Here is a 110,652-nt window from a genome sequence, read left to right as displayed (position 1 = left end):
GTGGGCTATTGCCTGGGCGGGACGCTGCTGACGCTGGCGGCAGCGGCCATGGCCCGAGAGGGCGATGACAGTTTTGCCACGATCTCAATGCTTGCCGCGCAGACGGATTTCACCGAGCCGGGTGAACTGGACCTGTTTATTGACGAGTCGCAGGTCTCCTTCCTGGAAGATGTCATGTGGGCGCGGGGCTATCTGGGGCGTGACGAGATGGCCGGCGCGTTCCAGCTCCTGCGCTCTCAGGATCTTGTCTGGTCACGGCTTGTACGCCACTACCTGATGGGCGAGCGCGAGGGCCTGTTCGATTTAATGGCCTGGAACGCGGATGCCACCCGCCTGCCGTACCGCATGCACAGCGAGTACCTGCGTGATCTGTTCCTGCACAACGATCTGGTGGAGGGGCGCTACGTTATCGATGGCCACCCCGTCGCCGTCGGCGACATCAATGCACCGATTTTTTCGGTGGCCACCCAGAAAGACCATATCGCGCCGTGGCGGTCGGTCTACAAAATCGTGCGCCTCGCCCGCACGCCAGTGACCTTCCTGCTGACCCGAGGCGGCCACAACGCCGGCATCGTCAGCGAGCCTGGACACCCACGTCGCCACTACCAGATCGCCGACTTCGAGCCACTGGGCACCGCCTATCCCGCGGAGCGCTTTGAGCAGGAACTGGACACCCACGAAGGTTCCTGGTGGCCAGCCTGGCAACAGTGGCTCGCCGATCGCTCGAGCGAGCCCGTCGCACCGCCAGCGATGGGAGCGCCCGAGGCTGGGTATGTCCCGACCGCCGATGCGCCCGGGGAGTATGTCCTGATGAAGTGAAGCGGTTTTTGGCCGCCAGCCGAGCCTCAGCGCTCTTCGAGGGGAAACCCGGCGAGATGCTCGGCCCAAGGCCAGTTCGGATCACCCAGGGCGAGAAAATCCGGGTTCAGCGTGGAGGCCTTGGTGTTGTAGCGAAGCGGTGAGCCATCGGTGCGGATAACGGCGCCACCCGCCGCTTCGACGATGCACTGCGCCGCGCCACTATCCCATTCCGATGTCGGCCCGAAACGCGGATACGCGTCTGCGCTGCCCTCAGCCACCAGACAGAACTTGAGCGAACTGCCCATGGAGGTCGTTTCGTAGTCGGGGAGGCGCTCGACCAGGGCATCCACGGCGGGGCTGCGATGGGAGCGGCTCACCACCAGCGTCATGGGAGCACCGTCAGGGACCGCCCGCGTCGCCAGCGGCGTGGTTCCGTTGGTATCCCGCCGCTCGGCCCTCGCGCTTTGCAAAGACTGGACACCCACATACGTGCGCGAGAGCACCGGCGCGTGGACAACGCCAATCACGGGGCGGCCATGGTCGATCAGGGCGATGTTGACGGTGAATTCGCCATTGCGTTTGACGAATTCGCGGGTGCCATCGAGGGGATCGACCAACCAGTAGCGCGTCCACTGGCGCCGGATGTCGGCATCGGGGATGCCGCCTTCTTCGGATATAACCGGGATGTCGGGGGTTTTTGATGTCAGCGCGTCGTTGATGCGTGTGTGCGCGGCACGATCTGCTGCGGTCAATGGCGAGTCGTCAGCTTTCGTTTCAACATCAAAATCCGCGGCGTAGATGGAGAGAATCTCGCGACCGGCCGCTTCGGCTATTTTGACGGCTGCTTCAGCGAGTGTGTCCAGCGTTTCGTCCATGATGTGTGCAATCTTCCCGCCAGCGGCCCTTCGGCCTTTTAATGAAAAGCCGTAATATACCGGTCATCGGATTCAGTTGACATGCTCAAAGCCGAGGGCTACTCTCCGCCCATCGTGCCCGAAAGGGCGCATCCCCCAGTTAGCCCCATTTCAAGTTCAGGCTGCGCGGCCGATCAGCGCAACCCATCAATTTCGATTAATCAACATGCACGTTTCCTGGAGGTTTTCTTCGTGAGCGACAATATCGTCCACGTCTCCGACGCCGATTTCGATTCAGAAGTACTCAATGCCGATCAGCCCGTCCTGGTGGACTATTGGGCCGAGTGGTGCGGGCCTTGCAAAATGATTGCGCCGATCCTCGAAGAGGTGGCCGGCAGCTATGAAGGTCAGCTCAAGATCGCCAAGCTGAATATTGACGAGAATCCCGAAACGCCGCCCAAGTTTGGCATTCGTGGAATTCCCACGCTCATGCTGTTCAAGAACGGCAGCGTTGAGGCCACCAAAGTTGGTGCCCTGTCCAAGGCGCAGTTGTCTGCGTTCCTCGACAGTAACCTGTAGAAAAACCATCCCGGGGCATTCCCCTATCCCACCAGAGTCAAGGCCGTCTCGTCGGGCGGCCCAAAAGCGATAATGAACCTCACCGAACTCAAGCAAAAACCCGCCGCCGAGCTTGTCGAGCTCGCGCAGTCCCTCGGTATCGAGAACATGGCCCGCTCGCGCAAGCAGGATGTGATCTTTGCGCTACTCAAGGCCCACGCCAAAAAAGGCGAGGACATCTGGGGCGATGGCGTTCTCGAGATCCTGCAGGATGGCTTTGGCTTTCTGCGCTCAGCGACCAGCTCCTACATGGCCGGGCCCGACGACATCTACGTCTCGCCCAGTCAGATCCGCCGCTTCAGCCTGCGCACGGGTGATACGATCTCTGGCAAGATTCGGCCACCCAAAGAGAGCGAGCGCTACTTCGCCCTGCTCAAGGTGGATGAGATCAACTACGAGGCACCGGAAGCGGCCAAGCACAAGGTCCTTTTCGAGAACCTCACGCCGCTATTCCCGAAAGAGCGGCTGACGCTGGAACGCGGTAACGGCTCCACCGAGGATCTCACCGCCCGGGTGATCGATCTCTCCGCCCCCATCGGCAAAGGCCAGCGCGCGCTGATCGTCTCGCCACCCAAAGCCGGTAAGACGATGCTGCTGCAGAACATTGCCCAGTCCATTACCGCCAATAACCCCGAGACCTACGTCATCGTGCTGCTCATCGACGAGCGCCCGGAGGAGGTCACGGAGATGGAGCGAACGGTGCGCGGCGAGGTGGTTTCATCCACCTTCGATGAGCCGGCCAACCGCCATGTCCAGGTGGCCGAGATGGTGATCGAAAAGGCCAAACGGCTGGTGGAGCACAAGCGCGACGTCGTGATCATGCTCGACTCGATCACCCGGCTCGCGCGGGCCTACAACACCGTTGTGCCGAGCTCCGGCAAGGTGCTCACCGGCGGTGTGGACGCCAATGCCCTGCATCGGCCGAAGCGCTTCTTTGGCGCCGCGCGGAACATCGAGGAAGGCGGCAGCCTCACGATCATTGCGACGTCGCTGGTCGAGACTGGCTCGCGGATGGATGACGTGATCTACGAGGAGTTCAAGGGCACCGGCAACATGGAGGTCCATCTCGATCGCCGGGTGGCGGAGAAGCGGATCTATCCCGCCATGAACATCAATCGCTCGGGCACGCGCCGGGAGGAGCTATTGATGACGCCGGATGAGCTCCAGAAAGTCTGGATCCTGCGCAAGCTGTTGCATCCAATGGACGAACTGGCGGCCATCGAGTTCTTGCTCGACAAGCTCAAGGATACGAAGACGAACAACGAGTTCTTCCAGGCGATGAAGCGCTAGTTAGCGCTTGGCTGGCGCTCCCAGGTCTCAAAATCCATGGCATAGGCATGCTCGGCGTCCGCCGGGTGATGGGTTGTCTGCGTGCAGCGCCACGCGGGTCCCTCGAAAACCGGAAAAAACGTATCGCCGGCGATTTCCGTGCGCACGCGGGTGAGCTCGATGCGATCCGCCATGGGTAAGAACGCCCGGTAGATATCCGCCCCGCCAATAATGGCAATCTCTTCAGCATCGCCGGCCGCCGCCAGCGCGGCCTCCGCGCTGTGCACCACCTCGCAGCCCTCGGCCTGCCAGTTCGGATCCCGCGTCATCACAATGTTGAGCCGCTTCGGCAAGGGCCGGCCGATCGACGCGTAATTCTTGCGACCCATCACAATAGGCTTGCCCCGAGTGAGCGCCACGAAATGGCGCATGTCATCCGGTAGCCGCCACGGCAAATCGTTATCCCGCCCGATCACTCGGTTATCCGCCATCGCCACCACGAAGGTGATGCGGGGTTTGTGGGTGTCCATAACCGCTCCTTTGCCTAGAGTTCAGACCGCCACGGGGGCGGCGATGTGCGGATGGGCCTCATACCCGGTCAGGGTAATGTCCTCAAACCGGAAGGCGAACAGGTCGTCCACCGCTGGATTGAGGGAGAGCTCGGGCAAGGCCAGTGGCTCGCGCGCGAGTTGGGTGTCCGCCTGCTCGAGATGGTTGAGGTACAGATGCGCATCGCCGAGCGTGTGGATGAAGTGCCCGGGTGCAAGGCCAGTGACTTGCGCGACCATATGCGTCAGCAATGCATAGGAGGCGATGTTAAACGGGACACCCAGGAAAATATCGGCGCTACGCTGATAGAGCTGGCAGGAGAGTTTTCCGTCGGCCACGTAGAACTGAAACATCACATGGCAGGGCGGCAAGCCCATGCGGTCGATGTCCGCCGGATTCCAGGCGGTCACGATGTGCCGCCGAGAATCTGGTCGAGTACGGATCTGCTCAAGCACCTGGCTGATCTGATCGATATGACCGCCGTTGGGTGTGGGCCATGAGCGCCATTGCACCCCGTAAATGGGTCCGAGATCGCCGTTCTCATCGGCCCATTCGTCCCAGATGCGCACGCCGTTGTCCTTGAGATAACGGATGTTGCTATCGCCAGCGAGGAACCAAAGCAGCTCGTGAATGATCGAGCGTAGATGCAGCTTCTTGGTGGTTACCACCGGGAAGCCCTCGGCCAGATCAAAACGCATCTGCCAGCCAAAGGTCGAAAGCGTGCCGGTGCCGGTGCGGTCGGATTTCTCTACGCCGTGATGGCGGACATGCTGCAGAAGCTCGAGATACTGGCGCATGGTCGCGTCGGGTTCCTGAAGTCGATGATTGGTCAGTTTTGAAAGAAACATGGATGCCCAATACTGGACACCCACGAATCCTATCCGATCTGTTGGTGGGTGTCCTGTACTGGCGCTGGTCTGGCTCGGTTGTCGCGTTAGGCTGTCGGTCGGCGCAGGGCCCAGGTCATGAGGATGGCGCCCGCGATGATCATCGGGGCGGAGAGCGCCTGACCCATGGTGAGCCAGCCCCCCGCCAAGTAGCCGATGTGGGGGTCTGGGAGACGTACGAACTCCACCAGGAAGCGGGCTACGCCATAGCCTGTGAGGAACAGCCCGGTAACGGCACCCGCCGGCCGGGGCCGACGTGAAAACCACCAGACCACGACAAAAAGGACAACGCCTTCCAGCGCCAGCTGATAGAGCTGTGAGGGATGGCGCGGCTCTGGCCCCAGCGGCGGGAAGACCATGCCCCAGGGCAGTTGTGTGGGCGCACCCCAGAGCTCACCGTTGATGAAGTTGCCCAACCGCCCGGCGGCAAGCCCTGGCGGGATCAGCGGGGCGATGAAGTCGCCGAGCGCTAACGGGCGGATTTGATGGCGTTTGGCGTAGAGCCACATGGCCAGAATGACGCCCAACAAACCCCCATGGAATGCCATGCCCCCTTCCCAGACGCGCAGGATCGACAGCGGATCAGCGAGTAGCTGTCCCTCGCTGTAGAAAAGCGCATAACCCATCCGGCCGCCGACAATGACGCCGATGGCGCCATAGAGCAGAAGGTCGTCCATTTGCACCGCAGCGATGGGCGTATCGGCACGCCGTGCCCGCAACCGGCCGAGCCACCAGGCGAGCCCGAAGCCCACGCCATACATCACCCCGTACCAGTAAATATCCAGTGGACCGAGTGAGAGAGCGATCGGGTCAATGTCCGGATAACGCAACATGGCCGGCATTCTGCAGCAATCCTGAGAGACTGGACACCCACGGTTTGCCTTGGACTGCGGTTTCTTCGAAACGTGGGTGTCCACAATCAGGGGCTTCCGCTAGACTGCCGAAATAGCGCGAAAGTGGTTGTTATTCAGGGAGTTCATTGGTGCAGCGTTTAGCAGGCGCGGTTGGGGCCGTTTTATTGGCCGGGGTGATCGGAAGTGTGGGTGTCCAAAACCTCGCGTCCGCGCAGACCACGGCCTACGTCACGGATGAGCTTGAGATCACGTTGCGCAGTGGCCAGGGGAACGATTATCGGATTGTCCGGTTGCTGCGCTCCGGTTCGGAGCTGGAAGTCCTGGAGCGCAGCGAAACCTGGACGCGGGTGCGTGCTTTCGGCGATGAGGGGTGGGTGCGGAATGTCTACCTGCAATCAGAGCCCGGTGCGGCGGAGCAATTGGCCGCGGCCACTGAAGAAGCTGCGGCGCTCCGCCAGGAGAATCGCGAGCTGAGCGAGGCCCTTGATGACGCCAAGACCCGGCTTGAGGAACTCCGCGCTACGCGCGCTGAGCTCGATGAGGTCAACACGCGCATGCGACAGCGTTTGCAGGAGGCCGGCGAGGGCCTGGAGCTCGCTGATGAGAACCAGGCTCTGCGTAAGGAAGTTGTTGATTTGGAGCGCCAAGTTCAGGACCTCGGCCGAGAAAATGAGCGCATCACCGATCGCGGCCGGCGTGACTGGTTCATTGCCGGTGCAGGCGTGATCGTCGCGGGCATGTTGCTTGGCATCGGGCTCACGCGTATTCGCTGGCGCCGGCGTGGCGGTAGTTGGGGCGACCTGTAGGCTTTCTGATGAGCGACGAACTCACCCGACTCGTGCAATGGTTTCGGCACAGTACCCCCTACATTCACGCGCACCGTGACAAGACCTTTGTGGTCAGTTTCGGAGGCGAGGCGCTCTCTGGTGAGACGCGGGCTGGGCTGATCCACGATCTGGCGCTGTTGAGTGGGCTTGGCGTGCGCCTTGTCCTTGTGCCAGGTGCCCGTCCGCAGATCGAGCAGCGCCTCCATGAGCGTGGCGCAGAGATCCGCTACGTAAACGGCCTGCGAGTGACCGATGGCGAGGCACTGCGCTGCGTCCAGGATGCGGTGGGGTGCGTGCGCCTCGAGCTCGAGGCGCTGTTCTCCATGGGCCTTGCCAACTCCCCGATGGCCGGTTTGCGCCTGCAGCTCGCCTCCGGCAACTTTGTCACCGCCCGACCGTTGGGTGTCCGTGACGGGGTTGACTACCAGCACACCGGAGAGGTTCGGCGGGTAGACGCTGAGGCCATCGTGGCACGATTGGATGAGGGCGCCATTGCTCAGGTGAGTCCGCTCGGCGTCTCTCCTACCGGTGAGCAGTTCAATTTGTACGCTGAAGATGTGGCGGTTGCCGTCGCCCGGGCGCTTCAGGCCGACAAGCTCATTATGCTGCACGAGGGCGAAGGGGTAATGGACACCCACAAAGCCCTTATCGCCGAGCTCACCATTGAGGAGGCCACGGCCTGGCTTGCGGGCGTCGAGACAGAGCGCCCGCCGGTGGCTGATCAGCTTGAGCGGGCAGTGGAGGCGTGCCGCAGTGGTGTGCCGCGGGCGCACCTGCTGCCGCGCGGCGAGGACGAGGCCATCCTGGGTGAGCTCTTCACCCGGGATGGCATCGGCACGCTGGTTGCGCCGCGGGTATTCGAGCAACTGCGTACCGCCCGGGTGGATGACATCGGCGGGATCCTGTCATTGATTGCGCCGCTCGAGCGCGACGGCACGTTGGTCGAGCGCACTCGCGAACGGCTCGAGAATCAGATCGAGGATTTCATGGTGATGGATCGCGAGGGCACGGTCGTTGGTTGCGCGGCTTTGCATTCCATCCCGGACAGCAGCGTCGCGGAATTGGCCTGCCTGGTGGTCCATCCGGATTATCGCGGCGGGCATCGTGGCGCGACGCTGCTGCAGCGCCTCGAGCAGACGGCTCAGGCAGCGGGCCATCAGACCCTCTGCGTCCTCACAACCCGCACGGCACACTGGTTTCAGGAGCAGGGGTTTGAGCCCGGGACGGTGGATGACCTGCCCGTCTCACGCCAGTCCTTCTACAACCTGGCTCGCGGCTCGAAGGTGTTCATCAAGCCGCTTGCCTAAGCATCGTTTGCCGAGCGGCTCAGCGCAGCGCGACCTGCGAGGGATCGAGCGTCAACTCCGCGCCAGCGGCCACCTCGGTAAGCCGTTCGCTCTGGATCATCAAGCGGATGTCCTCGACATAAGCCCAGCCCCGCTCTGAATAGTTCTCGAGCCCGGCGGTCATCAGCTCGGGTGACATCGCTTGTCCGGAATCGCCAGCCTGTGCTCGCAACGTGCGGAACTGGCCATAGGCATCATGACTGTTCAGGTTGTTCAGGTAACTGCGCACGGAATGACGCAGGTTATCGAAGACCCGGACATAATGGCTCGCTCCCTCGGCCCGGTCTTCGGGAACGAGCCCGAGTCGCGCTTTCCACGTCCACTCACCAAAGAGGTTGTTGCCTTCGAGGGCGAACCGGGACGTTCCCCAGCCGCTCTCCTTGGCAGCCTGCGCCAGCGCCAGCGCCACGGGCACGGTGTTCACCCGTTTTTTTAGCGCCTGCCAGGTTGCTGGCTCGAGTGGCTCGCCCTCAACGCCATATTCCTCGGCCAGATCGCTGATGATGTTGATGCGCCGCTGGGCTGGTAGCCCCTCGCCTAAGGCCTGGAAAAGCTGCTGGCGCTGATCACGGATCCGCTCATTTTCAGCGAGCACGATGGGCAATACAGAACGAAAGAACAGCGACTTACGCAAATCCGCATCAACACTCGAGAGATCCGCCGGAAAGGCCTGCAAGGTGAGGGGTGGTACCTGCTGTGTCGGCCAGCCGTAATCGGCACGCTCGAAGGTGCGCTCCAGCTGCGCGGCGCTGCTCGCTGTCACCGGCACAAGGGGTGGGGTCTCGCCGTCGCTATTGGCAATGCCTGGCCAGCCCAGCCACCACAGTGCCAGGATGGCGATTAGCGCTGTTAAAGGAATGGCGTCGATCAGCGCGCTCAGCGGGTGACTGCGGCGCGCCGGTGTGTTGTCTTTATTCGGCATCCCGCTTCTCCATCTCGAGAATATGGGCCCATTGGTCATTGGTGACCGGCATCACGGACAGGCGATTGCCGCGGCGCACAAGGGCCATATCTGAGAGTGCGGGATCGGCTTTGAGTTCCGCGAGCGTGATCACCCGGCGGGTATGGCGCAGGTAGCGGACATCCACCATGAGCCAGCGGGGATTGTCCGGGTCGCTTTTGGGGTCGTAGTACTTGCCGGGTTCGAAGGCGGTGTGATCGGGATAGGCCTCACTGACGACCTCCATGACCCCAACAATGCCCGGCACCTTGGTGTTGGAGTGATAGAAAAACGCCTGGTCGCCGATGCGGAACTGGTCCCGAAACATGTTCCGGACCTGATAGTTACGAATGCCATCCCAGTGCTCAACGCCATCAGGCTCGGCGGCCAGATGATCGATCCCGTAGACATCCGGTTCGGATTTCATCAGCCAGTATGCCATCGCCCCGCCCAACTCCGTGTTTCTACGCTGAATTAGGGAGACAGCCTACCACGTGAGCGTGCGCTGGTCCGTGACACAGGCCTCAAGCGGCTGATCCCAGGGCTCTGAAGGCAGCGCGGACACTTGCTGGCAGGCATGGGCAATGCCCACCAGACGCGGGCGGCGAAACCGGGTCCGCGCCGCCAATGTGCGGTCGTAGAAGCCACCGCCCATGCCCAGGCGATGACCCTGGTCATCGAACCCGACCAGTGGCATCAACAGCAGATCGAGTGTATTGAGTGGAATGACCCGCCGGTGTGTCCGGATGGGTTCGGGAATGCCAAGCCACCCCGGACGGAGGGCATCGCCGGGTTGGTAGTCACGAAACACCAACGCCCCCTGCTGAAGGACGGCCCGCCGTCCACGCTGACCCCGCGGTGGCCGGATAACCGGCAGGGCGACGTGCTTGCCTGCCTGATGGGCGGCGTGAATGAGCGCGGTTGTCTCGATCTCGCCATCGCCGGAGAGGAACAGGCCCACCACGCGCGCGCGTTGCCAGATAGGCAGGTGTTGAACACGCCAGGTGAGAGCGGCGGCGGCCTGCGCTGCCGCACGGCCGCGCACAGCTCGGCGGGCGGCCCGCAGCGACTGACGCAGGGCTTGTTTGTGGGCGGCCGTGGCGGGATCGCGCGGTTCGCGCGTCATGACAGAGCGAATGAATAGCGGTTACCCACAGCGCCGTTCGGACAACGCCCTTGAACCCTCTGGTTCAGGTCGGGGAGGGCGAGTGATGCCTTAGGCTTTCCGCCAGAGGCGGACGTGCACACCAGCACCACTACCAACGTCTCCCCTGAGGCGCATGATTGTAGGGTCAAGAATGCAAAATGCCCGTCATCGAACGCCGCAGGTAACCTTAGAACAGTCTGCATACCGCACCGTGACACGTCCAGCGCTTTCGCAGGCGGGCTGTGATCAGCGCCGCAATTCTGCGGGGATGTCGACACTGTCGAGATAGTCGCTGATGGTCTGATCCAGTTGCTCAAGCCGACCCTGCACCTCACCACTGCCCGCCACGGTTTGCTGCGCCTCGAGGAGTTCGTGGGTCAGGTTGAGCGCGGCCATGATGGCGATGCGATCAATGCCCACGATCTTGCCGGCATCCCGGATTTCCCGCATACGCGCATCGAGCTGCCGGGCCGAGGCGAGCAGGCCATCACGTTCTTCGGGTGGCGCTGCCACCATGAATTCGCGATCGAGGATGTGGACTTTGACAGGCTCACTCATCAGCTCTGCTCCAGGGCTTTCAGACGGCTGATCATTGCCTCTAGCCGCGCCCGCGCGGTCTCGTTCTTATCGAGTAGCGCGGCCCGCTCGGCATTCAGTGATTCCTGGGCGTTAAGCAATACCCGGTTTTCATCGCGCAACTGATCGCACAGCCGCATGAGCCGATCGACCCGCTGCTCGAGCTGAATGACCTGTTCAGTAACCGAATCAACCACTTGAAGCGCCCCCGTCGAATGCTCTGGAGCCTAGCACGAATGCTAGAATATGCCCATGAACGATCCTGAACGCTACACCGAACTCACCGCGGCCCTGGCGGCGGTCGATGCCAATGTTTCAGCGGCCGAAGCCCAGGGCATGCTCTGCGGGCTTTTCTGCAGCCCCAACGAGCCGGAGGCCGCCCGCTGGATCGCCCAGGTCCTGGAGGGGCTCTCGCCCAAGGGTGAGCCCGCCCGCGAGGTGCTCGAGGCCCTGACTCAGCTCTACCACGACACCCGTGATCGACTTGAGAACGACAGTCTCGAGTTTGAACCCCTGCTGCCTGATGACGAGGCCGATCTGCCGGAGCGGGCGACGGCGCTCGGGCGCTGGTGCGAGGGGTTTTTGTTCGGGCTGGGAATGGCGGGCGGTCACGACCCCGCCGAGCTGCCCCGCGAGGCCAACGAAGTGGTGAACGATCTGACCGAGATCGCCCGCATTGATACAGACGCGGAGAGCGACGAGGACAGCGAGATCGCCTACACCGAGCTGGTGGAATACCTGCGGGCCGCGACGCTGCTGGTGCGCGAACACACCGCGCTGCCTTCTTCCAGTCAGCCCGTGGATGGCGGCACCGCGCCCGGGTCGGAGTTTGTGCCGTGATGACGCCGCGTATGGAGCCCGCTGAGCACGCCCGGCGCCGCGACACCCTCATGGCACATGTGGGCGACAATGGCATTGCGGTGATCGCCGCTGCCCCGGAGCGCCCGCGTAATCGGGATGTGCAGCACCCCTATCGCCAGGACAGCGACTTCCTCTACCTCACCGGCTTTAACGAGCCGGATGCCGTCGCCGTGCTGGTGCCGGGTCGGCCGCAGGGCCAGTACCTGTTGTTCTCGCGAGAGCGTGACCCCCAGCGCGAGACCTGGGAGGGCCGCACCATCGGTCAGGCCGCGGCCGTCGAGCACTATGGTGCGGATGATGCCTTCCCCATCGATGATATTGACGACATCCTCCCCGGGCTCATGGAGGGCCGAGAGCAGCTCTACTGCGCCATGGGGGCGGACCCGGATTTTGACCAGCGCCTGATCGGCTGGGTGAATGCCCTGCGTGCCCGGGCGCGGGCGGGCGTGAAGGCCCCGCTGGAATATGTCTCCTTAGAGCATGTCGTCCACGAAATGCGCCTGATTAAATCCCGGGCCGAGATCGCCCGCCTGCGCGAGGCCGCGCGCATCAGCGCCGCTGCCCACCAGCGGCTGCTCGGCGTGCTGCGCCCGGGCCTCAAGGAATACGAAATCGAGGCCGAGCTTCTCTATGACTTCCGCCGCCACAATGGTGAGCCAGCCTATCCGACGATTACCGGCAGCGGGGCGAACGCCTGCGTGCTGCACTACATCGCGAACGACGCCGAGCTGCAGGATGGCGAGATGATTCTGATCGACGCCGGCATGGAGCTCGGCGGTTACGCGGCGGACATCACCCGCACGCTGCCCATTAATGGCCGGTACACGGCGGAACAACGGGCGATCTATGACATCGTGCTGGCGGCCCAGGCCGCCGCCCTCGAACACGTCCGTCCCGGTGCGCACTGGAATGCAGGCCATGAGGCGGCCACGCGCGTCATTGCCGCGGGTCTGCTCGATCTGGGGCTACTCGAGGGCGATCTGGATGACGTGATCGAGCGTGGCGCCTATCGGCCGTTTTTCATGCATCGCACGGGGCACTGGCTTGGCATGGACGTCCATGATGTGGGGGATTACAAGGTGGACGGCCATTGGCGCGAGCTTGAGCCCGGCATGGTGCTCACCGTTGAGCCGGGGCTCTATATCCCGCCAGGCAGCCCGGTGGATGCGCGCTGGCAGGGGATTGGCGTGCGCATCGAGGATAACTGCGTGATTACCCGCACCGGCCACGAAAACCTGACCGAGGCAGTGCCAAAAGACCCCGACGTGATTGAAGCGGCCATGGCGGTACCATGAAGACGATGGATTTTGATGTTCTCATCGCCGGTGGCGGGCTGGTGGGCGCGAGCCTGGCACTGGCCTTGCGGGGCAGCGGGCTGCAGGTCGCCGTGGTCGAGCCCGTACCGGCCGAGGCCACCCAACAGCCGAGTTTTGACGACCGCCAGACCGCCCTTGCGCCAACCTCGCGACGCTTTTTCGAGCGCCTTGGCGTATGGGATGCCATCGAATCAGGCGCGACGCCCATTCGCCAGATCCATGTCTCTGACCGGGGCCATGGCGGCTTCACGCGCCTGCGTGCCGAGGAAGAGGGGCTGCCCGCACTCGGTCACGTGGCACCCAACCGCGTGCTGGGTGACGCGCTGCAGCCCGCGCTGGCCGAGGCCGCCACGCTTTTTTGTCCCGCCGAGATACTGGACACCCACGTTTTAATGGACGGTGCCGAGGCAGATGTCCGGCCGATGGGCCGCAAGGTGCGCGTGGGGACGGAGGCCGGTGAGATCACCTTGAACACCCGCCTGCTGGTGGTGGCCGATGGCATGCATTCAGCGACCCGGGAGGCCCTCGGTGTTGGCACGCATGCCCGGGATTACGGCCAGAGCGCGATCATCGCGAACCTGCGCACGGAACGGCCCCATGGCGGCGTTGCCTACGAGCGCTTTACCCCGGACGGCCCGCTGGCCCTGCTGCCGAGCCGGGATGAGACCGTGTCATTGGTCTGGACGCTGCCCCATGACGAAGCGGAGACGGCGGCACAAACCTGGGATGACGTCACGTTTCTTGCCGAGCTTCAGGCCGCCTTTGGCTGGCGCCTCGGTCGCCTGGAATCGGTTGGTTCGCGCTCGGTCTATCCCTTGGCCGCCGTCACGGCGGAGGCCTTTGCCACCGAGCGCGCCGTGATCCTCGGCAACGCCGCGCACGCGCTACACCCGGTAGCAGGCCAGGGGCTGAACCTGGCCCTGCGGGACGTAGCCGCGCTGGCCGAAGCCCTTGGCGCGGTCTCCGTCGATCCCCGGGTCGACGCCCCAGCGTCGGCGATCGACCCGGGCGATCCCGAGGTCCTCAACCACTACGCGCAGGCGCGGCAGAGCGACTACCGGCGCACCTTCACGTTTACCGATGGACTGGTCCGGCTCTTTTCCAACGAATGCCTGCCGCTGGTGGCCGCCCGTAATCTGGGATTGACGGCGCTGGATCTGTTCCCGCCCGCCCGGCGCTACCTGCTCAAGCAGGCCACCGGCGCCGCGGGCAATGTGCCCACCCTTTGCCAATCCCCCTCACCTTCCATGGAGCGACGAGAGAACCAAAATGAGTGACATTCCCGCGGATCTTAAATACACCGCGACCCACGAGTGGGTGCGCGATGAGGGTGATGGCCACGTCACCGTCGGGATTACCGAGCATGCCCAGGCCTCGCTGGGGGATCTGGTGTTTGTCGAGTTGCCCGAGGGTGAGGGCACGGTCGAGGCGGGCGCGGCCTGTGCGGTGGTCGAATCGGTAAAGGCTGCCTCGGATATTTACGCGCCGGTGGACGGCGAAGTGACGGGCAAGAACGAGCGCCTGAGCGATGAGCCCGAGTTAATCAATTCCGACCCGTACGGCGAGGGCTGGATTTTCACCATGACCCTGGCTGATGCCGGCGCGCTCACCGAGCTGCTGGATGCCGAGGGTTACGCCGACATGGTCGCCGAAGAAGAATAAACCGGCCCGACGGGCCGCTGACTGGAGCGTTTCCTATGATCACCATCACCCGCCGGGGCGAGCCCGTGCACATCAACGGCGATTTGCCGGCCGTGGGCGACAAGGCCCCGGACTTCAAATTGACGCGCCAGGATCTGAGCGACGTCACGCTCGCGGACTACGCCGGGCTGCGCAAGGTGCTCAGCATTGTCCCCAGCCTTGATACGCCCACCTGCGCCATGTCCGCCCGCCAGTTCAACCAGCGCGCCGGGGCCCTTGAGAACACCGTGGTGCTGAATATCTCGGCCGACCTGCCCTTCGCGATGGCCCGATTTTGCGAGGTTGAGGGCATTGATGCGGTCGAGTCCCTGTCGATGATGCGCGACCGCCGCTTCGCGACTGACTATGGCGTCCTGCAACTTGACGGCCCGATGGCGGGTCTCACCGCCCGGGCGGTTCTGGTACTGGACACCCACGATTCGGTGATCTACCGGGAGCTGGTCCCGGAGATCCGCCAGGAGCCGGACTACGAAGCGGCATTGGCCGCGCTCGCGACCGTAGGCAATGAATGAGACAAGCGAAAACCTGACCCGAGCCAAGGCCTGGCGAGACGCGGATCCAGACCCCGAGACCCGCGCGGAGTTGGATGCGCGCATCCAGCGCGTCGAGGGGGCCCAGGCCCGTGGCGAGGCCATCGAGCTCGAGGCGCTGCGCGCCTGCTTTGAGCCTCCGCTCAGCTTCGGCACCGCCGGCCTGCGCGGCCTGAAAGGCCCCGGTCCCGCGCATATGAACCACCGTCTGATACAGCGGGTGACTGCGGTCATCGCCGATGTTCTGCGTGCCGAAGTCCCGGATGCGGCCGAGCGGGGCGTGGTGATCGGTTATGACGCCCGTCATGGCTCGCAGGCCCTGGCCGAGACGGCGGCGCAGACGGTCGCGGGCGCAGAGTTGGGTGTCCATGTCTTCGATGACTATGCGGCGACGCCACTGGTCGCCTTTGCCACCCGGGAATTGGGCGCCGCCGCCGGGATTGTGCTCACGGCCAGCCATAACCCGCCGGAATACTTGGGCTACAAGGTGTACTGGTCTCACGGCGCGCAGATCGTCCCACCGATTGACGAGCGGATCGCTCAGGCCCTGGGGGCGCTGCCCACGGCGGTAGTGATCCCCCAGGCAAGGCCGGATGACGCCTGGCATGTCCATGGCGAGGCCCTGCGACAGCGGTATCTCCAGGCGATTGCCCGCCCGCCGGCCAGCGAAGGCGCCCATCTTCGCGTTGCCTACAGCGCCATGCATGGCGTGGCAGGTGGGCTCGTCAAGGCCGCACTGGCCGCGCAAGACAATGTCGAGCTCCATGAAGTGGGGGCTCAGGCGCGACCGGATGGCGACTTTCCCACCGTCAATTTCCCGAACCCGGAGGAGCCGGGCGCGCTCGATCACCTCACCGCGCTCGCATCGGAGGTCCATGCCGACATTGCGCTCGCGACTGATCCGGATGGCGATCGCCTGGCCGTCGCGGTCCCGGATCAAACCGGAGACTGGCAGGTACTCATGGGGGATCAGACCGGCGTGCTGCTAGCGGATTTCCTGCTGCGGGAGACGTTCAGTGCCGACTCGCCGGCCGGCGCTGCCGCGCCATCGGCTCGCGCCTTTGTGATGAACACGGTCGTGAGCTCGCGCTTGCTGGGCCGCGTGGCTGAGGCCCATGGCGTTGATTGGGAGCAGACACTCACCGGCTTTAAGTGGCTCTGGCACCGGGCGCTCCAGCGCGAAGCCGCGGGCGGCCGGTTCATCTTTGCCTACGAGGACGCCATTGGCTTTTGCCCCACGCCGCGGGTGCGTGACAAGGATGGGGTGGCTGCCGCGGTGGCCGTCACCGAAATGGCCAAGGCGGCCAAGGCCGCGGGCACGGCGCTGCATGAGACGCTGATGGCGCTCTATGCACGCCACGGTTTGTCCATTAATCGCCAGATCAGCGTTCAACTCGAGGGCGAGGGCGCTCATGAGCGGATGAATGCCCGCCTGCAGGCCCTGCGTGATGACCCACCCGTCACCCTTGCCGGGCTGAGCGTGACCCGTATCCATGATTACGCGGCGGCGGAGCGTTCCCGCCCCGATGGCAGCGACGTCGAGCCCATTCCGCTGCCGGCGACCAACCTGATCCAGCTTGATCTCGCCGCATCGGCTGGGACATCCTCGCCGGCTAACGGCACCTATCATGTCAGCATCCGGCCCAGCGGCACGGAGCCGAAGCTAAAGATCTACCTGGAGTATCTGGGTCGGGCAGGGTCAAACGATCTGGATAGCGAGCGTGCCGCCGCGGACCGGGTACTGGAAGCACTCGGCAACGCTTTCATTTAAACCTGATAGTAGTCGCGATACCACGCCACAAAACGCCGGATACCCTCTTCCACGGAGGTAGCGGGTTGATAGCGGACAGCCTGTTCCAGGTCCTTGGCGCTGGCCCAGGTGTCTGGCACATCGCCAGGCTGTAGCGGCAGCATCTCCATGTCGGCCTCGAGGCCGAGTTCGGACTCCAGCACCTTGATGTAGTGGAATAACTGCACCGGCTGGTTATTGCCGATGTTGAAGAGGCGCCATGGCGCCGCGCTGGTGGCTGGGTCCGGGTGGTCGCTATCCCAATCAGGATTGCCGGTGGCGGGGTTGTCACAGGCCCGGATGACGCCCTCCACGATGTCTTCGACAAACGTGAAGTCCCGCTGATGATGGCCGTGGTTAAACACCTGTATCGGCTCGCCAGCCAGGATTTTGCGGGTAAACAGGAAAAGCGCCATATCCGGCCGGCCCCAAGGCCCGTACACCGTAAAGAACCGGAGGCCCGTGCACGGCAAGCCAAAGAGGTGGGCATAGCTGTGCGCCATCAACTCGTTGGCGCGCTTGGTCGCGCCATAAATGGCCAGCGGGTGATCGGCTGGCTCGTGCTCGGTGAACGGCATGTGGGTGTTGGCCCCGTAGACGGAGCTGGTCGAGGCGTAGACGAGGTGCTCGACCGCGTTGTACCGACAGCCCTCCAAGACGTTCAAAAAGCCGGTGACGTTGCTGTCCACATAGCTTTGGGGGTTCTCGAGCGAGTAACGCACACCGGCCTGGGCCGCGAGATGGATGACCCGATCGAACCCTTCGGAAAAGACTTGGCGTATCGCGCCCGCATCGGCCAGGTCGACGCGCCGGAAATCGAACCGGGGCGCATCCTGAAGCTGGGCCAGACGGGCTTCCTTTAGTGTCACGTCGTAATAGGGGCCCAGATTATCCAGCCCGACGACGGTGTCCCCACGGGCCAGGAGCTGCGCGCAGGTGTGGTAACCGATGAATCCGGCCGCGCCGGTAACGAGTAGTTTCATGCGCCGAAAGATACCCGGGGCTCAGGCGGGACGCCAGGATGTCGCGTGGGGGTTGCCAGACCTGCCCGGTGCTGGGCATTCTCCAATCCAACTGGCGAGGGTTCTGATGGGCGATCCAATTGAGCGAGGCGGTGCCCGCGTGGCTGAGCAGCAGCCTTGTCGCGTGCTGGTCACAGGTGCCAGCGGTTTTATTGGGCGCGCTTTGTTGCCGGCTCTGGCGGCTGAAGGTCACGACGTCACCGCCGCAACCTGGCGACTGACCCCGGATAACCCCGGCGGTGAGGCCGCGCAGCGTGAAGCACTTGCCGGGTGTGATCGTGTCATCCATTTGGCGGCTGAAGCCCATCAGCGCGTCGCCGGCCGATCGCTGGAATCGCTGCGTGCGGTGAATGTCGAGGCCACCCTGGCGTTGGCCCACCAGGCGCGCGCAGCCGGTGTCCGGCACTTTATTTTCATGAGCTCAATTGGCGTTCTGGGTCAGTCGAGCCCAGCGCCGCTGGATGAGTCAGCGCCTGTAGCGCCAACCGAGCCGTATGCCCGGAGCAAGGCGGAAGCTGAGGCAGCGCTATGGTCACTCGCTGATGACGACATGGCGGTCAGCGTCGTTCGCCCGCCCCTGGTTCACGGCCCGCATGCACCCGGCAACTTCGGCCGACTACTGGATTGGGCCCACAAAGGCATGCCCCTGCCGTTGGCCGGGATCACAGACAACCGCCGCAGCTTGCTGGGTCTGCACAATCTGGTCGACTTCCTCTGCCATCTCCTCGTGAATCCCCACGCGCGTAACCAGACGTTTCATGTCTGTGATGACGAGACGGTCTCTACCGCTGGGCTTTTGCGCGTTCTGGCCCGGGCCACCGGGCGTGAGCCGCGGCTTTTCTACATCCCGCCGGTCCTGTTGAGGTGGGCAGCGCGAGTCCTGCCGGGAACCGGTGCAGTGCAGCGGCTCCTCGGGTCATTAACCGTGGATAACCAGAAGGCCTACCGCCTTCTGGGTTGGCGTCCGCCCTGGACGCTTGAGCAAGGCCTGAGCTTTGCGGTGTCCTCGCATCAGAGGGCGCCCGAGTGATTCGCGCCCTGGATCTGGTTTTGGCACTGATCGGCCTGCTTGCACTCATGCCCTTATTGTTGCTCATCACCGCGCTGGGTTTGCTGGAGACCGGGTCACCGTTTTACCGGCAGCTGCGCGTCGGCCGTCACCGTGAGCCATTTGTCCTCATCAAATTCCGGACCATGCGGCCAGGCACCCCCTCAGTAGCCACGCACCTGGCCGATCAGACAGCGATCACGCGCGGCGGCCAGATCTTGCGGCGCACAAAACTTGATGAGCTTCCTCAGCTGTGGAACGTCCTCAAAGGCGACATGAGTCTCGTCGGACCGCGTCCGTGTTTGCCGAGTCAGCATGCGCTGATCGCCGAGCGGGTGGCCCGCGGGGTCTTTTCCGAGCGCCCGGGGATCACCGGGTTCGGCCAGATCGCTGGAGTGGATATGTCGGATCCCGTAACGTTGGCTCAAAAGGACGCCGCACTGGTCAGGGATTTACGATTGAAAACCTATGTGCGGTGCCTGGTGATGACGCTATCGGGTCAGGGTCAGGGAGATCGTATTCGTCATGAGTAACCGCCTGAAAGGGGTGTTCGACTGGCAGCGACCGCGCAAGCAGGCGCTCATGATGGCCGGTGATGCGGTCATGATGATGCTGGTGGTCTGGGCGGCGTTCTCGCTGCGCATGGGTGATGTGCTCTCGGACAAGCTCTTTGCCTACTGGTACCTGCCGCTTGTTTTGCCCCTCCTCAGCGTGCCGCTTTTTTATTGGTCTGGCATGTATAGCGCGGTTGTCCGCTACATGGGTCCCTCCGACGTCTGGGCGGTTGTGCGGGGCGTGACCCTCTCAACGCTTGTCTTTGTCGCGATCGTTGCCTTTTTGGGTCTTCAGGGCGTGCCGCGCGCCACGATCACTATCTACTGGTTGATCGCGCTTTTGCTTATTGGCGGTAGCCGATTCCTGATCCGGGCCTGGCATCAGGCGGATCGGCATCGGCGTGCCGCTGAAGAGCCCGTGATCATTTACGGGGCCGGCTCAGCGGGGCTGCAGCTGGTCAGCTCACTGTTGTCGACGGGGGATTACCTGCCTGTGGCCTTCGTGGATGACAACCCACGTTTGCACGGCACGATGATCCGGGGCGTTCCGGTCTACCCGCCGATGCGGCTGGGTCGGCTTATCGCCCAGCTGGGGGTCGGCAATATCCTGCTGGCCCTACCCACGGCCACGCTGGGCCGGCGGCGTGAAATTCTGGCGACGCTGGAGCGGTATCCCGTGCATGTGCGCACGCTCCCCAGCATGACGGACCTCGTTTCGGGCGCGGCGCGCTTGCAGGACATTCGTGAAGTGGATGTCGAGGACCTGTTGGGGCGCGAGGCGGTCCCGCCTGATCCGGATTTGCTCGGCCGATGTGTAACGCGCCAGTCCGTGATGATCACCGGCGCTGGCGGGTCGATCGGTAGCGAACTCTGCCGACAGGTGCTGGCGCAGTCACCCCGTCGCCTTGTTTTGCTGGAGCGCTCCGAGCTGGCGCTCTATCGAATCGAGCAGGAACTCACGGCACTGGCGAGCGTGAATGACCAGACGATCGAAATCATCCCGGTGCTGGGCTCGGTGCTTCATCGCAAGCGCATGCGGCATAGCCTCGAGCGCTATGGTGTGGATACGGTGTATCACGCGGCGGCTTACAAGCACGTGCCACTGGTGGAAGCCAACCCGGTTGAGGGGGTGCGTAACAATGGCTTTGGCACCTGGCATGCGGCGTTGGCCGCTGAAGACGCGGGTGTGAGTCATTTTGTGCTTGTCTCGACGGATAAGGCGGTTCGTCCGACCAGTGTGATGGGCGCCAGTAAGCGGATTGCCGAGTTTGCGGTGCAGGCGATTGCCGCCCGCGGGTCGACGACACGCTTTGGGATTGTGCGGTTCGGCAATGTGCTGGACTCGTCGGGTTCGGTGATTCCGTTGTTTCGGCGTCAGATTCGTGAGGGTGGCCCGGTCACTGTGACCCACCCAGACGCCACGCGCTATTTCATGACGATCCCCGAGGCAGCCAGCCTCGTGATTCAGTCGGGGGCGATGGCAAACGCCGGTGAGGTGTTTGTTCTGGATATGAGTGAGCCGGTTCGCATCAGAGATCTGGCGCGTCGGTTGATTCAACTCAGCGGGTGTTCCGTACGTGATCAGGGCAACGCCAAAGGGGATATCGCGATCGAATTCATTGGGTTGCGTCCCGGAGAAAAGCTCCACGAGGAGCTGGTCCAGGGCGACGATATCATGGGTACATCACATCCCATGATCCTGCAGGCGCGGGAAGCGCATCCCGAGTGGCGAGTCTTCGTGGACTGGATAACCGCACTCGATGAGGCCTTTCACGCCCAGGATTTGGAGCGCGTCATGGCACTGGTTGTTGAGTGCGTGCCGGGGTACCGGCGACAGGCATTGGCAAGCGCTGGTACGCGCGCTGACTCGCAGGGAGCTGATGTCGTGTCGATTCAGCGGCCGTCAGCCGGTTTCAGAAAGATTTGACCCCCTCGTTCACGCGTTCCATGAAAATTCTGGTTACAGGTGCAAGTGGATTTATTGGCTCTCACACCGTTCTGGTGCTCTTGGAAGCCGGCCATGAGGTGGTGGGCGTTGATAACCTAACCAATAGCTCGCGTGAGTCACTACGCCGGGTGGAGAGCCTCACGCATCGCCGGGTGCGTTTCATTGAGGCCGATATTCGGGATCGCGCCGCAATGGCCGACGTGATGAAGGCGTCATCGGATCGCCCCTTTGATGCCGTGATGCACCTCGCTGGGCTGAAGGCAGTGAGCGAGAGTACACAGCAACCGCTGACCTACTATGAAAACAATCTCGACGGCACGCTGGCGCTACTCAACGTCATGCAGTCCGCGGATATTCGGCGCATTATCTTTAGCTCTTCGGCCACCGTTTATGGCGATCCGGTGGCGGTACCGATTCCCGAGACAGCGCCGGTCGGCCAGCCTGCTCACCCCTATGGTTACACCAAGCTGATGATCGAGCGGGTACTGTGTGATCTGGCATCAGCGGATCCGCGCTGGTCAGTCGCGCTACTGCGGTATTTCAATCCGGTCGGGGCGCACCCGAGCGGGCAGATTGGCGAGGACCCGTCGGGCACACCGAACAATCTGGTGCCATTTATCAGCCAGGTGGCTGTAGGGCGTCGCGATGCATTAACCCTTTACGGAGATGATTACCCCACGTCCGACGGCACCGGCGTGCGGGACTACATCCATGTCATGGACCTGGCTCGGGGGCATCTGGCGGCACTGGACTATCTGGCAGGCCATGATGTTACCGGGTCTCGCATCTGGAACCTGGGCACGGGCCGCGGTTATTCCGTGCGGGAGGTGGTGGCCGCGTTTGAAAAGGCGGCTGAGCGAACGATTCCAGTGCGGGTTGCGCCGCGGCGCCCGGGCGATATCGCCGCCTGCTATGCCGATCCGACCCTTGCACAGGCGCAACTTGGCTGGCGGCCGGAATACAAACTCGATGCGATGATGCGCGATGCCTGGAACTGGCAGCGTCAGAATCCTGCGGGGTATTCGGATTAGTCGCCGAGCTGACGCTTCGTTATAACCATATGCCCAATTGATCGATGGCGTGGCAGCCCTTGCGGGTTATGCTACGGGGCTTATCTGCCCGAGGAGATCCCAATATGAAACTCGAAACCCAGGCGATCCACGCCGGCTATTCCCCGGACCCCACCACCAAGGCGGTGGCGGTGCCGATGTATCAGACGACGTCTTACGCGTTTGATGACACGCAGCACGGGGCGGACCTATTCGACCTGAAGGTCGAGGGCAATATCTACACCCGCATCATGAACCCCACCAATGCGGCCCTTGAGCAGCGGGTGGCGGAGATGGAAGGCGGGATTGCCGGGCTGGCGCTGGCGTCGGGCATGGCGGCGATCACCTACTCAATTCAGTGCATCACCACGGTGGGTGACAACATTGTCACCACAAGCCAGCTCTATGGCGGCACATACAACCTGTTTGCCCATGGCATGCCGAACATGGGCATCGAGGTGCGCTTTGCGAGCGGTGATGATCCGGCGGCCATGGAAGCGCTGATTGATGAGAAGACCAAGGCCGTTTTTGCCGAAACTGTCGGTAATCCCAACGGCAATGTCGTCGACATCGAGGCACTGGCGGCGATGGCGCACCGTCACGGTGTGCCGCTGATTGTGGATAACACGGTGCCAACCCCGGTGCTGTGGCGACCGATCGAGCATGGCGCGGACATCGTGGTGCACTCGCTGACCAAGGCCATGGGTGGTCATGGCACGACGGTGGGCGGCGTGATTGTCGACTCGGGTAATTTCCCCTGGGCTGAGCATGCCGACAAGTACCCGATGCTGACTCAGCCGGACCCGTCCTATCACGGGGTGGTGTACACGGAGGCGTTGGGCGCGGCGGCGTATATCGGCCGCTGCCGGGTGGCGCCATTGCGCAACATGGGCGCAGCACTCTCGCCAATGAATGCGTTCATGCTGCTGCAGGGCATTGAGACGGTGCCGCTGCGGATGGCGCGCCATGGCGAAAACGCGATCGCCGTGGCCGAGCACCTGAAGGCCCATCCGGGCGTGACCTGGGTGAAGTACGCCGGCCTGCCGGACAGCCCGTATTACTCGCTGGTGCAGAAGTACATGGGCGGCAATGCCGGAGGGATTCTCAGTTTTGGTATCGATGGCGGTGAAGCCGCCGGGGCTAAGTTCATCGACGCGCTGGGCCTGATCCTGCGGCTGGTGAACATCGGCGATGCGAAGTCACTGGCCTGCCACCCGGCGACGACGACGCACCGTCAGCTCGATGACCGCGAGCTCGCCACGGCGGGCGTGAGCCGCGATATGGTCCGCCTGTCCGTGGGCATCGAGCATATTGACGACATCATTGCGGATATCGATCAGGCGCTGAAGGCCGCGGGCTAACGCATCCGCCAGGCTGCCCAGCGGTTGTAGGCGAAGTCCGCGATGTGAAAGATCCCGGGTAGGCCCAGTATGGCGGTGGTGAGGCGTAAGCCCGCGAGGCGCCAGTACCCGAGCGTGGCGGCAAAGCCAACGCGCATGCGCTCACCGTCATGGAAGTGGATGCGCTCCATCATCGCCTGCAGTGTGTAACCCGGCGGGGGGTCGAAGTCCGGATCGCTGATGTCCACAAGCGTCGCATGGGGCTCGAGCCGCGGCCGGAGATGCGCGATCTCACGCCGACACAATCCGCAGGAATGGTCGTAATAAAGTCTGGCTTTTCGGGTCGGTTGGCTGCTCAAATGAAGCATCCTGTTGTTTGACGATGGACGAGCGCAGATGCCAAGCATACCGCAGCGACAGACTGAGTCGGACACGATCGCACGCCGAGCCATCATCGGGCTGATGACCCTCATCGGAATGGCACTCATGAGTACAACACCCCAACCGGCCAATGCCTACGCGCTACTCGATCATGACATGCGCAAACTGCATTCCAGCGAGACCGTGAACGTGAGATCGCTGGCCGACGATGCACCAGCCGTGTTGCTGGTGAATACGGCCAGCCACTGCGGTTTTACCGGGCAGTTTGAAGGGCTCGAGGCGCTGCACCAGGAGTACAAGGATCAGGGCCTGAAGGTCATCGGGTTCTCGTCGGATTCCTTTAATCAGGAAGCCGATGACGAGGCCGCCGCCGCAGACACGTGTTTCGTTAACTTCGGCGTGACCTTCGACATGATGTCGACCATTCCAGTCAGGGGCGCCGATGCGCATCCCTTGTTTGCTGAGCTGGCCCGCCAGTCCCGCGCACCGCGCTGGAACTTCAACAAGTATCTGGTGAATCCGGCCGGCGAGGTGGTCGAGGTGTTTGGTTCGATGACCAAGCCGAATTCCGCTAAGCTCCGGCGCGCCATCGAGGGTCTCTTGTAACTAGCGAGCGCCTAAGCCGCCGTCACCCGCTCAACCCCATCATCGGTACCGACCAGCAGCTCATCGGCGGGACGCAAGGCGAACAGGCCATTGGTGACGATGCCGGCGATGTTGTTCAACTGCTGCTCGCGGTGCAGGGGCTCGGACAAATCCAGCCGACGGACATCCAGAATGACGTTGCCGTTGTCGGTGGTGAAGCCCTCGCGCAGCTCCGGGTGGCCGCCCAGCTTGAGCATTTGCCGGCCCACGTAGGAGCGGGCCATGGGGATGACCTCCACCGGCAGGGGGAAGTCGCCGAGGGCCGTGACCTGTTTTGAGGCATCAGCGATGCAGATGAACTGGTGGCTGAGTGCGGCGATGATCTTCTCGCGGGTGAGCGCGCCGCCGCCGCCCTTGATCATCTGCAGGTGGCGGTTGATCTCATCGGCGCCGTCGATCATCACGGCCAATTCAGTGACCTGGTTCGCGTCGCGGACCTCAATGCCATGGCCGCGCAGGCGCTCGGCGCTGGCCTCGGAGGCGGCCACGGCGGCCTCGATCTGCGTGTCGGAGGCAGCGAGCGCATCGATGAAGTGATTCACGGTGGAGCCACTGCCCACGCCAATGATGCTGCCCGACTGAATGGTCGCGACCGCGGCCTCGGCGGCGGCTCTTTTCTGCGCTTCTGCGCTCATATTGGCTCCTTTGATTGTCCGTCCTATACACTGAGACCTTTTACGGACAGCGCGCGTTCTGCCATGAAATCCTATCTGCAACGCATTCTGACCGCGAGCGTTTACGACGTTGCGGATCAGACGCCACTCACGCAAGCGGTGAACCTCTCCCGGCGGCTCGAGAATAACGTGCTTTTAAAGCGCGAAGATCTGCAGCCGGTGTTCTCGTTCAAGATCCGCGGTGCGTATAACAAGATTGCCAGTCTCACTGACGCGCAGCGCGAGAAGGGCGTGATCTGTTCATCGGCCGGCAACCACGCACAGGGCGTGGCGCTGTCGGCGCAAAAGCTGGGCATCAAGGCGACGATCGTGATGCCGCGCACCACGCCGGCGATCAAGGTGGATGCGGTCCGGAATTTCGGTGGTCGCGTGGTGCTGCATGGTGATAACTACGATGCCGCCAAGGCGCATGCCGAAAAGCTGGTGGAGGAGCGTGGGCTCACCTATATCCCCCCCTACGATGATCCGGAGGTGATCGCGGGGCAAGGCACGGTCGGCATGGAGATCTTGAGTCAGCATCCTCGGCCGATCGATGCCGTGTTCGTGCCGGTTGGCGGTGGGGGCTTAATCGCGGGCATTGCGGCCTACATCAAGCAATTACGTCCTGATATCAAGATCGTCGCCGTAGAGCCCGAGGACGCGCCAACGCTTGAGCGCGCCATGGCCACCGGCCGTCGGGTGACGCTCGGCGAGGTCGGGATCTTCGCCGATGGCGTCGCCGTGCGGCAGATTGGCAAGGAGACTTTTCGGATCGCTCGGGAGCTCGTCGATGAGTGCCTGTTGGTCTCGACGGATGAAATCTGTGCCGGGATCAAGGATATCTTCGAGGACACCCGGTCGGTGATGGAACCGGCGGGTGCGCTGGCGGTAGCGGGCATCAAGAAGTATGTCCAGCAAAACGGGATCACCGGGCAGACGCTCGTTGGCATCAATTGCGGTGCGAACATGAATTTCTCGCGCCTGGCGCATGTCGCGGAACGCGCGGAGCTCGGTGAGCATCGCGAAGCGGTGTTGGCGGTGACGATTCCGGAGCGCCCCGGCAGTTTTCGTGAGTTTTGCGAGACGATCGGGAACCGGGCGATCACCGAGTTCAATTACCGTTATGCGTACTCGGAAGAGGCGCATGTGTTTGCCGGGATCGGGCTGAACGATGGCTTTGCCGAGCGTGAGGAGGTCGTGGAGGCCCTGCGGGCACGAGACTATCCGGTGCTCGATTTAACAGATGATGAGATGTCGAAGGTTCACGTCCGTCACATGGTGGGTGGGCGTGGGCACAACGTCGACGACGAGATTCTGTACCACGTGCGCTTCCCGGAGCGCCCGGGGGCGCTATTGAATTTCCTGAAGCGCTTGGGCCGGCGCTGGAATATCTCGCTCTTCCATTATCGTAACCATGGCGCGGACTATGGACGCGTACTGGTGGGCATCCAGGTTCCACCCGATCAGCGCGCAAAGTTTGAGGAAAGCCTCGATAAGCTCGGGTATCCGTATCGGAATGAGTCGGATAACCCGGCGTACGCGCTCTTTTTGAGTTAATCGGCGCAGTCGATGCAGAGCGTAGCGGCGGGGTCGATTTCCAGGCGCCGGACGTCGATCGGTTCCTCGCAACGCAGACAATCGCCGTAGGTGCCCTCGTCGCAGCGCCGGAGGGCGGACTCAATGCGCGTGAGCGTGCGCTTCGCGCGCTCGCCGGTGGCCTGGGCCATCGCCTGTTGCTGCATGGCATCCATCCGCGACAGGCGACCCACCCGGGTTTGATCGAGCTCGACGGTTGCTGCGGAATCCGTGCGCGTGTCCTGCAAGTTCTCAAGCTCGGCGCGCTGGGCGAGCAGGCGCGCTCGGAAGTGCGGAATATCGATGTCGTCGGGGTTCATGGGGACAGGGTAACCGGGGAGAGGGTGGCCGGGGAGAGAAATCTCTCAGGAAATTGGCTCAAGCCGGTAGTGAGGGCCTAGCCATCGCTGAGGTCCAGCCTGGAGCTTACAGAGGCCCCGGTGGTTGCTATGCCACACGGCGCGCCGCGCAGAGTTTTGCCTCCTCTTTTCGCCCATGTTGACGCCTTCCGTAAAACGTTTGGATGTGGACCGTAAGGCGTCTGTCCGATTCACCGACCTTCGTCTGCGCAATAGCCAGGTTCGCAGGACGTCTGACGGAGTGCGGATCATGAAAACCCTTTCATGACGCCATTTCGCCGATTCGCCGTTGCCAGTTACGTACGACGTCACTCAATCGGACTGCAGTACGGCTCGCGTAAGGCGTCGTGATGTTTGCCGTCAAACGTCTGCAGGGGTCAAGTTGGGTTAACAACACTCGCTTCGCCGCGACGAATTTGCCGCACTGCCACCCGCCGGTCCCACCCGCTGGTCCGTTTACTGCGCCCGTTTAGCCGACAGCATCCCGCCCGACCACGAGATCGCGATATGTCTGTCGCCATGTTGAAAAGCTGTACAACTCCGGTGCTTCGAGCGATTTGGCGTGGCCGTGAACCACAGAACCTGCATCCCCGGGTTTTATTTGCCGTTCGTCAGCACCTTTCCATCCTGCATGCCGCGGTGGAACTCGAGGATCTCCACCAGGCGCTCGGGCAACAGCTCGAGGGTTGCTACGACCCGTCAGTGCCATTTCCGGAAGATCCGACTGACGCCGTGCCTGCCGCCTCGCCCACATCTCCCGACTGGTGGCGTATTCACGTCGGGTATGGCTGGTATCTGTCGTTTTACTTTGAGGCGGGTGAGGCGCGGCGGGTTGGACTGCACTGTGGTGAGCAGGCGAGGCCTGCGACATGACGGGTTTTGCACCACTGGATGGCGATAAACGCCCAGATGCGGTTGATCAGGCGCTTGCCCCTATCCCGCCGGGTGAGGTCCTGACCGATCAGTTCATGCGCCCACGCAGTATTCGCCCAACGCTTCTAGCGCGGGCGATCCGCGTGCCAGTGAATCGGATCACCGAGATTCAGTGTGGGCGGCGGCGCATTACCGCGCAAACGGCGCTGTTATTTGCCCGGTACTTCAGTACGTCCCCCGAGTTCTGGATGCGCTTGCAGATGGAGTATGACCTGAGGGCCGCGCGCCTTAGCCGTTCAACGCGCGCCCACTTACTCGACATCTCGCGCCACGTCCCGCTACCGCCAGGCCACAAGGCCAAGGGCTGAGCCCCCGTTCCCCTACATCGTCGGCATGACGAACTGGCTGCCGCCGTCGCGAACGCCTTTGGGCCAGCGCGTCGTGATGGTCTTCATCTGCGTGTAAAAGCGCACGGCGTCGGGCCCATGCGCGTGCAGGACACCAAAGCGTGAATGCTTCCAGCCACCGAAGCTGTGGAAGGCCATCGGGACCGGGATCGGTACGTTCACACCGACCATGCCCGCTTCAACGCGCTCGCTGTAGGTCCGGGCGGCGTCGCCGTCGCGCGTGAAGATCGCGGTGCCATTCGCGAACTCGTGGCCGTTCACCACGCTGAGGGCTTCCTCGAAGTCGGCGGCGCGAACCACGCTGAGCACCGGCCCGAAGATCTCTTCGCTGTGCACACGCATGCCGGGGCGGACCCGATCGAACAGGGAGCCACCAATGAAAAACCCGTTGGCGTGTTCGCCACCCGGCACGGCACCCTGCCGGCCGTCAACGACCAGCTCGGCGCCCTCGGCAGCCCCGATGTCCAGATAACTGGCGACCTTGTCGCGGTGCTCGCGGGTGACCAGCGGGCCCATTTCAGGCTCGGGCTCGCTGAGGCCATCGCCGATGGTCAGGGTCTGCAGGCGGTCCTTCAGACCCGCTACCAGGCGGTCCGCGGTCTCCTCGCCCACGGGGACGGCGACGGAGATCGCCATGCAGCGCTCGCCCGCCGAGCCATAGGCCGCGCCCATGAGGGCATCCACGGTCTGGTCCATATCGGCATCGGGCATGACCACGGCGTGGTTCTTGGCGCCGCCCAGGGCTTGGACGCGCTTGCCGTGGGCCGAGCCGGTTGAATAGATGGCCTGCGCGATCGGCGTGGAGCCCACAAAACTGATGGCGCCAACCCGCGGGTCGGTCAGCAGGACGTCGACCGCCTCCTTGTCACCATTGACCACATTGAACACACCATCGGGCAGACCGGCCTCTTTCAGTAATTCCGCCAACAGCATGCCGGCCGACGGGTCCTTCTCCGAGGGCTTGAGGATGAAGCTATTGCCGCAGGCCAGCGCCACGGGCGCCATCCACAACGGCACCATCACCGGGAAGTTGAACGGCGTAATGCCAGCGCACACGCCCACGGGCTGCTGCATGGAGTGGCTGTCCACGCCAGTGCCAACATTGGGTGAGTGCTCGCCTTTAATCAGATGCGGGATGCCACAGGCAAACTCCACCACCTCCAGGCCGCGGATGACTTCGCCCTTAGCATCCGAGAACGTCTTGCCGTGCTCGCGGGTGATGCACTCGGCCAGCCGGTCGTGGTTGCGCTCGATGAGCTCCTTAAAGCGGAACATGACCCGCGCCCGGCGCAGCGGCGGTGTAGCGCCCCAGCCGACCTGAGCCTCAGCCGCATTCGCAATGACGCGATCCACTTCCTCGGCCGACGCCAGCGCGACCGAGTGGGTCTGCGCGCCCGTCGCCGGGTTATAGATCGGTTGACTGCGCCCGCCCGGCGCGCCGGCAATGGCCTCACCGTTGACGTAATGGCCGATTTGGCCGGTGGCAGCGGCGTCCTGGGATGCGGTGGCCATGGTCTCTCCTCCGATGGTCTGACCACGCAGTATAGCCGGTGAAGTCGGGGGACGATAACCTTGGCGGGTGACCTTTACCGTTTGTCCTATTCATTGGGTGTCTGGTACAACGCCTGTACAACATCTTGTGGAGGTTCTGAGTGTCTTCGTCATCCCCTTGCGTGAGTATCTGTGAGGTCGAACAGGGTCGTTGCATTGGTTGCGGGCGCACCGAAACGGAAATCACCGAGTGGCGGGATTACCCTGAGGCCAAGCGCCTGGCCATCATGGACCGGTTGGACGAGGAAGCAGCCGCTGGCGGTTGGTTTGCGAGCGATGCGTTCGCCACCCCGGTCAGCCGATCAGCAGGAAAACCGGATGCCTGATCACGAGCCGAAGGCCTGTCCGCGCTGCGGGGGCGGTTTTGAGTGCCGCCTGGGCAGCATTCACCGTTGCCAGTGCGTGGATATCGCGCTCAGTGATGAAATGCGTGAGTCGATCGCGCAGCGTTATGACGATTGTTTATGCCGGGATTGCCTGATGGCCCTCGGCGAGCTTGAGGGCCGTCCCGCCCGTGCCTCGGAGGCCCCGTCAGCGGCCCCGGTGTCGGCCCGCATTCGGCAGCGCTCCGCCGACGCGGCGCGGGCACGCCAAGTTCGCCCCGAAGACCTGCTGCGCATCATGCAGGGCCCGCGCCGCTAGGCCGGGGGAGCGTGTCACGTGCACCATCTGTTCACCCCCGTTTCTCCGCCTGAGACGGGTCGTTTATCGGATGCGATTGCCGAGCAGATCGAGCGCCAGATTGTGGAAGGCCGGCTGCACGCTGGTGATGCACTGCCTGCGGAGCGTGAGCTGTCCCGTTTGATGGCGGTCTCCCGGGCTTCGTTGCGCGAGGCGCTGCTCAAGCTGGTCTCCCGTGAACTGCTGTTGGTGCGTCGTAACGCTGGCTATACCGTTGCCAAGGTCACCGCGCCCAGTCTCACCGATCCGTTGTTGCGGCTGATGGATAGCCAGCCCAAAGCGGTGTCTGACGTCCTGGAGCTGCGCCAGGGGGTGGAGACGATGAGCGCGGGACTGGCCGCCCGACGGGCCACTGACAAGGACCTGGCCGCAATTACCGAGGCGCTCGAGCGCATGGAGTCGGCGCAGGCCGCGGGTGAGGCGAGTGAGGCCGCGGATTGGGATGCCCGTCTGCACCTGGCGGTAGCCGAAGCCACTCATAACGTCGCGTTGGTCACCATGATGCGGGGTCTGTTCTCGGTGTTGCGTGAGCATGTGCGCCGGGCCCGCGCGGCCATGCTCATCAGCGAACAGGGCGAGGAGCACTTGCGGGTTCAGCACCGCGATCTGGTGGAGTCGATTGTGAACCACGACCCGGAAGGGGCGGTGCAGGCGGCCGAGACCCATTTGCGTTATCTTCGTGAGGGACTGGGTGACGCACGGGAGCATTCGGCGGCGTCATCGGATGATCACGCGCACGAACTCGGGAGACAGGACGGATGAGTGTTGGCATGACGGATCGCGAGGCGGATCTCGCCCAGGTAAAGGGCCTGATTCGGGATATTCCGGACTTCCCCAAGCCCGGGATTCTCTTCAAGGACATCACGCCATTGCTCGGAGACGCGACGGGGTTTCGTACGGCCATCGAGCTGATGGCGAGCGCAGTGGATGGCCCCACGCCGGAGTACATTGTGGGCACGGAGTCGCGGGGATTTATTTTTGGCGCGGCGCTTGCCTATGAGCTTGGCGCCGGTTTTATTCCCGTGCGCAAGCCGGGCAAGCTCCCGGCGGATGTGCACTCCGCGGAGTATGAGCTTGAATACGGCACGGATGCGCTGGAGGTTCACCGCGATGCCCTGCATCAGGGCGCGCGCACGCTGATTGTTGATGACTTGCTGGCAACTGGTGGGACGGCGCGGGCGACCGCTGATTTGCTGCGCCGCCTGGGCGCGGAAATGCTGGGCTATTGTTTTGTCCTGGAGCTTACCTTCCTGAATGCCCGCCAGCAGATGACCGATGCCCCGGTTACCGCGCTGATTCAGTACTAGATCATTTGATGAGCCGCCGGCGGGCGAGGGCGGCACTGATCCAGTAGGTCGCCACGATATAGCCGATCACCACGCCAAGATGCAGGATCGGGGCATCGATGGTGCCCCCGGTCATGAGCGGGCGGACCATCATCACGACATGGGCCAGCGGCAGGAACTGGGCGCCGATTTGCACGGCGTCTGGCAGGCTCGTCAGTGGGAAAAACACCCCGGAGAGCAGCAGCATCGGCGTCATGACCAGCGTGAAGTAGTACAAAAAGAAGTCATAGCTCGGCGAGATCGCGGTGACGATCATGGCGATACCGGCGAAGGCGAGTCCGGCCAGCAGGATCACCGGGAGCACGAGGATCGCCTCTGGCCCGGAGACCAGCCCCAGCAGAGCGGCGACCAGCACAATGGCGCTCGCATTGATGAGCGCCTTGGTGGCGGCCCAGGCAATTTCCCCCAGGACAACGTCATCCACGTTCATGGGCGCGGCGAGCATAGCCGCCCAGGTCTGCTGCATGGTCAGTCGGGTATAGGCGGAGTAGAGCGCCTCGAAGGTGGCGCCGGTCATCGCCGCGGAACAAACGATGCCGCTGGCAAGGAAGACCATGTAGCGCATGTCCTCCACCTCGCCAACGAACTGCCCCAGGCCGTAGCCCAGCGCCAGGAGGTAGAGCAAGGGCTCGCCAAAGTTGCCGAGGATTGAGGGCAGCATGAGTTTGCGCCACACCCGCAGGTTACGCAGCCACACCGCGATAAAACGCAGGCTGAGCTGCGGCGGTTCCCGCAGATGATCGATGAGGCGGGGCTCGCTTCGCATCAGTCTCGCAGCTCCCGGCCGGTCAGGCGCAGGAAGACGTCTTCCAGGCTCGCGGGGCGATACAGATAACCCGGGCCGATCAGGGCCTGGACCTTGTCCAGCAGGGCGTCACGGTCGGTCCCGTAGATCAGGACGGTCTCGCCGACGGGCTCAATGCGCAGACCGGCCTTGGTCAGGGGCTTAAGCCACTCGTCCTCGGCGGCCTGTTGGCTGTCGGTAGGCTCATCGCCTGGGGCGAAGGCGAGACGCCCGAGCCATTGCAGGGCGAGATCGCCCCGTAACTCAACGACATGGGGCTCGATGTGCTCGGCGATCAGGTTGCGGGGGGTATCGCAGGCGACGATGCGGCCATGGTCGATGATGGCCGCCCGGTCACACAGCCGCTCAGCCTCTTCCATGTAGTGGGTGGTTAGCAGCAGGGTCTTGCCCTGGCGGCGCAGGGTATGGAGCCGCTCCCAGATGTGCTGGCGCGCCTGCGGGTCGAGGCCGGTGCTGGGCTCATCCAGGGCGAGCAGTTCCGGGTCGTTAACGAGCGCCCGGGCCAGCGTAAGGCGGCGTTTCATACCGCCGGAGAGCCCCTGTATCGGATCATCCGCGCGTTCGGTGAGCTCGGCGAAGGCGAGGAGCTCGTCCAGCCGGGCCTCGATCCGGCGGCGGCGCGCACCGTAATACGCCCCGTAGGTAATCAGGTTTTCGCGCACGCTGAAATCGGGGTCGAGGTTGTCAAACTGCGGCACGATGCCCGCGCGCTCGCGCATGGCCCGAGCCCGCTCGGGGATGGGTTCGCCCAGGACCGTGATGGTGCCCGCGCTCGGCGGCGTCAGCCCCAGGAGCATCCGCAGCGTGGTGGTTTTGCCCGCGCCATTGGGGCCGAGCAGGGCAAAACACTCCCCCGCGGGGATGTCGAGATCAATGCCATCCACCACGGTCGTGCCGCCATACACCCGGGTGAGGCCCCGGGCGGTGACGGCAGGATCGCGGCTTGTTACCGGCTCAGCGCTTGGCTCAGGCATTGGCCCCCGCCGGTGTGCTCGCGTTGTGATCGCGAGCCAGCAGAAGGTAGAACGCCGGCAGCACGAACAGCGTGAAGATCGTGCCGATGCCAAGCCCCGTGGCGATGGTCAGTCCGATATGGAATCGGCTGACCGCGCCTGGCCCCGTAGCAATGAGCAGCGGCACCATGGCCATGATCAGCGCGAGCGAGGTCATGATGATGGGCCGCAGACGGATGGCCGAGGCCTCCTCCACCGCATCGCGTTTGTTCAGGCCCTGGTTGATTTGCAGGTTGTTGGCGAACTCCACGATCAGGATGCCGTTTTTCGCCACCACACCGATCAGTGTGATCAGCCCCACCTGGGTGTAGATGTTGACCGTGGCAAAGCCGAGCGTAATGAACGCCAGCGCGCCGGCAATGCTAAGCGGCACCGACACTAGGATGATCGCCGGGTCACGCCAGCTCTCGAACTGCGCGGCGAGCACCAGGTAGATCACCAGGATCGACAGGAAGAAGGTGAGCACCAGCGCACTCCCCTGACCGGCGAACTGCCGCGACTGCCCGGTGTAGTCCACGTTATAGGTGGATGGCAGCGTGTCCTCGGCGGTCGTCTCCAGGTACTCGAGCGCATCGCCAAGCGGTGTACCGGGGGTCATCACGCCTTCGAGTGTCAGCGAGTTGAGCTGCTGATGCTGGTTCCGTGAGCCTGGCTCCACCGATTCGGTCATCGTGACCACGCTGGAGATGGGCACCCGCTCGCCCGCCGGCGTCTCGATGTAGTAGTCCTCGAGCATGTCGGCGTCCAGCCGGAAGGGGCGGTCGACCTGGGGGATGACCTTGTAGCTGCGGCCATCCAGGTTGAAGCGGTTCACGTAACCGCCGCCGAGCATGCCGGATAGCGAGCTGCCAAGATCGGCCATGCTGATGCCCAGATCCGCTGCGCGGTCGCGGTCGACGTTGAGGGTGACCATGGGCCGGTCGTATTCCACCGATTTCTGCAAAAAGATGAAATTCCCGCTCTGCATCGCCTGGCCGATCATTTCGTTGGCCATCGCGTCCAGCGACTCGTAGGACTCGGAGGTGGTCATGACGAATTGCACGGGCAGTCCACCGCCGGAGCCTGGCAGACTGGGCCGCGGGAACACCGCGGTATCCAGGCCCGGGTTGGCGCTGAACTTCGCGCTGAGTTCCTCCTGGACCTCATTCTGACTTCGCTCCCGCTCGCTTGGCGGCACCATGTTGAAGCCGCCAAACACGGTATCCGGTGAGAGCCCACCCAGCAGCATGAACGTGCGGTTGTACTCCGGAATGGATTCGGCCTCGTCCTGATACTGCTCGGCAAACGCCGCCAGATAGTCGAACGTGGCGGTGCGCGGCGCCGAGCCCTGGAACAGCAGAATGCTCTGGTCTTCGGTGGGCGCAAGCTCGTTCTCGCTCATGGTGAACATGAAGTAGTTCGAGGCGAGCACGATAATGCCAAAGAAGATCGGCACGCTCTTGGTCTCGAGCAGGCCATGGAGGCTGCGTTTGTAACCCGCCGCCAGGCCGTTGAACAGTCGCTCGACAAACGACTCGAACCGGCCCGCGTTGCCGGCGGGCTTGAGGACCTTGGAGGCGATCATGGGCGAGAATGTGAGTGCTACAATGCCGGAGATCAGCACCGCGCCGGCCAGGGTGAAGGCGAACTCCGTGAACAGCGTGCCGACAAGCCCACCCATAAAGCCGATGGGGGCATAGACCGCGAGCAGGGTCGTGGTCATCGCGATAATGGGCACGGCCAGTTCCCGCGCACCGGTGAGTGCCGCATCCACCCGCGACATCCCGTCTTCGATATGTCGGTGGATGTTCTCCACCACGATGATGGCGTCATCCACCACCAGGCCGATGGCCAGCACCAGCGAGAGCAGCGTGAGCAGGTTCAACGAGTAGCCGAGTGCGAGCATCAGCGTGGCCGCACCCACCAGCGACAGCGGCACGGCGAGCGAGGGGACGATGGCCGCACGCACCGAGCCGATGGTCAGGAAGATGACCACGAGCACGATCAAGACCGCCTCGGCGATGGTCTTGAACACCTCGTTGATCGAATCCTCGATGAACTGACTGGCGTCGTAGGGCAGGGCCAGGCCGATGCCCTCGGGGAGCTGGCTGCGCAGCGCCGGTAGCTCGTTTTTCACCGCGCCGGCCACGTCCAGCGGGTTGGCGCCGGGCGCCTGCTCAACGGCAATGAACACCGATGGATCGCCCTTGTACCAGGCGGCTGAGGCGTAGGTCTCCGATGCAAAATCGGTGACTGCAATGTCATCCAGTCGCACGATGGTGCCGTTTTCCTCGCGCACGACCAGGCGTTTGAAGTCATCGGGGTCGCCAACATCCGTGGTGACAGACAGGTTGATCTGGGTATACGGGCCCTTGGTGCTGCCGATGCCCGCCTGGTAGTTGTTCGCCCGCAGCACGTCCTGGACCTCGGCGGCGGTGACGTTCAGCGAGGCCATCCGCTCGGGATCAAGCCAGATGCGCATGGCAGGCGAGCGGCCGAAGACCCGGGCCTTGGCGACACCGGGCAGGGCCTGGACCTGAGGCTGGACCACGCGGTTGACGAAGTCGGTGATCTCCGGGACGGGCACCTCCTCGCTGTAGATCGCCATGTACATCAGCGCGGTTTGATCCCCGGTGCTTGATTCAATCACCGGGTCCTGCGCGTCTTCGGGCAGGACGTTGCGCTGACTGGCCACCTTCGCCTGAATCTCCGAGACGGCCGCGTTGGCGTCGTAATTGAGCTCCATGTTCACTTCAATGGAGGACTCGCCCTGGCGGCTCTCGGAGGTGATGTAGTCAATGCCTTCGGCCTCAGCAATCGCCTGCTGCAGGGGCTGGGTAATAAAGCCCTGCACCAGCTCGCTGTCCGCGCCGGGGAAGGCGGTGCTAACGGTGACCACGGTGTTCTCGGTGGAGGGGTACTGGCGCACCTCCAGCAGATCCAGCGAGCGCACGCCGGCGAGCAGGATCAGCAGGCTGACGACCGTGGCAAGGACCGGCCGGTTGATGAAGATATCGGTGAATTTCATCGCCCGGAGACCTCATCCGGGTCAAGCGTCATGGTCTCATCGATGGTCACGGGCTGACCCGGGCGCACCTTGACCAGGCCAGCGCCGACCACGCGATCACCGGGCTCAAGCCCCTGGGTCACCTCGACCCGGCCATCGCGTGTCTCGCCGGTCTCGATCTGAACCCGTTCGGTGGTCAGGCCCTCGTCGGTCTCATTAATGCGGATGGCGAAATCGCCGTAGGTGTTAAAGCTCACCGCCGTGCTCGGAATGGTCGCGACCTTCCGGGTCATGGGCTCGAGGATGGTCACGCGGGCGAACATGCCGGGGCGCAGGCGGCCCTCGGGGTTCTCCAGCGTGGCGCGGATGGGCACCGAGCGGGTCTCGGGGCTCACCCCACTTTCGATCGCGGTGATCTCCCCCTCAAACGTCTCGTCGCCGTAAGCACCGGTGCTGATGCGGATGCGCTGGCCTTCTTCCACATCCGACAAAAAGCGCTCCGGCAAGGTGAAATCGGCATAGATCGGGTCGAGCTGGCGCAGCTCGACGATGCTGGAGCCGGGCGAGAGGAACTGGCCAACGCTGACCTCACGCAGACCGAGCAGCCCGTCAAACGGCGCTTCGATGGTTTTCTGGCGAATCCGGGCCTGCTGGGTCTGAACGGCGGCTTCGGCGCTGTCCAGCCGGGCGCGGGCCACATCGAATTCGGACTGGGAGATGGCCCGGCGCGGGAGTAGGTCCTCGGCGCGCTCGAACTCGATGCGTGCGAGCTCGGCCTCGGTCTCCAGACCGGCGAGCTCGGCGTTATCGACCGACTTGTCGAGCTCGATGAGGACATCGCCTTCGCTCACGGCATCGCCGGAGTCGAAGCGGATGACATCAATGGTGCCTGCGGCCTCGGTGCTCACGTTCACCCGGTCAACCGCCGTCAATCCCCCAACGGCGCTGCGCTGGCCGCGCCACTCGAGGGTCTCGACCTCAGCCGCGGTGATGTTGGCCGGGCGAGGTTCGCCCGCGCCTTCCGGTGGCTGGAATTGCACGAGGAACTTGTAACCGAAAATGCCCCCAAAGATCGCGCCCAGCAGCAGTAGCGCGACGAGAAAGCGAACGAAGATTTTCATTGACGCATTCCTGTTTGCGTGGATTCGGGTATGCGTGATCCGACAGCGGAATCGGCAAAGGGTTGCAAGTGTATCAGGCAGTGGCGTAATTCTGAGATCACAGTGGATGAGCCGATGGGGGCCTCATGATTCGCGACATCCTGCTCTACCTCAGTGATGACGGCCACGCGCTCGAGCACGCCAAAGCGAGCGCAGCGCTGGCTGAGGGGCTGTCCGCGCGCTTAACCGGGCTGGCCGTGGCCGAGCCGCTCGCGGCGCATGCCGAGTATCTTCCCCCGGAGGCGCTTGATCGTTATCGGGAGGCCTGGAAAACCCGCAATGCCCGGCTGGCGGCGGCCTTTAAAGAGGGCGTCGACTCGCGGGCGATCAGCACCGAGTGGCGAGCCGTGGAGGATTTGCGCATCGATCGCAACACGCTGGATGTGATCGCGTTGCAGGCACGTTACGCCGATCTGCTGATCGTCGGGCAGATGGACCCCGATCGGCCTGCGGATCTGGTGCCCGGTGATCTGCCTGGTCAGGCCGCCGTCCTGGCGGGCCGGCCCGTGCTCGCATGGCCGTATGCCTGGCAACGTCGGCCTGTCGGCCGTCGGGTCATCATTGGCTGGAATGGCAGCCGCGAGAGTGCGCGGGCGGTGAGCGATGCCCTGCCGTTACTGCGTCAAGCCGAGGCGGTGCAGGTGGTGGTTGGCAGCCAGCAGGGATCGCAAGGACGACATGGGGATGTGCCGGGTGCCGATATTGCCGCGCATCTGGCGCGCCATGCGGTACCGGTCGAGGCCAATGATCAGACGAGGTCCGATATCCCGGTGGCGGACGCGCTGCTCTCGGCGGCCGCGGATTTTGATGCCGATCTTTTGGTGATGGGCGCCTACGGGCGCTCGCGGCTGCGGGAGCTGGTCCTGGGCGGGACCACACGGCGCGTTTTAAGTGAAATGACCCTACCGGTGTTACTGGCCCATTAACCCCCGAGGGCCCGGATCGCCGTGGTCAGGGCCAGGAAGACGAGCACCGCGCCGGTCAGCCGCTCAATCCAGACGCCATAACGGCGCAGCCACGCGCTGAGGCCCTGGCCTGACAGCACAAGGGCCACAGCGGCATACCAGCCTGCATCCACGGCCGTGGCCGTGCCGGCGAGAATGGCCACTTCAAGGATGCCGGCGTCCGGGCGGGTGAACTGGCTGAACAGCGCCAGGAAAAAGACCGCGATTTTTGGATTGAGCAACGCCATTGCCAGCCCATCGCGCACGCTACCCCAGGGCCGCTTGGTGATGACGGGCGCGTCGGTGCTCGCCTCAAATCGGCCGGTACCCCGCAGGGCACGGGCGCCAAGCCAGAGCAGATAGGCCGATCCAGCGAGCGTTAGCCCATTAAACAGGGCCTGCTGGGTGGCCACGAGCGCGGCGAGGCCAAGGGCCGTTGCCAGTGCATAGAGCCCCACGCCCAAACCATGGCTCAGCGCCGTGGCCAGGCCGGCGCCTCGGCCCTGTTGGACGGTATTGCGAACCACCAGGGCCAGACTGGGCCCCGGGGACATGGCCCCGAGCAGACACACCGCCAGGAGTGAGAACCAGGCGGCGATGGGTTAGCGGGGGGCGCGGCTCGCCGACATGGTCAGCGAGACGGAATCGGAGAAGCGCAGCGCATGGGGCTTGTCGACTTCCACCTCGGCCTGCACCGCGGGGCGATGCGCCATGGCGATTTCGACAAGGTCGTTGACGAGCTTCTCCAGGAGCAGGAAGCGGTTGTCCTCGACATGGGCGATCACCTCCTTGGTGATCGTTTTATAGTCGAGCGCTTCGGCGACGGCATCGCCCCGGGCGGCGGGCAACGCGTCGTAGTCGATGCGGATGTTGACCACCACATCCTGGCGCTTGCGCTGCTCTTCATCGTTAAAACCGATAAACGTGCGCAGGCGCAGATCCTTGATGTGGATGCGAGAGAGCGGTCGCTGGAGTCCGTCGTTGGCCATGGGCGTTACCGGCGAATGAGCTGGAGAAATTCATTGCGCGTGGACTGGGAGTCACGGAACGCGCCGAGCATGACCGATGAGCTCATCTCGGAGTTCTGCTTGTTGACCCCACGCATCATCATGCACAGGTGCTTGGCATCCATCTGCACCGCGACGCCCAGGGCCCCGGTGGCCTCCTGGATGGCCTCAGCCACATCGCGTGTGAGTTTTTCCTGGATCTGCAGCCGGCGGGCGTACATATCGATAATCCGCGCGATCTTCGACAGCCCGATGACCTTGCCGTTGGGGATATACCCCACCTGGGCACGGCCGATAAAAGGCAGGACGTGATGCTCGCAAAGCGAGTAGAACTCGATGTCGCGAACAATGACCATCTCATCGCTGTCGGATTCGAACAACGCATCATTGACGAGATCATCAAGCGACTGCTGATAACCCTGGGTCAGGTACTCGATGGCACGGGCGGCGCGATAGGGGGTTTTAGCCAGTCCCTCGCGGGTGACGTCTTCGCCGATGCCACGAATGATTTCCTCAAAATGGTGGTCCAGGTCGGGATTCATCACCGATCTCCGTTATGGATGCAGAACCGTCAGATTCTACATGGGTTGACGGTTAAATCGACAACGAGGAATTGATCAATGCGATTGATGGGTGTAATCCGCTGGCTGCCATGGCGTTGGTTACTTCGGCGGGCGGCGCGCTCCCAGGGCTTTCTCGATCCGCTGGCGCTGATGGCGCGGCTGCGCCGCTTCGGCCAGCCCTCGGAAGTGGCGGAGCCTATTGAGTTATTGCGGGCTGGCATGGTGTTTCATGCCCGCGGCCTGATTAACACCCGGGTCATTCAGCACAATCTGGATTGGGTCTGGCCCTACTGGATCGAGCAGCAGTTCGATCCCTATAGCTCGGCGTTTCTGCCGCGGGCCTTCAGCATCACCCACGTCAACCTGACCCATCGGAACTGGACCGCCGTGGGCCGGCCAGACTGCGCGGCGCTTCCCATTGTGGACCCCCGGGGCCTGGTGACGGCGATGGAGGATGGCTGGTCGCTGGATGGCTGGATCCTGGGCGCTGATGGGACGGCGCTGTATCCATCGCGCGCCAAAACGGCGAAGCAGTCGCTGACCAATGAGCCGGACGATCTTCGGCTGACCACGCAGACCGCCCAATCGGGGATGACGCTGGAGACCCGGGCCCAGGTCTGGCGCGAGTCCGGGCCGATGGCGTCGAGCCATGTCCTGGTGTGTGACTACGAGGCGGAGAGCGCCACGGGCGGGCAGTTGGCCATTGCCTTGCGGCCGTATAACCCCGAGGGGATCAGTTTTATTCAGCGCGTCCAATGCCTGGCCGATGAGACCGGTAGGGCTGGCGGCTGGCGTTGGCAGGTGCAGGATGACGAGCCCGGCAGCGCCGTCACCGACGTGCACTTTGATACCCAACCCGATGCGTTCGCGAGCTCGGATTATGTGGGCGGCGATGCGGCGCTGAAAGCAAACAGTGGCGACGCGCCGGCACCGGTCTCCGGGGCGTCAACCGACTGCGATACCGGGTTGGTGACAGCGGTGGCGTTGTACAACCTGGGGCCCGGTGAGGCGCGCACGATTCGGCTGCGCATTCCGCTGCCAGCGGCGGCAACGCAGCCCGATGCGGTCGGCTGGGCCTCGGCGCTTGCGGGTGCCGCGCAACTGCAGGTCCCCGATGCGCGCTTTCAGCACCTTTATGACACGGCGCTGCGGACCCTGCTGCTCCATTCCGTGGAAGACATCTACCCGGGGCCCTACACCTACCGCCGGTTCTGGTTCCGGGATGCCGCCTTTATCATCCACGCCTTGCTGCATGCGGGCTTTGCCGACCGTGCTGAGCAGGCGCTGGCGCGGTTTCCTGAGCGCCAGACCCGGGCCACCGGGTATTTTCACAGCCAGGAGGGCGAGTGGGATGCCAACGGCCAGGCCCTGTGGATTCTGGCGCGCTTTCATGCATTGACCGGGCGTCTGCCCGCGGGGGTGAGCCAGGCGGAGTGGCTGCGAGTGATTCGTCGCGGTGCGCACTGGATCGAGCGCAAGCGCCTGCCCGCGGATGATGCCGTGCCGGAGGCGGGGCTCCTGCCGGCGGGCTTTAGCGCCGAGCATCTCGGCCCGAACGACTACTACTACTGGGATGACGACTGGGCCGTTGGCGGCCTCAGGGCGGCGGCGGTCACTGTGGACGCCGCCGGTGATCGGCAGCTCGCCGATTGGATGCGAGCGCAGGCGGATGATCTTGCAGCCAGCCTCACGCGGGCCCATGACGCGGATGTCACGCGCCTGGGCCGGGCCGCCATTCCAGCCTCCCCGCGTCGGCGCATGGACGCGGGGGCGATCGGATCCATCGCCATCGGCTACCCGCTCCAGTCGGTTGCAGCGGATGATCCGCGCTTGCTGGGCACGGTGGAGTACCTGCTTGCGGCCCATCGGGTCCATGGTGGCTTTTTCCAGGAGATGATCCACTCCGGCGTGAATGCCTATCTCACCTTGCATCTGGCTCAGGTGCTCTTGCGGGCCGGGGACGCGCGGGGCCTTGAGCTCATGGATGCGGTCGCGGCGCTCGCCAGTCCCACCGGACAGTGGCCTGAGGCCATTCATCCGGGCACCTACGGCGGCTGTATGGGGGATGGCCAGCATGTCTGGGCCGCCGCGGAGTGGGTGGCCATGATGCGTCATGCTTTTGTTCGCGAAGAAAACGGGGGCCTCGTGCTGGGCGCGGGATTACAGACGCGCTGGCTCCAGGCCGGCGAGGTGCTCGGCTTCGGGCCCACGCCAACGCCCCACGGCGCCGTGCGGGTCACCGTGCATCCGGATGCGCGTGGGGCCCATCGCGTAGAATGGGCGATTGACGGCCCTGATCCGGATTGGGTGCGCATCGCGCTGCCCGGCCGGCAGCCTCTTGAGATGACGGGCGCGCTGCGCACGGCCCAACTACCGGAATCAACGCCATGAACATCGTCATGATGACCAACACCTACCTCCCTCATGTGGGGGGTGTCGCCCGCTCCGTCTCGGCGTTTACCGAGGCGTATCGTGACCGCGGACATCGGGTGCTGGTCGTGGCGCCGGTCTTTCCGAATGCCCCGGCGGATGAGCCAGACGTGGTGCGCATCCCGGCCATTCAGAATTTCAACGGCAGCGATTTCTCGGTGGTGCTGCCGGTGCCCGGGCGCCTGGATGAGGCGCTGGATGCCTTCGAGCCCGACATCATTCACGCCCATCACCCGTTTCTGATTGGCTCGACGGCATTGCGGGTCGCCGCTGAGCGCAACTGTCCGCTGGTGTTCACGCATCACACACTCTACGAGAGCTACACCCATTACGTGCCCGGTGACTCGCCCGCCCTCAAGCGCTTTGTCGTCGAGCTCTCGACCAGTTATGCCAATAGTGCCGATCAGGTTATCGCCCCGAGTCAGAGCATTGCGGACCTGCTGGTCGACCGCGGCGTGGAGACGCCGATTGCTGTGGTGCCAACCGGCATTGACCGCGCGGCGTTTGCGAGTGGGGATGGCGCGGCATTTCGCCAAGCCTGGGGGCTCGATCCGGACGCGCCCGTCATGGGGCATGTGGGTCGTCTGGCCGAGGAGAAAAACCTGAGTTATCTCACGGATGCCCTGCTGAAGGCCCTGGCACAGTCCCCGCGTGCGCAGGTCTTGATCGTCGGCGAGGGAGCTGAGCACGAGGCGATTGCCGACCAGGTGGCGCAGGCGGGCGTGGGAGATCGGGTCTGTCTGACCGGCGCGCTGGAATGGCCGGCCCTGGCGGATGCGTATGCTGCCATGGACCTGTTTGCGTTTGCCTCGCACACGGAAACCCAGGGCCTGGTGCTCGCTGAGGCCATGGCCGCTGGTGCACCCGTGGTTGCTTTGGATGCACCCGGTGCGCGCGAGGTGCTTGAGGATGGCGCCAATGGCCGATTGTTGCCTGCTGATGCAGGCACGTCGGACTTTGCCGCCGTCCTGCTGGAATGGCTGGACTGGGCCGAAAGAACACCGCAGGCTGTCCGCGCGTCACTGGCCTCAACCGCCGAGGCCTATTCGCTTGATCACTCGGCAGACGAGGCGCTGGCCGTTGCCCGGCAGTGTCTGCAGGCTGAGGCTACCGCGCCCGCGCGCCGTGACCATGCCCGCGCCGCCTGGCAAAGCAGTCTGCGGCGGGTGCAGGCGGAGTGGTCCGTGATCCGTGGCATGGCGCGAGCCGCCGGCCGAGCACTCAGTTACCCATCACAAGGAGTCAAACGATGAGCAAAATTCTGGTTTTGTATTACAGCACCTGGGGCCACGTAGAGACGATGGCAGGCGCCATTGCCGAGGGGGCCCGCCGCGTGGATGGCACCGAAGTGACCATTAAGCGCGTGCCGGAGCTGATGCCCGACGAGGTCGTTGCCAGCATGGGCGCCAAGGTGGATCAGGCCGCACCCATCGCCACCCCGGATGAGCTGGCCGACTACGATGCCATTATCTTCGGCACCCCCACACGGTTCGGGAACATGGCCGCGCAGATGCGCAATTTTCTTGATCAGACCGGCGGTCTGTGGGCAGCCGGCAAGCTGATCGGCAAGGTGGGCAGTGTCTTTGCGAGCACCGGCAGTCAGCACGGCGGTCAGGAGACGACCCTCACCTCGTTTCACACCACCCTGTTCCATCAGGGCATGGTGGTAGTGGGTGTCCCCTATTCCTGCCCCGAGCTCACCACCATGGAAGAAATCACCGGTGGCACGCCGTATGGCGCCACCACCTTGGCTGATGGCGATGGCAGCCGTCAGCCGAGCGAGAACGAGCTCACGATTGCCCGCTTTCAGGGGCACCATGTGGCCGACATCACCGCAAAACTGGCGGGTTAGGGGTTTAAACGATGGGATTGTTGGTTGATGGCGTTTGGCATGACGACTGGTACGACACCGAGTCGACCGGTGGGCGCTTCGAGCGCCCGGAAACCGTTTTCCGGCGCTGGATCGAGCCCGATGGCGACTTCCCTGCGGTCACGGGCCGCTACCATCTCTACATCTCCCTGGCCTGCCCGTGGGCCCACCGCACCCTCATCGTGCGCAAGCTCAAGGGCCTTGAGCCGCATATTGGCCTGTCGGTTGTGCACCCCACCATGGGCAGTGGCGGCTGGCATTTCGATGGCGGCTATCCCGAGGCGACTGACGAGCCGCTCTATGGGCTGGCGTTTATGCACGAGCTCTACCAGAAGGCGGACCCGCACTACACCGGCCGGGTCACCGTGCCGGTGCTCTGGGATTGCGAACGCGAGACCATCGTGAGTAACGAATCCGCTGATCTGGTGCGCATGCTAAACCGTGCCTTCAACGCGCTGCCGGGCGTGGATGATACGCTCGACCTGTATCCGGGCGCGCTCGCGAGTGAGATCGATGCACTCAACGAGCGGATCTATCACGCCGTGAACAACGGCGTTTATAAATCCGGGTTTGCGACGGCACAGGCCGTCTACGAGCGCGAGGTCACGGCGCTGTTCAACGCACTGGATGAGCTCGAGGCGCGCCTGGGCGAGCACCGGTATCTGACCGGTGAGGCCATCACCGAGGCGGACTGGCGGCTCTTTACCACGCTCGTGCGCTTTGATGCGGTGTATGTCGGGCATTTCAAGTGCAACCTGCGCCGCATTGATGACTACCCGCACTTGCGCGGTTACCTGCGCGATCTCTATCAGCAGCCGGGCATCGCCGAGACGGTGAGCCTGGATCACATCAAGCGCCACTACTACACCAGCCACCCCATGATTAACCCGACAGGCATCATTCCGGCGGGCCCTGTGCTGGACCTCGACGCGCCTCATGGAAGGGGCGCGTGATATTCTTTGAGGATGACGAGTGAGCCTGCCAACCCGCCGGAATTAAAAGCCACCGAGACGGGTGAAGCCCGGCTGCCCACGCAATGGGGCGAGTTCCGGATTCACGGCTTTGAAGACGCCCACGGCAGTGAGCACGTGGCCCTGGTCATGGGCCAGCCCGACGCGGCGCCCGCGCCGCTGGTGCGCGTGCACTCCGAGTGCCTCACCGGTGATGCCCTCTTTAGCCAGCGCTGTGACTGTGGCCCGCAACTCGAGGCGGCCATGAAGCGGATTGGTGAGGCCGGCGAGGGCGTGCTGATTTACCTGCGCCAGGAAGGCCGCGGCATCGGACTTTTAAACAAAATTCGCGCCTATGGTGTGCAGGATCGTGAAGGGGCCGACACGGTCGAGGCCAACGAGGCGCTGGGCTTCGCGCCTGACGCCCGCGACTACGGGGTGGCGGCCGCCATGCTCAGCACCCTGGGCGTTGAGCGGCTCAAGCTGCTCACAAACAACCCGCAAAAGGTGCTTGGCCTTGAAGCCGCGGGTATTCAGGTACTTGAGCGATTGCCCATCCTGGCCGGGCGTAATCCCCATAACCACGCCTATCTTGAAACCAAGGCCGCGAAGTTCGGCCACCGCCTTGATCAGGACTGACAGGCCATGAACCTGAAGTCCTACCTTATTGCTGCGTCGATCGCCCTGGTGCTGGGCTTGTGGATGCTGAGTGGGCTGTTTGATGGCAGCGATGCGCCGGCCCAGGAAGCGGCCGAGTCCGAGCCGGAAGCGCGCATGGATGTGCGGGTAACGACGCTTTCGTCCGAATCGGTGGATCGTTTCCTCGAAAGCCAGGGTGACACGCAGGCCGAGCGCGATGTGCGCGTGCGTGCCGAGACGGAGGGCCGAGTGATCGAGGTGCTCGCCGAGGAGGGCGACACGGTAGACGCCGGGGATTTGATCCTGCGGCTCGACCTGGCCGATCGGGAGGCCCAATTGGCCGAGGCCAAGGCGCGCGTCGCCCAGCGCACCGCCGATTTCCAGGCGGCCCGGCGGCTTCAGGGCGAGGGTTTTCAGTCCGAGATTGCGGTCAATGAAGCGGAGGCCGCGCTGGAGACGGCCCGCGCCCAGCTCTCGAGCATCGAAGAGGACATTGCCAATACCCGGATCACCGCGCCGGTGAGCGGGGTGGTGGAGCGCCGTTCGGTAGACGAGGGCGATTATCTGGCCGTTGGCGATGAGGTGGCCCGATTGCTGGATGCCGATCCCATGATTGCCGTGGCCGACATCGCCCAGCAGGACATCGGCAAGGTTCGGCTGGGTACCGAGGCAGAGATCGAGTTGGCGACGGGCGACACGCTGACCGGTCAGGTCCGCTACATCAGCGGTGCGGCCGAGTCGGGTGCGCGCACCTTTCGGGTGGAAGTGGCCGCGCCAAATCCGGACGGCCTACCCGTGGGGGTGAGTGCCACAGTGCGCATTCCGCAGCCGTCGGTGGAGGCTGTTTTTCTGAGCCCGGCCTGGCTTTCTCTGGAGGAGTCCGGCGAGGTGGGCGTGAAAGTCGTGAACGCGGATGATGCGGTGGTGTTCCATGCCGTGGACATCGTCCGCGCGGATCGCGATGGGGTGTATGTCACCGGCCTGCCGGATGCGCCACGCGTGATCACCGTGGGGCAGGGCTTTGTGCGCAATGGCGAGCGCGTTAATGCCGTTCCGCGGGACGAGGCGACCCCTGAGACCGACGCCGAGGCCGCCCGCCAGGCGCCGATGACCTCCGGCGGGAATTAAGGGCGATGCGGGCCCTGATTGCCGCGGCGTTCAGTCGCAGCCGCTCGGTCACCCTGGTGCTGCTCCTGGTGCTGGCGATGGGCACGATTGCCTACCAGGACATCCCCAAGGAGGCTGAGCCCGACGTTAATATCCCCGTGATTTACGTCTCCATGGCCTACGAGGGCATCTCGCCCGAGGACGCGGAGCGCCTGTTAGTGCGGCCCATGGAGCGCGAACTCTCGAGCATCGAGGGCCTCGACGAGATCAAGGGCACGGCAACCGAGGGGTTTGCCTCGGTCACCCTCGAGTTTGACGCGGGTTTTGACGCCGACCGCGCCCTCGATGATGTCCGCGAGGGCGTGGATATCGCCAAATCCGAGCTCCCCCAGGGCGCTGAAGAACCCCGGGTGAGCGAGGTGAACGTCGCACTTTTCCCGGTACTGACCGTGGGGCTCTCGGGTCCGGTGCCCGAGCGCGCGCTGATCGATGTGGCCGAAGACCTGCAGGATCGGATCGAGGCGCTGCCCGGCGTGCTCGAGGCGGATATCGGCGGCAATCGCGAGGAGCAGCTTGAGGTAGCGGTGGATGACCGGGTCATGCAGACCTACGACGTCTCCTACGCTGATCTGTTCAACCTGGTGGACCGGAATAACCGATTGATTGCGGCAGGGGCGCTCGATACGGGCGCGGGTCGGCTCTCGGTCAAGGTCCCGGGGGTGATCGAGAACATGGACGATGTCCTCGGCCTGCCGGTCAAAGTGGATGGCGACCGGGTTGTGACGTTTTCCGACGTCGCCACGGTCCGGCGCACGTTCAAGGACCCCAACGAATTCGCGCGCATTAATGGCCAGCCGGCGGTGACGCTGGAGGTCTCCAAGCGGCTTGGCGCCAATATCATCGAGGTCAATGACCAGATCCGCAGCATCGTGGCCGAAGTGGGTGCCGAGTGGCCGTCCTCGCTGGAGGTGACCTACCTCCAGGACCGCTCCGAGGACATTCGCACCATGCTGCGCGACCTGCAGAACAACGTGGTGACCGCCGTCGTGCTGGTCATGATCGTGGTGGTGGCGGTGATGGGCTGGCGCCCGGCATTGCTGGTGGGCCTGGCCATTCCCGGGGCTTTTCTGACCGGCATCCTGGCGGTCCACGCCATGGGCTACACGATGAACATCGTCGTGTTGTTCAGCCTAATTCTCGTGGTGGGCATGCTGGTGGACGCGGCCATTGTGGTCGTGGAGCTGGCTGAGCGACGCATGACCGAGGGCTGGTCGCCCACCGAGGCCTACCGCTATGGCGCTCAGCGCATGAGCTGGCCGATTACCGCCGCCACGGTGACAACGCTCGCGGTGTTCGTGCCGCTGCTCTTCTGGAGCGGGCTGGTCGGGCAGTTCATGAAATACCTGCCGATCACTGTGCTGGTCACGCTGGCGGCATCACTGGTGATGGCGCTGATTTTTATTCCGGTACTGGGGGGGTGGTTTGCGCGCCCGGGTGGGCATCAGGGGGCGCATTTCGAGCGAATCCGCATCGCCGAGAGCGGTGATCTGACAACGCTCACGGGCTTTAGTGGTGCGTATGCCCGTTTCCTGGGCGGAGCCTTGCAACGCCCGGGATCTGTGGCCCTTTTTATGTTGGCCGCGGTTATTAGCACCTACATTGCGTATGGCCGCTTCGGCGCGGGTGTGGAGTTCTTCCCGTCCACTGAGCCGGATTACGCCCGGGTTCAGGTCCAGGCCCGGGGGGATTTGTCGATTTATGAAAAAGATGAACTCGTCCGCGCGGTAGAAGAGCGGCTCGCCGATTTTGACGAGGTCGAGTTCGCCTATACGCGCGTCTTTGCCGATCCCACGCGCACCGGGGGGCAGTCACTGGCACGGGATGCCATAGGCATTGTGCAGCTCGATTTTGTGGACTGGACCCGTCGGCGCCCGGCCGAAGCCATTGTGGGTGATATTCGCGGCGCCCTCGGGGACATCCCCGGGATTCGTGTGCAGATTACCCAGCAGCAACAGGGACCGGGCCAGGCCAAGCCCATCGAGCTGCAGCTCTCCGGGTTGTCCGATCAACTGGATGCGGGGGTGGAGCGCGTTCGTGAGCGCATGCGTGAACTCGGCGGTTTTGCTGATGTGCAGGATAACCGGCCGTTGCCGGGCATCGACTGGTCGCTGCAAGTCGATCGCGAGCGCGCAGCCCGCTACAACGCCGATGTCCAACTGGTGGGTAACGCCGTGCAACTAGTCACCAATGGCGTGCTCATTGCTGATTACCGCCCCGACGATGCCGATGACGAGCTCGATATTCGGGTGCGCTTTCCGGTGGAGCAGCGCAGCCTCGATCACCTCGGCCAACTACGAGTGCCCACGCAGTATGGTCAGGTGCCAGTTAGCAACTTCGTGGACTTCGTGCCCACCCCCAAGGTGGGCACGCTTGAGCGCATCGACAGCCAGCGCGTCCTGACCATCAGCGCGGATGTGGAAAGTGGCCGACTGGTGGATGAGCGCGTTCAGGCGCTGCGTGCCTCACTGCAATCCGAGCCGCCGCCGGAGGGCGTGCAGGTGAGCTTCAAGGGCGAGGACGAGGATCAACGCGAGGCGCAGGCCTTTCTCTCGCAAGCCTTTGTTGTGTCCATTGCGCTGATGGGCATCATTCTGGTCACGCAGTTCAACAGTCTCTACCAGACCACGCTGGTGCTCTCGGCCATTGTGCTCTCGAGTGCGGGCGTGTTGCTGGGGCTGATGATCACCCAGCGGCCATTCAGCATCGTGATGGGCGGGGTGGGCATGATCGCGCTGGCCGGCATTGTTGTGAACAACAACATTGTGCTGATTGATACCTACAACGCCCTGCGCGCGGAGGGCATGGCGGTGCGCGAGGCCATTATTCGCACGGCCGCCCAGCGCCTGCGCCCGGTGTTGCTGACCTCGGTGACCACGGTGCTCGGGCTGATGCCGATGGTGCTCAAGCTCAACGTCGACCTCCTCGGCCGCAACCTCGAGTTCAATGCCCCCTCGACGCAGTGGTGGGCGCAGCTGTCCGCGACGATTGCCGGCGGGCTCACGTTCGCTACTGTGCTCACGCTTGTGCTCACGCCCTGCCTGCTCATGCTGGGCCACAACGCCAGTGAGGCGGTCGGCCGCTGGCGGAACCGCTAGATGGGTTGCTCCGGCCGTGCCGGGGGGTATGCTAGGCGCCGATCATTCGGGGGAGTGCTTTGATGCAGCTATACACATCACCCACCTCACCCTACGCGCGCCTGGTGCGTGTGGTGTTGCTGGAAAAACAGCTCAACGAGCGGGTGGACTACCACTTTCTTGATCCGTGGGAGACGCCCGCCGAGTTGCTCGCCGTCAACCCGGCCTGCCGTGTGCCCACGCTTGTCACTCACCAGCAGGATGCCCTCACCGAGGCCGGTGTCATTGTGCTTTACCTCGAGCGCCGCTATCCCGAGCCCCGGCTGATGGCCCGGGATAACGTGGAATCGGTGCATAGCCGGCTGGGTGCTGCGTTGGGCTGTCTGGACGCGGGGATTGGCCTGCTGGTGGAGCAGCGCCATGGCGATGCCACCACCACTTTGGCCAATCGGCGCCGTGAGCAGCTTCAGCGCACCACCCAGGCACTGGTGGAGCAGATCGACAGTGAGCGGGATGGCGATCCGGATCTTGGTGATCTGGCCTCGGCCGTGGCACTGGACTGGCTGGATTTTCGCTATCCCGAGACAGTGGTCTGGCGGGACTGGCGCCCTTCTGCCAGTGATTGGCTGGCTCGCATGACCGCGCGTCCGGCATTCGCCGAGACCGCGCCACCACCCGCCTGAGCCGGGGCGGGTCGCGTCCGTGCCCCAGCGCCGTGCTGCTTTTGCCACCGGTCTGAAAGCCGTCGCCCCCATGGTGGCGGCGATCTCGCCGTTCGGCGTGACCGCGGGCGTTGCCGGACTGGATGCCGGGATCGGCTTTGAGTTGACGATGGGCTTCTCATTGATTGTCTTTGCCGGGGCCTCTCAGCTTGCCGCGCTGCAGTTAATCGACGCGGGCGCGGCCAGCGTGCTGGTGATCGTGACGGCCTTGCTGATCAACCTGCGCATGCTTATGTACAGCGCCCACCTGGGCCCGCATTTAGCGCATCTGCCACTGCGCTGGCGCACGCCGATGGCCTATTTGCTCACAGACCAGGCCTACGCGCTCACCATTTCCCGGGTGATGGGAAACGAGCCGCCGCCTTCGAGTCACTGGTTTTACCTGGGCGCGGCGCTGCCGCTGTGGGTGTTCTGGCAGCTCTCAACGGCGTTTGGCTACTGGGCGGGCACGGCTGTCCCACCGAGCTGGGAGCTCGGCTTTATCGTGCCACTGGTGTTTCTGGCGCTGCTCGTACCCGCGGTCCGCAGCCGCCCAGCCGCGGTCGCCGCGCTCGTGGCGGGCACGCTCTCGGTGCTGGGACAGGGGCTGCCGGCGGGGTTAGGCCTCACCTTGGGGGCAAGCGCCGGGATTATCGCCGGCGTGCTGGCTGAGGCGTGGTGGCGCGATGATTGATCCGCTGTGGTGGCTCATTTTGGCAATCGGCGCGGGCACCTATCTCTGGCGCGGCTCGTTCATCGTTTTCGGCGGGCGTTTGCAACTGCCCGATCTCATCAGGCGGGGGCTGAACTATGTGCCTCCAGCCGTGTTTGCTGCGTTGGTGCTGCCGGGCTTGGTGCGGCTAACCGAAACGAGCCAGCTGGATGGCCCGCGCCTGGCGGCAGGGGCGGTGGCGGCCCTGGTGGCCTGGCGCACCCGCGGCACGATTGCGACGCTCGTGGCGGGCATGATCGTGCTTTGGGTGCTCCGGGCGCTCGGCGCTCAACTATTCGGTTAAGCGCTGGTCAAACCATGCTGGGCGGCGGCCCGATGACCGAGGCCCTCACGGATGCGGGCGACCATCGACTTGCAGGCGCCGGCAATATAAGCGCTGCGGATGGCCTCGGCCTGACGAAGGGCCGCATCAATCTCGACGGGCGAGAGTTCGCGATGATTCATGGGACACCTCGTATGATGGGTTTCAGATCGTTGGTAGGAAGCATAAGCTGTTCCCATGAAAGGATAATCCGGCATTCCGTCATAGTATTGTTGATCAAGAGGCATAAGTAAGCGATGGATCGGGCAGCAGAAATGCACATGTTTGTGCGGGCCGTGGACAAGGGCAGCTTCTCCGCGGCCGCCCGCGATCTTGACCTGACGCCTTCGGCGGTCAGCAAGCAGATTCGGCGCCTTGAAGACCGCCTCGGGGTGCGGCTGTTCAACCGCACAACCCGGCGGGTCAGCCTCACCGAGGTCGGTCACGCCTACTACGATCGCTGCTCGCGGATCATCCAGGAGATCGAAGAGGCCGAAGAGGCGGTCACGGCGCTCAATGAAAACCCGCGCGGGACATTGCGCGTGGCCGCGACAGTCGCCTTTGGCCGAGTCGAGGTGCTGCCGCGGATCAGCGAGTTTCTTGAGCGCTACCCCGACCTGAACGTGGAGTTCGAACTGACCGACCGCCACGTCGACCTGATTGAGGAAGGCATTGACGTGGCCATTCAATGGCGCGAGCAGATGGAAGATCCCTCCGTCATTGCCCGCCGACTTTGCGTCAACCGGCGGATCATCTGCGCGTCTCCCGAGTACATCCGCCAGCACGGCAAGCCGCACGCCCCTGAGGAGCTGCTGGAGCACAACTGCCTCACGCTCTATGAGGTCTCGCAGTTCAACGACTGGGCATTTGAAGACCCCGAGCACGGGCATCGCGTGTTGCATGTGAAAGGCAATTTTCGAGCGAATACCGCCGATGGCCTCTACGAGGCCGCACTGGCCGGCGCGGGCCTGGCGCGTCTATCCACGTGGTTGGTGATGCCCGCGATTCGCCGGGGTGAGCTTGTCCCGGTGCTCCCGCAGTACCCCCACGAGAGCTCAGCCTATTTCGTGCTGTATCCCCATCGGCGCCATTTGTCGCGCAAGGTGCGGGCGTTTGTGGATTATCTGGTGGAGATCTTTACCCCCGTGCCGCCGTGGGAGCGCGAGGGGTTGGAGTTTACCGAGGCGGAATGGCAGGAGCGGATTCGCGCGGACTGACCAGGCTCAGGCCGGCGGCGCTGGGCCATTCAGCACGATAATGCCAATGTTGAGGTAGCCCGCGTAGCCGAGCCAGACCAGGTACGGTACCAACAGCCAGGCAGCGGGTGGATGAACCCGGTGGAAGCGCCAGATGGTGAGTGCCACCAGGGCCAGTAGCACCACCAGATTGACCAGCGCCAGGTCGGGACGGTGCCACTGGAAAAAGAGAATACTCCACAGACCGTTTGCGCCGAGCTGGGCGACAAAGGGCAGCAAAACGGCCAGCCCCGCGATCAGCCCGATGCGTCGCCAGACCTGCCAGGCCGCCGCGATCATCGTGAGGTAAAGCACCGTCCAGGCGATGGGAAAGAGCAGATCCGGCGGTGTCATGGGGGGTTTCGCAAGCCCCGCATACCACGCGCCGGGCGGGCTCAGAATGCCGCCCATGGCGGTAATGACCACCAGCAGCGTCCAGCCGGCCAGGCCAAGCCCGTCCCGACGGCTCATTACCAGCTACCTGTGTTGGCCATTGACGTCCAGGGCTCCTGCGCTGGCAGGGGGTCGCCCTTTTGCAGCAGTTCGATGGAAATGCCATCCGGTGATTTAACAAACGCCATGTGCCCGTCGCGTGGCGGCCGGTTGATGGTGACGCCGTTATCCATCAGGCGTTGGCACAGGCCGTAGATGTCGTTGACCCGATAGGCCAGATGGCCAAAGTTGCGCCCGCCACTCAGGCTCTCTGGATCCCAGTTGAAGGTGAGCTCAAGCATCGGGGCCTTGTCCTCGGAGCGGGCCCGGTCCGTGTCGGCGGGCGCAGCCAGGAAGATCAAGGTAAAGCGGCCTTGTTCGCTGTCCCGGCGGCTGATTTCCTCCATGCCGAGTAGCCCGCAGTAAAAGCGCAGGGACTCGTCGATGTCAGTGATGCGGACCATCGTGTGCAGGTACTGCATGCTCGCCTCCGGTCAAAACCCGCATCATAACAGCCACTGTTCAGGTGGTCAGCGTGCGGCGCACCGCGTCATGCCAGCCCTCGACAATATGCTCCCGGGCGCTCCGCGAAATCGCCGGCTCAAAGCGCCGGTTGAGTGCCCACTGTGATCCCAGGTCTTCCAGCGACTCGTAATGGCCATGCTGCAGGCCAGCCAGGCAGGCGGCCCCCAGTGCCGTGGTCTCAATGATCTCCGGTCGCTCCACGGCAAGCCCGGTTAAATCGGCCAGGCGCTGGAGCAGCCAGTTATTGGCCACCATGCCGCCATCGACTCGCAGGGTCTCCTGCTGGGCGCCGGAGTCGCCGGCCATCGCCTCGAGAAGATCCCCGGTCTGCAGGCACACCGAGTCCAGGGCGGCATGCACAAATTCCGGTACGCCCGTGTTGCGCGTCAGCCCGAAAATCGCGCCGCGGGCATTTGGATCCCACCATGGCGCGCCCAGGCCAGTGAACGCGGGCACCATGTAGAGCCCTTCGGCCTCGGCATCATTGGCGAGGCCTTCGCTTTGAGAGGCGTGGGCGATGATGCCTAACTCGTCGCGCAGCCATTGGATCGCCGCGCCGGCAATGAAAATCGCCCCCTCAAGGGCGTAGGTCGGCTCGCCGTTGATCCGGTAAGCCGTGGTGGTGAGCAAACGGTTGCGGGAGGGCACGGCCTCAGCGCCGGTGTTCATCAGGGCAAAGCAGCCGGTGCCGTAGGTACTCTTGATCATCCCCGGCCGGAAGCAGCACTGCCCCACCATGGCGGCGTGCTGGTCTCCGGCGATGCCCTCGACCGGCAGCGCGACACCCAGGATATCGGCATCGGTTGTGCCAAAGGCCGAGGCGCTGTCGCGCACCTCGGGCATGAGCGCCAGCGGAATATCGAAAAGCCCCAGCAGCTCCTCGTCCCAGCACTGGCGATGAATGTCGAACAACAGCGTCCGACTGGCGTTGGTCGCGTCAGTGGCATGACTGCGGCCCCCAGTGAGTTTCCACAGCAGCCAGGTGTCCACCGTGCCGAAGGCGAGTTCGCCTTTGTTGGCGCGCTCCCGGGCGCCGTGGGTGTTATCGAGGATCCAGGCGATCTTGGTGGCCGAGAAGTAAGGGTCGAGCAGCAAGCCCGTGCGCTCCGCGATCAAGGCCTCGTGTCCAGCGGCCTTCAGCGCAGCGCAGCGCTCGGCCGTGCGTCGGTCCTGCCAGACGACCGCATTGTGCACGGGCTCGCCGGTCTGGCGATCCCACACAACGGTGGTCTCACGCTGGTTGGTGATTCCGATGGTGCTCGGGTGGACGCCGGCGGCCTTGGCCGCGCGGATGGCCCGCCGGCAGGTGTTGATTGTGGAGTCGAGGAGGTCCTGCGGGTCGTGCTCTACCCAGCCGCTGTGCGGGTAATGCTGCGGGAATTCCTGCTGGGCGGTGGCCATGATCTTGCCCTGGAGTTCAAAAACGATGGCCCGTGAACTGGTGGTGCCCTGGTCAATGGCGATGATGCCGTCGCGCTCTGCCATGCCTCAGCCCTCCTCCTGAATAAATTGCGCACGTCATGGGAACCGGTATGATCGAACGCACCCGAAAAAAGTCAAGCTTGGTGTTCACAAGCGAAAAGAGGGAGGGAGCGCAGTGACAGCGGCAGATCAAGGCGCCGTGGAGCTGAATCGTCGCCAGCAAGCCATGCTCAACCTGGTCCAGGAGCGCGGTTTTGTCTCTGTTGAGGGCCTGGCACAGCACTTCAGGGTGACGGCGCAAACGATTCGACGGGACATCAACGATCTTTGCAGCCTGGGGCTTTTGCGGCGCTATCACGGCGGGGCGGGTTTGCCCTCGAGTGTGGAGAACGTCGCCTATCAGGCCCGTCAGGTGCTCAATCCGGCAGAAAAGGATCGTATTGGCGCGGCAATGGCGGCGCGTATTCCCAACCAGGCCTCGTTGTACATCACGCTGGGCACCACTGCCGAGGCCGTCGCCCGTTCACTGCGCGACCACCGCGGCCTGCGCGTGATTACCAACAACCTGAACGTGGCCGGGATTCTCGCTGAAAACCCGGGCTGCGAGGTCATCATTGCCGGTGGGGTGGTCCGTCATCGCGACCGCGGCATTACCGGCGAGGCCACCATCGATTTCATGAAGCAATTCAAAGTCGATTACGCAGTGATGGGGATTTCCGGTATCGAACCCGACGGCACCTTGCTCGATTTCGATTACCGCGAGGTGCGGGTGCTGCAGGTCATCATGAGTCACGCGCGGTCTGTGCTGTTGGGGGCGGATCACAGTAAATTCGGCCGCAATGCGCTGGTGCGGGTGGGTGATCTGAGTGAGGTCGATGAGCTCTACACCGACGGGGAGCCGCCACTGGCGCTGCGCCGCCAACTTCAGGAGACCGATACCAAGCTCGTTATCGTTGAGCGGTAATGCTCGGTAATTTTCACCTTGACTCCTCGAAGTCGGGTGGTATGTTTGAAACCGAACATTACAAAGCGGCAGGATAGTCGCTCATTGGTAACGGAGGAGAGGCACTCGTGTCTTCCAGTGCGCAGCAGACAAACGTCTATGACGTGGTCGTCGTCGGCGGCGGTATCAACGGCGCCGGCATCGCCCGGGATGCGGCTGGCCGTGGTCTGAAGGTCCTGCTTGTCGAGCAGGGCGATCTCGCCAACTACACCTCCTCTGCCAGCACCAAGCTGGTCCACGGCGGCCTGCGCTACCTCGAATACTACGAATTCAAGCTGGTGCAAAAAGCGCTGGCCGAGCGCGAAGTCCTGATGGGCATTGCCCCGCACATCATCTGGCCGTTGCGCTTTGTCATGCCGCACGTCAAGGCACTGCGGCCGGCGTGGATGATCCGCATGGGCCTGTTTCTTTATGATCATTTGGGTGGGCGCAAAAAGCTCGCCGGCTCAAAGGGCGTCAATTTGCAGCAGCACGAAGCGGGTGTGCCGCTCGATGACAGCCTGAAAAAAGGCTTCATTTACTCTGACTGCTGGGTGCAAGACTCCCGCCTGGTGGTTCTGAACTGCATGGATGTCGAGGCGCGCGGTGGCAAGGTCATGCCGCGGACCCGCTGCACCGATGCCGAGCGCAGCGCCGATGCCTGGCAGGTCGAGCTGACCGACACCGTGAGTGGGCAGATCCAGACAGTCACCAGCCGCGCCGTGATCAACGCCGCCGGCCCGTGGGTGGCGAAGTTCCTGGGCGAAGCGATGCACCGCAACGACGACAAGGACGTGCACCTGGTCAAAGGCAGCCACATCGTCGTGCCGTCCATGTTTGATCACGATGCCTCCTACCTGTTCCAGAACACCGATGGCCGCGTCATCTTCGCGATTCCCTACGAACAGCGCTTCACGCTCATCGGCACCACCGATGTGGCCTACGAGGGCAACCCCGCCGACGCCGAGGCCAGTGACGAGGAGATCGAGTACCTCTGCGAGGCGGTGAATCGTTACTTCAAGCAGCCGATCACGCCGGCTGATGTGGCCTGGACCTACTCGGGCGTCCGGGCGCTCTACGACGAGTCCGACGAGGAAAACGTCTCCGCAGTCAGCCGTGATTACAGCCTGGACCTGGACGACAGCGCGGCGCCCGTACTGTCCGTATTCGGCGGCAAGATCACAACCTACCGGACCTTGTCCCGGCAGGCGGTGGACCGGGTGGCACCGCTGCTCGGCGCGGAAATCACGGATTGGACCGGCAAGGTCGCGCTGCCTGGCGGCGACATGCCCAACGAAGACTTTGACGCCTATCTGGCGGCCATCCAGCAGTCCCGGCCCTGGTTGCCGGAAGCCATGGCGTGGCGGTTGGTGCGTAACTACGGCACCGCGGTGGAGACGATGCTGGGTGAGGCCGGGTCGCTTGCCGATCTCGGCGAGCACTTCGGCAGTGATCTCTACGAAGCGGAGCTGCGCTACCTGGCGGAATACGAGTGGGCGATGACCGGCGAGGACGCCATCTGGCGGCGGAGTCGAATCGGGCTGATGCTCGAGCCCGCGGAACGCGAGCGGGTCAGTGCCTGGTTCGCCGGACAGAATACCAAGAGGGCGACCGCATAATGAGCCTGGTTCTTGAGGGGGTGAGTCGCAGCGTGGGCGGGGAGATGTTCCTTGAGGACATCAATCTGACCTTCGAGCGTGGCGAGTTTAACGTCCTGCTCGGGCTGACCGAGGCGGGCAAGACCACCATGATGCGCTTGATGGCGGGTCTGGAGCATCCCAACAAGGGCCGGGTGATTGAAGACGGCGCGGATGTCACCAGGGTCCCGGTGCGCAAGCGCTCGGTGGGCATGGTGTACCAGCAGTTCATCAACTACCCCTCGCTGAGCGTCTACGACAACATCGCCTCACCGCTCAAGCTCGCCGGCCTGGAGCAGTCGGAAATCGATCGACGGGTGCGCACCGAGGCCGAGCGCCTAGGTATCGACCATTTGATTGATCGCCTGCCCTCCGAGCTCTCGGGTGGCCAGCAGCAGCGCTGTGCCATGGCCCGAGCCCTGGTGCGCGACGCCAAACTGGTTTTGCTCGATGAGCCGCTGGTGAACCTAGACTACAAGCTGCGCGAGGGGTTGCGCACAGAGCTGCGCACGCTGTTCAAGGACCGGGACACCGTGGTGGTCTACGCCACCACCGAGCCCGAGGAGGCCCTGGTGCTTGGCGGCAAGACAGCCGTGCTCCATGAAGGCCGGCTGGTGCAGCACGGCGTCACCGCCGAATGCTACCGGCGGCCGGCGACCACCACCGTGACGCAGGTCTTTGCCGATCCACCCATGAACCTCATTCAGGGGCAGATCAGCGACGGGCAGTTTCAGGTGGAGGGCTTGTTCAAAGGCGCGCTCCCCGCGCACATGCAGGATCTGGCGCCGGGCCACTACACCTTCGGCATCCGCCCGCATCATCTGTATGTGCAGGCGCAGGATCACCTCATTGCCCTGCAGGGCGATGTCGAGGTGGCAGAGATTGCCGGGTCAGTCACTTACGTTCATCTGGAAGTCGCTGGTCACGAATGGGTGGTCGAGGAACGCGGTGTGCACCAGGTTCACCCGGGCGAGCGCCTCGAGATCCACCTCGACCCCACCCGGCTGTATGCCTTTGACGGAGCGGATTACCTCGCGGCCGCCCCGGACACGGAGCGCGGATAACACCATGGCCCGAATCGAACTCAATCAACTGGCTCATCAGTACGCCCCGGGCGGTGACTACGCCCTGCAGCCCATGCAGCATGTCTGGGAGGACGGCGGCGCCTACGCGCTGCTCGGTCCGTCAGGCTGTGGTAAGACGACGCTGCTCAACATCATTTCCGGGCTGGTTCAGCCCTCGGAAGGCCAGGTGCTTTTTGGCGAGCAAAACGTCACCCAGCTCGCCCCCGAGCAGCGCAATATCGGTCAGGTTTTCCAGTTTCCGGTGATCTACGACACGATGAGCGTGTTCGATAACCTCGCCTTCCCCCTGCGTAATCGCCGCCATGGTGAGGACTACGTTGAGCAGCGGGTTCAGCACATCGCGGGCATGCTTGGCCTGGACGATGTGCTCACGCGTCGGGCCCGCAACCTGACGGCCGATGCCAAGCAAAAGATTTCTCTGGGCCGTGGCTTGGTGCGCGAGGACGTGGCCGCGGTGCTCTTCGACGAACCGCTGACCGTGATCGATCCGCACTTGAAATGGCAGCTCCGGCGCAAGCTCCGTGAAGTCCACGAGCAGCTCAACCTGACCCTCGTCTACGTGACGCATGACCAGACCGAGGCGATGACCTTTGCGGACAAAGTGGTGGTCATGCTGGCGGGGCAGGTGTTGCAGGTCGGCACGCCGCAGGCGCTCTTCGAGCGCCCGGCGCATACCTTCGTGGGCTACTTCATTGGCAGCCCCGGCATGAATTTCATGGACTGCCAGGTTGAGGGCAGCGAAGCCATTGTGGATGGCGAGCGCATTGCCGTGGATCCGGCGATGGCGGACGCGGCGGCCAAGGCAGGCGGTGCGCTCCAGCTCGGCATCCGGCCTGGATTGATTCGGCCGGCTGCGCCGGGCGAAACCGGCCACCGGGTGAAAGTGGATAGCGTTGAAGACCTGGGCGACTACCAGCTCGTGAGTGGCCATCTCGGTCAGCACCCGCTGAAGATCCGTCTTGAAGAATCCGAAAAGATCGGCAGCGACGGCCTGCAGGTGGTTTTCCCGCGTGACAACGCGCTGCTGTATGCCGACGACAAGCTCGTCGGCTAGGGGGAGAGAACGTGGAAAAGCGTGAATACCAATGGGCCTGGTTGATGGTGCTGCCGGTCGTCCTGGTGGTGGCCTTTAGCGCCATCATCCCGCTGATGACGGTGGTCAACTACTCGCTGCAGGACATCTTCGGCCCGGACTCGCGATTTTTCGTGGGTACCGAGTGGTTCGTGCAGACACTGCGAGATCCCGGGCTACGCGATGCCCTTGGCCGTCAGTTCCTGTTCTCTGGCGCGATCCTGGTAATTCAGATTCCGCTGGGTATTGCGCTCGCCCTGTGCATGCCGCGCAAGGGCCCGTGGGTTTCCGTGGCCCTGGTGCTGCTGGCCCTGCCGCTGCTTGTGCCCTGGAACGTCGTGGGCACCATCTGGCAGGTGTTTGCCCGGCCTGATGTCGGCCTGGCCGGCGTTGCCCTGAATAGTCTGGGGTTTGATTACAACTACACCGGCAACACCCTCGATGCCTGGTTCACCGTCCTGGTGATGGACGTTTGGCACTGGACTTCGTTGGTGATCCTACTCTGCTATGCCGGCCTGCAAGCGATTCCTGATGCGTTTTACCAGGCGGCACGGATCGATGGCGCCTCGCGCTGGGCCGTGTTCCGCTACATCGAGCTCCCGAAGCTGAAAGGCGTGTTGCTGATCGCGATTTTGCTGCGGTTCATCTTCAGCTTCCGGATCTATGCCGAGCCCTTCGTGCTGACCGGCGGGGGCCCGGGTAATGCCACCACGTTCCTGAGTCAGCGCCTGACCACCATGGCGGTGGGGCAGTTTGATCTGGGGCCAGCGGCCGCGTTCTCGCTGATCTACTTCCTGATCATCCTGCTGTTCAGTTACGTGTTCTATCTAACGATTCTCAACATGGACCGGGGGGCATAAGTCGTGGATTCGAATCGACGTTACATCTTCCTCGGCCTGTGGCTCGTCTTTCTGATGCTGCCGATCTACTGGCTGATCATCATGTCGCTGAAGACCAACCAGGAGATCCTGTCGGTCTTCACCCTGTGGCCGCAGAACCTCACCGTGGACAACTACATCAAGATCTTTACCGACTCGACGTGGTACCCGGGCTATATCAACTCGACACTCTATGTGCTGATGAACGTGGTGATCTCGCTCACCGTGGCGCTGCCGGCGGCGTACGCCTTCTCGCGCTACAACTTCCTGGGTGACAAGCACCTGTTCTTCTGGCTGCTGACCAACATCATGGCGCCGCCGGCGGTCTTCCTGCTGCCCTTCTTCCAGCTCTACGAGAGCATCGGCATGTTCGACACCCACATTGCTGTGGCGCTGGCGCACACGTTGTTCACCGTGCCGCTGGCCGTGTGGATCCTCGAAGGCTTCATGTCGGGCGTGCCCAAGGAAATCGATGAGACGGCCTATCTGGATGGCTATTCCTGGCCACGGTTCTTCCTGACGATTTTCCTGCCGCTGATTCGCTCGGGGGTCGGCGTGACGGCGTTCTTTTGTTTCATGTTCTCGTGGGTCGAGCTGCTGCTGGCCCGCACGCTCACCTCAACCGAGGCCAAGCCGATCGCGGTCACGATGACGCGCACGGTGGGCGCGTCGGGCCTTGACTGGGGGCTGCTCGCAACCGCCGGCGTGCTCACGCTGGTGCCAGGTGCACTGGTGATCTGGTTCGTGCGTAAACACATCGCCCGCGGCTTCGCCCTGGGCCGGGTCTGAACAGAGGGGTATGGCCGTGAATGCAACACAGGAAGAAGGCTTCACCCTCGCCTGGATGGCGTGGACTCAGCCAGTCGCCATTTTCTTTATCTGCATCGCGCTCATGCTGGTGGTGTTTGGTGTCTTGCAGTTCGTGATGCCGACCTACGAGCGCAAGGGTTTCTTGCCGGTGCCGACCACGCGGGGCGACCGCTTGTTCATGAGCCTGCTGGGTTCGGCCTACATCCACTTAATCTGGTTGGCGTTCAGTGACGCCAGCCTGCTGATGGCCTCGGGCATTTCCATCGTCTATGCGGCGGTGATGTTGCGCTGGGGCTGACCGACTTGCAGGTGCAAAAGCCCTGCTTGACATGAAAAAGGCAAGCGCTGGATAGGCTGGCGCCGCTGCCTTGGGTAACGGGATCAACGATCCCCTCCTGGAGGAGAAAGCAATGAAAGAGCAGAAAAATGCCATGCGGCCTTTGACGGCGTTGGCGGTAGCTGCCGCGCTGGGCATCGGCGGGCTGGGCAATGCCCAGGCGCTCACGGCCGAGCAGGAGGCCGCCGCTGAAAAGTGGATTGAAGAGTTCCAGCCCTCGACGCTGAGCCGCGAGGAGCAGATGGAGCAGATCGAGTGGTTCATCGAAGCCGCTGAAGCGTTCGAGGGCATGGACGTGTCCGTCGTCTCCGAGACGATTCCGACGCATGAATACGAGGCCAGCGTCATCGCCGAGGCCTTCTCCGAGCTGACGGGAATCAATCTGACCCATAACCTGATTGGTGAGGGCGATGTGATTGAGGCCCTGCAGACCGAGATGCAGTCTGGCGAGCCGATCTATGATGCGTACATTAACGACGCTGACCTGATCGGTACCCATTATCGTTATGGGCAGGTCCTGCCCTTGACGGATTACATGGAAGGCGAAGGGGCCGATGTGACCTCGCCGTACCTGGATCTGGACGACTTCATCGGTCTGGATGCCGCCACGGCACCGGACGGTAAGCTCTACCAGCTCCCTGACCAGCAGTTCGCCAACCTCTACTGGTTCCGTTACGACTGGTTCCAGCGCGAGGACCTGCAGGCACAGTTCGAGGACATCTACGGTTACGAGCTGGGTGTGCCGGTGAACTGGTCGGCTTACGAGGACATCGCCGAGTTCTTCACCGAGAACGTCGGTGAGCTCGATGGCCGCGAGATCTATGGCCACATGGATTACGGCAAGAAGGATCCGTCGCTGGGTTGGCGCTTCACGGACGCCTGGCTGTCCATGGCCGGTGCGGGTGACAAGGGCCTGCCCAACGGTTTGCCCGTCGATGAATGGGGCATTCGTGTTGAGGATTGCCATCCCGTCGGGTCTGACGTCCGTCGGGGTGGTGCCGTGAACGCACCCGCCTCGGTCTACGCACTGACCAAGTACATCGACTGGCTCGATGCCTACGCACCGCCGGAGGCCTCCGGCATGACCTTCTCCGAGGCGGGCCCCGTGCCAGCCGAGGGGCATATCGCCCAGCAGATCTTCTGGTACACCGCTTTCACGGCGCCGATGGCCGCGGAAGGCACCCCGGTGGTGAACGAGGACGGCACGCCGAAATGGCGTATGGCCCCGTCGCCCCATGGGCCGTACTGGGAAGAGGGCATGAAGGTTGGTTATCAGGACATCGGTTCCTGGACGCTGTTCGAGCATGCCGATCCGGAGGCCCGCAAGGCCGCCTGGCTGTATGCCCAGTTCGCCACCTCCAAGGTCGTGTCGCTGAAGAAGACCCACGAGGGCCTTACCCCGATTCGCCAGTCCGACATCATGCATGAGTCGATGACGGAGCGGGCGCCGCGCCTGGGTGGTCTGGTTGAGTTCTATCGCAGCCCGGATCGGGAGATGTGGACGGATACCGGCACGAACGTGCCTGACTATCCGCGTCTGGCCCAGCTCTGGTGGTCCAACGTGGCCTCGGCCGTGACCGGTGAGGTGACGCCGCAGGAGGCGATGGACAACCTCGCCAGTGAGCAGGATCGGGTGATGGAGCGGCTTGAACGCGCCGACGTGCAAGATCGCTGTGGCCCGCGTCTGAACGACCTGCGCGATGCGGACTACTGGTTCGACCAGGAAGGCGCACCGAAGCCGGCCCTCGATGACGAGAAGCCGCAGGGTGAGACCGTGCCTTACGACGATCTCGTCGCCGGCTGGCGCGAGAGCATGTAATCAAGGACTGACCTCTCCTCATCCGGAAAGGGATTTCCGGCATCTGCAAAGGGGGCCTTCGGGCCCTCTTTTTTTGTCTAGATGATTTGACCGACCCCCCGGGGGGAGGGGTAACCTAACCTTGAATCAATCAACGAGGTGCGCGATGGCGGAGAAAACCCTCAACCTGGAAGTGACGGGCCTGACCTGTGGCAGTTGCGTGCGGCGCGTGGAAACTGTCCTGCAGGCGCTACCCGGCGTCGCCGACGCCACGGTGAACCTCGCAACGGCACGGGCGGAGTTGACGCTTAACGCCGATGCCGAGGCCAGTGATGTGGCCAGTCAGGCTGCCACGGCCCTGGCGGAGGCGGGCTATCCCGCGGCGACGACCGAGATCACGCTCGAGGTCACCGGCATGACCTGTGGCGGCTGTGTGAGTCATGTCGAGAAGGCCCTGAATGCAGTGCCTGGCGTGGTGAGCGCGCAGGTCAACCTGGGCCTCTCCAATGCACGGGTCACCAGTTTAACCGGCGCAACCAGCCGCCAGGCGCTGGTGACAGCCGTGGAAGACGCGGGTTATGGCGTTGGAACGAGCGAGGCCGGGCCAAGCGCGCAGGACCAGGAGCGCATCGGACTGCGTCGCCAGCTCATGCTGGCCGCGGCCTTCACCGTGCCCCTGGTGATCGTGGCCATGGGCCGCCATCTGCCTGGGGGGCAGGAGCTCTACACCCAGTGGTTACCCGAGCGCGCGTGGATTGCGATTGAGTGGCTGCTCGCCACCCCGGTGGTGTTCTGGGCCGGGCGCGGGTTTTTCCAGCGCGGCTGGAAAGAAATGCGTCATGCAGCGCCTGCCATGAGCAGCCTGGTGATGATCGGTGCCGGGGCGGCGTATTTTTACTCTCTACTGGTGTTGTTCGTGCCCGGGATTTTCCCGCCCGGGACGGCGGGCAGTTATTTTGAGGCATCGGGCGTGATCATCACGCTGATCCTGCTCGGCCGATATCTCGAGCAGATTGCGCGCGGGCGCACCTCGCAGGCCATTCGCCGATTGCTGCGATTGCAGGCCAGAACCGCCCGCGTGCTGCGCGCGGGTGAGGCGGTTGAAGTAAACATCGACGCCGTGACCGCCGGCGATCAGGTGCTGGTGCGCCCGGGTGAACGCATCCCCGTGGATGGCAACATCCTCGAGGGTCAGTCACGGGTGGACGAGTCGATGATCTCCGGTGAGCCCGTGCCCGTGGCCAAACAGGCCGGCCATGAGGTCGTTGCGGGCACGGTGAACGGCCAGGGCTCCCTCACCTTCGAGGCGACGCGGGTTGGCGGTGAGACCGTGCTGGCGCAGATCATCGACATGGTCGAGCGGGCCCAGTCCGAAAAGCCACCCATCCAGCAAATGGCCGATCGCATCGCCGGGGTGTTTGTGCCCATCGTGCTGGTGGTGGCTCTGGCTACCGCGGCGATCTGGCTCACCATCGGCCCGGATCCGGTGCTGTCCTACGCCTTTGTCGCCACCGTCAGTGTGCTGCTCATCGCCTGTCCCTGCGCTATGGGGCTGGCAACGCCCACGGCGGTGATGGTCGCCACCGGCAAGGGTGCGGAGAACGGCATGCTGTTGCGTCGTGGCGCGGCCCTGGAGGCCCTCGCGCGTGCCGACACGATGGTGCTTGATAAAACCGGGACGCTCACGGTCGGCCGCCCCCAGCTCACCCATCTGGAAGTGGCCACTGGCGCCGAGGACGAGGCGCTGGGTTTAATTGCCGCCGTGGAATCGCATAGCGAGCATCCGCTGGCAACGGCCATCGTCGAGGCCGCCCAGTCCCGGGGCTTGACGATCCCCAAGGCGACGGATTTCGACTCGGTCACTGGCTACGGCGTTGAGGCCCGTGTGGACGGGCGTTATGTCCACGTCGGCGCGGCGCATTACATGGAATGGCTGGGGGTGGATACCCGCTCGGTCCAGGCCACGGCCGAGGCGCTGGCTGCCGATGCCATGACCACGGTGTATGCCGCGGTCGATGGCCAGTTGCTCGGCGTGGTGGCAGTGGCCGATCCGCCGCGCGAGGAGAGCGCTGCGGTGATCGCTGGGCTCAAGGCAATGGGCCTGCGGGTGGCCCTGGTCACCGGGGATCAGGCTGCCACAGCCGATGCCCTGGCCCGGCGGCTTGGCATTGATGAAGTGATGGCCGGTGTGCTGCCCGAGGGCAAGGCCCGTGAGGTTCAGCGCCTGCAGGGTGAGGGCCAGCGCGTCGCCTTTGTGGGCGATGGCATCAATGATGCCCCGGCGCTCGCCCGAGCCGACGTGGGCATCGCCATCGGCACCGGCACCGATGTGGCCATCGAGGCCGGGGATGCCGTGCTCATGCGTGCCGACCTCAATGGCCTGCTGGATGCGGTGACTTTGGCGCGCCGCGCCCATCGCACCATTCAGGGCAACTTCGTCTGGGCCTACGGCTACAACGTCCTGCTGATCCCGGTCGCGGCCGGCGTGCTTTTCCCGCTGACCGGCTGGTTGTTGAACCCGATGGCGGCCGCGGCGGCCATGAGCCTTTCGAGTCTGTTTGTGCTGACCAATTCACTGCGGCTGCGGCGCTTCCAGCCGTCCCGCCATCGCCAGGAGGTAACGGATGGCCGATCCAACCCATTGCCAGCTCGCGCTTGAGCCCGCCGTTCGGGATTCGGCGCGTCAGCGCCTCGCCTCGGTGCGGGGGCATGTCGAGGGCATCGTGCGCATGCTCGAGCGTGATGACGTCTACTGCGTGGATGTTCTGCGCCAACTAAAGGCCGTGGACGGTGCCCTGGCCAAGGTCGGCGATGCCGTGCTGCGAAGCCATCTCCACCACCACGTGACCAACGCCCAGGCACGCGGTGACGCCGACGAGATTGTCGGCGAACTCATGGAGATCCTGAAATACCGCTAGGACGCGGCGGGGTCAGCCCCCGCCGCTATCCGTGGCAAGTGCTAGCGTGACCCGAATGATGTCGCGCTCATCGGTATCCACATGCTCCTCGAAACCGAGCTGCCGGCACAGCGCGAGCATCGGCTGGTTCTCCCGCAGGACATCGCCGTCGATCTCGGCAATACCGCGCTGCCGGGCGTAGTCAATGACGTGCTCCATTAACAGCCGCCCCAGGCCCTGTCGGGTCAGGTCGTGGCGAACGACAATGGAGTACTCGGCCTTTTCGCCATCCGGATCGGCATGAATATGCACCGCACCGTAGAGCTCGGCCTCGCCGGGCACCTTGTTCGGGTCGGTGATGATCAGCGCCATTTCCCGGTTGTAGTCAATCTGGGTAAAGCGCGCTGCGGCCATGTGACTAAGCTGTTTCATCGGTGCGAAAAACCGCAACCGGATCTGCTCGGGGGTGAGGTGGGCAAACGCCCGGTGCAGCGCCGGCTCATCCTCGGGCAGGATCGGGCGAAGCAGGTAGTGTTTGCCATCATCGGCGGTGACCGTTTTCTCGAGCTCGCGGGGATAGGGCCGAATCGCCAACCGCCGACTGCCCTGGCCGTTTTCGCCAATGCGCACGCGGGCATCCAGGGCGACCACGCCCTCGGAGGAGGCGAGCAATGGGTTGATGTCGAGCTCCTTGACGCGCGAGAGATCCGCGGCGATCTGGGCGATGCGGGTGAGCGTTAAGTCGATCGCATCCAGATCGGCAGACTGGCGATCACGATAACCCTGGAGCTGCTTATAGACGCGGGTCCGCGTCACCATCTCCCGGGCCAGCTTCAGATTCAGCGGAGGCAGGCCCAGCGCCTGGTCCTGAATGACCTCCACCGCGGTGCCGCCCTGGCCGAAGAGCACGACCGGGCCGAACTGCTCGTCCTCCGTAAACCCGGCGATCAGCTCCCAAGATCCGGCGCGCTTAACCATGGGCTGAACGCTGAAGCCGCTCAGCGTCGCATCGGGGTAGGTCTCCGCGACGCGCCGCTCCATGGCCTCAGCCGCATGCTGTACGGCCGCGGCATCCTCCAGATCCAGGGCAACGCCGCCGACATCGCTTTTATGGGTGATGTCGGGCGACAGGATCTTGATGGCCGCCGGATAGCCCAGCCGATCTGCGGCCTCGGCCGCATCGCTCGGACTGCTGGCGACCTCGGTCGTGACCACTTCAACGCCATAGGCGGCCAGGAGCCGCTTTGCCTCGGGTTCGCTCAGGATCTCCCGGCCCTCGGCGGCCGCCGTCTCGACCAACTGACTTGCCGTCTCGTAGTCTGGCGTAAAGAGTTCGGGCACCGACGGGGGTGTCTCCAGGAGCTGCTCCTGGCTCTTGCGGTAGGCGACCATGTGCATGAACGCCCGCACCGCGCCCTCGGGGGTGGTGTAGCTGGGTATGCCGGCCTCGGCAAACCGCCGTCGCGACTGCTGGGCGGTATGCTCACCCACCCAGCAGGTAAAGAGGGTCTGACGCTGGCCATGGCCGCGATGGCGCCCTTGCTGCTCGGCAATAACGGCCTCGGTGGCGTCCATGCTATCGGCGACCGCGGTCGGGCAGTTCAGTACCAGAATGGCGTCAGAGTCCGGATTGTCTGCCAGCGTGGTGAGCGCATCGGCATACCGCTTGCCGGGGGCATCGCCGATGATGTCCACCGGATTGCCCTTCGACCAGGTGGCGGGCAGGACCTCGTTCAGCGCCGTGACGGTCTCCTCGGGCAGCTCGGCCAACTGACCGCCATGGCCGATGAGCGCGTCGGTGGCGAGGACGCCAATCCCGCCCCCGTTGGTCAGAATGGTCAGGCGATCGCCGGCTGGCGGCTCACTGGTCGCGAGCGTTTCCACGGCGGCGAACAGCTCACCGAGCGTGTCCACGCGCAGCATACCGGCGCGGCGGAAGGCCGTGTCGTAAACGGCATCCGAGCCGGCGAGTGCGCCGGTGTGGGAGGCAGCGGCCTTGGCGCTGGCCGCGTGGCGACCGGCCTTGACCACGATAACCGGCTTCATGCGCGCCGCGGCCCGGGCCGCTGACATGAACTTGCGGGCATCGGTGATCGCCTCGACATAGAGCAGGATGGCGCGGGTGTTCGGATCGTTCGCCAGGTAGTCGAGCGTATCGCCAAAGTCCACATCCGCCATGTCACCGAGCGAGATCATGTGCGAGAACCCGATGCCGCGGCGCTCTGCCCAGTCGAGGACCGAGGTGACAATCGCGCCGGACTGCGTCACGAACGCAATCCGGCCCTCGGGCGGGGCAAGGTGCGAGAAACTGGCGTTCACCCCCATGCCCGGCACCAGAATGCCAAGGCAGTTCGGCCCGATGATGCGGGTGAGATGCGGCCGGGCCGCATCCAGCATGCGCTGGCGCAGGGCCATGCCGTCCGCGTCATTGCCCTCGCCAAAGCCGGCGGTGATCACCACCACGCCGCGCGTGCCATGCCGGGCAAGCTCGTCAACGATGTCGGGCACCGTCTGCGGTGGGGTGCAGACAATGGCCAGATCCGGCGTGACAGGCAGTTCACTGATATCCGGGTAGCACAGCACTCCTTCGATGGCGCTGTACTTGGGGTTCACCGGCATGATCGGGCCATCAAAGCCGGCGTTGAAGAGGTTGCGCGCGACCACGGACCCAATGGAATTGGCCCGGCGACTGGCGCCGATCAGGGCAATGGAGCGCGGTTTGAAGAGACTGTCGAGGTTGCGGACGGTCATGGGCGCGGCTCCTGTAGCGAAAAATGTTGCTGTGCAACATGGTATCGCATACAAGCCGGGGAATTGTGAACCCCCGGATTAACCGCCTTGGCGATCAGGCATGGCGACCTCAAGTCCTGAGAGTTGGACACCCAGCAAGCGCACGGCGCGATGCAGATGATGGGCAAACAGGCATTGCTCCACCGCTTCGGCCAGGGCGTCGATCTGCTGAGTCGCCGCACCGAGGCTGCGCGAACGCGTGTGGGTGGTGAAGTCGCGGTAGCGCAGCTTGACCGTGACCGTGCGCGCGGCGAGGGCGCGTTGTTGCAGCCGGCCGTGGACATCGTCGAGCATCACCCGCGCCTCGTAGGCCAGTCGCCCGCTGCTTCGGCAGTCCTGCTGAAACGTGCGCTCCCGGCCGATGGACTTGCGCACCCGTTCGGTCTGGACTGGGCGGTCGTCAAGGCCGTGGGCAGCCGCGTGCAGGGTGTGGGCATGGCGGGCGCTGAACACCGCCTGAAGCCGCGCCAGGGGCATGTTGGCCAGATCACCGATGGTCTCGATGGCCAGCGTGGCCAGGCGCTCAGCGGTGCGCGGGCCAACGCCGTGTAGCGTGCGCACCGGCAGCGGCCAGACACGGCCGGGCACGTCATCCGCGGTGAGATGCGTTAGCCCGTCGGGTTTTTCCAGATCACTGGCAATCTTTGCGAGCAGTCGATTGGGCCCGATCCCCACCGAGGCAACCAGCCCGGTGTCGGCGTGAATGTCGCGCTTGAGCTGGGCGCCAAGGGCAACGGCGTCCGCCTGGCGGTGGCTGAGGTCCATGTACGCCTCGTCAAGGCCCACCGGCTGAAAGGCCTCGCTGACCTGCTGGAGATGCTCGAAGACACGGGCCGAGGCCGCGCGATAGGCCGTAAAATCCACGGGCAGGAACACGGCATCCGGACATAGCCGCACCGCGGTGCGCAGGGGCATGCCGGAGTGGATGCCGAACACCCGCGCCTCATAGGTCGCGGTGGAGACCACGCCACGCTGGCTGGGGTCGCCCTTGCCGCCCACGACCAACGGCTGGCCGACCAGCTCGGGATGGCGCTGGAGCTCGACCGATGCGAAGAACGCATCCATGTCCACGTGCATGATCACCCGGGCCATGGCGGGGGGAGGTCTCAGTCAGCCGATTCGGCCGGACCTGTCAGATCGGCCATGAATCGGGCTTCCCAGACATCGATGGCATTGGCGCGCAGGACGTCCATCATCTGGGCATGGCGGCGGCGGCGCTCAGGCAGGGGCATGGCCAGCGCGGTGTTCACGCCGGCCGCGATGGAGTCGAGGTCATAGGGGTTGACCAACACGGCGGCCTCCAGCTCTGCGGCGGCACCGGCAAGCTCCGAGAGCACCAGCACGCCTGGGTTCTCGGGGTCCTGGCTGCTGACGTATTCCTTGGCTACCAGGTTCATGCCATCGCGCAACGGCGTGACCAGTCCCACCCGGGCGGCCCGATACAGCCCCATGAGCGAGCCCCGGGCGAAGGTCTTGTTCAGGTAATGGATGGGTGCCCAGTCGAGATCGGCGTACGTCCCGTTGATATGCCCCGTTAATCCCTCCAGGCGCTGGCGCAGATCCGCGTACTCGCTGATGCTGCTCCGCGACGGACTGGCGATTTGCATGAGCACCGTGTGCCCGCGGCGGTGGGCGTAGTCCTGCAGCAGGGTCTCGAAGGCGCGAAACCGCTGCTCGAGGCCCTTGGAGTAGTCGAGCCGGTCGACACCAATGATCAGATCACGCTCACCCAGGCCATCGAGCAGTCGGCGCACACGGGGAGCGGTCAGGGTGCGCTGAGAGACGTCTGCCAGCTCATCAACATCCACCCCCACCGGGTAGACGCCGGTGCGAAGCTCGCGATTGCGGTGTCGCAGTCGGCCGGGCTCGTGTACCAACGCGCCCACCGCGAGACTCGCCGATTCTTCAAAGGCATGGCGGTCGTTTTCGGTCTGAAAGCCCAGCAGATCAAATCGGCACAAGTCTTCCAGAAGCTGACGATGGCCCGGCATGGCACGCAGTACATCGTAGTCGGGGAAGGGGATATGCAGGAAAAACCCAATGCGCTGGCGCACGCCGCGCTCCCGCAACTCGCGGGCCAGGGGCATGAGGTGATAGTCATGGACCCAGAGCGTGTCATCGGGCTCAAGCAGCGGGGTCAGGGCATCGGCAAACAGCGCATTCACCCGCGCATAGCCCTCGGAGTGACTGCGCTGATAGTCCATGGCGCCCAGGTTGAAATGGAACACCGGCCAGATGACCGCGTTGGAATAGCCGAGATAGAAATCGTCGTAATCTGCCCGTGACAGGGGCAGGGTGGCGTAGTCGATGCCGTCGGCCTGCTCGATGCGGGGACGGCTGACCGGCCCCTGGCTCAACTGGCCATCCCAGCCAAACCACATCCCGCCCCGACGCTTGAGGGCACCGGACAGGGCCACGCTCAGGCCACCGGCCTGCGGTTGGGTGGCCCGCGGGTTCGGCACCCGGTTCGAGACCACGACCAGTCGACTCACAATGCCTCCTCCCAGGAACGGCTGAGGTGCATGGCGGCGTTAATCAGTCCAACCATGCTGTAGGTCTGGGGGAAGTTGCCCCAGAGTTCACCGTCCTCGGGTTTGAGATCCTCGGAGAGCAGGCCAAGTTTCGTGCGCTGACTCAGCATGTTCTCGAACAGCGCGCGCGCCTCATCGCCCCGGCCGATGGCCTGCAGGGCGTCGATAAACCAGAACGTGCAGATGTTGAACGCGTTCTCGGGCAGGCCGAAGTCATCCTCGGCGGAGTAGCGGAACAGGTGATCGCCACGGCGCAGGTCACGTTCGATGGCGTTCACCGTGCCGACAAAGCGCGGATCGTCGGCCCGCAGAAAGCCGAGCTCGTTCATCAGCAACAGGCTGGCGTCCATGGTGTCGCCGTTGAAGGTCTCGGTGAAGGCGCCCAGTTCGTCGTTCCATGCCTCGGTGCTGATCTTCTCGTGCATGGTGTTGGCCTGCGCGCCCCAGCGCCGGGCATCGGCATCAAGGCCCAGGCGCAGGGCAATGCGCTCTAGGCGGTCGCAGGCCGCCCAGCACATCATCGCCGAGTAGGTGTGCACCCGCGCCCGACCACGGTATTCCCAAATGCCGGCGTCGGGCTGATCGTAAAGGCGTGCCGCTTCCTCGCCGAGGGCGCAGAGCCGGTGATACAGGGCGCGGTCGCCAGGCCGCTCCAGGCGCTCGTCAAAAAACGCCTGAGTCGCCGCGAGGACCACGGTGCCATACACATCGTGCTGGTCCTGATGATAGGCAGCATTGCCCACGCGCACCGGCCCCATGCCGCGATAGCCGGCGAGGGCGTCGGCGGTTTCCTCTTCGATTCGCCGCTCGCCGCCAATACCGTAGAGCGGCTGGAGCTTCTGGTCCTCGGCGCCCGCCACCAGGTTAATGATGTAGCGCAAAAAGCCCTCCATGGTGCGCGTGGCGCCCAGGCGGTTCAGGGCATGCACGGTGAAGTAGGCATCCCGCAGCCAGCAGTAGCGGTAATCCCAGTTTCGGCCGCTGTCGGCAGCCTCGGGGATGGAGGTGGTGAAGGCCGCCACCACGGCGCCGGTGTCTTCGTAGGCCGATAGCTTGAGGGTGATGGCGGCGCGAATGGTCTCGCGCTGCCACTCGAAGGGTATGGCCAGCGACCGTGCCCACTCCCGCCAATGGGCCTCGGTCAGCTCCAGGAAGCGCCGGCCCATGCTGCCCACGGTCTCCTTGACGCTCTCATCCGGGCCGAGCACGAAGGTCATGGTGCTGTCGACGACAAAGGGCGTTTCGTCGAGGACATGGGTCAATGGCGCGTCGGTGGTGACCCGCAGCACCTGCTGGCTGCGCAAATAGCGGACATGGTTGCTACCGCGGGTGATGTCCGGGTCGGTGCCGTCCCAGCCCATCGACGGTCGCAACCGGGTGCGGATGACCGGATTACCGCGCAATACCTCCAGGCGCCGAATCATCATGACCGGGCGGTAATGGCGCCCGTACTGGCGAAACCGCGGGCAGAAATCGATGATGCGCAGCACCGCGCCGCTGCGATCCGTCAGCTCGGTGCAAAGCACCGCGGTGTTGCGGCGGTAATATTGCGTGGCATCGCACTGGTCGTTCAGCTCAATGGTGAAGTGGCCGTGATCTTCGGTGTCCACCAGCCGGGAGAACGCGGGCTCGGCATCAAAGCGGGGCAGGCAGGCCCAGATCAGTGCGCCTTCAGCGTTGATGAGCCCGGCAATCTGGCAGTTACCAATCACGCCGAGTTCAAGGTTGGTCGATTCGGCTTTCATGCCCTTGAGTCTAGCACTCGTGCCCTAGTCGATCTGTTCGGACAGGCTCCCCAGCCATTGCAGCGCGGCATGAACCGATTCCAGTTGATACCGAGCGGCAGTGGGTCGGTCGGTGCCGACCCGAATGGAATGCCCACCCAGGCGGTTCACCACGGCAAAGGCGTCTTCGTCGGTCACATCATCGCCCAGAAAGACGGGGGTGCGGCCGGCGAAAGGTGCCTCGGCCAGAAAGGCCTCGACGACCGTGCCCTTGTGATGGCCCGCGGGCTTTAGCTCCAGCACCTGTTTGCCGCGCAATAGCCGAAATTCTTCGCCAAGCGCTTCGCACTGCGTGCGCAGCAGCGCCTCGGCCTCCCCGGCTAACTCGGGCGCGCCGCGATAGTGCAGGGTCAGGGCGTTGCCCTTGTCCTCAAGCGTGGTGCCGGGGTGCTGCTCGACAAAGGCACTCAGGGCGGCTCGTGCCTCGGCAAAGCTCTCGGTCCGATCCATGGGGCGGTAGACCTGGCCCCGGCCGTCCCGGCGCTCCAGGCCGTGGATACCTGCCATGGCGGGCAGCGCCCCATTCAGCAACGCATCGAGTCCGTCCAGACTGCGCCCGGAGACGATCGCGACGGCCCCGTGCAGGGTCTGGGTGAGTGTGCGCAGCAGCTCGTGCAGTTCGGGGGAGACCGCCACCGCATCCGGGTGGGCAGCGATGTCCACCAGCGTGCCGTCAAAATCCAGAAACAACGCCCAGTCGGCCCGCGGTGCGGGCAGCGTGACCTGATCATCCATGCCGCGTCGCTCAGCGGTTACCGGCGAGGAACTCGGCGAGCGGCGCGTCGAGCAGCTGGGTCAGTGCCCGCGTGATCGCCTTTTCAATGGCCTCGGTATTAGCGCTGGCTCGCGGTGGCAGGGCGCGTTGATCACTCGCCGTGGCGCGCGCGCGGGTCGTGTACCGGTCGCCTTGTACCCAAGCCGTTGCCTGGAGAGCGATTTCGGTCTCCAGTTCGTAAGGCACCCCGGCGATCACTTCGTGCTCCAGCGCGGTGATGCGGATCTCGAGTCGGGGAGCGCGGCCCGCATCCCAGACGCCAGGATCGAAATCATACCCGCGTAGCGCCTGCGCGGCGGCCAGTTGGACGGCGTAGGCCACATCCTGCTCGGCGACCAGCTGCACAATGCTGCCATCTGGGTTTTCGAGCACGCCGAGGTCGCGATCGTTGCGCGTATCAAGGACCTGAAAACCGACGCTGGCGCTATCGCCGATCGGTGGCCCGGTTTCGGGCGGGTTCGGTGACAGGCGCAACGTCTGGTTGGTCTGGCTGCAGGCGGCTAGCGCGAGGGCCAGGCCAGCGATTAGGAGCAGGCGTGCAAATCGAGTCATGAGGGGGGTCTCCTGTGTGTTGCCCTGAGATTAACATTGACGCCGCGAAGTGCGGTCCGGAGACTCATTCATTCTTTGTCTATCTCGTCCACCAGGAAGAACACTGTCCCGTGAAAACAGTTCTTGAAGCCGTGCCGCCCGAGCGCCATCGCGGCGAGGCGGCCGTCGAAGCGGTCATTGAAAAGGTCGCACAGGTCCATGCCGCTCGGCCACTGGATCGGGTCAACATCCCGGAAATTCACGAAGAGCCCGCCCGCAGCCAAAAGGGTGAGCGGCGCAAGCCCTTTGAGCCGCGCATGGCACCCCGGGCCCTGGGTCAGCTGATCCAGGAGAGACTGGGCATCCCCTGCATGATTAATCATGTGGTGGTGCACCAGCGCTCGGCGGATTTGCTGGACTGGTGTCGGGAGACCTGGTCGGAGTACGGCATTCGCGAGTTCGTGTTGGTGGGCGGCGGGTTGGCTGACACGGTCTACCCCGGCCCGACCGTGCCGGAGGCCAGCCAACTCATGCGCGATGCGCTCACCATTCCCGAGCTGCGCGTTGGCAATATCTGCATTCCTTCACGGGAGGACGAGGCGGCGCGCATGGCCGCCAAAACCGCGGCGGGCGCGGACTTTTTCACCACGCAGATCCTCTACGAGCCCGATCACTTCACCCATTTGCTCGATGAGATGGCGCGCATTGGCGAGACCGCCGATGAGGTGCTGCTGGCGTTTTGCCCGGTCCGGAGCCTGCGCAATATCCGTTTTCTGCTGTGGCTCGGCGTGAGCATTCCCGATGCGCTGGAGGCCTGGCTGACCGAGGTGGACGATGCCGTCCCGCAGCGCTCGCTCGAGCAGATTCGCCGGACCTGGGCCGACATCATTGATCATCAGCGTGAGGCGGGCCGACCGCGCCCGCGGCTGGGCGTGAATCTGGCGCCGATCGGGGCCGTGGCGCCCCAGACCACCATTGGCCTCGCCCGTGATCTGGCCGCCATGCACGATCAGTCACTCAACGCGGTATGATTTCGCCATGAAGTGGACGATGAAAGCGCTGATGCGTCAGTACCCGCGCGCCGGCCGACTGGAGTGGATTGGCCTGCGCCCGGCGCGTCGCGCGCCGTTAACAACGCCTGAGACGGTGACGGTCGATGCACACGGGCTCGTGGGCGATCGCTATGCCGGGCGCAGCGGTGAGCGTGCTGTCACGCTGATCCAGGCCGAGCATCTGCCGGTGGTGGCGTCCCTAACCGGGCACGATCGCGTCGACCCGGCGCTACTGCGGCGCAACCTGGTGGTCAGCGGCATTAACCTGTATGCGTTGCGCAAGGCGCGCTTTCGCATCGGTGATGTCCTGCTGGAGGGCACTGGGGTATGTGACCCGTGCTCATTCATGGAACGATCCTTGGGCACTGGCGGGTACAACGCGATGCGCGGCCACGGGGGGATCACGGCGCGCGTGCTCATGGGTGGTGAGATCGCCATCGGAGCACCGGTGAACGCGGCACTGGAGGAGGTTGAGGCATGAACGAGCCGGCGCGGTTTCAGCAAAAACTCGGGTGGATTTTTCTGGCCATCGCACTGAACGTGGTGGTGATTGGCACCGGCGCGTTATGGATGACTGCAGGCCCCGCGGGCCTGCAGGCCTTGGTGCGCCCGTCCAACGCCTGGATTTGGGTGGCGATTCTGGCAACGTTCGCACCGGCCGTGGCCAGCTTCTACACCGCCTGGCTGTTACGGCGTCGCGGCCTCGACTAACTCGGCCCGGGCGGCACGACCTTGCCGGGGTTCAAGCGGTTGTCCGGATCCAGGGCCGCTTTCAGCGACCGCATCAGCGATTGTTCCACCGGATCTTTGAGCCGGGCGACCTCGCCGGGCTTGAGCTGACCGACGCCGTGCTCGGCGGCGAACGACCCGCGAAAACCCATCACAACGTCGTGAACGGCCTGCGTGAGACGCTCCCACTGGGCAAGAAAAACCGATGGCTCCATGCCGGCTGGCTGCGTCAGGTTGAAGTGAATATTCCCATCACCGATATGGCCAAACGCGCAGATCCGCACGCCCTCGCATCGGGCGATTACGGCCTCCGAGGCGGCCTGCAAAAATGCAGGCATGTCCGCGATGGGCACGGAGATGTCGTTTTTGATGCTGGCGCCCGCGCTTTTCTGGGCCTCGGGGATGCGGTTGCGTAAGCGCCAGAAGTCGGTGGCCTGATCGGCATTGCTCGCTATCCGATAGTCGCCGACACCGTCACGTGATTCCGCCAGGGCGCGCTCGAGCCGGCGGGCGAGGTCGCCATCGCGCGCGCTGCTGCTGAGCTCCACGAGCAGATACCAGGGATGCTGCGCGGGCAGAGGCTCGTGACAGTCCGGTGCGTAGGCGATCGCGGTTTCGAGCGGCATCCGCCCCATGAGCTCGCAGCTGGTGATCGTGTCCCCACTCTCGGCCCGCAGGCGCGCGAACAGCGCCACAGCCGATGCCACGTCGTCGAGGCCGACGATACAGGTCGCCCGCTCGCGAACCGCCGGGTACAAGCGCAAGGTCGCAGCGGTGATGATCCCGAGGGTGCCCTCGGCGCCGATAAACAGATCACGCAGATCGTAGCCGCTGTTGTCCTTACGCAGGGCGCGCAGGCCGTCCCAGACTTGCCCGTCGGCCAGCACGACCTCGAGGCCGAGCGCGAGCTCCCGGGCATTGCCATAGCGCAGGACATTCATGCCGCCCGCATTGGTGGCCAGGTTGCCGCCGATCTGGCAGTCGGCCTCAGCCGCGTAACTCAGGGGAAAGAGCCGATCAACGGCGGCGGCTGCCTGCTGGACGGCACTGAGCGTGCAGCCGGCCTCGGCGGTCAGGCTGAAATTCTCGGCATCGACTGCGCGGATTGTGTTGAGGCGCTCCAGCGAGAGCACGATCGTGCCTTCAGTATTCGTGCCGGGTGCTGCCCCGCCGCAGAGCCCGGTATTGCCGCCCTGTGGAATCACGGCGAGGCCATCCGTTGCGCTCTGGCGAAGCACGGCAGCCACCTCGTCCGTGCTGCCGGGCCGCACAACGGCCGCGACCGAGCGGTCGGCAAAAAGCCCGCGGCGTTCCGCCAGATACGCCGCGCTGGCGTCACCTGGCTCAACCACCCCTGCATCGCCCAGCAGCTGCCGGAATACCGTTGGCACAGGCTGTCTCGCGGCCATGGCATATCCTCCTGTGGGTTGGGCAAATCTCAGTGTATCATTCAGGCAGGACGCAGCCTTTGGAAGGGGAGCAGACAATGACGATACGCATGACAGGATGGATGGGGCTGGCGCTTGCCGTAGCGGCCTTGCCCGCAGCGGCAGACTCGCTGGATTTTAATCTCAGCAGCGACGCCGCGAAGCTGAGTTACATTCGGTCGCTCGGGCCGCAGGGCCTGGAAGCCGGCGGTGGCCTGCTCCATCACGACGATGCCGGCGAGATTATCGAAGGCGAGCTTCATCTGGTTGACCGCCCTGAGCCGGGGCGCGAGGCCCTGGTGCTTGGCATTGGTGGCAAGCTGCCGGTAATCAGTGATGATGAGCGTGACGCTGACGGCGCCGCCCTTGCCATTGGCGGCAAGCTGCACTACACCCTGCCAAACTACAATCGAGCCGCCGTGGCGGCGGATGTGTATCTCGCGCCCTCGGTCACTGCGTTCAGTGACATCGATGGCTACCAGGAAGTCGCCGTGCGCGGCGAGTTCAAAATCCTGGAAGACGCGAGCGTATATCTGGGCTACCGCAACATCGAGTTGAGTTATGACGGCGACAGCCTGGGTGGCGATCGTGACTATGAAGATGGCATGTATGGGGGCCTTCGCATCGATTTCTGATGCGCCCCGCCAGGCACGGGCTGGCCTGATCGCCATGCTGCTGGCACTGCTCCTGAGCCCGGGGCTCGCGGCGGCGTCCTCACCCGACCCAGCACACGCAGTGGTGCTGATGTATCACCACGTGGGTGAAGACGGCCAGCCCAGTACCCGAGTCACCACGGATCAGTTCACGGCCCATCTCGAGACGATTGCGGCTGAGGGCTATACCGTGGTCCCGCTGGCCGATGTCGTCACGGCCCTCACCGGCGGCCCGGCCCTGCCAGAGAAAGCCGTGGCCATCACCTTTGATGATGGCTACCGCAGTGTGGGTGAGGTCGCCCATCCGCTGTTGGCCGAGCGTGACTGGCCCTACACCGTGTTCGTGAATACCGCGCCGGTTGATGATGGTTACTCGCAGTACCTTGACTGGTCACGGATGCGGGAAATGGCGCAAGCGGGCGCGACCTTCGCCAACCACTCCACCTCGCACGATCCATTGTTTGTCCGGGAAGCGGGCGAGGATCAGGCGGCCTGGGCGGAGCGCATTCGCGAGGATCTCGATCACGCGCAGCGTCGCCTCGTTGACGCGCTTGGCAAGGCCGTTCTCACCGATCCGCCCCTGCTGGCGTATCCCTACGGTGAGTACGATGAGGCGCTAATGGGCCTGGTGGACGAAATGGGTTACCTCGCGTTTGGTCAGCAGTCTGGCGCGATCGGTGAGACCTCACGGCTGCGGGCGTTGCCCCGCTTTTCGTTAAACGAGCGCTACGGCGAGGCGGAGGCCTTCGCGCTGCGCCTGAACACCCGGGCGCTACCAGTGGCCGAGCAGTCACCCGTGAGCCCGGTGCGCGAGTCGGCCGAGGCCCCGCAGCTGACGGTCACACTCGCCGAGGACGACCTCGCCACCGAGCGGCTGGGGTGTTTCTACGGCAGCGAGCGTTTGAGCGTGGAATGGCAGGAGCCAGGCCGCCAATTCACCGTTCAGGGTGAGGCGAGCTTGCCGGTGGGTCGCAGCCGCTATAATTGCACGCTCCCTGACGGCGACGGGGGGTATTACTGGTTCAGCCAGCTCTGGGTCCATGAAAAGGCCGGTACATAAGGACAAAGCGCATGGGCGTGCAAAGACTGCTGCAGGTCACTGATACCCATCTCCTGGCGGATCCCGCCGCCCAGCATGCGGGTGTCTCGGTCGAGTCGCGATTCCAGGCAACGCTCGCGGCGATGCAGCCGTGGGCAGCCGAGGCCCATGCCCTCGTTCACACCGGGGATCTGGTAGACGACGGCAGCGTGGCGGCGTACCAGCGGCTGCGCGCGGCACTCGAGACCCTCGGTTTGCCGGGGCGCGTAACGCCTGGCAATCACGATGAGCGCCGGGCGATGGCCGAGGTGTTCAGTGACGGCCTGATCACCGCGGCACGCAGCCTGGCGCTGGGTGACTGGTGCGTCGTCATGCTCGATACGCTCTCGGAAGGCGAGGTCCCGGGCCAACTGACCGCCGACGAGCTCGCGGGTCTGGACGCCGCGCTAGCCGCCACCGATGCCCGCCATGTCCTGCTCGCGCTGCATCATCCGCCCTGTCCGGTGGGCACGGTCTGGCTTGATGCCATTGGCCTGCAGGAGCCGGCGGCATTGCGGGCCCGTCTGCTCGAGGATGGGCGGATTCGCGGCCTGGTGATGGGCCATGTCCACCAGGCCTTTGACGGCACGCTCGATGGCTGTCGTTGCCTGGCAACTCCCGCCACGGCCGCGCCGTTCCTTGCCGGCGCTGAGACCTTTGCCCTGGATGACGGCCCACCCGGTTTTCGCTGGCTTGATCTGCATCCGGACGGGCGCATCGAAACCGGTGTCGAATTCGCAACGCCGGATGAGGACAATCCACTTTCAAGCGCCTCATCCAGTCTTTAGGGTGAGCGTTTCATCAATTCATGTAATGAGAGGCAATGCGGCATGGAATATCGCTCGTGGATGTGTGTGGTCTGTGGCTGGATCTACGAAGAAGAGGACGGCCTGCCCGAGGAGGGCATTGCGCCCGGTACCCGCTGGGAAGACATTCCCGATGACTTCGTCTGCCCGGAATGCGGCGCAGGCAAGTCCGATTTTGAAATGATCGAGATTTGAGCATGGCGCCAGGCGATCAGGGTATTGCCGGGCTCTACGTCATTACCGACGCGCGCTGGCCGCGGCCAGTGCCGCTGACCGAGGCCGTGGCGGCGGCGATTCGCGGCGGGGCGCGCGTGGTTCAGTATCGCGACAAGTCCGATGACACCGAGCGTCGGCATCAGGAAGCCACCGCGCTCCAGCGCTTGTGCGCGCAGGCCGGTGTGCCCTTCATCGTCAACGACGATGTCGCGCTCGCCGCCGCGGTGGGGGCGGATGGCGTGCACATTGGCCAGGACGACCCGGACATCGCCGAGGCGCGACGTCAGCTTGGCGCATCGGCGCTGATCGGGGTGTCCTGCTACGCCGATCTGGATCGCGCGCAGCGCATGGCCGCGGCTGGCGCGAACTATCTGGCGTTTGGCAGCGTCTACCCTTCATCCACCAAGCCGGCGTCGGGGCGGGCGCCGCTGTCGATCTTCAATGAAGCACGGGCATTTTTCGCGGGCCCGCTTGTGGCCATTGGTGGTATCCAGGCGGGCAACGTCGAAGCGGTCATCGAGGCCGGGGCGGATGCCGTTGCCGTGATCGACGCCGTGTTCTCTGCCACCGATATCGCGGCCGCCGCCACGGCCATCAGCCACGCAATCAACACGGGATAGCAAGCGACCATGGCCAATCGATCAGAAACCCTGTTCACCGAAGCCCAGGAACACCTGGTTGGCGGCGTGAATTCTGCCGTGCGCGCCTTCCGCTCGGTGGGCGGCACACCGGTGTTCATGCGCCGGGGCGAGGGCGCCTGGATTGAGGATGAGGACGGCAAACAGTACGTCGACTATGTGCTCTCTTACGGCCCGCTCGCCATCGGCCATGCCCACCCCGAGGTGGTCGAAGCGATCAGCCGGACGGCCGCCAATGGGACGAGTTTCGGCGCGCCGACGGCGCTCGAGACCGAGCTGGCCACCGTGGTGAAAGGCATTATGCCCTCCATCGAGCGTATTCGCATGGTCAACTCCGGCACGGAGGCGTGCCTGAGTGCCGTGCGCCTGGCACGGGGCTACACCGGGCGTGATCGCATCCTCAAATTCCGTGGCAACTACCACGGGCACGTCGATGCGCTGCTGGTGGAGGCGGGCTCCGGTGTCCTGACACTGGGTATCCCGGGCTCTCCCGGTGTGCCCGCCGCGGTCACGGAGATGACGCTCACCGCCCCGTACAACGATATCGAAGCCGTGCGCACTTTATTCGAGACCTATGGCGATACGATCGCCGCGGTGCTGGTCGAGCCGGTGTCGGGCAACATGAATTGCGTGCCCGCGCTGCCCGAGTTCCTGCAGGGCTTGCGCACGCTCTGCGATGACAGCGGGGCGATGCTGGTGTTCGACGAGGTCATGAGCGGTTTTCGGGCGTCACTGGGTGGTGCCCAGGGCCGCTATGGCGTCACGCCGGATCTCACTGCCCTGGGCAAGGTCATCGGCGGCGGGCTGCCGGTGGGTGCCCTGGGTGGGCGTGCCGAGGTCATGGATTACCTCGCGCCAACGGGCCCTGTTTATCAGGCGGGCACCCTATCCGGGAATCCACTGGCGATGGCAAGCGGCCTGGCGACGCTTCGCAATCTCTCGCGCCCCGATGTCCACGCTCAGGCTGAGGCCTGGACGACCCGGCTGCTCGAAGGCTTGCAGGCACGGGCGAGGGCCGCCGGGATCCCGCTGGTCACGCATCAGGCCGGCACGATGTTCGGCTTGTTCTTTACCGACGCGCCATCGGTGGTTCGCTTTGAAGACGTGGCCGAGTGCGATGGCGAGCGTTTTGTGCGCTTTTTCCACGGCATGCTCGAGGCCGGCGTGTACTTCGCGCCCTCGGCGTTCGAGGCCGGGTTCGTGTCCACCGCCCATGACGAGGCGGCGCTCAGCCACACCCTGGACGCGGCCGAGCGGGTGTTCGCGACGCTGTGACCGGGCTTGAGGGCGGCCTGGCGCCTCTGCTCGCCTGGCTGGCTGAACACCCCGGTTGGGCGGGGGCCGTCATTGGCCTGATTGCGTTTCTTGAATCACTCGCCCTCGTTGGGCTCCTGGTGCCCGGCGCGGTGCTCATGTTCATGGCGGGGGCTGCCGTGGGGGGCAGCAACCTGCCGATCCTCCCGATGCTGCTCTGGGCCATGGCTGGCGCCATCCTGGGCGATGGGCTGAGTTACTGGCTCGGCTGGCACTTCCGCGCCCGCCTCCGCAGCCTGCCCGTGATCCGTCGCTATCCCGGCACGATCGCCCAGGCCGAGCGCCTGTTTTACCGCCATGGCGGCAAGAGCGTGGTGATCGGGCGCTTTGTGGGCCCGGTCCGGCCGGTGATTCCGGCGGTGGTGGGCATGCTGGGCATGCCCCCGGGGCGGTTTTTGCTGGCCAATGTGAGCTCCGCGGTGGTCTGGGCGCCGGCCTATCTGCTGCCGGGCGTTGTGTTTGGCGCCTCGCTCATACTCGCACTCGAGGTCATGGGTCGGCTGATGGCCTGGCTGGTGATTCTGTTTGGCGGCTTTTTCCTGCTTCGCTGGCTGTTGCCGCGCATTGACCGGCCACTGCGCCTGGCCGGCCACCGCCTGGCTCGCGCCCTCGGCCGCCGGCCACCGACGTCCTGGCGTTGGCTGGGGCTGCGGCCGTTGCATGCCCCGCTACGCGCGCTGCGTCATCGCGGCGGCTGGTTGTGGTGGCTCGCCGTGGTGGCCATCGTCTTTAGCGCGGGGCACGCGCTCCTGGGGGCGTCACCCCAGGGCTGGGAGCGTGGCCTGGTGGCACTGGCCGACGCCCATCGCAGCGATCTGGTGCGGGTGGCGGCCTGGCGCGTTACCCAGTTGGGTGGACTGCTGCCGGTGCTGCTGGCCGCGGCCGCGCTTGCCGGCTTTTTATGGCATCACCATCAACCCCGGCGAGCCCTGTTGGTGCTGGCAGCCGTGGTGCTGGCCGCGGCTGGCGCGTATGCCCTCAAAGCGGGTCTTGGCACACCGCGGCCGCAGGGGCTCTCGGAGGGCGCGGATTTTATCGCGGCCTTCCCCAGCGCCCATGCCGCGGGCATCGCCGCGTTGGTGACTGCCTGGGTCGTGCTCCTGCCGATTCGGGGCCGTTACGGGCGCCGCAGCGTGATCACACTCGGCCTCGTGATCGGCCTGGGCGTGGGTGTGACACGCGTCGTGCTGGGTGTGCACTGGCCGCTCGATGTGGTCGGTGGCCTCGGCCTGGGGGTGGTGTGTGGCGCCTTGCCCGGTCTCGCCGGCTCGGCCGAGCGCGTCTCCGGCCATCAGTCCCTGGCGGTCCTTGGCTCGGCGCTGGTGCTCGTGATGGCGGCGACGCTCACCGAGGTGACGCACTGGCCCGACCCGCTTGAGGCCTATCCACGCGGCGCGCAAGTGCCGGAGATTGCCGCAGACGACTGGTGGGTCGGTGCTGCCACGCTGGCCGATCGCCGCCTGGGCCTGGGCGGTCGGCGGGGATGGTTTACGGCGCAATGGCTCGGTGGCGAGGCGATGCCGACGGGGTTTGATGCGGGTTGGCAGGCGCCGCCGCGCTGGCGCTGGTCCACGACGCTGCGCTGGCTCAGTCCACAACCGTCGGTTGAGCGGTTGCCGGTGTTACCCCGCTGGCATGCCGGTCGGCTGCCGGATGTGGTGCGCATTCAGCCAGCAGCCGAGCCGGGCATGCGGCTTGTGTTGCGGGCTTGGCGCGGCGCGACGACTGCGCAGGGGCCCGTTTGGTTGGTTTGGATCGAGACCGTGACGGTGCGCGGCGGCGTGCTGCTGCCGCGGCTCACCCGGGTGGCGCTGGATCAAGCCGGTCGCGAGGCGGTGCTCGGCCGAGCCGCCGAGCGCAGCGCGTTGCAGCGGCGTGATGATCGCGTGCCGCGGTATGCGCCGGCGAGTCTCGCGGCACCGGACTAGTCGTCTGTCGGCTCGGCACCCCAGGGCGGGATGAGCGCCTGCTCGATGCCCAGGCGATCCAGAATGCGCGCGATGACAAAATCCACCACGCCGGCGAGGTCGTTCGGCCGATGATAGAACCCGGGGTTGGCGGGCAGCATGACAACCCCCATGCGCGTTAACCGCAGCATGTTCTCGAGATGGATCTCCGATAAGGGAGTTTCTCGCGGGACCAGGATGAGTTGGCCACGCTCCTTGATCACGACATCCGCGGCGCGCTCGATCAGCGCCTCGCTGCTGCCCGCGGCGATTCGCCCGAGCGTCCCCGTTGTGCACGGGCATACGACCATCTGCCGCGGGGCCCCTGAGCCGGAGGCCACGGGCGCGGTCCAGGCCTTTGGCCCGAATACCGTGAGCTGGCCTGGTGAAGCAGCGAATCGCTCGGTCAGTGCGGCGGCCAGGTCCGTGGGCCGGCCGGGCAGGGCGAGATCCGCTTCCATTTTAAGTACCAGCCGCCCCGCCTCCGAGATCAGCAAATAGACCGGCCGGCCAGCGCCCAACAGGCATTCCAGCAGGCGCAGCCCGTAGACGCCGCCGGAGGCACCGGTGATGGCAAGCGTGATGGGGGCGTGTGTCATGCGAGTCAGTCTCCCGAGTCGAGGGCGGCCAGCAGCCGCTCATGCAATCCGCCAAAGGCGCCATTGCTCATCACGAGCACGGTGTCGCCGGGGCGGGCCGTGGCCGTGATTTGGGTGATCAGCGTCTCCACGCTTGGCGCGGTGCACGCGCGCTCCCCGAGCGGTGCGAGAACTGCGCCCAGATCCCAGTCTAGCGCCGGATCAGCCAGGACGAACACCGCATCGGCGGTCGCGAGTGATGCGGCCAGTCGGTCCCCGTGCAGGCCCTGGCGCATGGTGTTGGAGCGGGGCTCGAGCACGGCCAGAATCCGGCCGGTGCGTGCCGCTGGTGTCTCCTGCAGCGCCTGCAGGGAGGCGGCAATGGCGGTGGGGTGATGGGCGAAGTCATCCAGCACGCGGACGCCGCCGGCCTCGCCGCGCAGCTCGAGTCGTCGCCGGATGCCCTTGAATGCCGGCAGGGCCTCGATGGCCTGTCCTGGCGCGACGCCGACATGGCGGGCCGCCAGCAGTGCGGCCAGGGTGTTCATGGCGTTATGCCGACCGGGCAGCGGTGCGGTGAATGCCCAGTCATCCAGCCCCCAGTCGAGCGCGCCGTGTGTCGGTTGGTCGCGATCACCGAATCCGATGCGCTCGCTCCAGCACCCCGCTTCCAGTACCCGCGCCAGGGCCGGGTCGTTGGCGTTGACGAGGAGGGCGCCCTGGCCGGGCACAGTCCGAACCAAATGCTGGAATTGCCGCTCGATCGCCGCAAGATCGGCGAAGATATCGCCATGATCGAACTCAAGATTGTTCAGCACCAACGTCCGCGGCCGGAAATGGACGAACTTCGAGCGCTTGTCGAAAAACGCCGTGTCGTACTCATCGGCCTCGATCACGAAAAACGGCGAGTCGCCGAGGCGCGCGGGGGTGGCGAAGTTACCCGGCAGCCCGCCAATCAGAAATCCGGGCGCCATGCCGGCGGACTCGAGTAGCCAGGCGATCAGGCTGGAAGTGGTGGTCTTGCCATGGGTGCCAGCAACGGCAATCACCCAGCGATCGCGCAGGATATGGCGGGCGAGCCATTCCGGCCCGGAGGTGTAATCCACACCGGCCTCGAGCACGGCCTCGACCGCCGGGTTGCCCCGCGACAAGGCATTGCCGATGACCACGCAGTCGGCGGCAAGGGCCTCTGGCTGCGGCGTGTAACCCTCGGTGACGCGGATGTCGGCGGTGGCCAGGACATCGCTCATCGGCGGGTAGAGGGCATGGTCCTGGCCCGAGACGGTATAGCCGGCCTCCCGGGCGATCACCGCAAGGCCGGCCATGAACGTGCCGCCAATACCCAGGATGTGAAGGTGAGGCATGCGCGCGCGTCTCAACCGCTGGTGAGGGCACGCACGAAGGCACTGGCGCCGAAGATATACGCCAGGCTCGTGGCGAGGCTCGCGAGCCCGCCAAGGGCCAATGCCGCGCTCAAAATGTGACGAACCACCGCGATATTCCAGATCAGCAGCGCCAGGAAGGCGAGTGCAGCGAGGGCATTCGCCTCATCGGGTCGGCCAATGACCAGCAGGATGGGCAGGGCGACTGCGGAGATCACGATATCGCTGCCAAACAGCGCCGAGGCGGTCTGCACAAACCGCGGGCCATGGCCGCGCAACGAGAGGGCCGCCAGCAGAAAGCCGAGGTTGTAGGCCACCAGCAGCCCGATTTGTGCCAGCGGCTCGGCGTCGGGCGTGTAGCGCTGAATCACCGGGTAGTTCACCGCCGCGGTGAGGGCGATGACGGTACCCATCAGCCCGGTCGAGTACGGCAGATCCTGCGGGCCGGCGCGCAGCAGGGCGATTCCGAGGATGCGCTGGATGACGTCGCTTGGGTTCATGGTGCTCTACTGACGAACGGAGTGGTCGCATTTGCGTCATAGGCATGGTAACCGTTTCAGTCACCGGCGTCGCGACGGGAGAGGCCGTATGCTTGAGCAAGTCCTCAAAGACGGAATCGAACGCGGGCACCTGCGCCTTGAGCGGGCCGACGGGCGTGTCCGCGATTTCGGTGCCGGCACCCCGGCCGGCGTGCTGCAGCTACACGATAACCGGGCCGAGCGCCGCGTGATCGCCGATCCGGACTTCATGCTCGGCCAGACCTACATGGACGCGCTCTGGAGTACGCCCGATCTGCGCGGATTGCTGGCGGTGCTCATGAGCAACTTCGCCCATGAGCAGGCCACCGGCGCCAAGCGGGCCACGCAGCAGTTACTGCGACCGCTGCAGCAGTGGAACCGGCGCGCCGCCAGCCGCCGCAACGTCGCCCATCACTACGACCTCGACGAGCAGCTCTTCCGGCGCTTCCTGGATAGTGACATGCAGTACTCCTGCGCGTACTGGCCCGCCGGCACGGCAGACCTCGAGACCGCACAGGCCCAGAAGCGCGCCCTGATTCGTCGCAAGCTCTGCTTGTCGCCGGGTCAGTCGGTGCTCGATATCGGCTGTGGCTGGGGCGGGCTTGCCATTGAACTCGCCGAGCAAGCCGGCGCCCAGGTGGTCGGGCTCACCCTGTCCGAGGCGCAGGCCCGCGTCGCCCGGGATCGCGTCCGCGCCCGCGGGCTCGAGGACCAGGTCGACATCCGCCTCCAGGACTACCGCGACGTCCCCGAGCGCTTTGACCGCATTGTCAGTGTCGGCATGTTCGAACACGTGGGTGTCCAGTATTACGACGCGTACTTCGCCGGGGTGCGCGATCACCTCACCCCGGAGGGCATTGCGCTGATTCACACAATTGGCCGGTTAGCGCGGCCGGGGGTGACCAACCCGTGGATTCGTCGGTATATCTTCCCGGGTGGGTACATTCCTGCGCTCTCCGAGGTCACTGCGGCCGTGGAGCGGCAGCGCCTCGCCACCACCGACCTCGAGGTCTTGCGCCTGCACTATGGCTACACGCTTGCCGAGTGGTACAGGCGGTTTCAGGCCGTTCGTGACGACGTCGTCGCCGAGAAAGGCGAGCGCTTCTGCCGGATGTGGGAGTTTTACCTGGCGGTGAGTGAGGCGGCGTTCTACTACCGGGGCCTCGTGGTGTTCCACCTGCAGTTGACCCGCGAGCCAGCGGCCGCACCGATTACCCGGGACTATCTCCACGAGACCGCCCACACCGGGGCTTGATAGACTGCGGGGCTCTGAGAGGGGGAAGGGAGCCCGTTGCCATGCATCCGAAGAATGCCTTCTACGCCCAGTCCGGGGGTGTCACCGCCGTCATTAACGCCAGCGCCGCCGGGGTCATTGAGACCGCCCGCGCCCACCCCGAGGCCATCGGCACGGTCTACGCCGGCGCGAACGGCATCCTTGGCGCACTGCACGAAGACCTTATTGACACCGCAGCCGAGTCTGCCGAGACCATTCGGGCACTGCGCCATACCCCGGCCGGCGCCTTCGGCTCCGCGCGCTACAAGCTCAAGGGCCTCGAGGAGAATCGCGCTGAGTACGAACGTCTGATCGAGGTCTTTCGCGCGCACGACATCGGGTATTTCTTCTACAACGGCGGCGGTGACTCACAGGACACCGCCCACAAGGTCTCGCAGCTCGGCGAGGCCATGGGCTACCCGGTGACCTGTATCGGTATTCCCAAAACCGTGGACAACGACCTGCCGGTCACGGACACCTGCCCGGGCTTTGGCTCCGTGGCCAAGTACATCGCCGTCGCCACGCGAGAGGCGGGGCTCGATGTCGCCTCCATGGCACAGACCTCTACCCGGGTGTTCATCCTCGAGACCATGGGCCGACATGCCGGCTGGATCGCCGCGGCCTCCGCGCTGGCGCGGGAAGCGCAGGGCGATCCGCCGCACGTCATCCTGCTGCCCGAAGTCCCGCTTGATGAGCAGCGCTTTCTCGAGCGGGTCAAGGCAAGCGTGGAGGGGTTTGGCTACTGCGTGGTGGTGGTCTCCGAGGGCGTGAAAAACGCCGATGGCACATTCCTGTCCGATCAGGGCACGCGCGATGCCTTTGGCCATGTTCAGCTTGGCGGCGTCGCCCCGGCCATTGCGGCGTTGATCAAAAACACGCTGGGCTACAAGTACCACTACGCCATCGCCGATTACCTGCAGCGTGCGGCGCGCCATATCGCCTCGGCAACGGATGTTGAGCAGGCCTACGCCGTGGGGCAGGCCGCGGTGGAACAGGCGCTGGCCGGGCGCAACGCCATCATGCCCACCATCGTGCGCGAATCGGATGCGCCCTATCGCTGGCATGTGGGCGAGGTCGCACTGGCCGAGGTGGCCAACGTCGAGGCGCGGATGCCGGCCGAGTTCATCGACGCGTCCGGTTTTTTTGTGACCGACGCCTGTCTGCGCTACCTGCGCCCGCTGATTGCCGGCGAGGATTACCCGCCCTACCGCGACGGCCTGCCCGATTACGCCCGCTTGCGCGGCGAACGGGTGACCCCGCGTCTGCCCGATTTCAGGGCCTGACCCGGGCGGCCGGGCGTGCGTATAATCCGCGAATCACTCAGAACGCTGGACCAGGAGGGACACCATGGCCTACGAGGGCATCGACGCGGGCAAAAACCTGCCCGAGGACATCAACATCATCATCGAGATTCCGGCCCAGGCCGACCCCGTGAAATACGAGGTGGACAAGGATTCCGGGGCGATCATGGTCGACCGGTTCATGGGCACGTCGATGCGCTATCCAGCCAACTACGGCTACATCCCGGATACGCTCTGCGGGGATGGTGACCCCCTCGATGCGCTGGTCCTGACGCCGTTTCCCCTCGAGGTCGGCTCGGTCATTCGTTGCCGTCCGGTGGGCGTGCTTGAGATGAGCGATGAGGGGGGCGAAGACGCCAAGCTCCTGTGTGTGCCGATCAGCAAGCTCACCCCTCTCTATGATCACGTCAAAGGCCCGGATGACTTGCCGGCGATCGTCCTTGAGCAGATCAGCCACTTCTTCGAGCGCTACAAAGACCTCGAGCCCGGCAAGTGGGTCAAAGTGAACGGCTGGAAGGGCCATGCCGAGGCCGTCGCCGAGATCGATGCCTCCGTCAAGCGCTTCGGCGGCTGACCGGCGTGGTTAAACTGACTCGGATCTACACCCGCACGGGTGACACCGGCCAGACCGGCCTTGGCGATGGCAGCCGGGTGGCCAAAACCGATCATCGCGTGGCCTCCTACGGCACCGTGGACGAACTCAACGCCCTGCTCGGCGTCTGCCGGCTGCACGCGGGCCCCGAGCTCGATGACGCACTGGCGCGGATCCAGAATGATCTGTTCGATGTGGGCGCGGATCTTTGCACACCCGAGATGGACGACCCGCCCTACGAACCGCTGCGGGTGGTGACCGGGCAGGTCGAGTGGCTTGAGGCGGAAATCGATCGCGTCAATGCGGGCCTGGAGACGCTGCGCTCGTTTGTGCTGCCCGCGGGCAGCCCCGCTGCCGCGCATCTGCATCATGCCCGGACGGTCGCCCGCCGGGCCGAGCGTGAGACAGCGGCGCTGGCCACCGGCGCCCCCATCAATGTCCTTGTCCTGCAGTATCTCAATCGCTTGTCCGACTATCTGTTTGTGCTGGCCCGGGAGGCCAATCACGAGGCCGGAGGCGACGTGCTCTGGCAGCCTGGCGAACACCGCTGATCATGGCCTGGCGGCAGGTGGCCTTTGACCTCCCCGCGGCCCGCATGGGCCTCGCCGAGGCAGCGCTGGAAGCGATGGGCGCCATCGCCGTGACGGCGGCCGAGTCCGAGGGCGCGGAGCCCGTGCTGGAGCCTGCGGTTGGCGAAACCCGGCTCTGGGATGCGGTGCGCGTGCAGGCATTGTTCGAGGCCGATGCCGACAGCCAAGCGGTCCACGCCGCACTGAGCGAGGCGCTGGGCGCCAAGCCCACGGGCTGGGACGAGACCACGCTGGCCGATGCGGCCTGGGAGCGGGCCTGGCTGGCTGACTTCGCCCCGCTCGATTTTGGCCACGGCCTCTGGGTGGTGCCAACGGGCATGGAGCCACCGGTGCCCGAGGCAACGAACCTGCGCCTGGATCCGGGGCTCGCTTTTGGCACCGGTACGCACCCCACAACGGCGCTGTGCCTGGAACACCTGGCGGCCTGCCCGCCAGTCGATGAGACCGTCATCGATTATGGCTGTGGCTCCGGGCTGCTGGCGATTGCGGCGCTACGCCTGGGCGCGCGGCAGGTGATCGCCATCGATAACGATCCCCAGGCATTAGTGGCCACGCGAGAGAACGCGCGCCGCAACGGAGTAGCCGACCCGCTCACGGTCGGCGGCGTCGACACGGCGCTGCCCGCGGCGGATCGGGTGCTTGCCAATATTCTGGCCGGCGTGCTGATCGAACAGGCGCCGACCCTGATCAAGCCCCTGCGCCCGGGCGGCCGTCTCGTGTTGGCGGGGCTGCTCGAGGGACAGGCCGCCGAGGTCGCCAGTGCCTACGCCCAGGCCATCGATTTTGGCCCGGGTGCGGCGCGCGACGGCTGGGTTCGACTGGACGGCACCCGTCGTGCGCTTTAATGGGCGGGGCCATGTGGTTATGATTCAAGCCGTCAGCCCACAGGAAGGACAGCATGCCCGATAAACCCAGACAGGATTGCCCGGGTGTCGGTCCGATCGGCACTTGCGTGCGCGACACGGTCACGTCCTATTTCGAACAGCTCGATGGTCATTCTTGCTGCGATTTGCATCGCATGGTGATCGAAGAGGCCGAGGCGCCGCTTTTCGAGACGGTGATGCACGCCTGTGGCGGTAACCAGACCCGGGCTGCCGAGGCCCTGGGCATCAATCGAGGCACGCTGCGCAAGAAGCTTCGCCAGTACGGCCTTGACGAGCAGTAGAACCACGGAGTCCTCCATGACGGCTGCGGCCAGTGTCTTGCCCGTTCGCCGGGCCCTGATCAGTGTTTCCGATAAAACCGGTGTCGAGGATTTAGCCCGTGGGTTGGCCCGCCTCGGTGTGGAGCTCCTGTCTACCGGTGGCACCGCCCGCTTGCTGAGTGAGGCCGGCATCCCCGTGACCGAAGTCGGCGATTACACTGGCTTTCCCGAGATCATGGCCGGCCGCGTGAAGACGCTGCATCCGCGGATTCACGGCGGCCTGCTGGGCCGTCGGGGTGAGGATGAGGCCGTGATGGCCGAACACGACATCCCGCCCATCGACCTGCTGGTGGTCAATCTCTACCCGTTCGAGGCCGCCGTGGCGCAGCCAGACTGCCGCCTCGAAGCGGCTATTGAGCACATCGACATTGGTGGCCCCGCCATGCTGCGCGCGGCTGCCAAGAACCTTGACGGGGTCGGGGTCGCCACGGACCCGGATCAGTACGCGGACATGCTGAGTGCGATTGAGGCCCATGGCGGGCTCGAGGCAAGTCACCGATTCCGGCTTGCTGTCGCCGCGTTTGATCATGTCGCCCGCTATGACGCGGCGATTAGCAATTACCTATCGGCGCGCCCGGAGGCGGGGGCCGAGAGCGCTTTCCCCGGGCAGCTCAATCGAAGCTGGCGCAAGGCAAGTGACCTGCGCTACGGCGAGAACCCGCACCAGGCCGCCGCGTTTTATCGCGACCCAGACGCCCCGGCGGGCAGTTTCGCCTGCCATGTCTCGCGCCAGGGCAAGGCCCTGTCCTACAACAACCTCGCCGATGCCGACGCGGCCTGGGCGTGTGTTGGCGCCTTTGACGCGCCGGCCTGCGTCATCGTCAAACACGCCAACCCCTGTGGCGTGGCGGTCGCCGATCATCTGGTGAGCGCCTATGACGCGGCGTTTGCCACTGACCCCACCTCGGCATTTGGCGGCATCATTGCCTTTAATCGCCCGCTGGACGACGCCACCGCCCGCGCCATTATCCAGCGTCAGTTCGTGGAGGTGATTTTGGCGCCGGCCGTCAGTGACGCGGCGCTGGCGATTACCGCGGCCAAGCCCAATGTCCGGGTGCTCGAAATCCCCGACGGACCGCGGCCCATCAGCGGCTGGCGGCTGCAACCGCTGGACGGCGGACTGCTGGTCCAGGATCAGGACGCCGATCTGTTCGCGGACACCGGCCTGCGCTGTGTGACGCAGACCCCCGTGGATGACGCGCTGCAGGCTGACCTCGATTTCGTCTGGCGCGTGGCCAAGCACGTGAAATCCAACGCCATTGTCTACGGTCGTGAGGGCCATACGCTGGGGATCGGCGCGGGGCAGATGAGCCGGGTGGACAGTGCGCGCATCGGCGCCCGCAAGGCGGAGGATGCCGGCCTGTCACTGGCTGGCGCGGTGCTGGCGTCCGATGCCTTTTTCCCGTTTCGGGACGGGATTGATCAGGCGGCCGCCGCCGGCGTGCGCGCCATCGTCCAGCCGGGTGGATCAATGCGCGATGAGGAAGTGATCGGGGCGGCGGATGCGCATGGCATCGCCATGGTGTTCACCGGCCTGCGGCACTTCCGCCACTGAGCAGGAGCAAGTCATGAAGATTCTGGTGGTCGGCAATGGCGGACGCGAACACGCCCTGGCCTGGCGCCTGGCGCGCTCACCCCGAGCCGAGACCGTGTACGTCGCCCCGGGCAATGCCGGCACGGCAACGGAGGTGGGTGTCCAGAACGTCAACGTCGGCGCTGAAGACATCAACGGCCTGCGGGACCTCGCCCTGCAGCGTGAGATCGACATGACCATGGTGGGCCCGGAAGCGCCGCTGGCCGCCGGTATCGTCGATGCCTTTACCGAGGTCGGCCTGGCCTGCCTCGGTCCGCATCAAGCCGCTGCAGAGCTGGAATCGTCCAAGGCCTTCGCCAAGGATTTTCTGGCCCGTCACGCGATTCCCACCGCCGCCTACGAAACATTTGACGACCTCGAGGCGGCCCGGGCCACTATCGAGGCCCGCGGCGCACCGCTTGTGATCAAGGCCGACGGCCTGGCCGCCGGCAAGGGCGTGACGGTGGCCCTGACGCTGGACGAGGCGTTGCTGGCGGCCGAGTCCATGCTCGATGGAGCCTTTGGCTCTGCCAGTGAGCGGATCGTCGTCGAGGATTTTCTCACCGGGGAAGAGGCGAGTTTTATTGCCCTGGTCGATGGCGATACGGTCCTGCCCCTGGCGAGCTCCCAGGATCACAAGGCGCGGGATGCCGGCGATCAGGGCCCCAACACCGGCGGCATGGGCGCGTACTCGCCGGCCCCGGTGGTGACCGACGCCATCCACGCCCGCATTCTGGAGACGGTGATCCGTCCGACCGTGCAGGGCTTGGTGGCCGAGGGGCGGGGTTTTCGCGGCTTCCTTTACGCCGGGCTCATGATCGACGCCGAGGGCACGCCCCGGGTGCTGGAGTTCAACGTCCGCCTGGGCGACCCCGAGACGCAGCCGATTCTCATGCGCCTGCAAAGCGACCCGGTGGATCTGTTTGAGGCAGCGCTCCAGGGCCGGCTCGATCAGCATTCAGTGGACTGGGATCCGCGGCCGTGTCTTGGCGTGGTGCTCGCGGCCGGTGGCTATCCGGGCCCGTATGAGCGGGGTCATGTGATTCACGGGCTGCCCGCGACGGATTTATCCGAGCAAAAGGTTTTTCATGCCGGCACGGCCCTGAACGCCGAGAATGCCGTGGTCACAGCCGGCGGGCGCGTCTTGTGTGCCTGTGCGCTGGGCGATGACATCCTCGAGGCGCAGCGCGCGGCCTATGATTTGGCCGGTGGCATTCACTGGACGGGCTCGTTCATGCGCACCGACATCGGCCATCGCGCCGTGGCGGCCCAGCTCAACGGAGGTCGGTCATGACGATCGCCTATATCTGCGTTTTTATCGCCATTTTTTTGCCCTTCGTGTTCGCCGGGCTGGCCAAGTCCGAGGGCCAGTTCGACAACGCCCGGCCGCGGGCCTGGCTGGAGCGCCTGGAGGGATGGCGGCAGCGGGCGCATTGGGCCCAGCTCAACACGTTCGAGGCGTTCCCGCCGTTTGCCGCGGGCGTGATCATCGCCCATCAGCTCAATGCCAGCCAGACCTGGATCGACGGCCTGGCCGTGGCGTTTCTGATCTTCCGCGGGCTGTATGGCTATTTCTATATCGCCGATCGCGCCACGTTGCGCAGCACGGCCTGGACGGGTGGGTTCGCCTGCGTGGTGGGGCTATTCATCGTCGCTGCGTTCATCTGACGGGCCATTCGGCCGAGTCGCCAGAAACACCACGCCAAAGGCCATGAACGCGGTGACCGTCAAGCGCAGATAAAGCGGCTCCACGGTGATCCACATCCACGTCCAGCTCGCAGCAATCAGGGCGATGCCCAGCAGCTTGGTACGCCGGGGAATCGCCCGGTGATCGCGCCAGTTTCGCAGCAGCGGCCCAAAGCGCGGATGACTGTAGAGCCAGGCGTGCAGGGCCGGCGAGCTGCGCGAGGCACAGTAGGCGGCCAGCAGCAAAAAGGGCGTGGTCGGCACCAGTGGCAGCACGACCCCCGCACTCCCCAGGCCGACGAACAGCAGCGCCAGCGCCAGCCAGAGCTGGCGCATTAGCCGTTCACGCAGCCCCTGCGGCTTGCGGGATGACCCTTCCGGGCGCTCTGCCATGACGGTGTCTCCTGCTTGCGAATAACGGCTGATCCAGGTCAACCCGGCACTGAGCGTGGACCGCTATGGTAGTGCCTTAGTTGATCACGGAGGGTTGGCTTACATGGCCGACAGACTACCCCTGGAGCGTGACCTGCTACGACGCTACGACGTCACCGGTCCACGCTACACCTCTTACCCAACGGCCGCGCAGTTTACCGAGGCCTTCGATGCCGAGCGATACCGCCAGCAGGTGGCCTGGAGCAACGAAGACCCGATGCCGCGGCCGCTGTCGCTGTATGTCCACGTGCCGTTTTGCCGGACCGTGTGCTTTTACTGCGCCTGCAACAAGGTCATTACCGCCAACTATCGGCGTGCCGAGCAATATCTCGAGCGGCTGATCGACGAGCTCGACCTCCAGGCCGCGCTTTTCGATGACGACCGGCCCGTCGAGCAGCTGCACCTGGGCGGTGGCACCCCCACGTACTTTACCGATGACGATTTGGCTCGGCTGATCACCGCCATCAACGATCGTTTCCCTTTGGCCGCGCCGGCGGACCGAGAGTTCTCCATTGAGGTGGATCCACGCACCGTGGACCGCGCGCGAATCGCCCAGCTCGCCGAGTTGGGCTTCAACCGCCTGAGTCTGGGTGTCCAGGATTTTGACGCCGACGTGCAAAAGGCCATCAACCGCATTCAGGGGGTGCAGGACACCGCGGACGTGGTAGCGGAGGCGCGGGCCCAGGGCTTTCACTCCGTGAACCTCGATCTGATGTACGGCCTGCCGCTACAAACGCCGGAGCGGCTCAGCCGCACCCTGGATGCGGTGCTCGACATCCGGCCGGATCGGATCGCGCTCTACAACTACGCGCACATGCCGGAGATGTTCCGCATTCAGCGCCAGATTCGCGACGGGAGCCTGCCCGCCGCCGAGGAAAAGCTCACCCTGCTGATCGAGGCGATGCAGCGCCTGGCCGGCGCCGGCTACCGCTACATCGGCATGGACCACTTCGCCCTGCCGGGGGATGAGCTGGCCCAGGCCGCCGAGGACGGCACGCTCCATCGCAACTTCCAGGGCTACGCGACGCGGCCTGATCTCGACTTGATCGGGCTGGGTGCGTCATCCATTGGCCAGATTGGTGATGCCTACAGCCAGAACCGGCGCGATCCAGAAAGCCATGCAACGGCCGTGTCGGCGGGTGAGCTCCCGGTCTGGCGGGGTGTCGAGCTCACCGCGGATGACCGGCTGCGCCGGGATGTTATTCAGTCAGTCATGTGCCAGGGCACGATCGATTTCGAGGCGGTGGGTGAGCGCCATGGCATCGTGTTCAACCAGTACTTCGGTGACGCGCTCGAGGCCCTCACCCCGTTGGTGGATGACGGCCTGGTCACGATCGGTGAGCGTTCGCTGCAGGTGACCGACCGCGGTCAGTTCTTCCTGCGCAATGTGGCGATGCCCTTCGACGCCTATCTGGCCGAGGCCAGCAACGCGCGGCGTTTCTCGCGGGTGATCTAAGCCGGCCTAGTCGTCGGCCCCCATGGCCGTGGGTGGCAGCACATTCACCGTCAGGGTGACGGGGCCGTTGTGCTCGAGCTCAAGGGTCAGCTCGAAGGTCTCGCCCTCCCGCAGGGATTCGGTCAGCCCCATGAGCATGACGTGCCGCCCGCCAGGCTCGAAAACCACCTCGCCCTCAGCCGGCACTCGCACCTCGGGGGTGTGCACCATGCGGCTGTTACCGCCCTCTTCAATCGTTTGATGCAGCTCCGCCCGCGGGGCCCGCGGCGTTGAAACGCCAATCAGCTGATCACCGCGACGGCCCGTGTTCTCAAGCTCAAAGTAAACCGCGCCGCGATCGAGCCCGGGGGCGGTGGCGCGCGACCAGACGCCCTCAACGGTGATCTCGGCCTTGGCGGTTGCCATGCCGGTGGCCATGAGTAGGGCGAGCAGGGTGACGACGAGTCGGTTGGGCATGGGTGGGCGTCCTTTGATATGGGCCCTTTATTATCCGACTTTGGACAGGGGTGGGGAAGTGATGCGAGGGGGCGAGTCAGGCCGCTTTCGGTGGCTTGCAACGGGCTCCCCTATCCGGGGCGGCTAGAGGTCGCCCGTTACAAGCCACCGAAAGCGGCACAGCACTGACCCGTGCGGCCCCACAAAGCCCAAACCGAGCCTAGGGTAGAGCCTGCGGTACCTCGCCTGAGCGCAATGTCAGCACCGGCCATCCCCGCGCCCGGGCTGCGGCCTCAAGTGTTGGGTCGGGATCGACGGCGACCGGGTGGTCGACATGTTCCAGCAGTGGCAGGTCATTGCGCGAGTCACTGTAAAAGTGCATTGCCTCCATCATCGCGCCCTCGGCATCCAGCCAGTGCTGGAGTGCGGTGATCTTGCCCTCGCGGAACGTGGGCGTGCCCTGATGGCGGCCCGTGAATGCGCTGTTGTGTATTTCGGGTTCGGTGGCCAGCAGGATCGGGATGTTGAACAGCTCGGCAATCGGCTCGGTCACAAACCGGTTGGTGGCGGTGATGATCATCAGGCCATGGCCGCGCGCCCGGTGGTCATCCACCAGTGCCTGGGCGGCCGGCAGGACACGGGGGCGGATATGGGTGTCGATGAACTCGCGCCGCCAGGCCAGCAGGGTGTCTTTCGGGGTTTGCGCCAGGGGCGCCAGGGCAAAGGCCAGGAACGTGTCGATATCCAGCTCGCCGGCCTCGTACTGTTCCATGAAGCGCTGGTTTTCTACCTCGAAGCGCTCGCGAGACACGGCGCCCTTGTCCATTAAATGCTGGCCCCACAGGTAGTCGCTGTCGCCGCCAAGGAGGGTGTTATCGAGGTCGAAAATCGCCAGCTGCACGGTCATGTCCCGGTTTATTGATTGCCGGTTGATTGTCCTCTGTGGAAGAATGACTGGCAATGAAACTTTCAATAGAGTGTTTTAAGTGATTGACGCGCAAGGATTTCGCCCCAATGTCGGCATTGTGCTGGCGAATGGTGCGGGCCAGGTCTTCTGGGCGCGTCGCATCGGACAGGACGCCTGGCAGTTCCCGCAGGGCGGGATTCAGCGCGATGAAAGCCCGGAGGCGGCACTCTATCGGGAGCTGCACGAGGAGGTGGGCCTCTCGCCCGCGCACGTGACCGTGCTGGGCTCCACGCGCGGGTGGTTGCGGTATCGGCTGCCAAGCCATTTGATTCGGCGCCGGCAGCGGCCCACCTGCATCGGCCAGAAGCAGGTGTGGTTCTTGCTGCGACTGGAGACCGAAGAGGCCGCCGTTCAGCTCGATGCCACCAGCGAGCCGGAGTTTGATGACTGGTCCTGGGTGTCTTACTGGCACCCGCTGGAGCAGGTGGTGTCGTTTAAGCGCGGCGTCTACGAGCGCGCGCTTGAGCAGTTGGCGCCATTGCTCTTTCCCGATGGCGCGCCAACCCGCCCAACGGATTCCGGGCCCGGACAGCCGCCGGTTTTCCAGCAGCAGCCGCAGCGGGGCTGAGCCGCCGTGCTCGAGACGCTGCATCGCATTGTCCAGGCGGTCAATGCGGCGGCCGATTTCGATGAAGCGCTCGCGATCATCGTCGATCAGGTGGCCGACGCCACCGCCGCGGATGTCTGCTCGGTCTATCTGCTTGAGGAAGACACCCAACACCTGCGCTTGATGGCCACCCATGGCCTCAACCCCGAGGCGGTGGGCCAGGTTCGCCTGTCCGTCGACGAGGGCCTGGTGGGTCTGGTCGCGCAGCGCGAGGAATCGGTCAACCTGGAAAACGCCGACCGCCATCCCCGCTTTCGCTATTTCCCCGAGACCGGCGAGGAGCGCTTCCACTCGTTTCTCGGCGTCCCGATCATTCACTACCAGGCCCGTCTCGGTGTGCTGGTCGTCCAGCGCAATACCCGCGCGCGTTTTAACGACGGCGAGGTCGCGTTTCTGGTCACCATGGCCGCGCAGTTGGCGGGCGTCATGGCGCATGCGCGGGTCCGCGGTGATCTGGCCCGCAGCACGATGGAGGCCTCGGGCCGCGCACTGGCGGTCACCGGAATCGGCGGCTCGAGCGGGGTGGCGGTCGGTGAGGGCTTCGCGGCCTCCGCAGGGGCAGATCTCGAGACCGTGCCGGACCGGCCCGTACGCAACGCCACGGCCGAATTGGCTGCATTTCAGGCGGCTGTCGAGGCCGTGCGCAACGACGTCAGCGAGCTGGGTGAGCGCATGCGCGCGCAGTTGCCCGAGGGTGAGCAACTGCTGTTCGACGTCTATCTGCAGATGCTTGATGGCGACAGCCTGACGAGCCGGGTCTGCCACCAGATCGAGGCCGGGCACTGGGCCCCGTTCGCGCTTCGGCTGACCATTGCCGAGCACGTCCGGCGCTTCGAGGCGATGGACGATGCCTATCTGCGCGAGCGCGCCAGCGATGTGCGAGACATCGGGCGACGCCTGCTGGCACGCCTCATGGCGGTGGAGGGCGATGACCGGGCGCCGCCCGAGCAGGTCATCCTGGTGGGTGAGGAGCTCAGCGCCTCGCAGCTTGCCGAGATCCCGCCAGAGCAACTCGCCGGCGTGGTGAGCGCCGGTGGCTCCGCCAACTCCCATATCGCCATCCTGGCGCGGGCACTTGGCGTCCCGGCCGTGATGGGGGTGCGCGATTTGCCCGTGCATCGTCTGCATGGCCGGGCGCTGATCGTGGATGGCTATCGCGGACGGGTCGAGGTGGACCCGGCCGAGGCCCTGCGGGCGGAGTACGTTGGCCTGCAACAGGAAGAGGCCGAACTGACCGCCGAGCTCGCTGCGCTCTCGGGGTTGCCCGCCCGCACCACTGATGGCGCCGAGCTCAATCTGTACGTCAACACGGGCCTCGCCGCCGAAATTAACCGGGCGTTGGAGATCGGCTGTGCCGGCGTGGGCCTGCACCGCACCGAATTCCCGTTCATGATGCGCGACCGCTTCCCGGGAGAAGAAGAGCAGGCAAGCCTTTATCGCGAGGTGCTGAGTGCCTTCGCCCCGCTACCGGTGACACTGCGCACGCTGGATGTGGGCGGTGACAAGCCGCTGCCTTACTTCCCCACCCATGACGAGAACCCGTTTCTTGGCTGGCGCGGCCTGCGCATGACACTGGATCACCCCGAGATCTTTCTTACGCAGTTGCGCGCGATGCTGCGCGCCTCCGTGGGCCTCGACAACCTGCGGCTGATGTTTCCCATGGTGACGCGGGTTGAAGAGGCTGAGCAGGCCGCCGCGCTGGTCGCCCGAGCCCGGGCCGAGCTTGCCGAGGAGGGTGTCGTCACTGCACCACCGCAGGTGGGCGCCATGGTGGAGGTGCCCGCCGCGGTGTATCAGGCCGAGAGTCTGGCCCGTCGGCTCGATTTCCTGTCGGTGGGCAGCAACGACCTGGCCCAGTACCTGCTGGCAGTGGATCGCAACAACAGCCGCGTCGCCTCACTCTACGACGAACTGCATCCCGCCGTTTTGCGGGCGGTGAACGAGGTGGCCGAGGCCGGCCGTCGCGTTGGCCGGCCGGTGTCGGTCTGCGGCAGCATGGCCGGTGAGCCCGCGGTTGCGCCGCTGCTGCTGGCGATGGGCATGGAAGGCCTATCGATGAGCAGCGGGCGGCTCTTGCGCGTGAAGTGGGTGATTCGCACGATCTCGGCGGCGGATGCCCGGGGTATGCTCACCGAGGCGCTCGCGTGCGAGACGCCTCAGCAGGTGCGGCAATTAGTGAACTCGGCGCTGGATGACCACGGCCTGGGCGGCCTGATTCGCGCCGGGCGGCGCTAGCTCAAGCTGAGCGGCGCACCCGCACGATCACATCCACGCCTTCGATCGACTTGCCATCGGGTGGTGTCGGTAGGGCGCTGACCGAGACACCCTCGGCCGGGATGTCTTCCATGTCACCCGTGTCCTCATCCAGGAAATGATGATGGGGGTCGACATTGGTGTCGAAGTAAATGCGCCGCGGGTCGGCCAGAATCTCGCGCAACAACCCCGCCTCGGTGAACTGATGGAGCGTGTTATAAACCGTGGTCTGCGAGAGCCGCAGGCCCTCTTTCAGCGCTTCGGCATACAGCCCCTCGGCGGTCAGATGGCGCTCGCCCTGGCCGAAAATAAGCTCGGCGAGCCCCAGGCGCTGGCGTGTGGCACGCAGGCCCGCGCGCTGCAGTTGCTCGCGCAAAAAGGCGTCGTGACGCTGAGTTGATGTTTGTGCGTTCATGGCCATGCCCCATACAGGACTGAATCAGTCTTATTTAAGATAGCAAAAAAAACCTAAGCGGGACAGTGCTGGCGGGCTCAGGCCCAGGGCTTGAGCTCCACCAGCACCACCGTGGCAATCAACACGATCACCGGAAGCTCGTTAAACCACCGATACCAGACATGCCCGTGGGTATTGCGGTCACTTGTAAACGCCCGCAGCAGCCGCCCGCAGTACAGGTGATAACCCACCAATGCCGCGACCAGCGCGATTTTCACATGCAGCCAGCCCTGCTCGAGCCAGACGGGCTGGAGCACGATCAGCGCCACGCCCAGGGCGATGGTGACCACCGCGCTCGGGTTCATGATGCCCCGATAGAGCTTGCGCTCCATGACCTTGAAGCGCTCGCGGCTCGGCTCGTCTTCCGCCATGGCGTGGTAGACGAACAGCCGCGGCAGATAGAACAGGGCAGCGAACCACGTCACCATGCTGATGATGTGGAAGGATTTGACCCACAGGTAGGTCATGCCGATTGCTCCTCGGGCAGCAAGTCCTCGATCTCGCCGTGCAGTCGCTCAAAGTCCAGCAGACCAATCCGCTGCCAGACAACCCGGCCCTCGCCGTCAATCAGGATCGTCGTCGGGGTAACCCGGACGTTTTCAAAGGCGTTGGCAATGCGGGCCCCATCGTCCAGGGCGACCGGATAGGGCAGTGACCGGCGGGCCACCAGGTTGCGAACCCGCTCTTCCGGGTCGTAGTCCATCGCCACCCCGACCAGATTGAGTCCGGCAGGCTCGAGTGACTGGTACAGCGCCACGAGCTCGGGCATTTCACTGATGCAGGTTGGGCAGTCGGTGGCCCAGAACTGGATGAGCACGGGTTCGCCGCGATAGGCACTCAGCGACACGGCCTCGCCATCGAGCATGTTGAAAGTCAGCTCGGGGGCGGGTATTCCGCCGCGCGGCGAGAGCCAGACAAAGCTCACCGCACCCAGTACGAGCAGCGTGGCCAAACCGATCAACCATTCCTTGCGCATTGCCCATGGCCTCTTATGTCGATGGCCACATTCTATCAACTTCCGGGTGGGGATGAGGCCAGATAGGCCTGCTGGATGGCTGAGCGGCTGACAACGCCCAGAAAATCGGTTTGATCCCGTCCGCCGCGACCGGTGACCACCAAGGCCTCGGCCTGCGCGGTGCGAAGGCGCTCAAGGGCCTCGCGCAAGCTGGCTCGAGCATCCAGGGTGATAACCTCATCGCCGCCACTCGGGCGTTGGCCGTCGGCCAGTTGTCGGGCGAGGACCTGCGCGTCATACAACCGGGCAGACGTGCTGTCATCACCTATCTGTAACAGCCAGTTGGATCCTTGAGCGAGGCCCGCGTGCAAGGCGTCCTCTGTGGGTGCCGGCGCCAGCACGGTCAGACGTGTATCGATGATCTGCAAAACGCCCAGGCGGCTCGCCGCCTGCAAAAGCGGGTTGCGACGCGGATCGAGGCCGCGTTCCCCCAGCGCGAGGTGATAGACCGAATCGGTGCGGAACAGCTCCCGAGTCGCCATGGTGGCTGCGGCAATTGCCAGCATGCCCGGCATGATCACGCCCGGATTAGCGGTGAGCTCGAGCATGGCGATCAGCGCAGCGAGCGGCGCCCGCAGGGTCGCGCCCATCATCGCCCCCATGCCAAGCAGCACGTACAGCGCCATGCCACCAAACGGAGCACTCATAAGGGATTCGTAAAACAGGCCCAGAGCGCCGCCAGCGGCCGCGCCGATCACGAGCGTCGGCCCGATGAGCCCGCCAGGAATACCCAGTCCGAGAACCGCGACCGTCGCGACGAGCTTGCCCGCGATAATCGCGAGTAAAAGCCCGGTGCCGATTTCGCCGTTCAGGGTGGCGGCGAGCGTGTCGTAGCCGATGCCCATTACCTGAGGGACGGGCAGGGCAATCAGCCCCACAATCCCTCCCCCCAGGGCGGCCCGCGCTACGACCGGCCAGCCGCGCAGCAGGCCGCTGACCAGGCGCAACGCCCGGATGAACAGCGCTGCCAAACCGCCCACTGCCAAGCCCAGCCCGATCACCAGGGGGAGCTCATGCAACCCCTGCAGGCCCAGTGCGGGGATGACGAATGCAATGTCAGCGCCGAAGACCCCATGCGCGAGCGCGGTGGCGACCACCGAGGCGACGATGACGGGCAGGAATCCGGCGATGGTGTACTCCATCACCACCACTTCCATGGCAAACGCAACGCCGGCAAGGGGCGTGTTGAACGAGGCGCCAATGGCGGCGGCCGTACCACAGGCCACCAGCACGCGCAGGCTGTTATTGGGCAGGCCAAAGCGCTGACCGACCTGACTGCCGGCCGTGGCCCCGAGGTGAACACTCGGTCCTTCCCGTCCAACCGACTGCCCGCTCACAATGGCCATCGCACCGGCCACGAACTGATGAATGGCGTTGCGCACGGGTAACAGGGCCTGGTGGTAGGCGGTCCGCTCGATCACATAGGCAATGCCCGTGCGCGCGCCAGCGCGTGCCAACCACTGCAGGTAAAGCCCGATGAGCGCGGCGCCGGCGATGGTCAGCGTCAGTCTCTGCCAGCCCTCCAGGGTCTCGAAGCGCTCTGGCCCACCGGCCAGGAAAACACCCTGGCCCGATTCATAGAGCAAACGAAACGCAATCACCACCGCCCCGGCGAGCAGGCCCGTGATCACGCCCAACACCGTCATGATGACCGGTGCCCGGTCCTGCGACAGGCGCAGTAATTCCCGGTCGATGAACCGTTGCCAGCGCGAAGAGGATCGGCCGGCAGTGGGGGTGTTCTCGCGCATGGCATCCTTCAGGCGGCATGAACAGCGGTCAATCTGGCATCATACCTTGACGGGACGACAGGCTCAGGGGAGTTGCGACATGATCACCGCCGGCATTGTAGGAGGAACCGGGTACACCGGCGTGGAGCTGCTACGGCTATTGAGCGCCCACCCCGCGGTGACGCTTCGGGTGATCACCTCGCGCGCCCAGGCCGGGCAGCCTGTCGAGGCGCATTTCCCCAACCTCCGGGGTGTGGTGGACCTCGCCTTCAGCGAGCCCGATCCCGCCACGCTGGGCGACTGCGATGTCGTGTTCTTTGCCACGCCCAACGGGACCGCGATGGAGATGGCGCCCACACTGATTGCCGCGGGCACCAAGGTGATCGATCTGGGCGCTGATTTCCGGCTGCGCGATCTTGAGGAGTGGTCGCGCTGGTATGGGATGACCCATACCTGCCCTGAGCTCGCCGCCGAGGCGGTGTACGGCCTGCCCGAGCGTCATCGGGCGGCCATTCGGGCGGCGCGGCTGGTGGCCAATCCTGGCTGCTACCCCACGGCGGTGCAGCTTGGGCTGATGCCATTGGTGGAATCGGGTGCGGTGGATACCGCCCACCTGGTGGCCGATGCCAAATCCGGGGCCAGTGGTGCCGGGCGCCAGCCACGTCAGCACACGCTGTTGTGCGAGGCCGCGGAGAATTTTCATGCCTATGGCGCGTCGGGCCATCGGCATATGCCGGAGATTCGCCAGGGCCTGAGTGAGGCGGCAGGTCACGCCGTCGGGCTAACCTTTGTGCCCCATCTGGTGCCCATGATCCGCGGGATTCACGCCACGCTGTATGCCCGGCTCCATGACCCGGCCACCGATCTGCAGGCGTTGTATGAAAACCGCTATGCCGACGAACCGTTCGTGGATGTCCTGCCCCCGGGCAGCCACCCTGAAACCCGCACGGTGCGGGGCGGGAACATGGTGCGCATTGCCGTACATCGCCCCGTTGATAGCGACATGGCCCTGGTGCTGGCGGTGGAGGACAACCTGGTCAAGGGGGCCGCAGGCCAGGCCGTACAGAACATGAACCTGATGTTTGGCCTCGATGAGACCGCGGGCCTGGCGCATACCGCGGTACTGCCCTGAGCTGCATTGACGGCTGCACGCCCCGGGCCGGAGAATGCCCGTACTAGAGAACCAATGGCCGGGAGGCAATGGACATGACGGACGTAGCCGAACAAGAGGACCTGCTGGTCTTTACCGATAGCGCCGCAACCAAGGTGCGCCAGCTGCTCGAAGAAGAGCACAACGATGCGCTCAAGTTACGGGTGTACATCACCGGTGGCGGCTGCTCGGGCTTTCAGTACGGGTTTATGTTTGATGAGAGCGAAGAGGCCGGCGATGCCATGGTCGAAAACGGCGGCGTCACCCTGCTGGTCGATCCGATGAGCAGTGCCTATCTGGAAGGGGCCGAGATCGATTATGTCGAGGGCATCGAAGGCGCTCAGTTCGTGATCCGCAACCCCAACGCCAGCACCACGTGCGGCTGCGGGTCTTCATTCGGCGTCTGATCACCCGATCCACACGGCATGACTCAGGCGGGGTAAATCGCCCCCAGGCGCACCGGGTGCCGAGCCCCGGTCACCTCACGCAGATCCAGCGCATCGCCACGGACGGCGGCACGCGCTAACCACGCAAATCCCATCGCCTCGATGGCGGCCGACGGATAGCCGAGTGCCTCGGCGGTGTGCACGGGGCAGCGGCTCGCCGTGCGAATTCGGGCCATTAAATCGGCGTTGTGCACGCCCCCGCCGCAGATCACGACATCCGTGGGCGCAGGCGTGCAGCCATCCAGGGCCATGGCGATGCTGCGCGCCGTGAGCTCGGCCAGCGTGGCCTGCACATCCGCCGGCGCCTCATGGCCCGTCATCGCGGCCTGCGCCCAGCGCAGGTTGAACACCTCCGGGCCGGTGCTTTTCGGTGGCGCGGCGGCGAAGTACGGATCAGACAGCCATTGCGCCAGCAGCCGTTGATCAACCGTCCCGCTCGCCGCCCACTGCCCGTGCTCATCAAAGCGCCTGCCCAGCGCCTGCCGGGCCCAGGCATCGAGCAGCGTATTGGCGGGCCCACAATCAAATCCCGCCACAATCTGGCCCTCGCCATCCAGCAGGGTGATGTTGGCGATGCCGCCCAGGTTGATGACCGCTCGGGGTGTCTCGGTGGCAAAGAGCGCGGTGTGAAACACCGGGGCCAGCGGCGCGCCCTCGCCCCCGGCCGCCATGTCGCGTTGACGGAACTGGGCGACCACGCGGATACCGGTCTGCTCGGCGAGCCGGGCCGGGTCGCCAATCTGGCAGGTGACCGCCGGATCGCCCTGCGGGTGATGCCAGATCGTTTGGCCATGGAGTCCGATCGCGGTGATGCGCGAGGCCGGGCAATCCGCCTCGGTGAGTAATTGCGCGACCAGCTGGGCGTAATGCCCCGCCAACGCCGCATCCAGGCTCAAGACCTCGGCAAGGGGTGCCTGGGCATCCATCGCGCGAAGGCGCTCAACGAGCGCTAAGGGGTAGGGTTGGTAGCAGTGAGCGCTCAGCGTGGGGCGGTCGTGCGCATCAAAGTCGACCAGGGCGGCATCCATGCCATCGAGGCTGGTGCCCGACATGATGCCAATGGTTTGCATGATCTCGGCCGACCGGTCAGTCGGACGCCTGCACCAGACGAGTCCGGCTGAGCTGGTCAAGCCGTGCCAGGTGGGCCTCGGTGCGGCGCTCGAAATCCTGGCGGTATTGCTCGTCGATGGGCTCGGCCTTGGGCAGCTCGACCGTGCGCGGATTGCGATGCGTGCCATCCACTCGGAATTCGTAGTGCAGGTGGGGGCCGGTCGACAGGCCGGTGGAGCCGACATAGCCGATGATCTCGCCCTGGCTCACCCGGTCGCCGGTGCTGTGACCATTGGCGAAGCCGCGCATGTGCGCGTACAGCGTGGTGTAACGGGTGCCATGCTGCAGGATGACGGTGTTGCCGTAGCCGCCTTTCGCACCGCGGTGGATGATCTTGCCATCGCCGGCGGCCTTGATCGGGGTGCCGGGTGGTGCGGCGTAATCGGTGCCCACATGGGGGCGTTTCGTGCCGTAGACCGGATGAACCCGCGCTGGATTAAATTCCGAGCTCACGCGCGTGAAGTCGGTGGGCGTGCGCAAAAACGCCTTGCGCATGCTGCGGCCATCCGGGGCGTAGTAGTCGTTGCGCCCGTCGGCGCCCTCGTAGCGCAGCGCGCGGAAACGCTCGCCACGGTTAACGAACTCCGCGGCCAGGATCTTGCCGTTACGGATCTTCTCGCCGTCGCGATACAGCTCTTCGTAAATCACGGTAAACCGGTCATCGCGGCGAATATCCAGGGCAAAATCGATATCCCAGCCAAAAATCCCGGCCAGCTCCATAATCAAGCGGTCATCGAGGCCGGCATCAAGCGCCGCGTTGTAAAGCGAGGAGGTAATTCGCCCCTGGGCCTCAACCACCCGGCGATCCAGCGTGCGTGTCTCAACCCGGCTGTCGAAGCCATCACCGTTGCGCTTGAGGTGCAACGTGCGGGTTTCGTCGAAGGCATAGCGCAGTGCCTGCAGGGCGCCTGTGTCATCCACATGAAAGTCGATGCGATCACCCGGGTAGAGGCGCGTGAGCTTGGCGGTTTGCTCGTCGGTGCTGACCACGTCATGCACATCCCGCGCGCTCAGCCCCGCCCGCTGAAACACGGCGGCGAGGTTGTCGCCGCTGCCCACCTCCAGCGACTTCCAATCAATGCGCTCGCGGTTGGGTATCGCCTTCTCCACGGCCTTTTCAATCCACGCGCTTCGCTCGGCGGTGGCGAGCATGGCGTCTGCGGGCGCCTCAGCAGGGGCGTCCTCGGCATCTGTCTCGGCCTGATCGGGTAGATCCAGGCTGACCGGCTCGCTGGTCTCGGGGATCGTGGCGTCACCCATGGGCAGTAGCAGGCCCAGGCCGATCAGCCCAAAGCCAAGCCCCAGCAGGCCGTTACGCAGCGGATAGCGTCTCAGAAAATCCCGCCAAAGCCAGATGCTTGTCTTGTTTTTCTCAACCGATCGGTTCATGCGGCGGAACGATAGCCGGGCGCCGGGAGCGGGTCAACGCAATCGTGGGGTTAAACGGGCGTGTGGGACCGCGTTTTTCGGTAGACTCTGGCGCTTGATTCAGGAACTGGCCGGGGAGAACCATTGATGAGCAGTGTGGAAGCGGCACTCGAGCAGCTGCAGCGCGGTGCCGATGAGATCATTCGTGAAGACGAACTGCGCGAGCGCTTGGCCAGCGGCCGGCGCCTGCGCATCAAGGCCGGCTTTGACCCGACCGCCCCGGATTTGCATCTCGGCCATACTGTGTTGATCAACAAGCTGCGCCAGTTCCAGACGCTCGGCCACCAGGTGGTTTTTCTGATCGGCGACTTCACCGGCCTCATCGGCGACCCCACGGGCCGCAGCGCTACCCGCAAGCCGCTGACGCCCGATGATGTCGCGATCAACGCGCAAACCTATCGTGAGCAGATCTTCCGCATCCTCGACCCCGAGCAGACGGAAGTGGTCTTTAACTC

115 protein-coding genes and 1 other RNA gene (2 of these 116 cut by a window edge) are annotated in these 110,652 nt (G+C 64.6%); 71 read left to right on the top strand and 45 right to left on the bottom strand.

Annotation, left to right across the window (positions count from 1 at the left end):
* A protein-coding gene (locus SPISAL_RS08395; RefSeq protein ID WP_016354047.1) for a PHA/PHB synthase family protein crosses the window boundary here: on the top strand, nt 1-819 show its end. Its footprint begins 933 nt before the window's first position; only the last 819 of its 1,752 coding nucleotides appear in the window; its start codon lies beyond the left edge, outside the window; its stop codon occupies nt 817-819.
* Nucleotides 820-845: 26 nt separating this feature from the next.
* Here the strand turns inward: SPISAL_RS08395 and cysQ are convergent, their stop codons facing one another.
* The gene (gene cysQ / locus SPISAL_RS08390; protein WP_016354046.1) at nt 846-1,676 is read right to left on the bottom strand and encodes a 3'(2'),5'-bisphosphate nucleotidase CysQ; all 831 of its coding nucleotides are present in this window, start codon (nt 1,674-1,676) and stop codon (nt 846-848) included.
* Between the two features lie 231 nt (nt 1,677-1,907).
* On the opposite strand from cysQ, the gene trxA reads away from it, so the two are divergent.
* Both trxA and rho read left to right on the top strand, forming a co-directional pair.
* Nucleotides 1,908-2,234, top strand: coding sequence for a thioredoxin TrxA (gene trxA / locus SPISAL_RS08385; RefSeq protein WP_016354045.1), 327 nt, complete (start codon nt 1,908-1,910; stop codon nt 2,232-2,234).
* A gap of 72 nt (nt 2,235-2,306) precedes the next feature.
* Nucleotides 2,307-3,563, top strand: a complete 1,257-nt coding sequence (rho, locus tag SPISAL_RS08380; RefSeq protein WP_016354044.1) for a transcription termination factor Rho — start codon at nt 2,307-2,309, stop codon at nt 3,561-3,563.
* On the opposite strand, the gene SPISAL_RS08375 is transcribed toward rho, so the two are convergent.
* From SPISAL_RS08375 to lgt, 3 genes are all read right to left on the bottom strand, one after another.
* A complete protein-coding gene (locus SPISAL_RS08375; protein WP_016354043.1) occupies nt 3,560-4,072 on the bottom strand; it encodes a dihydrofolate reductase in 513 nt (170 codons plus the stop codon). The two genes, rho and SPISAL_RS08375, sit on opposite strands and share 4 nt — an antisense overlap.
* 21 nt (nt 4,073-4,093) lie before the next feature.
* Nucleotides 4,094-4,888 carry a thymidylate synthase gene (locus SPISAL_RS08370; RefSeq protein ID WP_016354042.1) on the bottom strand — a complete coding sequence of 265 codons (795 nt, stop codon included), beginning with the start codon at nt 4,886-4,888 and terminating at the stop codon, nt 4,094-4,096.
* Between the two features lie 137 nt (nt 4,889-5,025).
* Nucleotides 5,026-5,811: a prolipoprotein diacylglyceryl transferase gene (gene lgt, locus SPISAL_RS08365; RefSeq protein ID WP_041389938.1), complete on the bottom strand. Its 786-nt coding sequence runs from the start codon at nt 5,809-5,811 to the stop codon at nt 5,026-5,028.
* Between the two features lie 149 nt (nt 5,812-5,960).
* On the opposite strand from lgt, the gene SPISAL_RS08725 reads away from it, so the two are divergent.
* Nucleotides 5,961-6,638 (top strand): TIGR04211 family SH3 domain-containing protein, encoded by a 678-nt coding sequence (locus SPISAL_RS08725; RefSeq protein WP_016354040.1) that lies wholly within the window; start codon nt 5,961-5,963, stop codon nt 6,636-6,638.
* 8 nt (nt 6,639-6,646) lie between these two features.
* A complete protein-coding gene (gene argA, locus SPISAL_RS08355; RefSeq protein ID WP_016354039.1) occupies nt 6,647-7,966 on the top strand; it encodes an amino-acid N-acetyltransferase in 1,320 nt (439 codons plus the stop codon).
* Between the two features lie 19 nt (nt 7,967-7,985).
* On the opposite strand, the gene SPISAL_RS08350 is transcribed toward argA, so the two are convergent.
* From SPISAL_RS08350 to SPISAL_RS08330, 6 genes are all read right to left on the bottom strand, one after another.
* Complete coding sequence (locus SPISAL_RS08350; RefSeq protein ID WP_016354038.1) at nt 7,986-8,927, bottom strand: glucosaminidase domain-containing protein; 942 nt, start codon at nt 8,925-8,927, stop codon at nt 7,986-7,988.
* Nucleotides 8,917-9,387, bottom strand: coding sequence for an EVE domain-containing protein (locus SPISAL_RS08345; RefSeq protein ID WP_016354037.1), 471 nt, complete (start codon nt 9,385-9,387; stop codon nt 8,917-8,919). Before SPISAL_RS08345 ends, SPISAL_RS08350 begins: the two co-directional genes overlap by 11 nt.
* A gap of 45 nt (nt 9,388-9,432) precedes the next feature.
* The gene (locus SPISAL_RS08340; protein WP_016354036.1) at nt 9,433-10,071 is read right to left on the bottom strand and encodes a 5-formyltetrahydrofolate cyclo-ligase; all 639 of its coding nucleotides are present in this window, start codon (nt 10,069-10,071) and stop codon (nt 9,433-9,435) included.
* Nucleotides 10,072-10,089: 18 nt separating this feature from the next.
* A non-coding RNA gene (gene ssrS / locus SPISAL_RS08855) (6S RNA) lies at nt 10,090-10,279 on the bottom strand.
* 59 nt (nt 10,280-10,338) lie between these two features.
* Nucleotides 10,339-10,650 carry a cell division protein ZapA gene (locus SPISAL_RS08335; protein ID WP_016354035.1) on the bottom strand — a complete coding sequence of 104 codons (312 nt, stop codon included), beginning with the start codon at nt 10,648-10,650 and terminating at the stop codon, nt 10,339-10,341.
* Nucleotides 10,650-10,865, bottom strand: a complete 216-nt coding sequence (locus SPISAL_RS08330; protein ID WP_016354034.1) for a TIGR02449 family protein — start codon at nt 10,863-10,865, stop codon at nt 10,650-10,652. Before SPISAL_RS08330 ends, SPISAL_RS08335 begins: the two co-directional genes overlap by 1 nt.
* A 55-nt stretch (nt 10,866-10,920) precedes the next feature.
* On the opposite strand from SPISAL_RS08330, the gene SPISAL_RS08325 reads away from it, so the two are divergent.
* Genes SPISAL_RS08325 through SPISAL_RS08300 form a run of 6 tightly spaced genes read left to right on the top strand, consistent with a single transcriptional unit; the run spans nt 10,921 to nt 16,847 of the window.
* Nucleotides 10,921-11,508, top strand: coding sequence for a UPF0149 family protein (locus SPISAL_RS08325; protein WP_144060409.1), 588 nt, complete (start codon nt 10,921-10,923; stop codon nt 11,506-11,508).
* Nucleotides 11,508-12,824, top strand: a complete 1,317-nt coding sequence (gene pepP / locus SPISAL_RS08320; RefSeq protein WP_016354032.1) for a Xaa-Pro aminopeptidase — start codon at nt 11,508-11,510, stop codon at nt 12,822-12,824. Before SPISAL_RS08325 ends, pepP begins: the two co-directional genes overlap by 1 nt.
* Nucleotides 12,821-14,122 carry a 2-octaprenyl-6-methoxyphenyl hydroxylase gene (gene ubiH / locus SPISAL_RS08315; RefSeq protein ID WP_016354031.1) on the top strand — a complete coding sequence of 434 codons (1,302 nt, stop codon included), beginning with the start codon at nt 12,821-12,823 and terminating at the stop codon, nt 14,120-14,122. The genes pepP and ubiH overlap by 4 nt, the downstream gene beginning before the upstream one ends.
* Nucleotides 14,115-14,507, top strand: coding sequence for a glycine cleavage system protein GcvH (gcvH, locus tag SPISAL_RS08310; RefSeq protein ID WP_016354030.1), 393 nt, complete (start codon nt 14,115-14,117; stop codon nt 14,505-14,507). The genes ubiH and gcvH overlap by 8 nt, the downstream gene beginning before the upstream one ends.
* Nucleotides 14,508-14,542: 35 nt before the next feature.
* Nucleotides 14,543-15,058 (top strand): thiol peroxidase, encoded by a 516-nt coding sequence (gene tpx, locus SPISAL_RS08305; RefSeq protein WP_016354029.1) that lies wholly within the window; start codon nt 14,543-14,545, stop codon nt 15,056-15,058.
* A complete protein-coding gene (locus SPISAL_RS08300) occupies nt 15,051-16,847 on the top strand; it encodes a phospho-sugar mutase (protein ID WP_016354028.1) in 1,797 nt (598 codons plus the stop codon). Before tpx ends, SPISAL_RS08300 begins: the two co-directional genes overlap by 8 nt.
* Here SPISAL_RS08300 and SPISAL_RS08295 read toward each other — a convergent pair.
* Nucleotides 16,844-17,848, bottom strand: a complete 1,005-nt coding sequence (locus SPISAL_RS08295) for an NAD-dependent epimerase (RefSeq protein ID WP_016354027.1) — start codon at nt 17,846-17,848, stop codon at nt 16,844-16,846. The genes SPISAL_RS08300 and SPISAL_RS08295 overlap by 4 nt on opposite strands.
* 106 nt (nt 17,849-17,954) lie before the next feature.
* Here SPISAL_RS08295 and SPISAL_RS08290 point away from each other — a divergent pair, with 106 nt between their 5' ends.
* From SPISAL_RS08290 to SPISAL_RS08270, 5 genes are all read left to right on the top strand, one after another.
* Nucleotides 17,955-18,917 (top strand): NAD-dependent epimerase/dehydratase family protein, encoded by a 963-nt coding sequence (locus tag SPISAL_RS08290; RefSeq protein ID WP_016354026.1) that lies wholly within the window; start codon nt 17,955-17,957, stop codon nt 18,915-18,917.
* Complete coding sequence (locus SPISAL_RS08285) at nt 18,914-19,468, top strand: sugar transferase (RefSeq protein WP_016354025.1); 555 nt, start codon at nt 18,914-18,916, stop codon at nt 19,466-19,468. Before SPISAL_RS08290 ends, SPISAL_RS08285 begins: the two co-directional genes overlap by 4 nt.
* Nucleotides 19,461-21,416 (top strand): polysaccharide biosynthesis protein, encoded by a 1,956-nt coding sequence (locus tag SPISAL_RS08280; RefSeq protein WP_016354024.1) that lies wholly within the window; start codon nt 19,461-19,463, stop codon nt 21,414-21,416. Before SPISAL_RS08285 ends, SPISAL_RS08280 begins: the two co-directional genes overlap by 8 nt.
* A 20-nt stretch (nt 21,417-21,436) precedes the next feature.
* Nucleotides 21,437-22,468, top strand: a complete 1,032-nt coding sequence (gene galE / locus SPISAL_RS08275; RefSeq protein WP_016354023.1) for a UDP-glucose 4-epimerase GalE — start codon at nt 21,437-21,439, stop codon at nt 22,466-22,468.
* A 104-nt stretch (nt 22,469-22,572) separates the two neighbouring features.
* Nucleotides 22,573-23,847, top strand: a complete 1,275-nt coding sequence (locus SPISAL_RS08270; RefSeq protein WP_016354022.1) for an O-acetylhomoserine aminocarboxypropyltransferase/cysteine synthase family protein — start codon at nt 22,573-22,575, stop codon at nt 23,845-23,847.
* Here the strand turns inward: SPISAL_RS08270 and SPISAL_RS08265 are convergent.
* Nucleotides 23,844-24,194: a thiol-disulfide oxidoreductase DCC family protein gene (locus tag SPISAL_RS08265; RefSeq protein WP_144060408.1), complete on the bottom strand. Its 351-nt coding sequence runs from the start codon at nt 24,192-24,194 to the stop codon at nt 23,844-23,846. The genes SPISAL_RS08270 and SPISAL_RS08265 overlap by 4 nt on opposite strands.
* A gap of 94 nt (nt 24,195-24,288) precedes the next feature.
* Between SPISAL_RS08265 and SPISAL_RS08260 the strand changes: the two genes are divergently transcribed.
* Entirely contained in the window at nt 24,289-24,813 is a 525-nt protein-coding gene (locus SPISAL_RS08260) for a glutathione peroxidase (protein WP_041389918.1), read from the top strand.
* An 11-nt stretch (nt 24,814-24,824) separates the two neighbouring features.
* Here the strand turns inward: SPISAL_RS08260 and rpiA are convergent, their stop codons facing one another.
* Nucleotides 24,825-25,487 (bottom strand): ribose-5-phosphate isomerase RpiA, encoded by a 663-nt coding sequence (gene rpiA / locus SPISAL_RS08255; protein ID WP_016354019.1) that lies wholly within the window; start codon nt 25,485-25,487, stop codon nt 24,825-24,827.
* Nucleotides 25,488-25,550: 63 nt separating this feature from the next.
* Here rpiA and ilvA point away from each other — a divergent pair, with 63 nt between their 5' ends.
* The gene (ilvA, locus tag SPISAL_RS08250; protein ID WP_016354018.1) at nt 25,551-27,062 is read left to right on the top strand and encodes a threonine ammonia-lyase, biosynthetic; all 1,512 of its coding nucleotides are present in this window, start codon (nt 25,551-25,553) and stop codon (nt 27,060-27,062) included.
* On the opposite strand, the gene SPISAL_RS08245 is transcribed toward ilvA, so the two are convergent.
* Nucleotides 27,059-27,400, bottom strand: a complete 342-nt coding sequence (locus SPISAL_RS08245) for a TraR/DksA family transcriptional regulator (RefSeq protein WP_016354017.1) — start codon at nt 27,398-27,400, stop codon at nt 27,059-27,061. The genes ilvA and SPISAL_RS08245 overlap by 4 nt on opposite strands.
* Nucleotides 27,401-27,982: 582 nt before the next feature.
* Between SPISAL_RS08245 and SPISAL_RS08240 the strand changes: the two genes are divergently transcribed.
* Entirely contained in the window at nt 27,983-28,312 is a 330-nt protein-coding gene (locus tag SPISAL_RS08240) for a hypothetical protein (RefSeq protein ID WP_187287967.1), read from the top strand.
* On the top strand, nt 28,309-28,680 hold the full coding sequence (locus SPISAL_RS08235) for a HigA family addiction module antitoxin (protein ID WP_016354015.1): 372 nt from the start codon (nt 28,309-28,311) through the stop codon (nt 28,678-28,680). The genes SPISAL_RS08240 and SPISAL_RS08235 overlap by 4 nt, the downstream gene beginning before the upstream one ends.
* Before the next feature lie 12 nt (nt 28,681-28,692).
* On the opposite strand, the gene SPISAL_RS08230 is transcribed toward SPISAL_RS08235, so the two are convergent.
* Nucleotides 28,693-30,231: a CoA-acylating methylmalonate-semialdehyde dehydrogenase gene (locus SPISAL_RS08230; protein WP_016354014.1), complete on the bottom strand. Its 1,539-nt coding sequence runs from the start codon at nt 30,229-30,231 to the stop codon at nt 28,693-28,695.
* Between the two features lie 161 nt (nt 30,232-30,392).
* On the opposite strand from SPISAL_RS08230, the gene SPISAL_RS08225 reads away from it, so the two are divergent.
* Genes SPISAL_RS08225 through SPISAL_RS08210 form a run of 4 tightly spaced genes read left to right on the top strand, consistent with a single transcriptional unit; the run spans nt 30,393 to nt 32,258 of the window.
* Entirely contained in the window at nt 30,393-30,596 is a 204-nt protein-coding gene (locus SPISAL_RS08225) for a DUF1289 domain-containing protein (protein WP_016354013.1), read from the top strand.
* On the top strand, nt 30,589-30,912 hold the full coding sequence (locus SPISAL_RS08220) for a cysteine-rich CWC family protein (RefSeq protein WP_016354012.1): 324 nt from the start codon (nt 30,589-30,591) through the stop codon (nt 30,910-30,912). The genes SPISAL_RS08225 and SPISAL_RS08220 overlap by 8 nt, the downstream gene beginning before the upstream one ends.
* Nucleotides 30,913-30,930: 18 nt before the next feature.
* Entirely contained in the window at nt 30,931-31,713 is a 783-nt protein-coding gene (locus SPISAL_RS08215) for a FadR/GntR family transcriptional regulator (RefSeq protein ID WP_016354011.1), read from the top strand.
* Nucleotides 31,710-32,258 (top strand): adenine phosphoribosyltransferase, encoded by a 549-nt coding sequence (locus tag SPISAL_RS08210; RefSeq protein WP_016354010.1) that lies wholly within the window; start codon nt 31,710-31,712, stop codon nt 32,256-32,258. Before SPISAL_RS08215 ends, SPISAL_RS08210 begins: the two co-directional genes overlap by 4 nt.
* A gap of 1 nt (nt 32,259) precedes the next feature.
* On the opposite strand, the gene SPISAL_RS08205 is transcribed toward SPISAL_RS08210, so the two are convergent.
* From SPISAL_RS08205 to SPISAL_RS08190, 4 genes are read right to left on the bottom strand one after another with little or no spacing between them, the layout of a single operon-like run.
* Nucleotides 32,260-33,063, bottom strand: coding sequence for an ABC transporter permease (locus SPISAL_RS08205; RefSeq protein ID WP_016354009.1), 804 nt, complete (start codon nt 33,061-33,063; stop codon nt 32,260-32,262).
* Complete coding sequence (locus SPISAL_RS08200; RefSeq protein WP_016354008.1) at nt 33,063-34,076, bottom strand: ATP-binding cassette domain-containing protein; 1,014 nt, start codon at nt 34,074-34,076, stop codon at nt 33,063-33,065. The genes SPISAL_RS08205 and SPISAL_RS08200 overlap by 1 nt, the downstream gene beginning before the upstream one ends.
* On the bottom strand, nt 34,069-37,122 hold the full coding sequence (locus SPISAL_RS08195; RefSeq protein WP_016354007.1) for an efflux RND transporter permease subunit: 3,054 nt from the start codon (nt 37,120-37,122) through the stop codon (nt 34,069-34,071). The genes SPISAL_RS08200 and SPISAL_RS08195 overlap by 8 nt, the downstream gene beginning before the upstream one ends.
* Nucleotides 37,119-38,222, bottom strand: a complete 1,104-nt coding sequence (locus tag SPISAL_RS08190; RefSeq protein WP_016354006.1) for an efflux RND transporter periplasmic adaptor subunit — start codon at nt 38,220-38,222, stop codon at nt 37,119-37,121. Before SPISAL_RS08190 ends, SPISAL_RS08195 begins: the two co-directional genes overlap by 4 nt.
* A 125-nt stretch (nt 38,223-38,347) precedes the next feature.
* Between SPISAL_RS08190 and SPISAL_RS08185 the strand changes: the two genes are divergently transcribed.
* On the top strand, nt 38,348-39,187 hold the full coding sequence (locus tag SPISAL_RS08185; protein WP_016354005.1) for a universal stress protein: 840 nt from the start codon (nt 38,348-38,350) through the stop codon (nt 39,185-39,187).
* Here SPISAL_RS08185 and SPISAL_RS08180 read toward each other — a convergent pair.
* The 3 genes from SPISAL_RS08180 to folE are packed head-to-tail and all read right to left on the bottom strand — an operon-like array spanning nt 39,184 to nt 40,754.
* Complete coding sequence (locus tag SPISAL_RS08180; protein ID WP_016354004.1) at nt 39,184-39,759, bottom strand: LysE family translocator; 576 nt, start codon at nt 39,757-39,759, stop codon at nt 39,184-39,186. The genes SPISAL_RS08185 and SPISAL_RS08180 overlap by 4 nt on opposite strands.
* 48 nt (nt 39,760-39,807) lie before the next feature.
* Nucleotides 39,808-40,194 carry a dihydroneopterin triphosphate 2'-epimerase gene (gene folX, locus SPISAL_RS08175; RefSeq protein ID WP_016354003.1) on the bottom strand — a complete coding sequence of 129 codons (387 nt, stop codon included), beginning with the start codon at nt 40,192-40,194 and terminating at the stop codon, nt 39,808-39,810.
* Between the two features lie 5 nt (nt 40,195-40,199).
* On the bottom strand, nt 40,200-40,754 hold the full coding sequence (gene folE / locus SPISAL_RS08170) for a GTP cyclohydrolase I FolE (RefSeq protein ID WP_016354002.1): 555 nt from the start codon (nt 40,752-40,754) through the stop codon (nt 40,200-40,202).
* Nucleotides 40,755-40,832: 78 nt separating this feature from the next.
* Between folE and SPISAL_RS08165 the strand changes: the two genes are divergently transcribed.
* From SPISAL_RS08165 to SPISAL_RS08120, 10 genes are all read left to right on the top strand, one after another.
* Complete coding sequence (locus SPISAL_RS08165) at nt 40,833-43,166, top strand: hypothetical protein (RefSeq protein WP_016354001.1); 2,334 nt, start codon at nt 40,833-40,835, stop codon at nt 43,164-43,166.
* Nucleotides 43,163-44,458 (top strand): glycosyltransferase, encoded by a 1,296-nt coding sequence (locus tag SPISAL_RS08160; RefSeq protein ID WP_016354000.1) that lies wholly within the window; start codon nt 43,163-43,165, stop codon nt 44,456-44,458. Before SPISAL_RS08165 ends, SPISAL_RS08160 begins: the two co-directional genes overlap by 4 nt.
* Entirely contained in the window at nt 44,455-45,057 is a 603-nt protein-coding gene (gene wrbA / locus SPISAL_RS08155; RefSeq protein WP_016353999.1) for an NAD(P)H:quinone oxidoreductase, read from the top strand. The genes SPISAL_RS08160 and wrbA overlap by 4 nt, the downstream gene beginning before the upstream one ends.
* 11 nt (nt 45,058-45,068) lie before the next feature.
* The gene (locus SPISAL_RS08150; RefSeq protein ID WP_016353998.1) at nt 45,069-46,028 is read left to right on the top strand and encodes a glutathione S-transferase family protein; all 960 of its coding nucleotides are present in this window, start codon (nt 45,069-45,071) and stop codon (nt 46,026-46,028) included.
* Between the two features lie 12 nt (nt 46,029-46,040).
* Nucleotides 46,041-46,664, top strand: a complete 624-nt coding sequence (gene ribA, locus SPISAL_RS08145) for a GTP cyclohydrolase II (protein WP_016353997.1) — start codon at nt 46,041-46,043, stop codon at nt 46,662-46,664.
* A 6-nt stretch (nt 46,665-46,670) separates the two neighbouring features.
* Nucleotides 46,671-47,792, top strand: coding sequence for an efflux RND transporter periplasmic adaptor subunit (locus SPISAL_RS08140; protein ID WP_016353996.1), 1,122 nt, complete (start codon nt 46,671-46,673; stop codon nt 47,790-47,792).
* Nucleotides 47,793-47,797: 5 nt separating this feature from the next.
* Nucleotides 47,798-50,926 carry an efflux RND transporter permease subunit gene (locus SPISAL_RS08135; protein ID WP_016353995.1) on the top strand — a complete coding sequence of 1,043 codons (3,129 nt, stop codon included), beginning with the start codon at nt 47,798-47,800 and terminating at the stop codon, nt 50,924-50,926.
* 62 nt (nt 50,927-50,988) lie between these two features.
* Nucleotides 50,989-51,588, top strand: a complete 600-nt coding sequence (locus SPISAL_RS08130) for a glutathione S-transferase family protein (protein ID WP_016353994.1) — start codon at nt 50,989-50,991, stop codon at nt 51,586-51,588.
* 19 nt (nt 51,589-51,607) lie between these two features.
* Nucleotides 51,608-52,300, top strand: a complete 693-nt coding sequence (locus SPISAL_RS08125; protein WP_016353993.1) for an AzlC family ABC transporter permease — start codon at nt 51,608-51,610, stop codon at nt 52,298-52,300.
* A complete protein-coding gene (locus tag SPISAL_RS08120) occupies nt 52,293-52,622 on the top strand; it encodes an AzlD domain-containing protein (protein WP_016353992.1) in 330 nt (109 codons plus the stop codon). The genes SPISAL_RS08125 and SPISAL_RS08120 overlap by 8 nt, the downstream gene beginning before the upstream one ends.
* On the opposite strand, the gene SPISAL_RS08950 is transcribed toward SPISAL_RS08120, so the two are convergent.
* A complete protein-coding gene (locus tag SPISAL_RS08950; RefSeq protein ID WP_187287966.1) occupies nt 52,619-52,783 on the bottom strand; it encodes an RSP_7527 family protein in 165 nt (54 codons plus the stop codon). The genes SPISAL_RS08120 and SPISAL_RS08950 overlap by 4 nt on opposite strands.
* 114 nt (nt 52,784-52,897) lie before the next feature.
* On the opposite strand from SPISAL_RS08950, the gene SPISAL_RS08115 reads away from it, so the two are divergent.
* Nucleotides 52,898-53,857: a LysR family transcriptional regulator gene (locus tag SPISAL_RS08115; RefSeq protein WP_016353991.1), complete on the top strand. Its 960-nt coding sequence runs from the start codon at nt 52,898-52,900 to the stop codon at nt 53,855-53,857.
* 6 nt (nt 53,858-53,863) lie between these two features.
* Here the strand turns inward: SPISAL_RS08115 and SPISAL_RS08110 are convergent, their stop codons facing one another.
* Genes SPISAL_RS08110 through glpK form a run of 3 tightly spaced genes read right to left on the bottom strand, consistent with a single transcriptional unit; the run spans nt 53,864 to nt 56,317 of the window.
* Nucleotides 53,864-54,346 (bottom strand): TspO/MBR family protein, encoded by a 483-nt coding sequence (locus SPISAL_RS08110; protein WP_016353990.1) that lies wholly within the window; start codon nt 54,344-54,346, stop codon nt 53,864-53,866.
* A complete protein-coding gene (locus tag SPISAL_RS08105) occupies nt 54,346-54,789 on the bottom strand; it encodes a VOC family protein (protein WP_016353989.1) in 444 nt (147 codons plus the stop codon). The genes SPISAL_RS08110 and SPISAL_RS08105 overlap by 1 nt, the downstream gene beginning before the upstream one ends.
* A gap of 40 nt (nt 54,790-54,829) precedes the next feature.
* A complete protein-coding gene (gene glpK / locus SPISAL_RS08100) occupies nt 54,830-56,317 on the bottom strand; it encodes a glycerol kinase GlpK (RefSeq protein ID WP_016353988.1) in 1,488 nt (495 codons plus the stop codon).
* A gap of 112 nt (nt 56,318-56,429) precedes the next feature.
* On the opposite strand from glpK, the gene SPISAL_RS08095 reads away from it, so the two are divergent.
* The 10 genes from SPISAL_RS08095 (at nt 56,430) to SPISAL_RS08050 (ending at nt 67,771) form a co-directional block, all read left to right on the top strand.
* Complete coding sequence (locus tag SPISAL_RS08095; protein ID WP_016353987.1) at nt 56,430-57,218, top strand: DeoR/GlpR family DNA-binding transcription regulator; 789 nt, start codon at nt 56,430-56,432, stop codon at nt 57,216-57,218.
* Between the two features lie 107 nt (nt 57,219-57,325).
* The gene (gene glpD, locus SPISAL_RS08090; RefSeq protein ID WP_016353986.1) at nt 57,326-58,855 is read left to right on the top strand and encodes a glycerol-3-phosphate dehydrogenase; all 1,530 of its coding nucleotides are present in this window, start codon (nt 57,326-57,328) and stop codon (nt 58,853-58,855) included.
* Nucleotides 58,855-59,937 (top strand): ABC transporter ATP-binding protein, encoded by a 1,083-nt coding sequence (locus tag SPISAL_RS08085; RefSeq protein ID WP_016353985.1) that lies wholly within the window; start codon nt 58,855-58,857, stop codon nt 59,935-59,937. The genes glpD and SPISAL_RS08085 overlap by 1 nt, the downstream gene beginning before the upstream one ends.
* Nucleotides 59,938-59,941: 4 nt before the next feature.
* Complete coding sequence (locus tag SPISAL_RS08080; RefSeq protein WP_016353984.1) at nt 59,942-61,012, top strand: ABC transporter ATP-binding protein; 1,071 nt, start codon at nt 59,942-59,944, stop codon at nt 61,010-61,012.
* 11 nt (nt 61,013-61,023) lie between these two features.
* Nucleotides 61,024-61,890: a carbohydrate ABC transporter permease gene (locus SPISAL_RS08075; RefSeq protein ID WP_016353983.1), complete on the top strand. Its 867-nt coding sequence runs from the start codon at nt 61,024-61,026 to the stop codon at nt 61,888-61,890.
* Nucleotides 61,891-61,893: 3 nt separating this feature from the next.
* On the top strand, nt 61,894-62,697 hold the full coding sequence (locus SPISAL_RS08070) for a carbohydrate ABC transporter permease (RefSeq protein ID WP_016353982.1): 804 nt from the start codon (nt 61,894-61,896) through the stop codon (nt 62,695-62,697).
* A gap of 10 nt (nt 62,698-62,707) precedes the next feature.
* The gene (locus SPISAL_RS08065) at nt 62,708-63,016 is read left to right on the top strand and encodes a DUF2160 domain-containing protein (protein WP_016353981.1); all 309 of its coding nucleotides are present in this window, start codon (nt 62,708-62,710) and stop codon (nt 63,014-63,016) included.
* A 112-nt stretch (nt 63,017-63,128) separates the two neighbouring features.
* The gene (locus SPISAL_RS08060) at nt 63,129-64,874 is read left to right on the top strand and encodes an ABC transporter substrate-binding protein (protein ID WP_016353980.1); all 1,746 of its coding nucleotides are present in this window, start codon (nt 63,129-63,131) and stop codon (nt 64,872-64,874) included.
* A gap of 145 nt (nt 64,875-65,019) precedes the next feature.
* The gene (locus SPISAL_RS08055; RefSeq protein ID WP_016353979.1) at nt 65,020-67,512 is read left to right on the top strand and encodes a heavy metal translocating P-type ATPase; all 2,493 of its coding nucleotides are present in this window, start codon (nt 65,020-65,022) and stop codon (nt 67,510-67,512) included.
* A complete protein-coding gene (locus SPISAL_RS08050; RefSeq protein ID WP_016353978.1) occupies nt 67,478-67,771 on the top strand; it encodes a metal-sensitive transcriptional regulator in 294 nt (97 codons plus the stop codon). Before SPISAL_RS08055 ends, SPISAL_RS08050 begins: the two co-directional genes overlap by 35 nt.
* A gap of 12 nt (nt 67,772-67,783) precedes the next feature.
* Here the strand turns inward: SPISAL_RS08050 and SPISAL_RS08045 are convergent, their stop codons facing one another.
* From SPISAL_RS08045 to SPISAL_RS08020, 6 genes are all read right to left on the bottom strand, one after another.
* Nucleotides 67,784-70,501 (bottom strand): bifunctional acetate--CoA ligase family protein/GNAT family N-acetyltransferase, encoded by a 2,718-nt coding sequence (locus SPISAL_RS08045; protein WP_016353977.1) that lies wholly within the window; start codon nt 70,499-70,501, stop codon nt 67,784-67,786.
* A 78-nt stretch (nt 70,502-70,579) separates the two neighbouring features.
* Nucleotides 70,580-71,632, bottom strand: coding sequence for a DNA polymerase IV (gene dinB, locus SPISAL_RS08040; protein WP_016353976.1), 1,053 nt, complete (start codon nt 71,630-71,632; stop codon nt 70,580-70,582).
* A 14-nt stretch (nt 71,633-71,646) separates the two neighbouring features.
* Complete coding sequence (locus tag SPISAL_RS08035; protein WP_016353975.1) at nt 71,647-73,032, bottom strand: alpha,alpha-trehalose-phosphate synthase (UDP-forming); 1,386 nt, start codon at nt 73,030-73,032, stop codon at nt 71,647-71,649.
* A complete protein-coding gene (locus SPISAL_RS08030; RefSeq protein ID WP_016353974.1) occupies nt 73,029-74,816 on the bottom strand; it encodes a glycoside hydrolase family 15 protein in 1,788 nt (595 codons plus the stop codon). Before SPISAL_RS08030 ends, SPISAL_RS08035 begins: the two co-directional genes overlap by 4 nt.
* A gap of 24 nt (nt 74,817-74,840) precedes the next feature.
* Complete coding sequence (gene otsB / locus SPISAL_RS08025; RefSeq protein ID WP_016353973.1) at nt 74,841-75,590, bottom strand: trehalose-phosphatase; 750 nt, start codon at nt 75,588-75,590, stop codon at nt 74,841-74,843.
* Between the two features lie 10 nt (nt 75,591-75,600).
* The gene (locus SPISAL_RS08020) at nt 75,601-76,182 is read right to left on the bottom strand and encodes a YajG family lipoprotein (RefSeq protein ID WP_016353972.1); all 582 of its coding nucleotides are present in this window, start codon (nt 76,180-76,182) and stop codon (nt 75,601-75,603) included.
* A gap of 110 nt (nt 76,183-76,292) precedes the next feature.
* On the opposite strand from SPISAL_RS08020, the gene SPISAL_RS08015 reads away from it, so the two are divergent.
* The 3 genes from SPISAL_RS08015 to SPISAL_RS08005 are packed head-to-tail and all read left to right on the top strand — an operon-like array spanning nt 76,293 to nt 77,924.
* Entirely contained in the window at nt 76,293-77,192 is a 900-nt protein-coding gene (locus SPISAL_RS08015; RefSeq protein ID WP_016353971.1) for a mycobacterial-type methylenetetrahydrofolate reductase, read from the top strand.
* A 7-nt stretch (nt 77,193-77,199) separates the two neighbouring features.
* Nucleotides 77,200-77,694, top strand: a complete 495-nt coding sequence (locus SPISAL_RS08010) for an MOSC domain-containing protein (RefSeq protein ID WP_041389316.1) — start codon at nt 77,200-77,202, stop codon at nt 77,692-77,694.
* Complete coding sequence (locus SPISAL_RS08005) at nt 77,691-77,924, top strand: hypothetical protein (RefSeq protein ID WP_016353969.1); 234 nt, start codon at nt 77,691-77,693, stop codon at nt 77,922-77,924. The genes SPISAL_RS08010 and SPISAL_RS08005 overlap by 4 nt, the downstream gene beginning before the upstream one ends.
* Here the strand turns inward: SPISAL_RS08005 and SPISAL_RS08000 are convergent.
* Nucleotides 77,921-79,351 carry an FAD-binding oxidoreductase gene (locus tag SPISAL_RS08000; RefSeq protein ID WP_016353968.1) on the bottom strand — a complete coding sequence of 477 codons (1,431 nt, stop codon included), beginning with the start codon at nt 79,349-79,351 and terminating at the stop codon, nt 77,921-77,923. The genes SPISAL_RS08005 and SPISAL_RS08000 overlap by 4 nt on opposite strands.
* A gap of 77 nt (nt 79,352-79,428) precedes the next feature.
* Here SPISAL_RS08000 and SPISAL_RS08720 point away from each other — a divergent pair, with 77 nt between their 5' ends.
* Genes SPISAL_RS08720 through SPISAL_RS07965 form a run of 7 tightly spaced genes read left to right on the top strand, consistent with a single transcriptional unit; the run spans nt 79,429 to nt 86,002 of the window.
* On the top strand, nt 79,429-80,004 hold the full coding sequence (locus SPISAL_RS08720; RefSeq protein WP_081633238.1) for a YfaZ family outer membrane protein: 576 nt from the start codon (nt 79,429-79,431) through the stop codon (nt 80,002-80,004).
* Complete coding sequence (locus tag SPISAL_RS07990; protein ID WP_016353966.1) at nt 79,979-81,082, top strand: polysaccharide deacetylase family protein; 1,104 nt, start codon at nt 79,979-79,981, stop codon at nt 81,080-81,082. The genes SPISAL_RS08720 and SPISAL_RS07990 overlap by 26 nt, the downstream gene beginning before the upstream one ends.
* Before the next feature lie 11 nt (nt 81,083-81,093).
* Nucleotides 81,094-81,888, top strand: coding sequence for a metallophosphoesterase (locus SPISAL_RS07985; protein WP_016353965.1), 795 nt, complete (start codon nt 81,094-81,096; stop codon nt 81,886-81,888).
* A 42-nt stretch (nt 81,889-81,930) separates the two neighbouring features.
* Complete coding sequence (locus SPISAL_RS07980; RefSeq protein ID WP_016353964.1) at nt 81,931-82,101, top strand: rubredoxin; 171 nt, start codon at nt 81,931-81,933, stop codon at nt 82,099-82,101.
* A 2-nt stretch (nt 82,102-82,103) separates the two neighbouring features.
* Entirely contained in the window at nt 82,104-82,742 is a 639-nt protein-coding gene (thiE, locus tag SPISAL_RS07975) for a thiamine phosphate synthase (protein ID WP_016353963.1), read from the top strand.
* Between the two features lie 9 nt (nt 82,743-82,751).
* Nucleotides 82,752-84,035 (top strand): glutamate-1-semialdehyde 2,1-aminomutase, encoded by a 1,284-nt coding sequence (gene hemL, locus SPISAL_RS07970; RefSeq protein WP_016353962.1) that lies wholly within the window; start codon nt 82,752-82,754, stop codon nt 84,033-84,035.
* Nucleotides 84,032-86,002, top strand: coding sequence for a VTT domain-containing protein (locus SPISAL_RS07965; protein WP_016353961.1), 1,971 nt, complete (start codon nt 84,032-84,034; stop codon nt 86,000-86,002). Before hemL ends, SPISAL_RS07965 begins: the two co-directional genes overlap by 4 nt.
* Here the strand turns inward: SPISAL_RS07965 and SPISAL_RS07960 are convergent.
* From SPISAL_RS07960 to SPISAL_RS07950, 3 genes are read right to left on the bottom strand one after another with little or no spacing between them, the layout of a single operon-like run.
* A complete protein-coding gene (locus tag SPISAL_RS07960; protein WP_016353960.1) occupies nt 85,999-86,619 on the bottom strand; it encodes a flavin prenyltransferase UbiX in 621 nt (206 codons plus the stop codon). The genes SPISAL_RS07965 and SPISAL_RS07960 overlap by 4 nt on opposite strands.
* 5 nt (nt 86,620-86,624) lie before the next feature.
* Nucleotides 86,625-87,962 (bottom strand): UDP-N-acetylmuramate:L-alanyl-gamma-D-glutamyl-meso-diaminopimelate ligase, encoded by a 1,338-nt coding sequence (gene mpl / locus SPISAL_RS07955; RefSeq protein ID WP_016353959.1) that lies wholly within the window; start codon nt 87,960-87,962, stop codon nt 86,625-86,627.
* An 11-nt stretch (nt 87,963-87,973) separates the two neighbouring features.
* A complete protein-coding gene (locus tag SPISAL_RS07950) occupies nt 87,974-88,480 on the bottom strand; it encodes a hypothetical protein (RefSeq protein ID WP_016353958.1) in 507 nt (168 codons plus the stop codon).
* Between the two features lie 88 nt (nt 88,481-88,568).
* Here SPISAL_RS07950 and SPISAL_RS07945 point away from each other — a divergent pair, with 88 nt between their 5' ends.
* The 9 genes from SPISAL_RS07945 (at nt 88,569) to SPISAL_RS07905 (ending at nt 96,699) form a co-directional block, all read left to right on the top strand.
* Nucleotides 88,569-89,753: an SAM-dependent methyltransferase gene (locus SPISAL_RS07945; RefSeq protein ID WP_016353957.1), complete on the top strand. Its 1,185-nt coding sequence runs from the start codon at nt 88,569-88,571 to the stop codon at nt 89,751-89,753.
* A 41-nt stretch (nt 89,754-89,794) separates the two neighbouring features.
* On the top strand, nt 89,795-91,054 hold the full coding sequence (locus tag SPISAL_RS07940; protein ID WP_016353956.1) for a 6-phosphofructokinase: 1,260 nt from the start codon (nt 89,795-89,797) through the stop codon (nt 91,052-91,054).
* A gap of 64 nt (nt 91,055-91,118) precedes the next feature.
* Nucleotides 91,119-91,646, top strand: a complete 528-nt coding sequence (gene ppa / locus SPISAL_RS07935) for an inorganic diphosphatase (protein WP_016353955.1) — start codon at nt 91,119-91,121, stop codon at nt 91,644-91,646.
* A 5-nt stretch (nt 91,647-91,651) separates the two neighbouring features.
* Nucleotides 91,652-92,215 (top strand): cob(I)yrinic acid a,c-diamide adenosyltransferase, encoded by a 564-nt coding sequence (locus SPISAL_RS07930; protein ID WP_016353954.1) that lies wholly within the window; start codon nt 91,652-91,654, stop codon nt 92,213-92,215.
* Nucleotides 92,216-92,217: 2 nt separating this feature from the next.
* Complete coding sequence (gene prmA, locus SPISAL_RS07925) at nt 92,218-93,099, top strand: 50S ribosomal protein L11 methyltransferase (protein WP_016353953.1); 882 nt, start codon at nt 92,218-92,220, stop codon at nt 93,097-93,099.
* 53 nt (nt 93,100-93,152) lie between these two features.
* Nucleotides 93,153-93,419 (top strand): helix-turn-helix domain-containing protein, encoded by a 267-nt coding sequence (locus tag SPISAL_RS07920; RefSeq protein WP_016353952.1) that lies wholly within the window; start codon nt 93,153-93,155, stop codon nt 93,417-93,419.
* Between the two features lie 16 nt (nt 93,420-93,435).
* Complete coding sequence (purH, locus tag SPISAL_RS07915; RefSeq protein ID WP_016353951.1) at nt 93,436-95,013, top strand: bifunctional phosphoribosylaminoimidazolecarboxamide formyltransferase/IMP cyclohydrolase; 1,578 nt, start codon at nt 93,436-93,438, stop codon at nt 95,011-95,013.
* A gap of 13 nt (nt 95,014-95,026) precedes the next feature.
* Nucleotides 95,027-96,325, top strand: a complete 1,299-nt coding sequence (gene purD / locus SPISAL_RS07910) for a phosphoribosylamine--glycine ligase (protein WP_016353950.1) — start codon at nt 95,027-95,029, stop codon at nt 96,323-96,325.
* Entirely contained in the window at nt 96,322-96,699 is a 378-nt protein-coding gene (locus SPISAL_RS07905) for an MAPEG family protein (protein ID WP_016353949.1), read from the top strand. Before purD ends, SPISAL_RS07905 begins: the two co-directional genes overlap by 4 nt.
* Here SPISAL_RS07905 and SPISAL_RS07900 read toward each other — a convergent pair.
* The gene (locus SPISAL_RS07900) at nt 96,673-97,110 is read right to left on the bottom strand and encodes a YbaN family protein (protein WP_016353948.1); all 438 of its coding nucleotides are present in this window, start codon (nt 97,108-97,110) and stop codon (nt 96,673-96,675) included. The genes SPISAL_RS07905 and SPISAL_RS07900 overlap by 27 nt on opposite strands.
* 103 nt (nt 97,111-97,213) lie before the next feature.
* Between SPISAL_RS07900 and hemN the strand changes: the two genes are divergently transcribed.
* Complete coding sequence (hemN, locus tag SPISAL_RS07895; protein WP_016353947.1) at nt 97,214-98,605, top strand: oxygen-independent coproporphyrinogen III oxidase; 1,392 nt, start codon at nt 97,214-97,216, stop codon at nt 98,603-98,605.
* A 6-nt stretch (nt 98,606-98,611) separates the two neighbouring features.
* On the opposite strand, the gene SPISAL_RS07890 is transcribed toward hemN, so the two are convergent.
* Together SPISAL_RS07890 and SPISAL_RS07885 are read right to left on the bottom strand one after the other, a co-directional pair.
* On the bottom strand, nt 98,612-99,061 hold the full coding sequence (locus SPISAL_RS07890; protein ID WP_016353946.1) for a copper chaperone PCu(A)C: 450 nt from the start codon (nt 99,059-99,061) through the stop codon (nt 98,612-98,614).
* Between the two features lie 199 nt (nt 99,062-99,260).
* Nucleotides 99,261-99,947 (bottom strand): histidinol-phosphatase, encoded by a 687-nt coding sequence (locus tag SPISAL_RS07885; RefSeq protein WP_016353945.1) that lies wholly within the window; start codon nt 99,945-99,947, stop codon nt 99,261-99,263.
* A 79-nt stretch (nt 99,948-100,026) separates the two neighbouring features.
* On the opposite strand from SPISAL_RS07885, the gene SPISAL_RS07880 reads away from it, so the two are divergent.
* Together SPISAL_RS07880 and ptsP are read left to right on the top strand one after the other, a co-directional pair.
* Nucleotides 100,027-100,575, top strand: a complete 549-nt coding sequence (locus tag SPISAL_RS07880; protein WP_016353944.1) for an RNA pyrophosphohydrolase — start codon at nt 100,027-100,029, stop codon at nt 100,573-100,575.
* 6 nt (nt 100,576-100,581) lie between these two features.
* The gene (gene ptsP / locus SPISAL_RS07875) at nt 100,582-102,849 is read left to right on the top strand and encodes a phosphoenolpyruvate--protein phosphotransferase (protein ID WP_016353943.1); all 2,268 of its coding nucleotides are present in this window, start codon (nt 100,582-100,584) and stop codon (nt 102,847-102,849) included.
* A gap of 1 nt (nt 102,850) precedes the next feature.
* Here ptsP and irrA read toward each other — a convergent pair whose 3' ends face one another.
* The 4 genes from irrA to SPISAL_RS07855 all read right to left on the bottom strand — a co-directional run bounded on the left by irrA (nt 102,851) and on the right by SPISAL_RS07855 (nt 106,084).
* Complete coding sequence (gene irrA, locus SPISAL_RS07870; RefSeq protein WP_016353942.1) at nt 102,851-103,282, bottom strand: iron response transcriptional regulator IrrA; 432 nt, start codon at nt 103,280-103,282, stop codon at nt 102,851-102,853.
* 77 nt (nt 103,283-103,359) lie between these two features.
* Nucleotides 103,360-103,788, bottom strand: a complete 429-nt coding sequence (hemJ, locus tag SPISAL_RS07865; protein ID WP_016353941.1) for a protoporphyrinogen oxidase HemJ — start codon at nt 103,786-103,788, stop codon at nt 103,360-103,362.
* Nucleotides 103,785-104,297: a TlpA family protein disulfide reductase gene (locus SPISAL_RS07860; protein WP_016353940.1), complete on the bottom strand. Its 513-nt coding sequence runs from the start codon at nt 104,295-104,297 to the stop codon at nt 103,785-103,787. The genes hemJ and SPISAL_RS07860 overlap by 4 nt, the downstream gene beginning before the upstream one ends.
* A 35-nt stretch (nt 104,298-104,332) precedes the next feature.
* Entirely contained in the window at nt 104,333-106,084 is a 1,752-nt protein-coding gene (locus SPISAL_RS07855; RefSeq protein WP_016353939.1) for a chloride channel protein, read from the bottom strand.
* Nucleotides 106,085-106,163: 79 nt separating this feature from the next.
* Between SPISAL_RS07855 and argC the strand changes: the two genes are divergently transcribed.
* The gene (argC, locus tag SPISAL_RS07850; RefSeq protein WP_016353938.1) at nt 106,164-107,195 is read left to right on the top strand and encodes an N-acetyl-gamma-glutamyl-phosphate reductase; all 1,032 of its coding nucleotides are present in this window, start codon (nt 106,164-106,166) and stop codon (nt 107,193-107,195) included.
* A 74-nt stretch (nt 107,196-107,269) separates the two neighbouring features.
* Nucleotides 107,270-107,620, top strand: a complete 351-nt coding sequence (erpA, locus tag SPISAL_RS07845; RefSeq protein WP_016353937.1) for an iron-sulfur cluster insertion protein ErpA — start codon at nt 107,270-107,272, stop codon at nt 107,618-107,620.
* Nucleotides 107,621-107,643: 23 nt separating this feature from the next.
* Here erpA and SPISAL_RS07840 read toward each other — a convergent pair whose 3' ends face one another.
* Nucleotides 107,644-108,729: an anhydro-N-acetylmuramic acid kinase gene (locus tag SPISAL_RS07840; protein ID WP_016353936.1), complete on the bottom strand. Its 1,086-nt coding sequence runs from the start codon at nt 108,727-108,729 to the stop codon at nt 107,644-107,646.
* Between the two features lie 16 nt (nt 108,730-108,745).
* Nucleotides 108,746-110,158 carry an OapA family protein gene (locus tag SPISAL_RS07835; protein ID WP_016353935.1) on the bottom strand — a complete coding sequence of 471 codons (1,413 nt, stop codon included), beginning with the start codon at nt 110,156-110,158 and terminating at the stop codon, nt 108,746-108,748.
* A 126-nt stretch (nt 110,159-110,284) separates the two neighbouring features.
* Here SPISAL_RS07835 and tyrS point away from each other — a divergent pair, with 126 nt between their 5' ends.
* Nucleotides 110,285-110,652: the 5' end (the start) of a tyrosine--tRNA ligase gene (gene tyrS / locus SPISAL_RS07830; RefSeq protein WP_016353934.1), read on the top strand. Its footprint extends 841 nt past the window's final position; 368 of the gene's 1,209 nt are visible here — the first part of the coding sequence; it begins with the start codon at nt 110,285-110,287; its stop codon lies off the right edge, out of view.

The organism is Spiribacter salinus M19-40 (genome assembly GCF_000319575.2).
Lineage (GTDB): Bacteria > Pseudomonadota > Gammaproteobacteria > Nitrococcales > Nitrococcaceae > Spiribacter > Spiribacter salinus.
Note: the sequence above shows the minus strand (reverse complement) of the source record. Positions and strands in the feature narration are given on the sequence as shown.

Bases quoted from the DNA above. Each gene is read 5' to 3' on its own strand.
- wrbA (WP_016353999.1), top strand. From the start codon at position 44,455: ATGAGCAAAATTCTGGTTTTGTATTACAGCACCTGGGGCCACGTAGAG.
- SPISAL_RS08950 (WP_187287966.1), bottom strand. From the start codon at position 52,783: ATGAATCATCGCGAACTCTCGCCCGTCGAGATTGATGCGGCCCTTCGT.
- SPISAL_RS08165 (WP_016354001.1), top strand. From the start codon at position 40,833: ATGCGATTGATGGGTGTAATCCGCTGGCTGCCATGGCGTTGGTTACTT.
- SPISAL_RS08130 (WP_016353994.1), top strand. From the start codon at position 50,989: ATGCAGCTATACACATCACCCACCTCACCCTACGCGCGCCTGGTGCGT.
- SPISAL_RS08055 (WP_016353979.1), top strand. From the start codon at position 65,020: ATGGCGGAGAAAACCCTCAACCTGGAAGTGACGGGCCTGACCTGTGGC.
- SPISAL_RS08135 (WP_016353995.1), top strand. From the start codon at position 47,798: ATGCGGGCCCTGATTGCCGCGGCGTTCAGTCGCAGCCGCTCGGTCACC.
- SPISAL_RS08085 (WP_016353985.1), top strand. From the start codon at position 58,855: ATGAGCCTGGTTCTTGAGGGGGTGAGTCGCAGCGTGGGCGGGGAGATG.
- SPISAL_RS08220 (WP_016354012.1), top strand. From the start codon at position 30,589: ATGCCTGATCACGAGCCGAAGGCCTGTCCGCGCTGCGGGGGCGGTTTT.
- prmA (WP_016353953.1), top strand. From the start codon at position 92,218: ATGGCCTGGCGGCAGGTGGCCTTTGACCTCCCCGCGGCCCGCATGGGC.
- SPISAL_RS07950 (WP_016353958.1), bottom strand. From the start codon at position 88,480: ATGAACCCAAGCGACGTCATCCAGCGCATCCTCGGAATCGCCCTGCTG.
- ppa (WP_016353955.1), top strand. From the start codon at position 91,119: ATGGCCTACGAGGGCATCGACGCGGGCAAAAACCTGCCCGAGGACATC.
- SPISAL_RS07855 (WP_016353939.1), bottom strand. From the start codon at position 106,084: ATGCGCGAGAACACCCCCACTGCCGGCCGATCCTCTTCGCGCTGGCAA.
- hemL (WP_016353962.1), top strand. From the start codon at position 82,752: ATGGCCAATCGATCAGAAACCCTGTTCACCGAAGCCCAGGAACACCTG.
- SPISAL_RS07990 (WP_016353966.1), top strand. From the start codon at position 79,979: ATGGGGGCCTTCGCATCGATTTCTGATGCGCCCCGCCAGGCACGGGCT.
- thiE (WP_016353963.1), top strand. From the start codon at position 82,104: ATGGCGCCAGGCGATCAGGGTATTGCCGGGCTCTACGTCATTACCGAC.
- SPISAL_RS08150 (WP_016353998.1), top strand. From the start codon at position 45,069: ATGGGATTGTTGGTTGATGGCGTTTGGCATGACGACTGGTACGACACC.
- SPISAL_RS08050 (WP_016353978.1), top strand. From the start codon at position 67,478: ATGGCCGATCCAACCCATTGCCAGCTCGCGCTTGAGCCCGCCGTTCGG.
- SPISAL_RS08120 (WP_016353992.1), top strand. From the start codon at position 52,293: ATGATTGATCCGCTGTGGTGGCTCATTTTGGCAATCGGCGCGGGCACC.
- dinB (WP_016353976.1), bottom strand. From the start codon at position 71,632: ATGGCCCGGGTGATCATGCACGTGGACATGGATGCGTTCTTCGCATCG.
- SPISAL_RS08210 (WP_016354010.1), top strand. From the start codon at position 31,710: ATGAGTGTTGGCATGACGGATCGCGAGGCGGATCTCGCCCAGGTAAAG.
- tpx (WP_016354029.1), top strand. From the start codon at position 14,543: ATGATCACCATCACCCGCCGGGGCGAGCCCGTGCACATCAACGGCGAT.
- ubiH (WP_016354031.1), top strand. From the start codon at position 12,821: ATGAAGACGATGGATTTTGATGTTCTCATCGCCGGTGGCGGGCTGGTG.
- SPISAL_RS08140 (WP_016353996.1), top strand. From the start codon at position 46,671: ATGAACCTGAAGTCCTACCTTATTGCTGCGTCGATCGCCCTGGTGCTG.
- SPISAL_RS08335 (WP_016354035.1), bottom strand. From the start codon at position 10,650: ATGAGTGAGCCTGTCAAAGTCCACATCCTCGATCGCGAATTCATGGTG.
- folE (WP_016354002.1), bottom strand. From the start codon at position 40,754: ATGAATCCCGACCTGGACCACCATTTTGAGGAAATCATTCGTGGCATC.
- SPISAL_RS08235 (WP_016354015.1), top strand. From the start codon at position 28,309: ATGACGGGTTTTGCACCACTGGATGGCGATAAACGCCCAGATGCGGTT.
- hemN (WP_016353947.1), top strand. From the start codon at position 97,214: ATGGCCGACAGACTACCCCTGGAGCGTGACCTGCTACGACGCTACGAC.
- SPISAL_RS08290 (WP_016354026.1), top strand. From the start codon at position 17,955: ATGGGCGATCCAATTGAGCGAGGCGGTGCCCGCGTGGCTGAGCAGCAG.
- purD (WP_016353950.1), top strand. From the start codon at position 95,027: ATGAAGATTCTGGTGGTCGGCAATGGCGGACGCGAACACGCCCTGGCC.
- SPISAL_RS08000 (WP_016353968.1), bottom strand. From the start codon at position 79,351: ATGGCCGCGAGACAGCCTGTGCCAACGGTATTCCGGCAGCTGCTGGGC.
- argA (WP_016354039.1), top strand. From the start codon at position 6,647: ATGAGCGACGAACTCACCCGACTCGTGCAATGGTTTCGGCACAGTACC.
- SPISAL_RS08045 (WP_016353977.1), bottom strand. From the start codon at position 70,501: ATGACCGTCCGCAACCTCGACAGTCTCTTCAAACCGCGCTCCATTGCC.
- SPISAL_RS08280 (WP_016354024.1), top strand. From the start codon at position 19,461: ATGAGTAACCGCCTGAAAGGGGTGTTCGACTGGCAGCGACCGCGCAAG.
- SPISAL_RS08295 (WP_016354027.1), bottom strand. From the start codon at position 17,848: ATGAAACTACTCGTTACCGGCGCGGCCGGATTCATCGGTTACCACACC.
- SPISAL_RS07900 (WP_016353948.1), bottom strand. From the start codon at position 97,110: ATGGCAGAGCGCCCGGAAGGGTCATCCCGCAAGCCGCAGGGGCTGCGT.
- SPISAL_RS08265 (WP_144060408.1), bottom strand. From the start codon at position 24,194: ATGCTTCATTTGAGCAGCCAACCGACCCGAAAAGCCAGACTTTATTAC.
- SPISAL_RS07960 (WP_016353960.1), bottom strand. From the start codon at position 86,619: ATGACACACGCCCCCATCACGCTTGCCATCACCGGTGCCTCCGGCGGC.
- folX (WP_016354003.1), bottom strand. From the start codon at position 40,194: ATGGCCAACGACGGACTCCAGCGACCGCTCTCTCGCATCCACATCAAG.
- SPISAL_RS07860 (WP_016353940.1), bottom strand. From the start codon at position 104,297: ATGCGCAAGGAATGGTTGATCGGTTTGGCCACGCTGCTCGTACTGGGT.
- SPISAL_RS08205 (WP_016354009.1), bottom strand. From the start codon at position 33,063: ATGCGAAGCGAGCCCCGCCTCATCGATCATCTGCGGGAACCGCCGCAG.
- SPISAL_RS08010 (WP_041389316.1), top strand. From the start codon at position 77,200: ATGAAGTGGACGATGAAAGCGCTGATGCGTCAGTACCCGCGCGCCGGC.
- SPISAL_RS07985 (WP_016353965.1), top strand. From the start codon at position 81,094: ATGGGCGTGCAAAGACTGCTGCAGGTCACTGATACCCATCTCCTGGCG.
- ilvA (WP_016354018.1), top strand. From the start codon at position 25,551: ATGAAATCCTATCTGCAACGCATTCTGACCGCGAGCGTTTACGACGTT.
- SPISAL_RS08300 (WP_016354028.1), top strand. From the start codon at position 15,051: ATGAATGAGACAAGCGAAAACCTGACCCGAGCCAAGGCCTGGCGAGAC.
- SPISAL_RS07940 (WP_016353956.1), top strand. From the start codon at position 89,795: ATGCATCCGAAGAATGCCTTCTACGCCCAGTCCGGGGGTGTCACCGCC.
- hemJ (WP_016353941.1), bottom strand. From the start codon at position 103,788: ATGACCTACCTGTGGGTCAAATCCTTCCACATCATCAGCATGGTGACG.
- SPISAL_RS08230 (WP_016354014.1), bottom strand. From the start codon at position 30,231: ATGGCCACCGCATCCCAGGACGCCGCTGCCACCGGCCAAATCGGCCAT.
- purH (WP_016353951.1), top strand. From the start codon at position 93,436: ATGACGGCTGCGGCCAGTGTCTTGCCCGTTCGCCGGGCCCTGATCAGT.
- SPISAL_RS08020 (WP_016353972.1), bottom strand. From the start codon at position 76,182: ATGACTCGATTTGCACGCCTGCTCCTAATCGCTGGCCTGGCCCTCGCG.
- lgt (WP_041389938.1), bottom strand. From the start codon at position 5,811: ATGTTGCGTTATCCGGACATTGACCCGATCGCTCTCTCACTCGGTCCA.
- SPISAL_RS08190 (WP_016354006.1), bottom strand. From the start codon at position 38,222: ATGAAAATCTTCGTTCGCTTTCTCGTCGCGCTACTGCTGCTGGGCGCG.
- SPISAL_RS08105 (WP_016353989.1), bottom strand. From the start codon at position 54,789: ATGCAGTACCTGCACACGATGGTCCGCATCACTGACATCGACGAGTCC.
- gcvH (WP_016354030.1), top strand. From the start codon at position 14,115: ATGAGTGACATTCCCGCGGATCTTAAATACACCGCGACCCACGAGTGG.
- SPISAL_RS08370 (WP_016354042.1), bottom strand. From the start codon at position 4,888: ATGCGCCAGTATCTCGAGCTTCTGCAGCATGTCCGCCATCACGGCGTA.
- SPISAL_RS08060 (WP_016353980.1), top strand. From the start codon at position 63,129: ATGAAAGAGCAGAAAAATGCCATGCGGCCTTTGACGGCGTTGGCGGTA.
- pepP (WP_016354032.1), top strand. From the start codon at position 11,508: ATGACGCCGCGTATGGAGCCCGCTGAGCACGCCCGGCGCCGCGACACC.
- SPISAL_RS08325 (WP_144060409.1), top strand. From the start codon at position 10,921: ATGAACGATCCTGAACGCTACACCGAACTCACCGCGGCCCTGGCGGCG.
- ribA (WP_016353997.1), top strand. From the start codon at position 46,041: ATGACGAGTGAGCCTGCCAACCCGCCGGAATTAAAAGCCACCGAGACG.
- argC (WP_016353938.1), top strand. From the start codon at position 106,164: ATGATCACCGCCGGCATTGTAGGAGGAACCGGGTACACCGGCGTGGAG.
- SPISAL_RS07840 (WP_016353936.1), bottom strand. From the start codon at position 108,729: ATGCAAACCATTGGCATCATGTCGGGCACCAGCCTCGATGGCATGGAT.
- SPISAL_RS08260 (WP_041389918.1), top strand. From the start codon at position 24,289: ATGACCCTCATCGGAATGGCACTCATGAGTACAACACCCCAACCGGCC.
- SPISAL_RS08245 (WP_016354017.1), bottom strand. From the start codon at position 27,400: ATGAACCCCGACGACATCGATATTCCGCACTTCCGAGCGCGCCTGCTC.
- SPISAL_RS08110 (WP_016353990.1), bottom strand. From the start codon at position 54,346: ATGAGCCGTCGGGACGGGCTTGGCCTGGCCGGCTGGACGCTGCTGGTG.
- SPISAL_RS08270 (WP_016354022.1), top strand. From the start codon at position 22,573: ATGAAACTCGAAACCCAGGCGATCCACGCCGGCTATTCCCCGGACCCC.
- SPISAL_RS08180 (WP_016354004.1), bottom strand. From the start codon at position 39,759: ATGTCCCCGGGGCCCAGTCTGGCCCTGGTGGTTCGCAATACCGTCCAA.
- SPISAL_RS07905 (WP_016353949.1), top strand. From the start codon at position 96,322: ATGACGATCGCCTATATCTGCGTTTTTATCGCCATTTTTTTGCCCTTC.
- SPISAL_RS08375 (WP_016354043.1), bottom strand. From the start codon at position 4,072: ATGGACACCCACAAACCCCGCATCACCTTCGTGGTGGCGATGGCGGAT.
- SPISAL_RS07890 (WP_016353946.1), bottom strand. From the start codon at position 99,061: ATGCCCAACCGACTCGTCGTCACCCTGCTCGCCCTACTCATGGCCACC.
- galE (WP_016354023.1), top strand. From the start codon at position 21,437: ATGAAAATTCTGGTTACAGGTGCAAGTGGATTTATTGGCTCTCACACC.
- SPISAL_RS08200 (WP_016354008.1), bottom strand. From the start codon at position 34,076: ATGCCTGAGCCAAGCGCTGAGCCGGTAACAAGCCGCGATCCTGCCGTC.
- SPISAL_RS08345 (WP_016354037.1), bottom strand. From the start codon at position 9,387: ATGGCATACTGGCTGATGAAATCCGAACCGGATGTCTACGGGATCGAT.
- SPISAL_RS08340 (WP_016354036.1), bottom strand. From the start codon at position 10,071: ATGACGCGCGAACCGCGCGATCCCGCCACGGCCGCCCACAAACAAGCC.
- SPISAL_RS07980 (WP_016353964.1), top strand. From the start codon at position 81,931: ATGGAATATCGCTCGTGGATGTGTGTGGTCTGTGGCTGGATCTACGAA.
- SPISAL_RS08720 (WP_081633238.1), top strand. From the start codon at position 79,429: ATGACGATACGCATGACAGGATGGATGGGGCTGGCGCTTGCCGTAGCG.
- SPISAL_RS07885 (WP_016353945.1), bottom strand. From the start codon at position 99,947: ATGACCGTGCAGCTGGCGATTTTCGACCTCGATAACACCCTCCTTGGC.
- SPISAL_RS08195 (WP_016354007.1), bottom strand. From the start codon at position 37,122: ATGAAATTCACCGATATCTTCATCAACCGGCCGGTCCTTGCCACGGTC.
- SPISAL_RS08065 (WP_016353981.1), top strand. From the start codon at position 62,708: ATGGCCGTGAATGCAACACAGGAAGAAGGCTTCACCCTCGCCTGGATG.
- SPISAL_RS08185 (WP_016354005.1), top strand. From the start codon at position 38,348: ATGATTCGCGACATCCTGCTCTACCTCAGTGATGACGGCCACGCGCTC.
- erpA (WP_016353937.1), top strand. From the start codon at position 107,270: ATGACGGACGTAGCCGAACAAGAGGACCTGCTGGTCTTTACCGATAGC.
- glpK (WP_016353988.1), bottom strand. From the start codon at position 56,317: ATGGCAGAGCGCGACGGCATCATCGCCATTGACCAGGGCACCACCAGT.
- SPISAL_RS08005 (WP_016353969.1), top strand. From the start codon at position 77,691: ATGAACGAGCCGGCGCGGTTTCAGCAAAAACTCGGGTGGATTTTTCTG.
- rpiA (WP_016354019.1), bottom strand. From the start codon at position 25,487: ATGAGCGCAGAAGCGCAGAAAAGAGCCGCCGCCGAGGCCGCGGTCGCG.
- rho (WP_016354044.1), top strand. From the start codon at position 2,307: ATGAACCTCACCGAACTCAAGCAAAAACCCGCCGCCGAGCTTGTCGAG.
- SPISAL_RS08115 (WP_016353991.1), top strand. From the start codon at position 52,898: ATGGATCGGGCAGCAGAAATGCACATGTTTGTGCGGGCCGTGGACAAG.
- SPISAL_RS08350 (WP_016354038.1), bottom strand. From the start codon at position 8,927: ATGCCGAATAAAGACAACACACCGGCGCGCCGCAGTCACCCGCTGAGC.
- SPISAL_RS08080 (WP_016353984.1), top strand. From the start codon at position 59,942: ATGGCCCGAATCGAACTCAATCAACTGGCTCATCAGTACGCCCCGGGC.
- mpl (WP_016353959.1), bottom strand. From the start codon at position 87,962: ATGCCTCACCTTCACATCCTGGGTATTGGCGGCACGTTCATGGCCGGC.
- otsB (WP_016353973.1), bottom strand. From the start codon at position 75,590: ATGGATGATCAGGTCACGCTGCCCGCACCGCGGGCCGACTGGGCGTTG.
- irrA (WP_016353942.1), bottom strand. From the start codon at position 103,282: ATGAACGCACAAACATCAACTCAGCGTCACGACGCCTTTTTGCGCGAG.
- SPISAL_RS08160 (WP_016354000.1), top strand. From the start codon at position 43,163: ATGAACATCGTCATGATGACCAACACCTACCTCCCTCATGTGGGGGGT.
- SPISAL_RS07945 (WP_016353957.1), top strand. From the start codon at position 88,569: ATGCTTGAGCAAGTCCTCAAAGACGGAATCGAACGCGGGCACCTGCGC.
- SPISAL_RS07835 (WP_016353935.1), bottom strand. From the start codon at position 110,158: ATGAACCGATCGGTTGAGAAAAACAAGACAAGCATCTGGCTTTGGCGG.
- cysQ (WP_016354046.1), bottom strand. From the start codon at position 1,676: ATGGACGAAACGCTGGACACACTCGCTGAAGCAGCCGTCAAAATAGCC.
- SPISAL_RS07920 (WP_016353952.1), top strand. From the start codon at position 93,153: ATGCCCGATAAACCCAGACAGGATTGCCCGGGTGTCGGTCCGATCGGC.
- SPISAL_RS08030 (WP_016353974.1), bottom strand. From the start codon at position 74,816: ATGAAAGCCGAATCGACCAACCTTGAACTCGGCGTGATTGGTAACTGC.